Genomic DNA, 113,509 nt, shown 5'->3' on the forward strand with positions numbered 1-113,509 from the left:
CGTCGATGTCGGGGGTCGCGGCATCGAATTCCCGTGCCGCCTGGACGTGCGCCCGCAACGAAGGGAACTTCGCCGGCCGGGGTTCCGTGCCCGCGAGCCGGGCCGCGTACAGCGCCGCGACGCGGCGGGTGAGCAACGAATACCCGTAGGCATCGAGCAACGCGTGCGGGGCGCGGAGGTACCAGAGCACACCGGATTCGGTCGTGATCAGTGCCGTGCGCACGAGGGGAGCGGAGTCGAAGTCGAGCGGTCGGCGCACGTCCTCGCGCATCCACTCCAGGGCTGCGGCCCGGTCGCGTTGGAGACGTTCGAGTTCGGGGGCGTGGCGACGATCGTGCATCTGGACGACGTCAGCCGAATCGGCACCGGGTTCGGCCTCGAATCGGACCGAGAGCACCTCGGCCTCCTCGATCACCGTGCGTACCGCCGCGCCGAGAGCGTCGATGTCGACGGGGGCGGCGACCTCCACGTATTCGGCCGTGGTGAACGCCGATCGGGTCGGGTCGAGAAGGTGCCCGGCCCACAGCTCGCGCTGGGCGGCGGTCAAGCAGACGTCGGCCGTGTCCTCCCCGGTCTGCGGGGTGGACGGCGACGAGATCGAATGGGACATCGAACAGGCACTCCTGATGCTTTCGGCTTTCGGGCGTGGGGATTCCGGGCTTTCAGCTACTCAGCGTGTCAGGTTAGCCTAACCACATCGATTGTGGTGATCCGACTGCCGAGCACACCGGCGCAGGCTTCGGAACGAAGCGCTGCGCCGGAGTGTGGGCTTCGGGTCGACTCAGCCGACTTGTAGCGGGGAGAGCGCGGCGACCAGCGCATCCGTGGTGGTCACCGAACCGCAGCGCTTCGCCGCATAGGTGAGCGCCATGAGGTGCTCGGCACGGCTGAAATCCGCGGTCGCGTCGGAGACCAGGAACGGCTGCACGTCCGACATGAACGCCTCGGCGGCACTCAGCATGCAGCCCATGTGCGCGTAGACGCCCGTCACGATCAGCTGGTCGCGGCCGTGGTGGCCGAGCAGCTGCCGGAGGTCGGTGCGCTGGAACGCCGAATACCGCCATTTGGTCACCTGGATGTCACCCTCGCGGGGGGCGAGCGGCTCGACCACCTCGGTATCGCGACCCGACGTCAGTCCCGGGCCCCAGAAGTCGGCGAGGATGCCACGGCGCGACGGGTGCTGGTCGCCCGGCTGCATCGTGTAGATCACGGGAATACCGGCTTCCGAGCACAGTTCGCGGATCCGGACCATGTTCGCCAGCGCGGTCGACATCGGCTCCGCACGCACGTCGTACGCGTCGATGAAGTAGTTCTGCATGTCGTGGACCAGCAGTGCGGAACGCCGGGGGTCGAGGCGCCAGGACACCTTCGATTCGGGGACCTCGTGGATCTCCGGGATCGTGTAGGACGAGATGGGCGGGATGGCCATATGGTTCCTCACGGTCGGTCTTGTCGGCGTCTGGGCGTATGCCGCGCGAATCTCGGTGAACGACAGCGCTCCGCTCCACCGCTCGCGCGTTCGGTTAGGCTAGCCTTTGCTACCAGGCTCTGCAATCGCCAGGTGTGTGGGTGCGCGGCGCACAGTAGGGTGACTGAGCGGTGGGGGCCGGGCGCCGGTCTCCCATGCCGGAGCCGCTGACCAGGAGAGACTGTTGACCACGCTGCTGTTACTGCTGCTGATCGTCGTCGTGATCGTGGGCATCGTGCTGATCCTGCGGAATCGGGCCGGGAAGAAGTCCACTCCTGCTGCCAGGGTCGATCCGCTCGCCGACTACCCGGAGGTCTACGACCCGTACAAGATCGGAGTCGGCGACATCATCACGTACGCCGGAATCGATCACGTCGTGCGCGGCACCATCACCCTCGACGAAGAGGGATACATCTGGCACGAACACCTCCTCGACGGGTCGACCGGTCAGCGCTGGCTGACCGTCGAGAACGACGAGGGCAACCTCGACATGACGCTGTGGATGCGCCGCGAGGGCACGGGACTCGAACCGGACGGTGACGTGATCCTCGACGACAGGGTGCACCGGCAGATCGAGCGCGGCACCGCCTCGTTCACCGCGGAAGGCACCACCGGAACCGCACCCCAGGGCATCGTCGACTACGCCGACTACGAGACGGCCGACAAGACCGGCCTGCTGTCCTTCGAACGCTGGGCGCGGACGCAATCGTGGGAGGTCTCCACGGGCCGCGCCGTCACGCGGGGTGAACTCACCGTGATCCATTCCGGTCCGCCGCAGTGACACTGCACGTCCTCGACATCGAGTCGCGTGATGTGACGGCCGAGGCACTCGGTCTCGTCGTGAACGCCGAAACACCGCTTCCGTTGGCCGAACTCACCATCACGCACGGTGACGACCGAGTGACGCTCGCAGTTCTCGGGGCGTCGCACGCGGTGACCGCGTCCGCCGCGGGCAGGCAGCTCACCGAACAGGTGTCGTGCGACGCGATCCGGGCCGGCGGCAGGCCGCTGCCGGCATCCGACAGCGCGAGCGGGTACCGGTTCGACTCGACCACCGACACCGTCGACCGCACCCACCTCGAGCAGACCGCCGACTGGCTGCGGCGCCAGGCCACCGAGGTGGACGGGTGGATCTGCGGGGCGTTCCCCGGCGACCACACCGCACTGACGGCGCTCACGGCAGCGAAAGATTCGGACGGATGGGCCTGGCAGACCTGGCATCTGTACCCAGGAGACAAGGGTGGGGTGATCGTGAAAACTCGAAGCAGGTGGCAGCCGTGAGCCGGTTCGGTGTGCGCGTGCGACTCGCCCCGATGCTGCTCCTGGTATTGGCCGCGACCGCGTGCGGCGGCGGCGTCCGCGACTACATCGCCGACACCTACGCCCTGCAGAACACCGCGGGCGACGCCAAGACGTACACGTCGAACGACCCGGTGGGGACGACCGTGTCGAACATCGTCGCCGAAGAGGAACCGGCAGCGCGGAAGGCGGACGGCGGCAGCGAATACCTGCGCTACGACGACGACATCGTCACGGTCAGCGCCGGGCCGGGTGGCGGCAGCCTCGTCCGCGTCGAAGACATCGACGGACGGTACCGGAGTGGCGGGTTCGCCTATCTGGGGCCCGGTTTCAACCCCGGTTCACCGGCGGGCGGCGCCAGCGGCAGCGGCGGATCCGGAAGCGCGAAATGACAGAGAACACTCGACTGGGGAGAAGCGCGTGAACACCACCTACACGGCGGCAGCAACGGAAATCGGCAGCGTCGACGTCGGACTGCTCGCCGTCGGCATGCTCGGCACCCTGGCGTATTTCGTCATCGGCATCGCCGTCCTCGGAGTCGGCTTCGCGGTACTCGACCTCGCCACCCCCGGCAATCTCCGGCACCAGGTGTACGTCGACAAGAACCCCAACGCGGCAATCCTGCTCGCGTCGAACCATCTCGCCCTCGCCGTCGTCGTGGTGACGGCAATCCTCACCAGCTCCGACGGATTCGCGCAGGGTCTCGCCGACTCCGCGGTCTACGGCCTCTTCGGTGTGCTGCTGCAGGTCATCGCGCTGCGCCTGATGAATCTGCTGCTGCCGGGGCAACTCGTCGGTCTGGTCGGGAACCCGCAGATGTGCGGTGCCGCCTGGGCGGTCGGTGCGAGCCTCTTCGCCATCGGCCTCGTGAACGCCGCCGCACTCACCTGACCTCGTGACGACCACAGCGGCAGAGCCGAATTCCTCCACCACCCGCGCACTCGGCGGGCGAGCCAGGGCGTTCCTGCTCGCCGCGGTGGCAGCCTGTGCGGCGTGCGGGCTGATCTACGAACTGGCTCTGCTGACACTGTCGGTCAGTCTGACCGGCGGCGGGATCACCCAGACGTCGCTGATCGTCGCGGGTTTCGTGGCCGCACTCGGGGTGGGTGCCCTCGCCGCCAAGCCGCTGCTCTCCACCGCGGCCGCGTCGTTCGTGGTCGTCGAGATCGTCCTCGGCCTCGTCGGCGGGTTCAGTGCAGTGACGCTGTACGTCACCTTCACGTTCTTCGGTTCCAGCGCAATCGTTCTGGTGCTCGCCACCGCACTGATCGGTGTGCTGGTGGGCGCCGAGGTGCCGCTGCTGATGACGCTGCTGCAGTCCGGACGAAGCGACACCGACGCCGAGAGCACCGGAAAAGTGCTGGCAAACCTCAACGCCGCCGACTACGCAGGCGCCCTGGTCGGTGGCCTGCTCTGGCCGTTCGTCCTGCTGCCGGCAGCCGGGATGATCCGCGGCGCCGCCATCACCGGCATCATCAATCTCGTTGCCGCCGCGGTGGTGGCGCTGATCCTGCTGCGGTGGCAGCTGAGCCTGCGCACCCGGTTGCTCGCCGTCGTAGCGATGCTCGTCGCCGCCGCGTGCATCGCGGTGCTGCTGGTGCGCGCCGACGACATCGAGACCACGTCGCGGCAACGGCTCTACACCGATCCGGTGGTCGCCGCGGAAAGGTCGCAGTACCAGGAGATCGTCGTCACCGAGCGCGGGGGAGACGTGCGGCTCTTCCTCGACGGCGACCTCCAGTTCTCCAGCGTCGACGAACATCGCTACACCGAATCGCTGGTGTACCCCGCGATGGCGGACGACCCGAAGCGGGTACTGATCCTCGGCGGGGGCGACGGCCTCGCCGCCCGAGAGGTCCTGCGACTGCCCGGGGTCGAGGAGATCGTGCAGGTGGAACTCGACCCGGCGGTCATCGAACTCGCGAACACCCGGCTGTCCGGGCTGAATCAGGGAGCACTGCAGGACCCGCGGGTGCACGTCGTCCTCGACGACGCCTTCCGGTGGCTACGGGACGCACCCGATTCGGGTTTCGACGCCGTCATCGTGGACCTCCCCGATCCGGACACCCCGGCGCTCGGACGCCTGTACTCCACCGAGTTCTACGGTCTCGCCGCCGCCGCCCTGAACCCCGGCGGACTGATGGTGGTGCAGTCGGGAAGCCCCTATTCGACGCCGGACGCGTACTGGCGCACTACGTCGACGGTCGCGTCCGCGGGTCTGGCCGTCACGCCGTACCACGTGCTGGTGCCGAGTTTCGGGGACTGGGGTTACGTCCTCGCCCGGCGCGGACCCGAACCGCCGGCCCTGCGCCTGCCCCGCGACGTCCCCGAACTGCGCTTCCTCGACGAGCCGACCCTCGCCGCGTCCGCGATCTTCCCGCGCGACCGTCCCCGCCGCGAACTCGAGCCCTCCACCCTCGACCGCCCGCGGATCGTCGACGACATGCGGAAGGGCTACGAGCGCTGACGCGCCCGTGAGTACTTATTAACCGCCGGGCGTTAATAAGTACTCACAGGCCGAAGGCATATAGTTCATGGATATACTAAAAGCGGAGGTGGCGGGCACTGGGCCCGCCACCGGCTCGCGATAGGGTTCCCCCATGACCGATGACGCAGCGCCGGTGCCCGTCGAGGTGCCCGACGGCCTCGACTTCTGGTCGTTCATCGAACTGGCGAACAGGCGCCTGAGCACGGAATACGGCTCGACGCACGAACTCGCCACCCAGGTGCTTCTGACGTTGAACCGCGCGTCGAACGTGGTGACGTACGACCTGGAGTCGTCGATTCACCGTCCGCGCGGGCTGTCGTGGTCGGCGTTCCGGCTGATGTTCGTGACGTGGCTGGCCGGCCCCGTCGAGTCGAAGACGGCGGCCAAACTCACCGGCATGAGCAGGGCTGCGGTCTCGAATCTGACGAAGACGCTGGTCGGTGGCGGTCTGATGGAGCGGACTCCGGACGAGCGGGACGGCCGGTCCGTCCAGCTGTCGCTCACCGAGAAGGGCCGGAGCGAGATCGGTGAGATCTACCGTGAGCAGAACGAGCGGGAACATGCCTGGGCGAGTGTTCTCACCGAACCGGAGCAGCGCGTTCTCGTCATGCTGCTGGACAAGCTGATCACCAATCGCAGCCAGTTCGACGTCCGCGGTCGTAACTGAGCCTGCTGTGCCTCCCGGAAAATCTGTGCTTGCCATCACGCCCGCAATTTAGTTAATGTATTTACTAATACGGAACACGCACTTCTAGGGAGGCCGGTCATGGCGTTCTATCGGCACGTGGGCAACATCCCGCCCAAGCGGCACACCCAGCACCGTGACGACAGCGGTCAGCTCTACTTCGAGGAATTGATGGGAGAAGAGGGCTTCTCCTCGGATTCCTCACTGCTCTACCACCGCCACATCCCGTCGGCGATCGTCGATGCCACCGTGTGGGAGCTGCCCGACCAGAGCACGACTCCCAATCATCCGCTCAAGCCGCGTCACCTGAAGTTGCACGACCTGTTCCCGGAGACGGTCTGGGCCGACACCGATGTGGTCACCGGACGCCGGTTGATCCTCGGCAACGCGGACGTCCGCATCTCCTACGTGGTTGCCGGCAAGGAGTCGCCGCTGTACCGCAACGCGATCGGCGACGAGATGGTCTACGTCGAATCCGGCGCCGCCACCGTCGAAACCGTGTTCGGCGCGCTCGAGGCGAAGCAGGGCGATTACGTTCTCATTCCGATGTCGACCACCCACCGCTGGATCCCGCAGGGCCCGGAACCGTTGCGCGCCTACGCGATGGAGGCCAACAGTCACATCGTGCCGCCGAAGCGTTACCTGTCCCGGTTCGGCCAGTTGCTCGAGAACGCACCCTACTGCGAGCGCGACCTGCACGGGCCGTCCGACACGTTGCAGGTCGAGGGCGCCGACGTGGAGGTGCTCGTCAAGCACCGCACGTCGCACGGGATCGTCGGCACGCGAATGGTGTACCCGCAGCATCCCTTCGACGTCGTGGGCTGGGACGGGTGCCTCTACCCCTACACGTTCAACATCTCCGACTACGAGCCCATCACCGGTCGCGTGCACCAGCCGCCGCCGGCGCATCAGGCGTTCGAGGGCAACAACTTCGTCATCTGCAACTTCGTGCCCCGCAAGGTCGACTACCACCCGCTGTCGATTCCGGTGCCGTACTACCACTCGAACGTCGACTCCGACGAGATCATGTTCTACGTCGGCGGAGACTACGAGGCGCGCAAGGGTTCCGGCATCGGCCAGGGTTCGATCTCGATTCACCCCGGCGGGCATGCGCACGGTCCGCAGCCGGGCGCTTACGAACGCAGCATCGGGGCCGAGTTCTTCGACGAACTCGCCGTCATGGTCGACACGTTTCGCCCGCTCGAACTCGGCGAGGGTGCAGTGGCCTGCGAGGACTCGGGCTACGCGTGGACGTGGGCAGGACGGGGGCCCAAGCAGTGATCTCCGCCCTCTTCGCCGGCCTCTGCGACGACGCCGCCCTCTTCCCACCCGGTAACGCACCCCTGCCCGACGCCGTGCCCGCGCACGCCGGGCATTTGTCGGCGCCGTACGCGGATCTGGTCGGCCCCTTCGTCTTTCCGGTCGCCCGACTCGACGAACTGACACCCGGTCCGCTCGATCTGAGCCTGACACTGCCCGATGGCCCGGCCACGCTCGAATCCGCACTGGACCGCCTGTCGCAGATCGACGGCGCCACCGCGGTGGCACTCGAGATCGCGGTGCCGGCCGAGCAGGCGGCCGCGGAGTTCTTCGCCGCGATGGACGCCGTCGAGACGCTGACCGCCGGACTCGACGTGTTCGTGGAGGTTCCGCGCGGCGAGCGTCGCGCCGATTTCCTCGCCGCGCTGACCGGTAGCCCGTTCGCCGCCAAGTTCCGCACGGGAGGCGTGGTCGCCGAGGCCTACCCGGACGAGGACGAACTCGCATCCGCTCTCGCCACCGTCATCGCGTCGGGCGTTCCGTTCAAGGCCACGGCCGGGCTGCACCACGCCGTTCGCAACACCGATCCGCACACGGGATTCGAACAGCACGGTTTCCTCAACGTGCTGCTCGCCACCCGGCACGCACTCGGCGGCGCCGGTGTCGACGAGGTGGCCGCCACCCTCGCCGAACGCGACGGCGCACTGCTCGCCCGCGAACTGCGCGACCTCCCGGCCGACGTCGTCGGCGCCGTTCGCACCGCCTTCCGATCCTTCGGCACGTGCAGCATCCTCGAACCCCTCGAGGATCTCGTCGCACTGCACCTCGTGCCGTCTTCCGCCCTCGCCTCCGCAGATCAAGGAGCCCACGCATGACCGTCCTCGACATCCCCGCCGATTCCCTCTTCGGGATCGAGAACCTGCCGTACGGCGTGTTCTCGACCGCCGACTCGGCCCCACGGGTCGGAGTGCGGGTGGGAGATTCCGTCGTGGATCTCGCCTCCGCCCTGGGTGACGACGTCTTCGCGCAGCCCACCCTCAATGCCTTCATGGCGCAGGGCCGGGCCCGCTGGACCGAGGTCCGCAGGCAGATCACCGAACTCGTGCAGGGCGACGTCGCCGACACCGCGGTGTTCGCGGTTTCCGACGTGACCCTGCACCTGCCGGTGGCCGTCGCCGACTACGTCGACTTCTACGCCTCCGAGAATCACGCCACCAACCTCGGGCGACTGTTCCGCCCCGACTCCGAGCCGCTGATGCCCAACTGGAAGCACCTGCCGGTCGGGTACCACGGGCGGTCGAGCACCGTCATCGTGTCGGGCATCGACGTCATCCGGCCCTGCGGCCAGCGCAAGACCCCGGCTCAGGACGCCCCCGACTTCGGGCCGTCCCGCCGCCTCGACATCGAGGCCGAGATGGGATTCCTCGTCGGCGTCCCGACGAAGCTGGGGGAGACGATCACCCCGGATCAGTTCGCGGAGCACGTGTTCGGTGCGGTCGTCGTGAACGACTGGTCAGCCCGCGACATCCAGGCCTGGGAGTACGTGCCGCTCGGCCCGTTCCTCGGGAAGAGCTTCGCGACGTCCATCTCGCCGTGGGTGGTTCCCCTCGACGCGCTCGAGGCGGCCCGCATCGACACCCCGACACAGGATCCGCAGCCGCTGCCGTACCTGCGTGGCGAGGAGAAGTGGGGCCTGGACATCGACCTGGCCGTCGAATGGAACGGACACGTCGTGTCGCGTCCGCCGTACGCGCAGATGTACTGGTCGCCGGCGCAGATGCTCGCCCACACCACCGTCAACGGCGCCGCCGCCAGCACGGGCGACCTGTTCGCGTCGGGCACCATCTCCGGACCCGAGAAGGATCAGCGCGGTGCGTTCATCGAACTGACCTGGGGTGGACAGGAACCCGTCGTCGTGGGGGACGAGAAGCGCACGTTCCTCGAGGACGGCGACGAGATCGCCATCTCCGCCACCGCACCGGGCCCGAACGGCACCCGCATCGGCTTCGGCGAGGTGCGGGCCCGCATTGCTCCACCCGTGAGTACTTGTTAACCGCGGGCGGTTGACAAGTACTCACGGGTGGTAGGCAGTAGTCATGACCCAGAACTTCGTCGAGACCACTGCCGAGCCGGACACCGGCGTCGCGTTCCTCACCCTGAACCGCCCCGAGCAGCGCAATCCGCTGTCGTCCGAGGCCATGCGGGACGTCACCGCGGCGCTCCGGAAGCTGGGCGACGACGACACCACCCGCGTCGTCGTCATCAGGGCTGCAGGACCGGTGTTCTCCGCAGGCCACGACCTGAAGGAGATGATCGGCCGCACACTCGAGGACGAGCAGGCCATCTTCGACACCTGCGTCGAGATGATGCAGACCGTGCAGGACATTCCCCAACCGGTCATCGCGTCCGTCCAGGGCGCGGCCGTCGCGGCGGGCTGTCAGCTCGCGGCGTCGTGCGACCTGGTCGTCGCGTCGTCGAACGCCGTGTTCGGGACGCCGGGGGTGAAGATCGGTCTGTTCTGCTCCACCCCGATGGTGGCCCTCAGCCGCGCGATCGGACGTAAGCGCGCCCTGCAGATGCTGCTCACCGGTGAGACGATCGGGGCGGAGACCGCCGCCGACTGGGGGCTGGTGAACCTGGTCGTGGCACCCGAGGAACTCGACGCGCAGACCCGGGCTCTCGCCGCGAAGATCACGAAGGCCAGCCCGCTCACGGTGAAAATCGGCAAGCAGGCGTTCTACCGGCAGATCGAGCTCCCTCAAGGCGAGGCCTACGCGGCGATGGCGGAGACGATGGCCACCAACGCGATCACATGCGACGCCCAGGAGGGCATGCAGGCGTTCGTCGACAAGCGCACACCGCGGTGGCAGGGAAAATAGCGCGCACTGTCTGCATTGCGCGGTCCAGCGAACCGGCGAAGTATTGACCGTGCAGTGGCTGCGGCCGCGGGCCGTCGGTGCCCGCTGACGGTGGACCGCGACGGGTCGGTCACCGAGATCGTTCTCACTGCGGGGCGACCGTCCCGCGGGAGGTGACTATCGATGTTCATCCAGGTTATTCAAGGAAAGGTGTCCGACGAGGCCGGCCTGCGCCGGTGCATGGACCGCTGGACGGAGGACGTGCGACCGGGAGCGACGGGCTTCCTGGGCTGCACCCAGGGATTGTGCGACGACGGAACGTTCATCGCACTCGCGCGGTTCGAATCGGCCGAAGCCGCCCGGCGTAACAGCGAGCGTCCCGAGCAGGGCGCGTGGTGGGCAGAGACCGAGAGGTGCTTCGAGGGTGCCGTGTCGTTCATGGACTGCCCGGACGTGATGGAGTGGATGGGTGGTGGCTCGGACGACGCGACATTCGTTCAGGTCATGGAGGGGCACACCTCCGACGCGAGTCGGATGCGGGAGCTGCTGGAACAGGCCGAACCCCAGGTTCATCAGCTGCGCCCGGAGATCCTCGGCGGAACGTTGTGCACGTACGGCGACGGCGGGTATGTCGAGGCGGTGTACTTCACCTCGGAATCGGAAGCCCGCGAGCACGAGAAGGTCGAGATCCCGGACGACCTGCGGTCGTTGTTCGAGGAAGAGGGGCGGTTGATGGGCGACGTGTCGTACTACGACATGCACGAGCCGATGTTGGTGCCTGCAGGGCGGTAGCCGAAACCTCCGGCAAGGTACTTGGACGTCCTATAACCTTCGTGCATGAGTCTGGATGCGCGTACCGATACCGTCGACGGAGTGCTGCGGCGCTCGGCCGCCAAGTTCCCCGACCGCAGGGCACTGACGTTCGAGGACCGCACCTGGACGTACCGTGAACTCGACGACGCGGTCAGCCGAGCGGCCGCCTACCTGCAGTCGCTCGGACTGTCGGCCGGTGAGCGGGTGGCCGCGTACGGCACCAACTCGGACGCGTACACGATCGGGTTCCTGGCCTGCGCGCGTGCGGGTCTCGTGCACGTGCCCGTGAACTATGCGCTCGAGGGCGAGGAGCTGACCTATCTGGTGTCGCAGTCCGGGAGCGCCGCCGTGCTGGTCGATCCGGCGTTGAGGGGCACGCTCGACTCGGTCCGCGGCGCCCTCGAACTGCGACACGTGGTTCCCCTGCGCGACGCCGAGGATTCGCTGCTCGCCCACAGCGGCTCCGGCGGCGTCCCCGTGCTCGCGGTGCCGGTCGCGGCAACCGACCTGGCACAGTTGCTGTACACGTCCGGGACGACGTCGAAGCCGAAGGGCGCCATGATGACTCACGGCGGTCTCGTGCACGAGTACGTGTCCTCGGTGATCGCCCTCGCGCTGAGCGACGGCGACAATCCGCTGATCTGCATGCCCCTGTACCACTCGGCGGGCATGCACGTCTTCATGATGCCGTACCTGTCGGTGGGCGCCACCGTGAATCTGATGCAGACCCCGGACATCCCGGAGATCCTGCGCCGCATCGAGGCGGATCGCATCGGCTCGCTGTTCCTGGCGCCGACGGTGTGGGTGCCGCTCGCCGGACATCCGGATCTCGAGACCCGCGACCTGTCGTCGCTGAAGAAGGCGCAGTACGGCGCGTCGATCATGCCGGTGACGGTGCTGAACAGGCTGCGTGAACGCTACCCCGACCTCGGGTTCTACAACTGCTTCGGACAGTCCGAGATCGGTCCGCTCGCCACGGTGCTGCAGCCCGAGGAGCACGAGGAGCGGCCGTCGTCGTGCGGCAAGGCCGTGTTCTTCGTCGAAACGCGGGTGGTGGACCCGGACGGCAACGACGTTCCGGACGGCACGCCCGGTGAGGTGCTCTACCGTTCACCCCAGCTGTGCCTGGGGTACTGGGACAACCCCGATGCCACCGCGGAGGCGTTCCGCGACGGCTGGTTCCACTCGGGCGATCTGGTGACGCGGGACCCGGAGGGGTACATCACCGTCGTCGACCGCATCAAGGACGTCATCAACACCGGCGGCATCCTGGTGGCGTCGCGCGAGGTCGAGGACGCCGTCTACACGCATCCGGACGTGGCCGAGGTGGCCGTCATCGGGACGCCGGACGACAAGTGGATCGAGGCGATCACCGCGGTGGTGGTGCTGCGGGAGAACGCGGCCGGTGTGACGCCGGACGGGTTGATCGCCCACGTCAAGGAGCGCATCGCGCCGTTCAAGGTGCCCAAGCAGGTGGTGTTCGTGGACGAGCTGCCCCGCAACCAGAGCGGGAAGCTTCTCAAACGCGAACTGCGGGCGACGCTCTGACTACTTCCTGGTCGACGCCCGCTCGATCAGCTCGACCGGGAGTTTCACCGATTCCACGTCGTTGCCCGCGATGATCGACAGGAGATGACGCACACCCGTCGCGCCGATCAGGCGCGCGGGTGACCGGACGGTCGTCAGCGGCACCGGCAGCTGGGCGACCACCGGAATGTCGTTGTACCCGACGAGTGCGAGGTCGTCGGGGATCCGCAGTCCGAGGTCCCGGGCGACGCCGAGGACGCCGATCGCGATGGTGTCGCTGACGGTGAAGATCGCCTCGGGAGGCGAATCCGACTCGAGGAGAACGGTGGCCGCGGCGACACCGCCGGACACGTCGAAGTCGGAGCGGACGACGCGATCCGGGCGGAGTTCGATGCCGTTCTCGGCCAGTGCGGCGCGGAATCCGGTGAGGCGGTCGCGGGAGGTGCTCGCATGGTCGGGCCCTGTGATGACGGCGAGCTCGGTGAACCCGCGGTCGAGGAGATGGCGTCCGGCGAGGTAGCCGCCGCGGTGGTCGTCGCCGGACACGAACGGCAGACCGACGTCGGCGTGCCGGTTGAGCTGCAGCATCGGCAAAGCCCCCACCGACAGCGAGTCGACGAATTCGCGGCCGGGACTGTGCAGGCTGCTGAGCAGCAGACCGTCCACCTGCCTGCTGACGAGGAACTCGATGGCGCGGCGCTGGGCGTCGAGGTCATCGGGTGGGCTCGACAGCAGCACGGAGTAGCCGGCCTGCGTTGCCGTCTCCTCGATGCCCTGGAACATGGTCGCGACCACGCCGTCGGTGAGTCGCGGCATGACGACGCCGAGGGTGGTGGTCTTCCGGGTCCGCAGGCTCGCGGCCCACAGGTTGGGCTGGTAGCCGAGTTCCACCGCCACCTCGCGCACCCGCAGCGCGGCCTCGGACCAGCCGTCGGCGGGTTCGGGCTGCCGGAGCACCCGGGACGCCGTCGACACGTGGACGCCGGCGCGTTCGGCGATCTCGCGGAGGGTAGGCGGACGCCCGGAGGTGCGTGTCGGGCGGTCCGGCTGGTTCACGGGCAATCCTCGCGCTCGGGGACGGGGGCCGGTGGTGTCGTGGTTGACGGCCGCCGGAACGCGCCTTAGTCTACGTGACGAAATCGTTCGTGCAATCGTTCTCGCGAACGTTTGCACATCAGCCCCACCGGCCCCGTGGAGGAACAATGTCCGACCCGCAGTCCCTGTCCCAGCTGTTCGCCCTCGACTCGCTGCTCGACACCGAGGAGATCGCGATCCGCGACACCGTGCGCCGATTCGCGGACGAGAAGATCCGGCCGCACATCGGCGAATGGTTCGAAGCGGCGGCACTGCCCGTGCGTGAACTGGCGGAAGGGCTGGGCGAACTCGGCGTGCTCGGCATGCACCTCGAGGGATACGGCTGCGCCGGCATGAGCGCCACCGCCTACGGCCTGGCCTGCCTGGAACTCGAGGCCGTCGACTCGGGAATCCGCAGCCTCGTGTCCGTCCAGGGCTCGCTGGCCATGTACGCGATCCACCACTACGGCAGCGAAGACCAGAAGCAGGAATGGCTGCCCCGCATGGCCGCGGGCACGGCGATCGGCTGCTTCGGACTGACCGAGCCCGACTTCGGCTCCAACCCCGCCGGCATGCGCACGGGCGCCAAGCGGGACGGTGACGACTGGATCCTCAACGGCACCAAGATGTGGATCACCAACGGATCCGTCGCCGACGTCGCCGTCGTGTGGGCACGCACCGACGACGGCATCCGCGGATTCGTCGTGCCCACCGACACCCCCGGTTTCTCGGCGCCCGAGATCAAGCACAAGATGTCGCTGCGGGCGTCCGTCACCTCGGAACTCGTGCTCGAGGACGTCCGGCTGCCCGAATCCGCGATGCTGCCGGAGGCCAAGGGACTGTCCGGTCCGCTGGGCTGCCTCAACGAGGCACGGTTCGGCATCATCTTCGGTGCGATGGGCGCCGCCCGCGACTGCCTCGAATCGGCCATCTCCTACGCGCAGGACCGTCAGGTCTTCGACAAGTCGCTCGCCGCTTACCAGATCACGCAGGTCAAGATCGCCGACATGGCCCTCGAGGTCGGTAAGGGCCACCTGCTCGCGTACCACCTCGGACGTCTCAAGGATCGCGGCGTGGCGCGTCCCGAGCAGGTCAGCACGGGCAAGCTGAACAACGTCCGCGAGGCCATCGCCATCGCCCGCGAGTGCCGGACCATCCTCGGCGCCAACGGAATCACGCTGGAATACCCCGTGATCCGTCACGCCAACAACCTCGAGTCCGTGCTCACCTACGAGGGAACGTCCGAGGTGCACCAGCTCGTGATCGGCAAGGCGCTGACGGGCGAGGCAGCGTTCCGGTGAGCAGGTCGCTCGAGTCGGCTGGGAGCGCGTCCCTGGACGGCCTGCTGATCGCCGACTTCGGACGGGTGCTCGCCGGGCCGTACGCCACGATGCTGCTCGCCGATCTCGGCGCCGACGTCGTCAAGATCGAGCGCGCCGGCGTCGGGGACGACACCCGGCAGTGGGGGCCGCCGTGGGTGGGCGACGAATCCACCTACTTCCAGTCCGTCAACCGCAACAAGCGGTCCTTCGCCTGGGATCTGCGTGACCCCGCCGACCTGCAGCAGGCGCGGGAACTGACCGCCCGGGCCGACGTGGTGGTGGAGAACTTCCTTCCCGGCACGATGGACCGGCTCGGGCTCGGCTACGACGCCGTGCGGGAGATCAATCCCGACGTCGTCTACTGCTCGGTGACCGGGTTCGGCGGCCAGAACGACCTGCCCGGATACGACCTGCTCATCCAGGCCGTCGGCGGGTTGATGAGCATCACCGGTCCCGAACCCGGCGTTCCGACGAAGGTCGGGGTGGCCGTCGTCGACATCATCACCGGACTGCACGCCGCGGTCGGGATCCTGGCGGCGCTGCGTCACCGTGATCGCACCGGGGAGGGGCAGCGGGTCGAGGTGAATCTGCTGTCGTCGCTGCTGTCCGCCCTCGCGAACCAGACGTCGGGGTATGTGGGCGCCGGTGTCGTCCCGCAGGCGATGGGCAACCGGCACCCCAGCATCGCGCCGTACGAGGTCTTCCGGACCGGCGACCGTCCGCTGGTGCTGGCGGTGGGGAACAACCGTCAGTTCGCCTCTCTCGTCGAGGTTCTCGGTGTGCCCGAACTCGCCGACGACGAGCGGTACGCGACCAACACGCAACGGGTGGCGCACCGCGAGCAACTGGTCCGGGACATCACCGCGGCGCTGTCCGCGGGCTCGGCCGACGAGTGGTTCGAGAAGCTGACCGCGCAGGGTGTCCCGTGCGGTCCGCTCAATGACATCGCCGACGCGGTGGCGCTCGCCGAGCGGCTCGGGCTGAATCCGGTGGTCGAGATCGACGATCCCCGCAGGGACCGGCCCGTGCGGCAGGTGGCGAATCCGATCCGGCTCAGCGCCACCCCGGCGAGCTATCGCAGCGCGCCGCCGCTGCTCGGCGAGGACACCCCAGCCGTGAGTACTTGTTAACCGCCCGAGGTTGACAAGTACTCACGGGGGCTCTTCCCTAAGGGAGTGTTAGGAAGGCTCCGCGGCCCTTCCGTATCGATGTGACGTGACCCACTGTGGTGTGAACGCAGAGATCCAGGGCATCGAGAGGAGTCCCGCGTGAGCACCACATCGACGGGTGAGCGCCGAGTCATCGGCAATGTTTTGAAAGGTTCGGTCGGCAACCTGATCGAATGGTACGACTGGTACGTCTACGCGGCGTTCAGTGTGTACTTCGCGAAGGAGTTCTTCCCGGAGGGCGACACCACCGCGCAGCTGCTTTCCACGGCAGCCGTTTTCGCGGTCGGGTTCCTGATGCGGCCGATCGGCGGCTGGATCATGGGACGGTACGCCGACCGGCACGGACGCCGATCGGCGCTCACCCTGTCGGTGACCGTGATGGCGGCGGGTTCGCTCGTCATCGCCGTCACGCCGTCCTACGCGAGCATCGGGCTCGTGGCACCGGTGCTCCTGGTGATCGCCCGGATGCTGCAGGGACTGTCGGTCGGCGGCGAGTACGCCACCAGCGCCACGTACCTGGCCGAGGTCGCGTCGCCGGGTCGGCGCGGGTTCTACTCGAGCTTCCAGTACGTCACGCTCGTGGCCGGGCAGCTGATCGCACTGGGTGTGCAGATCATCCTGCAGCTGACGCTGCCTGCGGAGGCCATGCAGTCGTGGGGCTGGCGGATTCCGTTCCTGATCGGCGCCGCCGGTGCCGTCGCGGTGATGTGGCTCCGTCGCACGATGGACGAGTCGGAGGCGTTCACCGACGAGGTGGAGGCGAAGCGTGACGCAGACACCTCGGACGGTGGGCCGAAGGAAGGTTCGCTCCGGATGCTGCTGCAGTACCCCCGCGAGTGCCTGCTGGTGTGCGCACTGACGCTCGGTGGTTGCGTGGCGTTTTATACGTACACCACGTACATGCAGAAATACATGATCAACACGTCCGGCATCTCCAAGGACACGGTGGCGTGGATCAACTTCGCGGCCCTGCTGGTGTTCATCGTGTTGCAGCCGATCGGCGGCGCGTTGTCCGACCGCATCGGTCGCCGGAAGCTGCTCATCTTCTTCGGGATCGGCGGAACCATCCTGACCGTGCCGCTGATGACCGTGCTCGGGAAGACGACGAACCCCCTGGTCGCGTTCGGCCTGATGATGCTGGGACTGATCGTCGTCACCGGATACACGTCGGTGAACGCGATCGTGAAGACCGAGCTGTTCCCGACCAAGGTCCGCGCGCTCGGGGTCGGGCTGCCGTACGCCCTCACACTGGCGATCTTCGGCGGAACGGTCGAGACCGTCGCCCTCGCCCTGAAGCGGGCCGGCCACGAATCGCTATTCTTCTACTACGTGACCGGGTGTATCGCGATCTCGCTCGTCGTCTACTTCTTCATGCGTGAGACTTCGGACGGTTCGCCGCTCGACCGGGCGACCAGCCGGGAGGACACCCCGGACGACGACGTCGAGCTGGTCGACTCGCGGAGCTGATCGAAGGGAAGAGAAGTGCAGATCGCGGTGGTCGAGGACGACGACGGAGTCGGCGACGCACTCGTGGAAGCACTGGCCACCCACGGCCACGAGGCGGTGCGCATGCGACGCGGCTCCGATCTCCTTCTCGGCCATCGCGGTATGGACGCGGTGATCCTCGACCTCGGTCTCCCCGATGCGGACGGCCTGCAGGTGCTCCGGCAGCTGCGGGCCGTCAGCGACGTTCCGGTGGTGATCCTCACCGCCCGCGACGACGAACGGTCGGTGGTGCGGGGACTTCGGGGCGGTGCGGACGATTACCTCGTCAAGCCGGCGCGGCTCGCGGAATTGCTGGCCCGGCTCGACGTCGTGACCCAGCGTCGCCGCGCGACCGCGGCCTCGGCCGAGCAGACGGTCACCGAGGGTGACGTGGTGGTCGATCTGGCGGCACGTGAGGTGGAGGTCGGCGGCGCTCCGGTGGCGTTGACGGCCAAGGAGTTCGAGCTTCTCGAGGTGCTCGTCACTCGTCCCGGTGCGGCCGTGAGCCGCCAGCAACTGATGGATGCGGTGTGGGGCGACGCGTACGTGGCCATCTCACGCACTCTCGACGTGCACATGACCGGGCTGCGCGCGAAACTGGGCCGGCCCGGGCTCATCTCGACCATCCGCGGGTACGGCTACCGCTGGGGCACCTGACGTGCGCCGCCGTGTACTCGCCGTTCTGCTGGTGTTCGCGGCCGTCGCGGTGGTGGCCTTCGCCGTCCCGCTGGCGCTGGCCACCAGCGCCGGGAGAACCCAGGCTCTGCGGCTGAGCCGGGAGGCGGACGCGACGCATTTCGCCAGCCTCGCCGGACAGACCCAGGCGCCCGGGAGTACCACGCTGCTGCGGGAGGAGGTGGCCCGCTACCACGAGTTGTACGGCGAGGGCGTCCTCATCGTCGACGCGAGAGGCAACCTCCGCGCGGGAGCCGGACTGTCGCCGGACGACTCCGACGTCGCCGCGGCGGTCACGGCGGGACTGCGCAACCAGAAGCAGGGGATCAGCGGTTCGCTGACCCCGTGGTCGGCGGACCGTGTCCTGTCGGCCGTACCCGTCGGCACCGGAGCGCAGGTGGACGGTGCCGTGGTCCTGGACGTGTCCACCCGCGCCGCACGTGAATCCATCCGGACGTCGTGGCTGGTGATCGTCGCGGGGGCGCTCGTCGCGCTGGCGGCGGTCAGCGCGGTCGCGATCGCGCTGTCCCGGTGGACCGTTCGTCCGCTCGGGGCGCTCACCGCCAGGGTCGGGGCCCTCACCGACGCGGTCCCGTCGCCGCGTCCGCGGGTGCGCCGTAGCACCGGGCGGCCGACCGGCCGGTACAGCGGCCCGCCCGAGGTTCAGGAACTCGCGAAGGCGTTCGACACCATGTCGGGTGCCGTCCAGGCGTCCGGTCAGGCGCAGCGGCAGCTGATCGCCGACACCGCCCATCAGCTCCGAAACCCCCTCGCGGCCCTGCACATCCGGTTGGATTCCCTCGGCCCGCACGTCTCGGAGTCCGGGGCCGAGACCTACCGCCGGACCGGGATGGAGGTCGATCGGCTCGGCGGGATCCTCGACGGACTGCTGGCACTCGCCGTCGCCGAATCACCTGCGGAATCCGACGCCATCGAGGACGAGTCGGCGCACGGAGGGTGCGACGTCGGTGCCGTCCTCGCGGACCGTGCCGACGCCTGGACGGAGGCTCTCGGGGAATCGGCGATGGACCTCGTGCTCCGGGAACCGGCCGAACCGCTGGTCGCCGATTTCCGATCCAGTCACCTGGCGCAGGTCCTGGACGTCCTGCTCAGCAACGCACACGCGTACGCCGGTCGAGGTTCGACGGTCCGGATCGACACGGGACGGTCCGCCGCGGGAATCGAGATCCGGGTGAGCGACGACGGGGTCGGGGTCGGCGAGGACGAGATCGGCAAACTGTCGTCACGCTTCTTCCGCGGGTCCGGGGCGGCGCAGCAGGGCACCGGGCTCGGGCTGTCCATCGCGACCGCGCTCGTCGAAGGCGGCGGTGGGGCGCTGACGATCGCTGCGGAGCAGCCACACGGGCTCCGGGTGACGCTGACCCTTCCGGCGGTGGCGCCGTGATCACGCGACGCGCACTTCTGCGCGGCGTCGTCGCCGTGGGAGCCACCGCGGCCACGGGTTCGGTGCTCGCCGCGTGCTCGGACAGCGGCCGCGATCCGCTGCGACTCGCCGCCGGTGAGGAGGGCGGATTCTTCTGGGAGTTCGCCCAATTGACGGCCCAGGCCGCGGAGCGTGCCGCACTGCCGGTGACCATCGTCCCCGTCCGCACCGCGGGGTCGATGGACAATCTGGCGGCGCTGGCATCAGGAGACGCGGAACTGGCTCTGAGCCTCGCCGACGCCGCCGTATCGGCTCTTGAGGCCGGCGCCGGATTCACCGCCATCGGCAAGGTGTACGAGAACTACATGCAGCTCGCGGTGCGCGCCGATTCCGGGATCGCGGACACCTCGCAGCTGAGAGGAGCCCGAATCAGCTTGGGTGCCACAGGCTCCGGCGCGGAACTGACGGGCGAACGGATCCTCGAGGTGCTGGGTCTGGCGGGTCCGGGAGACGTGACGCGTCTGCACCTGTCGATGACCGACGCGGGGCAGGCGCTGCGTGACGGCACCGTCGACGCGGTTCTGTGGGCCGGTGGAGTGCCCACCCCGTCGTTCGCGAATCTCGGGATCCCGCTGCGCCTACTCGATCTGTCCGCCGAACTGGAGTTGCTGCGGGAGCGGTTCGGCCCGCGCTACGAGCCGGTGCTGATTCCGCCCGGCACGTACGGTCAGCAGACGTCGGTCGCGACGATCGGTCTCGCGAACCTGCTGCTCGCCGACCCGGCCGTGTCCGACAGTGCCGCCGGCGCCATCGTCGAGGTGCTCATCGACCACGCGGCGGAACTGGTGCCGGATCAGGCGACCGGCAGCCAGTTCCTGGACCGGCAGTCGCTGATCGTCACCGCGGGGGTTCCGCTGCATCCCGGCGCGGCCGCGGCGTACCGGAGACATCACGGCTGAGCCGGTCGACCACTGCACCTGGTCGATCACTGCACCTGGTCGATCACTGCACCTGGTCGATCACTGCACCTGGGCGACGACGAAGATGCGCCGGAACGGGAAGAACGTGCTGCCGTCCGGTCGCCGGGGGTACGCCTCGTCGAGGAGTGGGACGAGCTCTTCGCGGAAGCGGTCCCACTCCGGCGCCGCGAGGGCGTCCTTGACCGGGCGGAGCGCGGTGCCGGTGATCCACTCCAGAACCGGGTTTTCCCCGGTCAGCTGTTGCACGTACGTGGTCTCCCACGCGTCGAGGGCACACCCGGCGTCGGCGAGTAGACCGGCATAGTCGGTGGGATCGTCGACGACCTTGCTCTCGCGGAACGGCACGTCCGGCAGCAACCGGGACCACCGGTCGCTCGAGGCGAGGGCCCGGACGATCGTGTGCGACGGCGCGTCGAAGTTGCCGGGAACCTGCACCGCGATCCACGCCCCCGACGGCAGTTGGGTCGGCCAGCGACGCAACAGTTCCCGGTGTTCCGGCACCCACTGCAGGGCGGCGTTGGAGACGACGACGTCGGTGTCGGGCTCCGGCGTCCAGTCGCGCACGTCCTGCCTGCTGGCGTCGAGGCCGCGTTCACGCGCGGCCTCGACCATCTCGGGTGAGCTGTCGGAGGCCTCGAGGACGGCGTCCGGCCATCGTTCGGCGAGGCTGACGGTCAGGTTTCCCGGACCGCAGCCGAGGTCGACGACGCGGCGCGGGGACCGCGCGTCGACTCGCGACAGCAACTCGTAGAACGGGCGCCCGCGATGGTCCGCGAAGGCGAGGTACTTGTTCGGATCCCACATGTTGTCCTCCTCGCCCGAAACAGTACGCCCATACTGTTGGTGTGTGGGGTCAGAGGCCGAGATCCTTCGCGATGATCGTCTTCATGACCTCGCTCGTGCCGCCGTAGATGCGGGAGACGCGGGTGTCCGCGTACAGCCGCGCGATGGGGTACTCGAGGATGTACCCGTACCCGCCGTGCAGTTGCAGGCACTTGTCGATGACCCGGCCCGCGGCCTCGGTGCAGAACAGCTTCGCCTTCGCGGCATCCGCGACCGTAAGTTCGCCGGCATCGTGCAGTTCGAGCGCGCGGTCGGCCATCAGCTGGATCGCCTCGACCTCGGTGGCGCACTCGGCGAGCACGAACTTGGTGTTCTGGAACGCCGCGACGGGTTTGCCGAACACCTTGCGCTCCTTGACGTACGCGATCGCGTGCTGCAGCGCGGCGGCCGCGGTGGCCGACCCGCCGAGCGCGATGGAGAGGCGTTCCTGGGCGAGGTTGTGGGTGAGGTAGCTGAAACCGGCCCCCTCGTCGCCGAGGCGGTCCGCCACGGGCACCTTCACGTCGGTGAACGACAGTTCGGCGGTGTCCGAGGCCTTCAGCCCGATCTTCTCGATCTTGCGACCCACCGCGAAACCCTCGGAGGTGGTGTCGACGACGAGGATGGTCAGACCCGCCCGGCGGTCCTCGGGGGTGCTGGGCGCGGTGCGGCACACCACGAGGATCCGGTCGGCGAGCGCGCCACCGGTGATGAACGTCTTCGCGCCGTTCAGGACGTAGTGCGACCCGTCCTCGGACAGCTTGGCCGACGTCGCGATGTTCGCAAGGTCCGAACCGGTGCCCGGCTCGGTCATCGCGATGGCGAACATGATGTCGCCGGACGCGAATCCGGGGAGCCACCGCTGCTTCTGCTCCTCGTTCGCGTACTCGAGCAGGTACGGCAGGATCAGGTTGGTGTGGACGGAATAGCTGCCGAACGTGACCCCGGCGGCCGCCGTCTCCTCACCGACCACCGCGGCGAACTTGAAACTCTTCTCACCGCCGCCGCCGAACTCCTCCGGCACCTGGATGCCGAGCACCCCGAGCTCCCCGAGACGACGGTAGAAGTCGCGCGGGGGATGCCCTTCGCCCTCCCACTCGTGGTGGACGGGTGCGACTTCCTTGGCGATGAAGTCGCGGATCGTCTTCCGGAACGCGTCGTGATCTTCGTTGAACACCGTACGCTGCACGGGTTTTCTCCTTCGAATTACAGTGCGTAACTGCCTGGTACGCCCTTGCCGATGATCATCTTCCGAACCTCGGACTGTTCGTCGGATCGAACGTCCGGGCGAGGCGGCTCATGGGATGAGAATGCCCGATTCGCCGGGGCCCGGCTAGGGGCGTTCGGCTATCGGTCGGATAGCGCACTCCAATGCACACCAGGCTCCTCGAATCCGCCGACTCATAGGCAGACGTAGCCGGTGCCTTCGCCGAGTGCGTATTGATCGCGGGCACCCCGGTACGTTCAATGAACCGTGACACTGTGACCCACGCCACCACGCCTTCCGAAGGGATCACCACGTGACCCGCTCCACTGCCATCCTCGACCGGACCGTCGCCATCGGTTCCGAGTCCCGCAGCCGCGCTTGGGGCCTGACCGGGCTCCTCGTGCTGCTCTACGTCGTCAACTACGCAGACAAGGCCGTCCTCGGCATCATCGCCCAACCCCTCGCCCACGAGCTGGGACTGAGCGCCTCGCAGATCGGGCTGGTGGGAAGCCTCTTCTTCCTGACCTTCACCGTCGGCGGGTTCTTCGCCGGCGCGCTGAACCGCTGGATGTCGCTGCGGTGGGCGCTGCTGCTGCTCGCGATCGCCTGGTCCGTCGCGATACTCCCGCTCGTGGTCGTCGCGTCTTTCGCGGTGCTGCTGGTCAGCCGCCTGCTGCTCGGGCTCGCCGAAGGTCCGAGTTCGGCTCTACTCCACACGGCGGCGTACTCGTGGCACGCACCCGCCAAACGCGGACTGCCGAGCGCCCTGCTCGCCGGTGCCGCGTCCATCGCCAAGATCGCCGTCGCGCCTGCTCTCGCATTCGTGACCGTCACGTTCGGGTGGCGCTACGCGCTGGTCGCGCTGGCGGTCATCGGGGTCCTGTGGTGTGTCGTGTGGCTGACCGTCTGGAGCGAGGGCCCGTACATTCGCAGCGGCAAGGGCGCCGATTCCGCGGCCTCCGGTGACGCGGGCGAACCGGCGGTGCCGTGGGGTCGCATCTTCCGGACCCGGACGTTCATCAGCGGTGCGCTTCTCGTCATGAGCGTGTACGCGCTGGTCGCCGTGGTTCTGACGTGGCTGCCCTCGTACTTCGAGGTGGGCCTCGGATACAGCCGCCTCCAGGCCGGCTCCATGTTCGCGTTCCCGAGCATCGCCGGGCTGATCCTGATGCTGCTCTCGTCCGTGATCGGCGACCGTCTGCTCGCACGCGGCTCGACGTCCCGCGTCGTCCGCGTCATCGTCCCCGCAGTCGGGGTGCTGATCTGCGGAGCGATCCTGCTGGCACTCCCGTCCATCACCGCACCCGCTGTCGCCGTCCTCGTCGTCTCCGTCGGCTACGGCTTCGCCGCGTCGGTGTTCCCGCTGCTCAACGCGGCGATCTCGGAGATCTGCCCGCCCCGTCAGACCGCGGGCACCCTGGGCGTCTTCCTTGCCGTCATGGCGATCGGCGGCCTCGTCGCCCCCTACGCGACGGGTCTGATCGTCGACGCGGCTGCCTCGCCCGCAGAGGGTTACGCCACCGCGTTCCAGTCGCTCGGCCTCGTCGCCGCCGTCTGCGCCGTCGGCGCCCTGGTCTTCGCGAACCCCGAGCGCGACAAGAAACTCGTCCGGGGCGACGCTGCGGACATAGGCACGAGCTAACCCTCTGATCGGCCGAAAGTCGTTGTGGTGACGACATCGCCCGTGATTGATTCGAGTGACCCCCTCAGATCGAAGGAACACATCATGCGCGATGCAGTGATCGTCGACGCCGTCCGCACGCCCATCGGGCGGCGTGGCGGTTCCCTGTCCGGAATCCACCCCGCAAATCTGTCGGCGCACGTCCTCGAGGCCCTCGTGGCGCGCACCGGTCTCTCCCCGGAGGAGATCGGCGACGTCGTCTGGGGCTGTGTCAGCCAGGTGGGGGAGCAGGCAGGCAACGTCGCCCGCACCGCCGTCCTCGCCGCCGGCTGGCCGGAGACGGTGCCGGGCACCACTCTCACCCGGGCCTGCGGATCGAGCCAGCAGGCCGTGAGCTTCGCCGCCGCCGCCGTCATCGCCGGCCACGAGGATGTCGTCGTCGCCGGTGGTGTGGAGTCCATGAGCCGGGTTCCCATGGGCAGCGCGAGCAAGAACGGTGAACACTTCCCGACGGCCGTCCTCGACCGGTACGGCGTCGACGGGTTCAGCCAGGGCACCGGCGCCGAGATGATGGCCGCGAAGTGGGGGCTCTCCCGCCAGGTGCTGGACGAGTACTCGCTGCGATCCCACGAGCTCGCTGCGCACGCCGCGGACCGGGGCGCATTCGACGGGCAACTCGCACCGCTCTCCGACGTCCTCGCCGGGGACGAAGGGATCCGCCGCGGCGGCACGCTCGAATCTCTCGGCAAGCTGAAGACCGTGTTCAAGGAGGACGGCGTGATCCACGCCGGCAACTCCTCGCAGATCTCCGACGGCGCCGGTGCACTGCTCGTCACGACGAGCGAGAAGGCTGCGCAACTCGGTCTGACCCCGATGGCCCGCATCCACACCTGCGCCGTCGCCGGCGACGACCCGGTGATCATGCTGACCGGACCCATCGCCGCGACGGAGAAGGCACTGTCCCGGTCCGGACTGAAGATCGACGACATCGGTGCATTCGAGGTGAACGAGGCCTTCGCCCCCGTCCCGCTGGCGTGGCAGGCGGAGACCGGCGCCGCGACGGACCGGCTGAACCCGCTCGGCGGCGCCATCGCAGTCGGTCACCCGCTCGGCGGGTCCGGCGCGATCCTCATGACCCGACTCGTCCACCACATGCGGGACAACGGCATTCGGTACGGACTGCAGACCATGTGCGAGGCGGGCGGCCTCGCCAACGCCACCATTCTCGAACTTCTCTGATCCGACAATACTTTTCGAAGGGAACACCCGCACGATGGAACTCGAGGGAATCTCGACCGCGGTCACCGGAGGCGCATCCGGTCTCGGACTCGCGACGGCACGCCGCCTCGTCGACGCAGGCGCTCAGGTCACGCTCATCGACCTCCCGAACTCCGACGGTGAGGCGGCGGCGAAGGAATTGGGCAGCGCCGCCCAGTTCGCTCCCGCCGACGTCACCGATTCCGAGCAGTTCGCGGCCGCCCTCGACGTCGCCGACGACCGCGGTGGCCTGCGCGGCATCGTGCACTGCGCCGGGGCCGGACGCCGGATGCGCATCCTCGACTCTGACGGCAAGGCAGGTTCCGTCGAGGACTTCGAGTTCGTGATCCGGCTCAACCTCGTCGGCTCGTTCAATGCCCTGCGCCTCGGAGCGGAACGGATCGCGCGGCAGGAGGAGATCGACGGCGAGCGCGGCGCGGTCGTGCTGACGGCGTCCGTCGCCGCATTCGAAGGCCAGATCGGCCAGATCAACTACACCGCATCGAAGGCCGGCATCGTGGGCATGACGGTCACCGCGGCCCGCGACCTCGCCAGCCGCAACATCCGGGTGTGCACCATCGCCCCGGGAATCATGGACACCCCGCTCCTCGCCCGGCTGCGCGACGATGTGCGCGCGTCGCTGGAGAAGTCGGTGCCGGGCCCGTCGCGTCTGGGCAAGCCCAGTGAGTTCGGGCAGCTCGCCTGCCAGATCCTCGAGAACGGCTACCTCAACGGCGAGACCATCCGCCTGGACGGTGCCATCCGCATGGCACCTCGCTGACGAGTAAGGGACCGAACGTGAATTCTGCTGCACCGGTACTGCATTACCCCGACGTGACGTTGGCGGCGTTCCCGTCCGGCATGGCGGACCTGTACGGAGACAAGGCCGCGGTGGTCGACGGCGACACGGTGTGCACCTACCGCGAACTCGACCAGCGGTCGGGCGCGTTCGCCGCCGCCCTGCGGGACGCGGGGGTGACCGAGCGTGACGTGGTGCTCCTGCATCTCGGCAACTGCATCGAATTCGTCGTGGCCTATTACGGCGCACTGCGGGCCGGCGCGACCGTCACCCTGGTCAACCCGCTGCAGCCCGGCCCCGGCCTGCGCTCGCAGATCGTCGACACGGCGGCGGTCGCCGCCGTCACCCAGCCCGCACAACTGGACACCCTCACCGAGGCGGCGAGCGGCACCACCGTCCGCACCATCGTGGTGGCCGGACTCCCCGCGGGTGTCGGTCGCGGTCAGTTCGGGTTCGAGGAGTTCGTCCGCGGGTACGCCACCGCACCGTTCACCCCGAAGGTGTCCGGGGACGACGTCGCCCACCTCGCCTACACGGGCGGCACCACCGGGTTGTCCAAAGGTGTCCGGGTGCTGCACCGCAACGTCCTCGCCAACGTGACCCAGATGATCGCCTGGCGTGCGGGTCACGAGGTGCGCGCCACCGCCGACGGCGGGATCGAACTGCGACCCGTCGAGAGTCTCGGGGACCGCGGTGTGGTGCCCGGCGTCGGAGCGACCGTCGTCGTGTCGCCGCTGTTCCACGCGCACGCGCTGATCAACATGTCGTTCCTCCTGCTGTGCGGGGCGACCCAGGTGTTCGCCGGACGGTTCGAGCCGGGCCGCATGCTGGAGTTGATCGAGACGCACCGCGCCACGTACATCACCGGCAGTCCGGCGATGTGGCATGCCGTCGCCACCCACCCCGACGCCGCCGTTCGCGACACCGACTCGGTGCGGGTCGTGTCGTCGGGTGCGGCGCCGATCGATCATGTGACCCTCGAGGCGCTGGGTCGGGCGTTCCCGTCGGCGAGCGTGGTCGAGGGGTACGGGCTGACCGAGGGCACCTGCCTGGTCGCCTCCGCACCGTTGACCGGCTCCGTCGCGTACAAGCTCGGCAGCGTGGGGCTGCCGGTGTTCGACACGGAGGTGCAGATTCGTGCCCAGGACGACTCCGGTGCCCTACTGGAGGCCGGCACCCGCGGCAAGCTGTGGGTCCGCGGCCCGCAGGTCACGGACGGCTACCTGAACCATCCGGAGATCACGGCGCAGCAGTACGTCGACGGCTGGCTCGACACCGGCGACATCGCCTACCTGGACGAGGACGGGTACCTGTTATCCGCGTGAGCTCGAGGAGATTCTGGTCTCGCACCCGGACGTGTCCTCGGCTGCCGTCGTCGGCAGGGAGGCCGGCAGCGTCGGGCAGGAGCCGGTGGCGTTCGTGGTGCCGATGCCGGACGTGACGATCGATCCGGATGCGGTGTCCGCGTTCGTCGCCGAGCGGGTGCTGCCGTACAAGAAGGTACGCGACGTCGTGGTGGTCGAGCAGCTGCCGACGTCGGCGGCCGGGAAGATCCTCAAGACGAAGCTGCGCGAGCAACTCGCCGCCGCGACGACCTAGCGTTTTCCTCCCGCTGGGTGGAACCAACTCTGTGGGGTGCTCGCGCGTGGTGGCAGCAGAGTCTCCTCGCACGCCACGATGCGGAGGTGCTCAACTGGTGGGTCGACGCCGACGAGTTCCTCACCACCCGCCGTCGCATCGTCTCCTGCTCGCCCGCGGACGTGGCGGCGCTGACCGATGTTCAAGGTGACCAGGCTCGTTCACCTCGTCGCCGACGCGGATGTCACAGCCGGTGCGGCGTTGGCCGGCCGGCTGCACGAGGTCGCTGCCCCCAGCGCTCGGCGCGTTCTCGTGACACCGACCCTGCCCGGCGGAATCAACGGGGGAGACGTGATCGCGCACCTCCACTTCGACGACGAATCCCACTGGCGCGCTGTCGAACCAGACATCACGGCACCGCTGTGCGCGCCCGAGATCCGGCACATCGACAGCGTCGGCTACACGGGCGCGCCCACTCCCGGCCCAGGTCATTTCGAACCGACCGTCTACCGGACGCTGTTCATCTCAGTGGACGCACATAGATCGGTGGTTCGGTCCCGAACGCGGGCCGCGGATCGTCACTCGGCTGTGCCGCAGCTTCTGTGTGATCGACGGCCCGACCATCACGGTTGCAGCACCTGCCACTCCCCGCTGAACGCAGGGGGACGCTTCTCGATGAATGCGCGTAGTGCGGCCGGAGCGTCGGTCGCAAAGTTGACCGCTTGCGAACGCGCCTCGTTCTCGAGTGCGTCCCGCAGCGACGACGTCGTGCCGTCCTCGATCAGTCGCGTCGACTGCATGACGGCTACCGTCGGTGCCGCCGCGAGGCGGGTCGCGAACCGGGCGACCGTGGCGTCCAATTCGTTCGGCTCGACGAGCTCGCTGATCAGTCCCAGCGCATCCGCCTGCTCGGCGTCGATCATCTCGGCGAGCATGACCAGACGTTTCGCGCGGTGCAGTCCCACCATGCGCGGCAGGAGCCACGAGCCGCCGAAATCCACCGACAGGCCGCGCTTGGCGAAGATCTGGCTGAACTGCGCGTCGCGCGAGGCGATGAGCAGGTCGCACAGCAGCGCCAGGTTCCAGCCGGCTCCCACGGCGTAGCCGCGAACCTTCGCGATCAGTGGCTTGGGGAACTCGGCGACTGCCAGTGCCGTCGCATTGATCTGACGCATGCGGTTCAGCGGGTGCATGGGTGTGCGCTTGTCGAGGTCTGCGCCGGTGCAGAAGTCGCTGCCTGCGCCGGTGAGGACCACGACGCGGGTGGCGTCGTCGAGGGCGAGTTCGCCGAGCGCCTCGCGCAACGCGATCCACGAGTCGAGGGTCATGGCGTTGCGCCGTGCGGGCCGGTTCAGGGTGATCGTCGCGACCGCGCCGTCCCGGCTGATCAGAACGTCGCGTTCGGCGGATTCGGCGCCCGTGTTCGAGGTGACGGTTTCGATGCTCATACGCGGCTCCAGACGTCGGCGCGGTTCTCGGCGCACGCCGGAGTGGTCGACGCCGTGCCGCCCAGCCAGTCGATCACCGGGGACGTTCCGCCGCAATGTCGTTCTGGGATACACCGGATGAGGTCAAACCTATGGTTACCGCCGAGCGTCATAGGTTCCGATTAACCGGACCATCAGCGATGTGTCTTTGTCCACGCCCGGACTGCGTGCTGAACTGGTCGGTACCTGAAAGTGCTTGCATCAGAGGACTCCCCCTCATCAGGAGAACCGATGTCTCTGCCCTCCGTGCTGTCCGATCGCCTGCGCCTGCCGGCTGTGGCCTCCCCGATGTTCATCGTCTCGGGTCCCGACCTGGTGATCGCCCAGTGCGCGTCGGGCATCGTCGGATCGTTCCCCTCCCTGAACGCCCGCCCGCAGCCCGTGTTGCGTGAATGGCTCACCCGCATCACCGAAGCCCTCGCCAAACACGACGCCAACAACCCCGAGACACCGTCCGCGCCGTACGCGGTCAACCTGATCGTCCACCAGAGCAACGACCGTCTCGACGAGGACCTCGCCACCATCGTCGAGTTCCAGGTCCCGATCGTCATCACGTCCCTCGGCGCCCGCGCCGACGTCAACGAGGCCATCCACAGCTACGGCGGCATCGTCCTCCACGACGTCATCAACAACACGTTCGCGAGAAAGGCGGTGGAGAAGGGCGCCGACGGCCTCATCGCCGTCGCGGCCGGCGCCGGCGGACACGCGGGCACCCTGTCGCCGTTCGCGTTGATCCAGGAGATCCGCGAATGGTTCGACGGGCCGGTCCTGTTGTCGGGCTCGATCGCCCACGGCCGCTCGGTCCTCGCCGCGCAGGCCGCAGGCGCCGACCTCGCCTACATCGGCTCCGCGTTCATCGCCACCGAAGAGGCCAACGCAGACCAGGGCTACAAGCAGATGATCGTCGACTCCACCGCGTCCGACATCGTCTACTCCAACCTGTTCACCGGCGTGCACGGCAACTACCTGCGCGGCAGCATCGAGGCCGCCGGCCTCGACCCGAACGACCTCGCCCACTCCGACCCGTCCGCCATGAGCTTCCGCGGCGGAACCGCCAAAACGAAGGCATGGCGCGACATCTGGGGGTCCGGACAGGGGATCGGCACCGTGCGCTCCGTGCAACCGACGGCGGAACTCGTCGACCGGCTCGTCTCCGAGTACGCCGCGGCAAAAAGCTACCTGCTCGCGCTGTAACCTTCCGCCCGCACGAGTTCGACGAACGCGTGCCCGACCGGGGAGAGCATGTCGGGATCGAATGCGATCCCGAAGGTGCGGGCGATCGTCGGCTCCGCGCGGCGGACCACCGCGCGGTCCTGGGCCGCCTCCGCGATCGACCGTTCCAGCAGGGTTCCACCGATTCCCGCGAGCACCAGGGGAAGTCGCGCCTCGCGGTGATCGGACAGCGCCGCGAGGGTCGGGCGTGCCCCGGCGTGACGGATCGATTCCTCGATCTCGTTGGCGACGGAGTGGCCGCGGGGGACGAAGACCATCGGGATGTCGGGGAGTGCGGCGAGCGGAACGGGACCTTCCGGCACGTCGGTGCCCGGCGGGTACACGAGCCAGTACTCCTGTTCGCCGAGTTCGACGACGTCCAGGCGGGCGTCGTCGAGCGGGAGGTGCGCCACCACGAATTCGCAGTGGCCGTCCTCGATCAGCGACCCGGCCTGTGCCTCGTCTTTCAATTCACCCAACCGGACCATCACCTTCGGGTGGGTCCGCCGGAATTCGGTGACGAGGTCGACGAGGGGCCCGATCGCCAACGCCGGAAACGCCATGATGTCCAGTCGGCCGGCGAGTGCCCCGTCGGAGGTGGCGAGGAGGTCCTCGACGGCGGTGACGTCGCGCAGGATCTGCCTGCTCGGCCCGACCATGCTGCGCCCCGCGGCGCTGAGCACCATGCCCCGGCCGATGCGGTGGAACAGTTGCACACCCAGTTCCCGCTCGAGCCCGCGCAGCGCCTGCGAGATGGTGGGCTGTGCGACGCCGAGCGACGCGGCGGCCCCGTTGATGCCTTCGTGTTCCACGACGGCGAGAAAGTACTCGACCTGGCGCAACTCCATGTGCTCAGTTCCTCACTCGGGTGCCGGTGTTCGGGTGGACTGCGCGATCGCGACGAACGCCGAGGCCGCGGGTGATCCCGGCCCGGACCGCTGCACGAGGCCGACGGGGCGGGTCAGCTTCGGCGTCATCGACCGGATCGAGACCCCGCGCAACTGTTCCTCGGCGACGAGGCGGGGGAGGACGGTGGCCCCCGCGCCGCGCATCACCAGCTCCCACGTGGCGCCCGGATGCGTGCAGTCGATGACGATGTTCGCGGGCTCGCCGACGAGATCAGAGATCAGCGCGGCGTCGCTCTTGTCCCCGAGATCCTGAACGAGCGGAATGTCGCGGACGGCCGAGCGGGGCACCGGATCGGGAAGGGTCTCGGCGAGGGCGCCGGGCAGGGCGAGTACCAGCTCCTGGTCGCCGATGGGGACCGAGCGCAGCGCACTGTGGTCGACGGACAGGTCGATCACCCCGAGCTCGGCCTCGCCGCGGCGCAAGGCGCCGAGGACGCCGGTGGGGCCGTCGGCGTCGATGACGCGGACCGTCACTCGGGGATACTGCTCACGGAACCGGCGCACCAGGTCGACGATCGGATCGATCGAGAACGCCGCGTAGGTGACGACGTCGACGCGGCCGGACACGAGTTCGCGCACGGCGGCGACCTTGGCCTTGGCCCGCTCGACGTCGGCGAGGATGCGCCGGGCGGCGACGTCGAGGGTGCGGCCGTCCTCGGTCAGCTCGAGACGCCGCCCGGTGCGGTCGAACAGGGTGACACCGAGGCGGCGTTCGAGTGTGCGAATCGCCTGCGAAAGCGACGGTTGCGAGATGTAGAGGGACTGTGCGGCCCTGGTGATCCCGCCGTGATCGACTACCGCGACGAAGTAGGTGACGAGATGCAGGTCCACGCGGTCATCGTACGGAAGCCGTGATGCGGGCTGCGCCGATCATGCGGCTAGCGGCCACGCCACACCGGCGGGCGCTTCTCCGCGAAGGCGCGCGCACCCTCCTGGGCGTCCTCGGAAGCGAACACCGGATCGAGAAAGCGGCGTTGCCCTATGAACGAGTCGGGATCGGTGTAGTTGGCGGACATCGCGACGACCTGCTTGGTGGCGCGCACCGCGAGGGGACCGTTGGCGGCGACCCGTGACGCCAGTTCGCGGGCCGTGTCGAGGGCCTGCCCGGGCTCGGTGAGCCGGTTGACCAGTCCGTGCGCGTGCGCCACCTCGGCGGTGAGGGGATCGCCGGTGATCGCCATCTCCATCGCGATCGGGTACGGCAGCACCTTCGGCAGTCGCAGCAGACCGCCTGCGGCGGCGGCGAGCCCGCGCTTGACCTCGGGGATGCCGAACTTGGCGTCGCGGGCGGCCACGATCAGATCGGCCGACAGCGCCAATTCGCAGCCGCCGGCCAGCGCCCAGCCCTCCACCGCGGCGATCAGCGGCTTGGTCGGCGGGGCCTCCGTGATGCCGCCGAAGCCACGGCCGGGTAGCGACGGCCGCTCCCCGCGGGTGAACGCCTTCAGATCCATGCCCGCGCAGAACGTTCCCCCGGCACCGGTCAGGATCACGATCGTCAGGTCAGGCCGCGCCTCGAACTCGTCGATCGCGGCGGCAAGCGCCTCGGCGACCTCGAGGTCGACGGCGTTCTTCGCCTCCGGCCGGTTCAGGGTGATGACGGCGACGCCGTCGGAGAATTCGGTGAGAACCACGCTCATGGGGTGTGTTCCTTACGGTGTCGGGGTCCAGCGTTCGGGGTGCCCGCCGAGTGAGCGGATGCTCCCGCGCTCGGCCAGAACGAGCAGGTGGGCATGGGTTTCGCGGACCGCGAGGCGGAGCAGGCGGTCGGACATGGATTCGAACGGCCGCGACCACGAGATGTGGTGCGAGATCTCCCACGCCGTCGATTCGGGGTGTACGCCCAGAGTCTGGACGATCTCGGCGAAGCGTTCCTCGTGATGACCCATCAGTTGCCGGGCACGGTCGGCGATCCCCCGGAAGCGGTACTCGTGGGCCGGCAGCACCTCGCCGTCGGGCATGGAGGTGGTGGCGTGCAGCGATAGCAGGTAACGGTGCAGTGGGTTCTCCAGCTCGCCGGGGACCGTCGAGATGTTGGGACTGATGCGGGGCAACATGTGGTCGCCGCTGAACATCAGTCCATGGGTGTCGTCGACGAAGGTCAGATGACCGGGAGTGTGCCCCGGGGTCCAGACCGCCCGCAGATCCCAGCCGGGCAGGTCCAGGGGAGTCCCGTCACCGAGTACGACGTCCATGGATTCGCCTGCCCCCAGCCGAACGAGGTCGACGCGGGCGGCCGCGAGGATGTCGGTGGGCGCCCCGAGTTGGGCGAGCTGGGTGTTCCACAGTTGTTCGTCGGCGGTGGTGTCCTCCGGCGAATGGTGGCCGAGCAGTGCGGCATCCGCGCTGTGCATCGCGAGCGCGGCCCCGCTGACCTCCCGCAGCCGGGGCGCAAGACCGAAGTGGTCGGGATGCAGGTGGGTGACGGCGGCGTACCGGACGTCGGTGACGTGGTGCCCGGTCTCGGTGATGCCGTCGACGAGGGCTCGCCACGACTCCTCGGAATCCCAGCCCACATCGATCAGGGCGAGGCCGTCGGGCAGCGCGAGTGCGTAGATCAGGACGTAGCGCAACGGGTTTCGCGGCATCGGCACCGGGATCGACCACAATCCGGGGCGTACCTGCTCGACCGGCGGCAGGACGCCGAGGGCCCACGCCTCGCGCTGGACGGTACCGACGTCTTCGGTGACGATCACGACGGCACCTCCGTGGCGCGGAGCCCCTCGCGCAGGGTGCGTTTGAGGATCTTGCCGCTCGCTCCTCGCGGAAGTTCGGCGACGTAGACGATCTCCCGCGGCTTCTTGTACGACGCGAGCCGGGCGGCGGTGAACGCGATCAGGTCCTGCTCGTCCGGTTGGTTCGACGGATCGACGAGCCGGACGACCGCCGTCACGGACTCACCCCACGTCCGGTGCGGCACGCCGACCACCGCCACCTCGGCCACCGCCGGATGCTCGGCGAGCACCGATTCGACCTCGATCGGGTACACGTTCTCGCCTCCCGTGATGATCATGTCCTTCACCCGGTCGGTGACGAACAGGTAGCCCTCCCCGTCGATGTGCCCGGCGTCGCCGGTGCGCAGGAAACCGTCGGGGGTGAGCAGTTGCGCGGTCTCGTCCGGCCGCCGCCAGTAGCCCGCGACGTTGTTGCGTGAGCGGCACACGATCTCCCCGGACACGCCCACCGGAAGCCGGGCGCCGGTCACCACGTCCCGGATCTCGACCTCGACACCGGGCATGGGCTTGCCGGCGGAACGCAGCAGGTGCGCACGGAGTCCGGACGGGTCATGGTCCTCTACAGCGAGGGCGGTGACCGAGCCTGTCGTCTCGGTCATGCCGTAGCGCTGCACGAATCCACAGCCGAGGCGATCGACCGCCCGCCGGAGCAGAGTGGTGGTGATCGGCGCCGAACCGTAGGCGACCAGTTCGAGGCTCGACACGTCGTAGCGGTCGAGGTCGGGCACGTCGAGGAGCATCTGAATGGTCGACGGAACCAGGAAGGCGTGGGTGATCCGATGCCGTTCGACGAGTTCGGCGACCCGCCGGGCGTCGAACGCGCCGAGCAGCACCACGTGGACGCCCGCCGACAGACACGTGCTCAACCAGCCGGCACCCGCGATGTGGAACAGCGGCATGGCGTCGAGCGCCACCGAGCCGGGCTTCCAGCGGTAGATCAGCAGGCCCTCCGGCTCGTTGTGCAGGTTGCGATGCGTCGCCACCACGCCCTTCGGGAAACCCGTCGTGCCCGATGTGTAGAGCTGCAGCACCTCGGCGTCGGGGTCGTCCCCGAGACCCGGATCGGTGGCGGTGCCCGATGTGACCAGCCGGTCCCACGTCCAGGAGCCGCGCGGAAGAACGTCGCTGTCGGCCGCGTCGACGACCACCACGACCACACTCGGGAGCGCGCCGCGAACGGCGTCCGCGGCGGCAGCGAATTCGGATTCGACGATCAGCACCTGGAGTTCGGCATCGACCGCGATCGCGGCGGCCTCGGCCGCCGGGAGTCGCCAGTTGAGCGGGACGAACACCAGCCCCGACTTGGCGGCGGCCACGAACGCCTCGACACCCTCGGTGCGCATCCGGAGCAGTGCCCCGACCCGGCCGCCGTCGGAGGTCAACGCCGACAGCGCGGTTGCGATCCGATTGGTCCGCCAGTCGAGCTCCGCGTACGTCAGCGTGGTGTCACCACACGTCACTGCCGGTGCTCCGGGCCGCTCTGCGGCATGGTGCCGCACACGCTGGGGTAGATGCAGACCGCTCACATCACGCTCCTCGATGACTCGTCGACGCCGCCGGGAACCGGGTGACGCGTGCTGCCAGTCGACCACCCGCGTGAGTGCGGAGACAAAGTCACAGAGCCGAACGGACAGTGAGGAATCGCCTATGGATGCCCGGCCGAGCGGCCTCGCGGCGTTTGTAGACTGGCGTGATGGCCGCCACCCCCGCCCTGAACCCCGAGGATGTTCAGCGTGCTGCGGCGGCACTGCACACCCCCGACATCGACGGCTGGGCCAACCGGTTCGAACTGCTGTCGGACGGCAACCGCCTCCGACTGCTGCTGTGTCTGCACCACGCCCCCGACATCTGCGTCGGCGACCTGGCCGCGGCACTCGACATGACCGGCACCGCCGTTTCGCACGCTCTGCGACTGCTCCGCAACCAGGGGTGGGTGTCGGCGACGCGGGACGGTCGCTCGATGCGGTACCGGCTCACCGACGACACCGTACACGAACTGCTGCACACGATCGGGGCCACGCACTACCACAATCACACGGGGGCCGAAGAGAAAAGGTGAATCCCGACATGGAGAACGACCCCGGACTGCTGCCGCTCGACGGCATCACCGTCGTGGCACTCGAGCAGGCCGTGGCCGCTCCGCTCGCCACCCGCCATCTCGCGGACATGGGCGCGCGGGTTATCAAGATCGAGCGCGTCGGCGAGGGTGACTTCGCCCGCAACTACGACGACGCGGTGTTCGGGCAGGCGTCGCATTTCGTGTGGCTGAATCGGTCGAAGGAGTCGCTCGGCGTCGACCTGAAGTCCGAGGTGGGCCGGGACACCGTCGCGAAGCTGATCGCGAAGGCCGACGTCTTCATCCAGAATCTCGCCCCCGATGCCGCCGACCGGCTGGGATTCGGCGCCGACGAGTTGCGCGCCGAGCACGAGGAACTGATCGTCGTGAACATGTCCGGCTACGGGTCGGCGGGGCCGCGGCGCGAACGCAAGGCGTACGACATGCTGGTCCAGGCCGAAACGGGGATGATCTCGGTGACCGGCACCCCCGACACCGCGACCAAGACGGGTGTCCCGGTGTCCGACATCGCGGCGGGAATGTATGCGATGACGTCCGTCCTCGCCGCCCTGTTCCGGCGGTCACGCACCGGAGTGGGGGCGCGGATCGACGTGTCGATGTTCGACGCGACCGCGGAGTGGCTGGGCCACCCGATGTACATGAAGATGTACGCCGACAAGCAGATCCCGCGCGTCGGGCTCGGTCATGCGGCGATCGTCCCGTACGACTCGTACCCGACCCTCGACGGACAGATCCTCATCGGTGTCCAGAACGATCGCGGGTGGCGGCAACTGGTGACCGACGTGTTCAAGCGACCAGAACTCGCCGACCATCCCCGGTTCGCGACCAATATGCTGCGTGTGCAGCACCGCGCCGAGGTGGACGCCCTCGTCGCCGAGGAGACTCAACGGTTCACGAGCGCGGCTCTCGACCAGGTGCTCGCGGACTCCGGGATTCCGGCGGCAGAGCTCAACGACATGGGCGGGTTGATCGACCATCCGCAGCTGGATCAGCGCGACCGCTGGCGTGACATCGGAACCGAGGCCGGGCCGATCAGGGCGATGCTGCCCCCGATGACGTTTTCCGACGTGGAGATGCGGATGGGTGACGTGCCCGCGCTCGGCGCGCACACCGATCGGATCCTCGGTGAACTGGGCTGGTCGGCGGAAGATATCGCGACGATGCGCGACCAGGGCGTCGTCGGCTGACGACGCGCCGCAGCCCCGGCCCGAGTGAGGCCGGGGCTGCAGCTCGCTCTTCGCTCAGGGTGTGGCGAAGAACTGCTCTACGGCCGGCTGTGCGTTGGGATTACCCACACCGATGCCGATGACGGCGCCGGCGATGGTGCCGACCACTGCGCCGACGATGCAGCCGGCGATGAAGTTGGGGAAGATCGACACGCACCCGATGGCCATGCCCACGTTGGAACCGATCGCCATGCCCTGCAGGCCCGCGTTGTTCCAACCGGTATTGATCTCGTTGGTCATCTTGTCGAAGGCGTCCTGTTTCACTTCGTTCTCCGGGAAGAACTGTTCGGCCACCTGGCTGCTGCCGCCGTCGGCCGCCGGAGTCATCAGCGGCTGTGACCAGTCGATTCCCTGAGGTGCGGGATCGGCATACGCAGTGCCCGCCCCGACGGCCATCGCGGAGACGACGAATATGGACAATGCCAGAGTTTTCAAGAGTTTCATGGAAATTCCCACCGTGTCGTAGGACGAACACGGCCCCCACCTGAGTGCACCGAACATCGTTGTGCGTGGACCATATTCGCTGGAAAACCGGAACGGCTACATGCATATGTGGGTGCGCGGTGATGCTCCCCGTGTGCGAACTAACCCATAGCCCTCCCGAAATCGTCTTCGGAGTCGGACGGAAGCCCCGCTACGGGGTTCCGAGGAATTCGTAAACCGCTGGTGGCGCAGCGGGGTTCGCGTTGCTGATACCGGTGACGGCGCCGATCGCTGCGCCTACCGCGGCACCGGGGAGGCACCCGCCGAGGATGAGGAAGATGCACCCGACGACGAATCCGATGCCTGCGCCGATCGCGGTCGCGGTCCCGCCGCCGTTGTTCCAACCGATCTGCAGCTGCTCGACCATGTTGTTGTACGCCGAATCCCTGTCGACCGGGGTGAGGGCGAGGGTTCCCGCGACAGGGGTCGTCGTGGGTGTCAGGTTCAGGAACCGGCCGGCGTCGGTGATGAGCGGATCGATCGCGAACTGCACACCGGCGATCGAATAGCGCAGGGGGATCGTGCCCACCGGGGTGCCCGAATCGTTGACGATGTCGACGGCGGCGGCCGTCCGCGACAGGGTGAAGTGCCCGGCGTCGAGTGCCGTACCGACCGATCGGCCGTCGGCGCTCAGGCTGGTGTGCGAGATGACGGCCTGGTCGGCGGGAGTGGGGGCGGCATACGCGGTACCCATTCCGACACACAGGGTGGCGATCAGCAGCGCTGCCGGTGCTGTCACTCTATGCAGTTTCATGGTGTTTCCCATGCGTGGTAGCGGATGACAAACGACAAATCTGGTTCGACCTGGCGCTTCACTTGCCCCGACCGGCGAAAGCGTCCGTAACCTGCCTACTGCAGACATCTTCCCCCTTCGGATGCCTCAGTTTTCGGCCTTTCCGCAAAATACGTGCGTATCGGGGTGGCGGTGCAGGGATTACACCGTGAGCCGGTAGAACCGGAAGAACCCGAAATCCTCGATGGGAAGGATGTCCATGGTGCCGAAACCGGCCGCCTCGGCGTAGCTGCGCAATGTGCTCGGGCGCATGACCGTTCCGGTGCCCGCGCTGGGTGTGTGGTTCATGCCGTCGGGAAGACACACGGTGAGGCTGAATCCGTACATCAGCCGCTCGACGTCGCTTCCCGGCGCGGAGAACTCGTCGTCCACCGCCTCGTCCATCACGATCATCGCGCCACCGGGAACCAGGGCCTTCCGAACCGCGGACAGTACATCGACGGGCGCCGGCATGTCGTGGATGCATTCGAACGCGAACGCCGCGGTATAGGTGCTTTCGGGAATTCCCGCCGCATCCGATTCGGTGATCGTGATCCGATCGGCGACATCCGGCCGCTCGAGCACGTTGGACCTCGCGAGTTCGACGGTCGCGGTGTCGATGTCGTAGCCGTGGAGTCTGGCGTCCGGGTAGGCGCGCGCGAGTGCGATCGTGGACCACGCGCCGCCGCATCCGATGTCGGCGATGGCGGCGCCGGGCGTCCGCAGCAATGCGTCGACCTCGGGAACCGATGCCAGCGCACCGGGAAGAACCTGCTCGTACCACGGCCGATTCATGTCGGCCTGCGACTCACGGGCATCCGTGCCGTACTGCGCCCATCCCACACCGCCGCCCGTGCGGTACGCCTCCAGTAACGCGGGCATCTGCGTGGTCGCGGCGACGAAGATCCGCGCCAGCGGTGCAAGATAGTTGAGACTCTGCTCGTCGGTGAGCACTTCGGCGGCGCCGGCCGGAAGCGTGAACGTCCGCGGCTCCGAGTCGTCGACCGTGAGAAGTCCCGACACGGCCTGCTGTTCGAGCCACTCCCGCGCGTACCGCGGGTGGGTGGAGGTGCGTTCCGCCAGTTGGTCCGCGGTTGCCGGACCTTCCGACGCGAGACTGCGGTACCAGCCGAGCCGGTCACCCAGATGGACGGCGAGGAGGTCGATCGCCCCGAGCGATGCGTCGAAAATGCGCTGGGACACGGCCCCGGCGTCGGCTTCGGGTATGGACATCGCGGACCTCCGGTAGGAGTGCGGGGCGAAGCTTCGTCTCCCCATCGTGAGCTACCCGATCGGCGGTGTCACGGATCGTTCGCCGGGCGAATGAGGGTCGGTCGTAGGAAGCCGGAAGCCCCAGGGCAACTCGAGGCGATGCTCGGCGAGCAGCGCGGGGTCGCCGAGCAGTTCCAGGATCGGACCGTCGGCCACCAGGTGTCCCTCGTCGAGGATCACGGCGCGCGTGCACAACTGGGCGGCGTACGGCAGGTCGTGCGTGACGAGCAGGTGCGTGGTGTCGATATCCAGGAGGACGTCGGCCAGTTCGCGTCGGGCGACGGGGTCGAGATTGCTCGACGGCTCGTCCAGCACGAGGACGTCCGGGGCACACGCGAGGACCGTCGCCAGCGCGACGCGGCGGCGCTGCCCCACCGACAGGTGTGCGGGATTGCGATCGGAATGTGCCGTCATGTCCACGGCCGCCAGCGCGTCGTGCACCCGCTCGTCGAGCGCGGTCCCGGTGACCCCGAAATTGACCGGACCGAACGCGACGTCCTGTGCGACGGTGGGCATGAACAACTGGTCGTCGGGGTCCTGGAACACGATGCCGACGCGGCGCCGGACCTCCCGCACCGTGTCCCGGGACGCCCCCCGCGACAGCTCCAGCCCGCCCACGGTGACGCTGCCCTCGGTGGCCGTCAGAATGCCGTTGAGGTGCAACATCAGTGTGGTCTTCCCGGCCCCGTTCGGGCCGAGAACGGCCACCCTCTCACCGGGTTGCACCGTGAGATCGATCCGGTGCAGCGCGGCCCTGCCGTCCGGATACGCGAACGAGACGCCCTCGAGATGCACGGCCGCGGTCATCGGAGCACCCACGCCGTGACACAGATCCCCACCGCGCACACGGCGGGCACGAGCCCCGCCCGCCACAGTGCAGCGGTCGCAGGCGGCGCCCCGACAGTGGGAACCGAACCGGTGAATCCCCGCGACAGCATGGCCAGGTGGACGCGCTCGCCGCGCTCGTAGGAACGCACGAACAATCCGCCGACGCCACGGGCGGTGGCACCGATCTGCCGGAACGTCCGCGGGTCGTCGCCGCGGGAGAGCCGGGCGGTGCGCATCCGCTCGACCTCGGCGGTGAGCAGATCGAGGTAGCGCAGCATCAGCACGACGATCGTGGTGAGCATCGCGGGCACGCGCAGCCGCGCCAAACCCAACGGCAGGTCCCGGGCCGGCGTCGTCGCGGCGAGTGTCAGCGAGACCAGGACGCCGAGAGTGCCCTTCACGAGAATGCCCCAGGCCGCGTAGAGGCCCGCGACCGACAGCGACAGTCCGAGGACGGTGACGCGTGCGCCGCCCTCGGCGAACGGCAGGAGAAGTGCGAGCGTCACGAACGGCAATTCGATCAGCATCCGCGGTCCGATCCAGTTGAGCGGAATGCCGGCGATCCGCCAGATCACGAGCAGGATGGCCAGATACCCGGCGAACGCCCAGAACGCCTCGCGTGGTGTCGCGACCACCGCGAAGACGAAGACGACGGCGCAGACGATCTCGACCTCGGCCGGCAGCCGGTGCAAGGGTGACGTGCCGTCGAGGTAGAGCGGATGGGCGTGACCGGCTCCCACGGTCAGGGGCTCGTTCGGTTCCGCCGCGCGCGGGCGAGCAGCCAGAACAGGCCACCCGCGACGACGAACGTCGCGGTGGCGCCGATCACGCCCGCGACACCCGTGAGATGCGACCGGCCGCCCACCGTGTAGTCGGCGAGCGGCGAGTCCGACAACGGATGAGCGGACGCGTTCTGGGCGATGCAGTCACCCACGAGCGTCTCCCCGGCATCGGTTTCCACGGTTTCGCACCCGCGAGTGGTCGCGGCATCCAGACCGTCCGGACTCGAGCTGGCGAGATAGGAGACCGCGCCGGCGACGAGCAGCGCCACCAGCGCGAAACCGAGGAGGAATCGGCACAGCGAGACCGGCGACGACGTGCTCATGGCCGCACCTCGACTCGTCGGGGTGCCGTCCGCAGCAGGTACACGAGGTCGGGGCGCGCCTTCGCGACGGCCGTCACCGTGACGGCGGTGATGAGGCCTTCACCGATGCCGATCAGCACGTGCGCCCCGAGCATGTACGCCGCCACCGCGCCCGGTGAAGTCGAATCTCCGGACGTCGCATGACCGCCGATCGCGTACGCGAGGACGAAGCCCATCGACGCCGCCACCGTTCCGCACAGTGCCGCGGCGAACGCGAGCCCGCCGAGGACGCGGAGGCGCAGTCGCTGCTGTCGCACTACGAGCGGACGCAGGGCCACCGCGACGCCGTAGCCGACGACCACCCCGATGATCGCCATGTTGGTGATGTTCGCTCCCAGCGCTGTCAGCCCACCGTCGGCGAACAGCAGGGCCTGCACGATCAGCACGATCGAGACGCAGAGCATCCCGGTGTAGGGGCCGACGAGGATGGCGGCGAGCGCACCACCGAGGAGGTGTCCGCTCACGCCGGGAAGGATCGGGAAGTTGACCATCTGGACGGCGAAGATGAAGGCCGCCACGAGACCGGCCATCGGTGCGGTGCGTTCGTCGAGTTCCGAGCGCGCGCGCCACGCGGCGATCGACAGTCCCGCCACCGCGACGACGACGAACAGCAGTGAGGTCGGCGCATTGATCAGGCCGTCGCTCATGTGCATTGCCACAGGTTCCACGGCGTCTCCTCCGGCCGGCAGCTGATCCTTCGAAGTCTAGTTTCTCGTATGAACACTTGAACAGGTGTTCATGGGTACGGGAAACGCGTGTGGGGTCTCCGCGAATGCCGGGTCAGTGCCAGGTGTGGTCGACGAGCGCCGTGCGGGGCCCGAACTTGGGTTTGACGGCCTGTCCGCTCACCTCCAGCAGTCGCACGGCGCGATGGCGGTGCGGCTGAAGCGGGGCCAGGTACTCCACCATCTCGGCGTCGTCGAGGGGCTTGCCGAGCAGCGACCACCCCACCATCGCGGCCAGGTGATAATCGCCGACCGACAGGGCGTCGGGGTCGCCGAGCGCACGCTGCGACACCTCGGCCGCCGTCCAGATCCCGACGCCGGAAATGGACATCAGCCGGCGATTCGCTTCTTCGCGAGGGAGGTCGACGATCTTCTCGAGCCGGTCGGCGACCTGCGCGCAGCGGACGATCGTCCGGGACCGGCTGGGGTCGACGTTGGCCCGGTGGAATTCCCAGGACGGAACTCGCCGCCACACGTCCGCGGTCGGGGGCAGCCGCATCCCGTCCGGAGCGGGTCCGGGAGCGGGCCCACCGAACTTCCACACTAGGCGTCGCCACGACGCGAACGCGGCGATGCCGTGCACACGTTGCTCGAGGATCGCGGGGACGAGGGCCTCCATCACCCGGTCGGTGCGGCCGAGGCGCAGCTGCGGGAATCGGCGGTGGGCCTCGACGAGGATCGGATGGTCGGGGGCGAAGTCCGCGCAGTCGTCGTGGTCGCCGACGAGGCGGCCCAGTCCGGCGGACAACTCGTGGGCGCCCGCACCCCACGCCTGACAGCGCACCGAGTGGCGGTCGATCTGGGTGATGCGATAGGTGACCGGGCCCGACTTCTGCACCGACGTCCGCCAGATCGAGCCGTCGGCCGTCCGGCGGTGGCAGGGGTCGCCCTTGCCGCGTTGTAGAGGCTGCAACGACATGGCGACGTCCAGGGGGCGCCGCGCGGTCACGGTGGTCTCGACCACCTCCAGCGAAACCGTCATCGAATGCAGCGTATCCACTCCGAACGCGACCGCCACCGGCGGATGTCGGAGCGCGCACGTAAAGTCCCAGCCATGATCATCGTGAGTACCGACGGATCCTGCCTCCGCAACCCCGGTGGGGCGATCGGCTGGGCATGGGTCAATCACGAGGGTCCCAGCCAATCGGGTGGCGAACCCTCCGGGACAAATCAGATCGCCGAGCTGCGGGCTCTGCTCGAAGCGATCACCGCGCATCCCGGGGAAGATCCGCTGCTGATCGAGTCCGATTCCCAGTACGCCATCAAGTGCGCGTCGGAGTGGCTGCTCGGGTGGAAGCGCAAGGGCTGGAAGACGGCGGGTGGCGCTCCCGTCAAGAACCTCACGTTGGTGCAGTCCATCGACCGCGCCATCAGCGAACGCCCCGGGCCCGTGCGTTTCCGCTGGGTTCGTGGCCACGTCGGCAACCACTACAACGAGATGGCCGACGTCCTCGCCGGCGAGGCGGCTCGTGCCGTCGCCTCCGGTGCGCTCGCACCGGCGCCGGTCCCTGCCCCCGCGCCTGCACCGGCAGCAGTCGCGCAATCCACCCCCGAGGCGGAGGACGCGTTCACGCTGTTCTGAGGCGGCCCCCGTTCTGACCTGCCGGGGTTCTGAGTCCGGCACTGCGTCGAGGAGAAGACTGTTGTCCGAGGATCTGAGGGTGCAGGAGTTCTGGCGTGCGCTGGGGCTGCCCGGCATCATCGACGTCCACACCCACTTCATGCCCGCGAACGTGATGGAGAAGGTGTGGGGTTACTTCGACGCAGTCGGTCCCCTCACCGGACGTGAGTGGCCCATCCACTACCGGCACGAAGAGGATGTCCGCGTCGAACACCTCCGTGGGTTCGGTGTCAGGCGGTTCACGTCGATGATCTACCCGCACAAGCCGGAGATGGCCGCGTGGCTGAACCAGTGGTCGGTCGAATTCGCCGAACAGACCCCCGACTGTCTGCGGACGTCCACGTTCTTCCCGGAGGAGTCCGCGGCCACGTATGTCGCGGAGGCGGTCGAATCGGGCACGCGCGTCTTCAAGTCCCACATCCAGGTGGGCGACTATTCGCCGAACGATCCGCTCCTCGACGCCGTGTGGGGTGTGCTGCAGGAGTCGGGTGTCCCGGTGGTCATCCATTGCGGGTCGGGGCCGGCGCCCGGCACCTACACGGGCCCCGGCCCGATCGCCGAGTTGCTGTCGCGGTACCCGAGGCTGCACCTGATCATCGCCCACATGGGTCTGCCGGAGTACCGGGAATTCCTGGACCTGGCCGACCAGTACGGCAACGTGTATCTCGACACCACGATGACGTTCACGGACTACACCGAAGCGGCCTCACCGTTTCCACGCGACCAGGTGCACCGGCTGGCGGATCTGCAGGAACGCATCGTGTTCGGCAGCGACTTCCCCAACATCCCGTATCCCTACCTCGACGCACTCGAGGGACTCACCCGATTCGACCTCGGCGAGCCGTGGCTGCGAGCGGTGTGCCACGACAATGCGGCGCGGCTCTTCGCGATCGACTGACGACCCGGTGTGACGCCGCGTCGATCCGGTTCCGTGTCACCGTCATTCGCCGTCCGGCCAGTCACCGCTGCTCTCGCCCGGGCGTAGGGTGCCGAACGTCCACTCGAAGCCCTCGAGGTCGAGGACCCGGCAGCGATAGTTGCCCCATTGGGTGTTCGCGGGTTCCCAGACCGAGGTGGCACCGGCCTCGACGGCGGTGGCGTAGACCTCGTCGACTTCGCTGTCGGTGCCGACGCTGAGATACGTGCCGTGCCCGACGGTCTCGCCCCGGAGCGCCGGCCGGTCGTAGTTGCCGTCGTCGCTGAAGACCATGATGGCGGCGTCGCCTCGGCGCAATTCGGAATGCATGATCCCGCCGTTGTCGTCCGGGAACTCGAGGGTGGTCTCGAACCCGAACGCGCGCTCGAGCCAGCGCAGAGCGGCCGGGGCGTCACGGTAGGCGAAGTAGGAGTGCAGGGCTGCCGGGCGGTTCTCGGTAGTGGTCATGGGGCGACGATACGAACGATCGAGGTCAGCCACGGTCCGCAATATCCGTATCCCCGGAATGTCGGCGCGGGCGCGGACCCCGCTGACCGAGCTACCGTGCGCTAGAAAGGATTCCACCAGTTGATGAACGCGATATAGAGATTGGTCGGGAAGAAGAACTCCCAATCCAAACCCATGTACGGCAGGTCGGGCAGTATGCCGATCATGATCCCGTCCCGTTGTTCGTCAGGGCGGCCAACAGGTGCAGCAGGTTGGCAATCAGCGGCGGGAAGATATCGATGTCCACCCAGTTCATGAGACTCTCCTCGGGTCGTCCCGACCTGCCTGGCGTATCGCCTGCGGCGTGACCTGCGTTACCTCGTCCAAGATGCGGGAGCGGGCGCAGTGAGGACTACCGCGGTCAGAAAGTGCCCTCGGCAGGATTCGAACCTGCCCTACTGCCGATATGGATTTGTTCAGCTACCAGGAGAAACAGCCTTGATTGCCTGGTAGTTGGGGACTCTATCGGGTGTCACGTTAGGGCACAAGTGGACACGCCGGTACTCTTGTGGGGCACGCTAGGTGCACGCGAGAAGGGGCGGAATATGGCTGGTCGGCGCGGCTGGGGTAAGAACCGCAAGCTTCCCTCAGGGCGGTGGCAGGCTAGCTACGTCGCTCCTGACGGGGTCCGGTACACCGCACCTATGACGTTCGCCGCAAAGCTCGATGCCGAAGGATGGCTGGCCTCCGAGCGCAGGAAAGTAGACCTCGGAACCTGGACGCCACCCGGTGAGCGTGCCGATGAGGGTTTGACCCTCGCGCATTACGCTGAACGTTGGTTCGCGGAGACCAAGGGCAGGCATAAGCCGCGCACCCGCGACCTGAATCGTGGGTACCTCGATCGGGTGATCCTGCCTGAGCTGGGTCCGGTGCCGATCGACAAGCTGACAGTGCAGATGGTTCGCGCCTGGTTCGCTGGCCTCGACGCCTACCCGACGCGCAACGCCAACGCCTACTCGTTGTTGCGGACCATTCTCAATCAAGCCCTTGACGACGAACTGATTCCTGCGAACCCCTGCCGCGTGAAGCGCGCAGCCGTCAAGAACAGGGTCGTGGAGCCGATCGCGCTGACGGCATCGGAGATCAGGGCGTTTTCTGATGCAATGGGGATCGAACGGTGGAAGACGTTGATCCTGGTTGCCGGATTCTCGGGCCTGAGGTGGGGCGAACTGGCTGCGCTCAGGCGTTCCGATATCACCCTGACGGACGTGGAGTGTTCGGTGACCGTCTCCCGAGCCGCCGTGCGCCGGGCGGGGGAGTTCGTGATCGGAGCCCCGAAGTCAAAGGCTGCGTTGCGCACGGTTCCCCTGCCGACTGGGCTACGTCCGATCATTCGTGCCCACCTCGATACCTTCGCGCAAGCCGGGCGATCAGGTTTGGTGTTTCCGTCCGAGACCGGGAATGTGCCCCACGAGAACACGGTTAGGCCTCACTACAAACGAGCGGCTGCGAAGATCGGTCACCCGACTCTGCGCTTCCATGATCTACGGCACTCTGCGGCAACCCTGTTTGCGCAGGCTGGTGCGACGTTGGCGGATCACATGACTCTGATGGGGCACACGAGTTCTGCAATGAGTGCGCGCTATACGCACTCCACAGCAGCACGTAACAGGTCGCTAGTCGAAGCGCTGTGGGTAGACGACGAAAAGCCCCCGTCGTAATGACGAGGGCTTGGCCGTTGGCGGTCTAGCTGCGCCTGAGTGCCGCGTGCCAACTGTGCGAGGACGAGCCTCCGCCACCGTAGCGCGGTGCGCCCTGGCCGAAGTCGCGATATCGCGGGCCGCTGGGGATGCGAGCATTCGCGGAAAGCCCTGGACGGGATTCCAGCAGCTCCGCGATTTTCGTGGCGACAGCTTCGGTGTTCACCTCTCCGTTTTCGTCCAGGAGGTCGGCAAGCTCGACACCCCCAACGTCGAACAGGTCTCCGGCCTGGGCCAGCTCCCCAGCCAGCCGTTCCACCTCGGCGCGTTGGAAAGCCTCCACCTTGGCCGTGAGCGCATCCCGTTCCGCTTCGGTGTCTCGGAGCTGTCGACGGTAGCGGGCAGCTTCGGCGTTGCCGTTTTTGCCGGCCGATTCGTCGGCGTTCCCGGTGGCGGATTCTGAGCCGTTTTCCGTCGCGGGGGTAGTCAGGGTATCGGCGTTCAGCTCTGCGCCGTCCTGGAGTGCCTGACGGGGGTCGGAATCGGCGGTCGTGGTCTGAGTAGTCATGTCTGCTCGCGGTTTCTATGCTTTGGGATCGGTCGGGGTCTGTTCGGCCAGCGCGGGCCAGCTCAAGTTGCGAAGAGTCGCAGTGACGTAAGTGACTTTCGTCAACATCGTCGCACTGTGACGCGGATCGGATTCCGGATAGTCCATCGGGACAGTGACCCGGAGATGCCGCAGCAGGGCAATCTCTTCGGGTGTGGTCTCTCGCACCCTGTCACGCTGGCAAAAGTCATTGTATATCGTTGCATCCCACGCATTCTGCATCTCTTTGGGTAGCCGTTTGAAGGTGAGCCAGCCGCGTTGGTCGAGCGGTCCAGCCCATCCACTCACTCCGGGAATCGTTGTCGTGTCGGCCATGTCACGCGTTCCCAAGCTCGGTGAGCGTCTGCGAACGCGTGTGGTCGACAACAGCCTCGTAGGTTCCCGTATTGACGAGAACGGACGCCAGCAAAGCCAGCGCTTCACAGAACAGCTCGGCATCGGAGACGTTCGGCGTGAGGATGAGGGAGTCGAAGTCGCTGTTGCGGCCCTCGACGTGCGCCTCAAGCAACGCCAGCACTTCGAGCCGAGCAGTCAGAGTGGACTCGCGGGCTAGGGCTTCGGCGCGCGCCGCCAGGTCGGGATGAGGTTCGATGGGTTCGGTCATTTTGCAAACTCCTGTAACTAGATTTCTGAAGGCCTGAAACCCCGCGCTGGGGCGTCAGGCCAGGGATGGTGTGATCGGCTGGGCCAGCCCCCGTACGGGCCCCGCAATCGATGACGACGGGGAAGGGGTCACTCCGCAAACTGCAAGTAAGTCGCCGCGCAGAGCGAGTAACAGCGGGGGCAAGGACAGCCGCCACGGTGATAAGTCGGCAGGCCATCGGGGCCAACCGGCAACGGCTTGTTGACTTCCAACGCCGCTGCATCGCGAAGATGCTCAAGCCGACGACCGGGGCGAAGGTCGGCGATGTACATACATGCGCACGGAAACAGGCCGCACGCGTCGCACGCCTGGCTAGGCACTCTTCCCCCACTCCGTAAACACGGAGTCTGCTGATTCGTCATCACTCACAGCGAGTAGATCTTTTGCCTGTCCTGGCCTGTCCTGTCTCTGTCCTGTCCTATCCTGCAATGTCATGCGTGACATCCGCGTGACGTCACGCGTGCCATCCGGTTGGACGTCGGCGTCGAGGCGATCCGGTGGGGCATCGACGTTGGCGCGACACTTCTCCCGGACGCGCTGTTTCCGCTTACGTTCACGGTCGTTGAATCGCTTACGCTCGGCAGCTTCCAAGTCCGCGACCGTTGTCTGTTCTAACTCAAACTTGTCGATAGCCCAGCCCTCGCCCGACCGAATCCAAAGGCCAGACGTCTCGATGCCGACCTCGGCCCCGCGCGTGAAACAGGGAATTAGGGGAAGGTCATCAGGGAACAGATTCCCCTCGGTCCGGTTGGAAACGCTCCAGACCAGGGACATGATGTATGAGCGGAAATCACTGTCACTGAGCCGATTCAGTCGACGGTCCATGAGATACCGCTCTGGGATTCGTGCGTCAGTCACCGAACTGCACCAGCTCGGTAGATTCGTGTAATCTGTCCATGGCGAATTGCTTTCCGAACACCCTCGGGCCGTCACCCGGGGGTGTTCTTTGTTGTATTTGAGTACTGCTAGTGAGCCGAGTCGCGAGTCCACGCGACGTCCGGAAGTGGTGCCTAGGTGGCGATTTGTGGGATCGCACAACGGGTATTCCGAGTCATCTCGCGTTTCCGCAGGTCGTCCGTGCGCCGGCACCAACCGCGGTTTGTGCGACCTCACGGTTTCGGGCTGATCTGATACCCGTCCGAGCTTTCGCTGATCTGACCAGCATCGACCAGCGCGGCCAGGGCCGGGGCGATGCAGTGGGGGAGGATTCCGAAGTGCTCAGCCAGGTCACGCCCCGAGGCGGACCCGACCTGCTCGATTCGGTCGAGAATGGCGGATAAGTAGCCAAAGCTGTATCCGCGCCGCCGTGTCCCGATGAGGTGGCCCGTTTGCTCCAGCTCCCGAAGTGTGTGGCGCGCCACGTGGTGCCCCACTCCGAGCTGGGTCGCAACGTAGTTCTCGAGCACATACGGACGCCGCGTAGCAAGCTGGATGATCTGGTCGTGCAGGGTCACGCGGCAGTTCGCCCCATCGGCGTAGCGACCGAGTCGAACAGGGCATCCAGGTCGATCCGGATTACGCGTCCGCCGATTCTGTATGAAGAGATCTTCCCCTCCGCGATCATCCGTCGAATCGTTCGGGTCGAGACCTTGAGATACTCGGCTGCCTCTTCGATCGTTGACAGTTCCTCCGGGCGCTTCACGAGGCCGCCTCCCCCTGCGAGAGCTGGTATTCCCGCAGGCTGAGCAGGTCGAGCCAGTAGTCACAGCCGCCCTGGTAGCCCTTGATCTTCCCGGCAATGAAGAGGCGAATCAGCTCCGTGCGTCGGATTCCGGTGTGCTCAGCAATGACGCGTGCCGATCCATAATTGTCGGTCGGCCCATAGTGGTTGTCAGTCACGATTCCCGCCGATCAGCTTCGGCTCGAAAAATTCATCGACGGAATCGAGGTCGACGTAGATTCGACCGCCAATTGTGTAGGCCGTGACCTTATTCTTAGCTATCCAGTAGTAGCAGGTTCTCTTGGTAACTTGCTGCATCTCGGCCAGCTCTTGAACGGTGACCATGCGTGCGAGGTTCAATTTGCTTCTCCAGTGAGGTGTTGCGGTCTGTTGCTACAAGAATGCGCCCGCGTTCGCTGAATGCAAGCTGTTTCGCTGAGGGTTCGCCCGGGCCAGGGAACCGCCAGGTGAGCAGTATGTTTCAAGGTTCTCGACGCCAACCAGCGGAAACTCATCGCCTGTCAGTCGAATGTTTGTCGGGGGTGTGCTCGAGAATTACCACATTGAAGTGATCCAGAGCACTTGGGGCGCTGAGTATTTACCACAGCATTTTCGGGAGACAAGCCAGGAGAGTTAATCATCTGGAATTTTTCGCAGAGTCCGGGAGAATCTTCTTAGAAGGTATTGGACGGCCCAGGTTGGCCCCAACCTTCACCGACTCGCCCTTGTAGGGAAACGCAAGATAGCCAGGTTGCTTTTGCGTCGTCAATCACGCAAAAACAATTCTGGAGTTCCCCATGGCAATGAATACCGTCAACAGCAGTGCAATTCTCACGCAGGCTCAGGTAGACGAACTTCTCGTCCAGCCAGTCCTAGCCGAATCCGTCGCCGCACAAGTAGCAAAGGTCATCCAGACCAGCGCCTCCGCGCTCCGCCTTCCCGTCGTCACCGCCGATCCCACCGCCGCGTGGACTGCCGAAGGTGCCGAGATCGCTGTCACTGACGCAGACCTTGATGAGATCAACGTCGCATTCCATGCACTCAAGGGCCTCACCGTCGTCTCTAACGAACTGATCGCGGATTCCAGCCCGGAGGCTTCGCAGATCGTCGGAGAGGGCCTGGCACGCGACATCGCGAAGAAGCTCGACGCGGCGTTCTTCGGAACCACAGTCACCAACGGTCCGTCCGGACTCGGCTCGGTCTCCGGAGTGCAGTCGGTCGATGCTGGCGACACCTGGACGAACCTCGATGCTTTCCACGAAGCGATCAGCAAGGCCGAGACCGTGGGCGCTACCGTCTCCGCGTTCGTGACGACTCCCGCTGTCGCGCTGGCACTGGCGAAGATCAAGACGGGAACGGGTAGCAACGCGCCCCTGTTGGGCCAGGACCCCACCAGCCCGACCAAGCGGACCATTGCCGGTGTCCCGCTGTTCGTGTCGCCCGCCGTTGCCGCTGACACGGTGTGGAGCCTGCCGCTTCAGCGCACCGTTCTGGGACTCCGTAAGGACGTGGAAGTGGTGACCGATACCTCGGCGTTCTTCACCTCCGACCGCACCGCAGTGCGAGCCGTCATGCGCGCTGGCATCGGCTTCCCCCACGCCGCCGCAATCGTGAAGGTGGCGACCACCCCGTGATCAGTAGGGCACGAGCAGTACCCGCCGATGAGGCCGTAGCCGTCACCGTCAGCGCTGGATACCTGATCTACTCGCAGGAACTCGGCCGACAGGTCGGGGGCGGCGAGACCGTTCTCATCCACCCCGGCAATGTCGAGAGCTGGACGCGGAACGGGTGGGTGACGCACCCTGACGCGGTGACGCAGCCTGACGCGGTGACGCGGCCTGACGCGGTGACGCGGCCTGACGCGGTGACGCAGCCTGACGAGACCAGCGCGGCAACGTCCGCAACCACCGGGAAGCCCCGACGACGGACGCGCACGAAATAGAAACTTGGACCACTGCCCGATGCCAGGGCGGGATGTGTGAACAGCAGCCCTGGCAACTCGCACACCACATCGGGCAGTGGTCCTGTGTCAGTGGAAGTGATGGGCCACTACACGACGATGCCCGCCGGGTACTTACCTCTCCCCGGCGGGCATCGTCATCGGTACGGGGACTAGAACCGACCATCCAACTGCATGCACCAGATGTCGTCGGCCAAGTTCTGCGCGTCTTCCATCTCCTGTTTGAACTTCTCGTACAGCTCCTTTGCGCCGTTCCGCTCGGCGTCCTCCATCAGCTCCTTGTACTCGGCAGCTCTCGTCTCCGCCCGATCAATCGACGCATGGGCCGACTTCTCGCGGATCTTCCTGAACCGCTCGTCCTCGCGTTTGGCGTGGCTCCTTGCGGCGTTGCCCCAGATTCCCATGTCGTCTCCATGCCGTGAGTGCTGGATGTCGGTGCCCTCGACCGACAGCCACAACGTAGATCCGTGAACCACTGTGCCGCAACATATCTCGTAAGTTACCAGCGGGTAGCGGCAGGTCGGTGCCTATCCGCTGGTCGCGCATGGTGGTGGTCGCCACCGAACAGCGCCGGCCGCGACCACCACGGGCGTAACGCCGCAGGTCAGAGGGGGTGGGGGCCTACCTGCTCGCCCCAGTTATCTCCGTTGCGCAGCACTCACTGGATCGCGGTGCGTGACCCTGAATTTCCCCATAGAGCCAACCCGAAAGAAGGTCGATATGGCTTCTACCAGCAAGTATCCTGAACGGTTCGGCTCATCGGGGCGCGAGTTGTGGGGGGAAATCGACTCAAAATTCTCCCTGAATGTGCCCGAAAAGCTCGTTTTGAAGCAAGCTTGTCGAGCCGCTGATCGCTTGGACGAGATTCAGGCGGAGATGAACGGGCAGTCGCTCGTTGTCCAGGGCAAGGTGCAGCCGGTCGCGAATCCGCTGATGGTCGAGTTTCGTCTACAGGCGCAACTGCTCACCAAACTCATTGCTTCACTGCGCATTCCTGATGTAGCACCGGAACAGCCGGTGAGCCGCCCACAACGTCGGGGTGGTGCTCGCGGCACCTACGCTACGAATCCGGCCGCTCTCGCTGTGGTGCGTGACGCCCAGTGATCCCGAAAGCCCCCGAGCCAGCGACAGTGACCCCGACTGCCAGCGACGACGTGCCTGCTGAGCTGGCGGACGGGCCAAACATCCGGGTATGGGCGGACCCCGAGTTGCTGCGCCGCATCGACGCCATGGGCAGTACCCACCCCGACCGCGCGGAGCTGAAGGGGACAGTGATGATTTCGGCACGGCAGAACTGGGCGAGGGCAATCGTCTGCTGGGCGGATGACGTGGGATTGTCACCGTTCCAGGCCCGAAGGATGGTCCCTAGCCGAATGCCCTTCTGGCCGTGAGGGCAAGGGAATCTGGCATGTGAGACTATTCACGGACTTTTTTCTTGAGTGCAGCACCGCCACCGATAATTCCCATGAGGCCGAAGACGCTGCCGGGCGCTGCCAAGATCCAAAACCAGCCGCCGTATGAGAATGCCGGGGCAAACAGCGCCACGGCTACAGCTATGCAGAACACACCCGCACCAATGCCGCTCTGATCCCGTCGAGCCCCGGATTCGTACTCGCAAAGTGTCGTGATCCGCGTAGCGATATGGTCCTTCAGCGATCGAAACTCCCGACTGTCGGAGTCGAGCTTTTCGAGCAGCTCCTGGTCGGCTCGAATGTTAGTCCGCACGTCCCGACGTGCCTGCCGATGTGACAGGTAGTTGAGCAGTAGTCCGCTTATGGCGGCGATACCTGCAACCATTACGGGCACCCAGATAGACACATCCATGCTGTGCACTCTAGAGGGATGGACGGCCAACGAACCTAAGGTTCTTGTCTGTTCAGCCACTCCCTGGCATCCTCGAGTCGTAGCTGTCCCGTACGTTCCCGGAGCATCTCACGCACGAGCTTTCCTGAGACTGCTCCTGCCGCTACCGCGTCTTGCAAGACAAAGAGCGCCGCAGTGTCAAACGCGAGGCAGAGGCTCTCGCTCAGCGGGCCAAGCTCATCCGGCCGGAAGATGTCGCCCCGTGTGGCCGGGTCCCGCTCGATAAGGCGGTTGACGATAAGCCACTGGCGAGGAATAAAGTTTGGTTTTTCCTCGAACACGTACTTGGTGACGTTTCTACCAAGGATCTGAAACTTGGACGCCTTAGCGCCTTTGGAGACACCGGTCGCGTCCGCAAGTACGAGCCAGTCGTCATAGCCATCTTCGGTGATTCGGTAGTCTTCGCGTCGTTCCCGGTCCGGCCAGACCTCATCCATGTCTCGCACCGTGTAACCGAGCGCTAACAGAGCTTGGAGAACCGCGTTCTGTAGTTCGTCGTCCTGACCAGTTAGCAGTACGCGAGCGCCTTTAGATGCGTTGGTCTGTGCGATGTCGAAGTCGGTACGCAATCGGGCGAGCTCGGCGTCGTGTGCTTGTTGAAGCGGTGCAAACCGTGCTACCTCATCCTGGATTCGCGCCTGTATCGCCCGTTCAATGTGCGTCATCCAGTCAGGCGAATTCTGCCACTTGGGAACGCCCGGGAATCGTTCCGGGAATATCTCGTGCCAGTCGTGCAGTGCAAGTGTCCACCAAGGTTCGAGATCGTCCACGTCATGGGGAATGAACCAAACCGAGCCCTGGTTCGGCCTAACGTAGCTACCAGCGATGACCAGCTCGTTTGGTCCACGCAGGAAGGTGTTCACGCGAAATTCAGAATCACCTCGAACGTTGAATGGGTACACACCGAACTGAGCCGGGCGGTTTTCGACAGTGGGGACTAGTTGAGTCTTAACGAGAGATGTCAGAAGCTCGGACGATTGCGCGTCGCCGGGGTAGGCGTGATGTCCCGCAACTCTGTCCTTGAAATCTAGGCGCGTGATGTCGCTGGACCCGTCTTCGGCTTCAATGAAATCTGTGATGTCGGACCACCCCGAGAACTCCTCGGGCGTAACCACTAAGAGTACGCATAGATGCTCTGCAACAAGGCGGCGGAGATATTGTCAATACCTGTGGATGAGGGAGTTTCAGGCAACCTCCGCTCCGGTGCTTGCGGGCTCGACCGCCCCGGCGTTGGGGCTGATGGCGGTGGGTCGCTCAAGTAGCTTGCCCGTGTGGAACACCGCGCCGGCACGAACGAGCGCGACCAGATGTGGTGCGTTGACCGCCCGCCAGCGAGCCTGGGCGGCGTCGATCAGCTTGTAGGCCATGGCAAGTCCCGCCGCACGGGACCCGGGACCCTTGGTGACCTTGGTCCGGAGTCGCACTGTGGCGAAAGTGGATTCGATGGGATTTGTCGTGCGTAGATGCACCCAGTGCTCAGCCGGATACTTGTAGAACTCGAGCAGCACATCCATGTCGTCGGTGATCTTCTTCACCGCCTTCGGATACTTCGCGCCGTAGTCGAGTTCGAAGGCCTTGATCGCCACTTGCGCTTTGTCGATGTCCTCGGCGTTGTAAATTTCCTTCATCGCCGCGAGCGCACCCGGATGCGCCGACTTCGGCAGCGCAGCAAGAACGTTGGCCTGCTTATGGAACCAGCATCGCTGCTCCCGGGTTTCCGGGAACACCTCCCGCAACGCCCGCCAGAACCCCAGCGCGCCGTCACCGACCGCCAGAACTGGGGCGGTCATGCCGCGGCGTCGGCAGCTGCGCAACAGGTCAGCCCACGACTCGGTGGACTCGCGGTACCCGTCGGTGAGGGCGACGAGCTCCTTGCGTCCGTCCGCACGGACACCGATCATCACCAGCAGGCACAGTTTTTCCTGCTCAAGCCTCACCTTGAGGTGGATGCCGTCGACCCACAGATAGACGAAGTCGGTGCCCGAGAGGTCCCGATCCTGGAAGGCCTTGGCCTCGTCCTGCCACTGGGATGTCAACCGGGTGATCGAGGCCGCCGACAGTCCGGCACCGGATCCGAGGAACTGCTCGAGCGCCGGCCCGAAGTCGCTGGTGGAGAGCCCGTGCAGGTACAGCAGCGGCAGCACCTCGTTCATCTGCGGGGACTTACGTACCCAGGCCGGCAGGATCGCGGACGAAAACCGCTGTCGCTCGCCGGTGTCCGGGTCGACGCGCTTATCGTTCACTCTGGGAACCTTCACGGTGACCGCGCCCGCGGCGGTCAGCACATCGCGTTCGTGATGGTAGCCGTTGCGGACCACCAGGCGGCGACCGTTCTCGTCGACCTGATCAGCGAACTGCTCGATATAGGCGGCCACCTCCGCCTGCAGCGCGGCCGCCAGCATCTGCCGCGCACCATCGCGGACGATCTCGTCGAGCATCGACCGCCCGACGTCGTCGTTGGAGCGGTCGTCGTCGTGTACTACCGTGAGCACGGGCGTACCTTCCCGCCAGCGTTGGCGCGCTGGTCTTGATCAGATTCCTGTGAACTTCGTAGATCATCTTCCGGGAAGGTACGCCCTCCCGGGATCCACAGGTTCTGAGCATTCCTCAAGGCGGCGATATGGTTCCCCATAGGTGGCGGACGATGCAACTCGCCTACTGGCGATATGTTGGGTGGTAATAAGGGCATCCCACTCAGCGGGATCGACCTCAGACATGTCGTCAATTGATCGGTATGTCCCTGGCAGGCTTGATAGGAAGTCGAGCCGTTCAGATGTGGCATCATCGGTCCATACCAGGACACGGGGTGAGTCCCGCTGGTTCAGAGGGCGCGTCAGCGTCATGGGGTTAATGTACGGCCTATGTCCGGTGGGACTCTGGCATGTGTCCCGCGCGGTCGCGTTATGACCTAGCGGCCGCCATCAATGCGACCGCTAGCTCCTCCGCGGCTTCCGACGTAAGGTCGAACAGTTCATTGACACCTGCGCCATAGCTGACCGTCACGAGTGGTACGCCCTCGATAACGCTGGTGGAAACCTCGATCATGTCTCCGATGGCCGAACCTACGAACATTCCACTCTCCTGGTTGTGTGCTGTGTAGGTCTACAGATTTCCAAACGGACACCCAAGGGTGACGGGGTCTGATCCCCGTCCCCACAGCTGCCCGGTAGCCATGCCCCGATATACCGTCTCGGCCAACACCTCTAGCCGACCGCCCGTGGGGACGTGTCGGCTTGCTGGACCTGTTCGACGGCGTGCACTCCATTCGATCAGGTGCCCCGTGCCGTTCACGGGGACTAGGGATGGATAACGGATGCGGTCGGTTTACGTCGGACTCGCACAGATAGCGACGAGTGGGTGACGTGGTGGCCTGCGGTTACCGGATTGGCCCGAGTGCCGCCATCACCCCGAGGGGCTACTCGGTGGCGGCGTGAGCTGCCTCAACGACGGCTTCCGGGACGCACGCACAGAGATAGCCGGTGGCACGGGCTTGTTCGTCATCGGTGAGTCCTCGCCACGCATCAAGGGCGCGGTCGGCGGGGGATGCGTGATCGGGGCAGGCGAAGAGCTGCCCGCGCGGGCCGTATCCGATGAAGTACGACTTGGGAATCGTGCGGAGGTCGGTCCCGCACTTGACGCAAGCCCAGCCGTCGAGCTGAGCGTCAGTAAAGGTGCTCATGCGGCACCCCAGCCGAGGTCCACGGCCAGCTTCAGGAGGCCGAGAGTTCCGGCGTAGAAGCCAATGCAGATTGCGGATGCGGCGGCATAGTCACGCACGCTGGGCAATTTTTCGGCGCAAGTAGATACACTGCGAGTACGGTTCATGACGGGTCGATTCCGTTGTGTCCGAGGCCCTAGCGGAGTGTTGGAAGCACTCGCTGGGGCCGTTCTGTTTTCGGAGCAGGGAAGACAACGAAGGTGCACGGTTAGTGCACGCAGGGGGACAATCGAAAGAAACCCGCAGGTCAGAAAGTGCCCTCGGCAGGATTCGAACCTGCGACCTACCCTTTAGGAGAGGGTTGCTCTATCCCCTGAGCTACGAAGGCGCGGTGCACGCGCGGGGCGCACACCGAGGTGAGTGTAGCGGGAATGGTGGTGCGCTCGCGATGGGGAGGGCATGGTTGTCGCAGATGTTCTGGAAGTGACGACGGAACGGGAGACGCACATGTCCGAGATCGACTTGACCGACCTCGCTGCGCGGCACGACGGTTCGCTGAACCTGCACGGTTATCTGGCGCGGCCGTCCGGTGAGGGTCCGTGGCCGGGTGTGGTGATGGTGCACGAGGCGTTCGGCTTGGACGATGTGATGCGTCGGCAGGCGGACCGGCTGGCGTCGGCGGGGTTCCTGACTCTGGCGCCGGATTTGTTCAGTGCGGGCGGGGCGCGACGCTGCCTGGTGTCGACGATGCGGGCGATGCTGTCGGGGAAGGGCCGGGCGTACGGCGACATCGAGGCTGCCCGTCAGTGGTTGTCCGGCTCGTCGGACTGCACGGGGAAGATTGGGGTCATCGGGTTCTGCATGGGCGGCGGGTTCGCCCTGATGACCCTGCGCACGGGTTTCGATGCGGCGGCCCCGAACTACGGGGTCCTGCCGCGCGACCTCGAGGGGGCGGTGGCGGGTGCGTGCCCGGTGGTCGCCAGTTACGGCGGGAAGGACTTCGCGCTGCGGAACGCGGCGGCCAAGTTGGAGGCGGCGCTGACGAAGGCCGGCGTGGCTCACGATGTGAAGGAGTACCCCACTGCCGGTCATACGTTCTTGAACGACGAACTGGCCGGACCGAAGGTGCTGCGTCCCCTGGCGAAGGTCACGGGGATGGTGCCCGACCCGGAAGCCGCCGCCGACGCGTGGCGGAGGATCGACGGTTTCTTCGGGGAGCACCTGGGTTGATCAGTGGATGTATTGGCGGGCGCTCGAGGTGGCGTGCCGGTAGTCGAGTCCGCACGCCCGGACGACCTGCCCGAGACTGAGGTAGCCCTCGACGCTCGTGGCCTTCGCGAATTTGCCGTCGGCCCGCACCGTGACCGTGACGCTGGACGCGACCGAATCGACCCGGGCGAGTTCGTACTCGTCGACGCCGTCGGCGGCCTGAGCCACGCAGGTGATTGCGCCCTGGGCGTACGCGATCTCGATCAGGTCCTCGATCATGTGCAGGCTCCTCGCCTCGAAGTAACGAACTGAGGTTAGCCTTAGCTGCTCGGCTTCTGTCAAGTCCCTCGATGCGGAATGCCGTCCTCGGCCGTGGTCCGCAAGTGGTCCCGGCGTAACGTGACCCACGCTTTCGGACGGTGACAGCAAGGACTGAGAAGGGTTGCAGGTGTTCCATGGCTGACCGCACTTCCTCGACGGGCTCGATCGGATCGGAACCAGGTGATGGCTCAGGGACGGGGCCGGCCGGCGAGCCGCATCTCTCCAGGCAGCTCGCCAACCGGCACATCCAGCTGATCGCGATCGGCGGAGCAATCGGCACGGGCCTCTTCATGGGGTCCGGGAAGACGATCTCGCTGGCCGGACCGTCGGTGATCTTCGTCTACATGATCATCGGTTTCATGCTGTTCTTCGTGATGCGGGCGATGGGTGAGCTGCTTCTCTCCAACCTGCATTACAAGTCGTTCTCCGACTTCACCGCCGACCTGCTCGGCCCCTGGGCCGGGTTCTTCACGGGGTGGACGTACTGGTTCTGCTGGATCGTCACCGGCATCGCCGACATCGTCGCGATCTCCGGTTACGTGCAGTACTGGTGGCCCGACCTCCAGCTGTGGATCCCGGCACTGATCGCCATCGCGGCGCTGCTGCTGCTGAACCTGCCGACCGTGCGGGCGTTCGGTGAGACCGAGTTCTGGTTCGCGCTGATCAAGATCATCGCCATCGTCAGCCTCATCGTCGTCGGGCTCGTGATGGTGTTCACGCACTTCACGTCGCCCAACGGATCCGAGGCCGGCTTCGACAACCTGTGGAACGACGGCGGCATGTTCCCGACCGGGGCGATGGGCTTCGTGGCCGGATTCCAGATCGCGGTCTTCGCGTTCGTCGGTATCGAGCTCGTCGGCACCACGGCGGCCGAGGCGAAGGACCCGGAGAAGAACCTGCCGAAGGCCATCAACTCGATCCCGATCCGCATCCTGCTGTTCTATGTGGTCTCGCTGATCGTGATCATCTCGGTCACGCCGTGGCGTGAGGTCGTCCCCGGCGAGAGCCCGTTCACGGCGATGTTCACCCTCGCCGGTCTGGGAATCGCGGCCGGGGTCATCCAGTTCGTGGTGCTGACGTCCGCGGCGTCCTCGGCGAACTCGGGCATCTATTCGACCTCGCGGATGGTCTACGGCCTCGCGCAGGAGGGGGACGCGCCGGCCCGGCTCGGCCGGCTCTCCTCCCGCAAGGTCCCGGCCAATGCGCTGATGTTCTCGTGCGCCTTCCTGCTGTCGGCGATCGCACTGCTGTTCTCCGGCGACTCCGTCATCGAGGCGTTCACAACTGTGACGACAATCTCATCGGTGCTGTTCATGTTCGTGTGGACGATGATCCTGGCGAGCTACATCGTGTACCGGAAGCGTCGACCCGAACTGCACGAGGCCTCGAAGTTCAAGATGCCCGGCGGTGTGGTGATGTGCTGGGTCGTCCTGGCGTTCTTCGTGTTTCTCATCTGGGCGTTGACCCAGGAGGCGGACACCCTCGAGGCGCTCCTCGTCACCCCGGTATGGTTCGTCGTGCTCGGGATCGCGTGGGCGGTGATCCGCCGGCGTGGCCCGCACCGCGCCCGCTACGCCGCATTCAAGGCCGAGCTCGAGGAGCGCCGTACATAAACGTTCGGTAACGGTGGCGCGGACCTATACCGTTTTGTTACATTCGTCGCCAGACAGAGGAGCCCACCCCGGATGGGGAGAGCTGCAATCCGACGACTGACGAGGTATTTACTGTGGGTTCCCACCACCGGGCGAACGGGTCTTCCATTCGCTTCGAGATCGATCCGGACGCGGCGCGCGGACGCCATCGGAACCAGCAGACCGGAGCGGGTGTGGGCATCAAGGCCGCGACTGTTGCGGCCGCCACCGGAGCCATCGTGGTCGGTGCAGCCCAGTTGGGCGCCGGAAACGCCGCTGCCGCCCCCGTCGACTCCCACGAGACGAGCGGCGCGCAGACCCTGCCGGGGCTGCCGTTCGAGATCCCGGCCGGTGTCCTCCCCGCCGGCTTCGAACTGCCCGCAGACCTCGGTGCCGCCGCCCAGAACCTCGGCGGCCCGGACCTCGGCGCTCAGGCGCAGCAGTGGCTGTCCAACGTCAACCCGGTCAAGCCGCACGCGGTCCAGCCGGTGTCGGGCAAGCTGACCTCCAACTTCGGTTCCCGCTGGGGAGCGCACCACGGCGGGATCGACATCGCGGCGCCCATCGGCACCTCGGTGCTCGCGGCGGCCGACGGCCAGGTCATCGATGCCGGCGCGGCGTCCGGTTTCGGACTGTGGGTGCGTCTGCTGCACGACGACGGAACCGTCACCGTCTACGGACACGTCAACGACTACACCGTGAGCGTGGGGCAGCGCGTCACCGCCGGGCAGGAAATCGCCCACGTCGGCAACCGCGGCCAGTCCACCGGACCGCACCTGCACTTCGAGGTACACGACGCAAACGGAAACAAAATCGATCCGGGGCGCTGGCTGCAGGATCGCGGCGTGTCCGTCACCTGGGGCGACGCAGGCGCCAACGCGTAAGGGCCTATTCCGGCTCGAGGTCGTCGTCGTTGCGGAACACGAGTGGTCCGCTGTCGAGGGCGATCGCCCAGCGTCGTGAGACGGCCCAGTCCCGGCCGTACGAATCGTTGCTGATGTCCTGGACGCCGGCGAAATCGTCGACGATGACGCCGGCCTCCAGGGGCCACTTCTTCTCGGCCAGTTCGTGATCGGCCGAATGCCGCGTTTTCACGCGCGTGCCCACGGAGAACTCTGGTTTCTTCTTGGAGTCGGTATCAGGCGTCATCTCAAGTCCTTCCGCTCACCAGCGTCTGGTTCGAGGTTAGCCCGCCATCCCGCATTCGCGCGGGATGAACGGATATGCTCCCCCGTGAGCGCAGTTCGACGCGCAATTGGGGAGTGGTATGGGTCGCGAAGTGACGTCTCGGACATTCACCCGAGAAGACCGGCGCCTGTTCCGGCAGAAGGTGCTCATGTGCGTCGACGCGCTCGAGAGAATGCTGCGGGAGGGAGCGTTCGTCGACGAGGTCGATCCGCCCAGGCCCATGCTGGGCATGGAGATCGAGTTCAATCTCGTCCACGCCGACATGACGCCCGCGATGTCCAATCTCGCCGTCCTCGAGTCGATCGACGACGACGCCGTGTTCCAGACCGAACTCGGTCAGTTCAACGTCGAGATGAACGTCCGGCCGGGTCCCCTGATCGGTGAGGGGACGTTCGAGCTCGAACGCACCCTGCGCGCGTCGCTGCACGTCGCCGACGCGCGGATCCACGGGCACGACGCCCAGCTGGTGATGGTGGGCATGCTGCCGACGCTGCAGCTCGAGCACCTCGGCCGGGAGTGGATCACCGCGAATCCCCGCTACGAGCAGCTCAACGATCAGATCTTCGCCGCGCGGGGGGAGGACATCGAACTCGACCTCGAGGGTGTGCCGCTCGAGGGCCGGCTCGCCGAACAGCTGAAGGTGGACGCCAATTCGGTGCTCCCGGAAGCCGCATGCACGTCGCTGCAGCTGCACCTGCGCGTCGCGCCCGACGAATTCGCCGCACACTGGAACGCCGCGCAGTGCCTGGCCGGTGCCCAGGTGGCCCTCGCCGCGAACGCGCCGTTCATGGCGGGCAAGGCGCTGTGGCACGAATCCCGCATCCCGATCTTCGAGCAGGCCACCGACACGCGTCCACTGGAGCTCAAGAACCAGGGCGTGCGGCCCCGCGTGTGGTTCGGGGAGCGGTGGATCACGTCGGTCTTCGACCTGTTCGAGGAGAACTCCCGATACTTCCCGGCACTGCTGCCGGAGGTGTCCGACGTCGACCCGTCGGCCGAACTCGACGCGGGCCGGGTACCGGACCTGAGCGAACTGCAGATGCACAACGGCACCATCTACCGGTGGAACCGCCCGGTATACGACAGCGACGACGGCAAGCCGCACCTGCGGATCGAGAACCGGGTGCTGCCCGCGGGCCCGACTGTGCTCGACACGATGGCGAACGCCGCGTTCTACTACGGCGCGCTGCGCGGGCTCGTCGAATCGGATCGGCCCGTCTGGTCGCAAATGTCGTTCAATGCGGCCGAGGAGAACCTGCACGCCGGCGCGAAGTACGGCATGGACGCCGAGTTGTACTGGCCCGGTGTCGGGTTCGCGGGCGCCGACGAGCTCGTCCTGCGGCGGCTGCTGCCGATCGCCGACGAGGGGCTCGCCGCGTTCGGGCTGTCCGCGAAGGCCCGCGACCGCTACCTGAGCGTCATCGAGGGCCGGTGCGTCACCCGGCAGACGGGGGCGTCGTGGCAGCGTGCACAGGTGGTCCGGCACGAGAACGCCGGTCTGAGCCGGCCGGAAGCCCTGGCCGCCATGCTGCGTCAGTACGTGGAGAACATGCGTGAGGGCAGCCCCGTCCACACCTGGCCGGTGTGAACGGCGCCGCCGTGGCTCTCACACGGTGGCCGACCAGCTGTCCGGACCGAACACCTCGTAGTGGATGTTCTCGGCGGGCACGTCCTTCGCGAGGAGCGCCTCCCGCATTCCGAGCATGAACGGCAACGGACCGCACAGGTAGGCGCGAGTACCGGGCGCGATCGCGACCTCACCGAGGTCGGCCCGTCCCTCGCGCAGGCTGCCCTCGGGCCGGCGGGCGCCCAGGTCTTCGTACCAGCGGTGCATCACCGCGAACGGCAGGCGTTCCACCAGTTCGGTCAGCTCCGCGCGGTGCGCGTGACTGCTGGCGGACCGGTCGGCGTGGAGTACCGAGATCGGTCGGCTGTCCTCGGTGTCCGCGAGGTGGCTGAGCATCCCGATCATCGGCGTGCACCCGATGCCCGCGGACACGAGCAGCAGCGGAGCGTCGTCGTCCTGCAGGACGAGATCGCCGAACGGCGTCGACACCGCGAGGACGTCGTCTTCGAAGACGTTCTGGTAGAGGAAGTTCGACACCTCGCCCGCTCGTTTCACCGAGATCCTCCAGTCGCCGCGCGACGGGGCCGACGACAGGCTGTACTGGCGGATCTGGCGCGCACCGTCCGGCAGGTGAACCGCCACGGACAGGTACTGCCCTGGAGCGAACGACGGAAGCGGCGAGCCGTCGAGGGAAGTGAGCACGAACGAGACCGTGTCGGCGGACTCGTGGCGGCGCTCGCGGACCCGCACGTCCCGCCACACGTCGCCGGCCGTCACTCCCGCCGAGGCGTAGAGCCCGGCCTCCATTGCGATCAGGGTCTCCGCCATCAGCCAGTACACCTCGTCCCAGGCCGCAGCGACCTCGGGAGTGACGGCGTCGCCGAGGACCTCGACGATGGCCGCGAACAGGTGTGTGTGCACGATCGCGTACTGCGCGGGCTCGATCCCCAGTGAGGCGTGCTTGTTCGCGATCCTCGAGAGGATGAGGTCGACGCGCGCCTGATCGGGCTCGAGTTGGAGGGCCGCGAACGCGGCGATGGCTCCGGCCAGCGCTTTCTGCTGTTCGCCCTGCTTCTGATTTCCGCGGTTGAACAGGTCTCGTTCGAGTTCGGGGTGCGCGTCGAACAGCTTGCGGTAGAACAGCGTCGTGATGTCCGAGATCGCGGCGCCGACCACGGGCAGGGTGGCGCGGATGACGTCCGTCGAGGTGGGCGAGAGCATGTCATTCTCCGATCGTTCGAGAAATCTGGGAAGTTGTGGCGGCGGTTGCTCGCGGGAGGGCGAGCAGCACGGTTCCGGTGGGGGACCGGGTGAGGTCTTCGATCGTGAGGGCGTCCAGCGACTCGAAGAACGCATTCTGTGCGCGTCTCAGCGCCGACCGCAGCAGGCACCCCGATCGCAGAGGGCACGGTTGGGCGCCGTCGCAGTCGACGACCTCCGAATCGCCTTCGAGTCGGCGGGCGAGCCAGCCGACGGAGGCGGTGCGCCCGAGTTCGGTGATGGCCAGACCGCCCGCGCGTCCCCGGCGTGCGTCGACGATGCCGAGCTCACCCAGCCGGGTAATCACTTTGGCGGCGTGGGTGTACGAGACCGACAGTTCCTCGGCGATCGCCCGGCTCCCCGGTCGTTCGCCGTCCCCGGCGACGGCCAGTCGCATGACCACCCGCAGTCCGAGGTCGGTGAACTGTGTGAGTTGCATGACCCGAACGTACTTTAATTCTCATCTCGGATACCAAATTTGTGACCGACGTCGCTCCCGACGGAATCTGAGCGGAAAATGCAGTGGCCCAGTCATTTTCGCGCTGGAGAGACCACTCCATCTTTCATCATCGCCGAAGTCGGCCGTCACGGCTACGGGCGGAGAGCCCGAGATGGTGGGGACTTAAGTCCCTCGTCGAAAGGCGAAGGGCGGCAGACGCGAAGCGGAGGCCGGGGATAGTGTGAAGTCATGAGCACACGGGACCGCAACAGCGTCGTCGTCGGTGTCGACGGATCGGACACCTCGAAGTCCGCTGTTCGGGTGGCCGCCGAACTGGCCACCGAACGTGGACTGAACCTGAAGATCATCCACGCACTCGACTTCGCTCCGTACGGGTTCGGCGGTCCCTACATGGATTCGGGCGGCGTGTACGAGTGGGTCGAAGCGAGTGGCAAGGCGATTCTCGCCGAGGCGCAGGAGCAGGCGTTCGCGGTCAATCCCATCATCGACGTCCACACCGAACTGTCGATCGGCAGCAGTGCCCAGTGGCTCGTCGACCTGTCCGAGAACGCCCGGATCGTGGTGGTCGGCGCGTCCGGGTCCGGAGCGGCCGCCACCGCACTGCTCGGGAACACGGCGATCAACGTCACCAGTCACGCCCACTGCCCGGTCGTCGTGGTCCGCGGCGACGCCCACGCCGACGGACCCGTCGTGGTCGGCGTCGACGGCAGCCCCACCAGTGAGCGGGCGATCTCGGTGGCCTTCCAGGAGGCGTCGCTGCGGAACGCGCCGTTGGTGGCCGTCCACGTCTGGAGCGACCTCGGACCGGCAGCGTTCGAGGACCCGCGGGCCGCGGCGCTGGTGCCGCAGGGGCTCGAGGAGGACGAACACGCCGTTCTCGCCGAGAGCCTCGCCGGCTGGCAGGAGAAGTACCCCGATGTGCGGGTCACCCGGGAGGTGTACATCGACAATCCGCGGGCGCGATTGCTCGAGTGGTCGAAGAAGGCGCAACTGCTGGTGGTCGGCAGCCGGGGGCGCGGAGGTTTCAAGGGGATGCTGCTCGGATCGACCAGCAACAGCCTGGTCGGTGGGGCACATTGCCCGGTAGTCGTCGTGAGGCCTGCACGCCCCTGACGCCATTGCTCGCAGTAGTGTCTGGGTTGAAGCAGGAACAGGTTGCAGATAACGCCAGGATTGGGGAACGACGTGCGCATAGGTATGGGCTTGAACTACAGCGGCGGTTTCGCCGAGACGGTCGAGGAGGTCGCCGACCTGGAGAAAGCCGGACTCGACATCGCGTTCGTGCCCGAGGCCTACTCGTTCGACGCGGTGAGCCAGATCGGCTACCTCGCCGCCAAGACCACGACACTCGAACTCGCGTCCGGGATCTTCCAGATCTACACCCGTACGCCCAGCCTGACCGCCATGACGGCCGCCGGCCTCGACTTCGTGTCGGACGGACGCTTCGTGATGGGCCTCGGCGCCTCCGGACCGCAGGTGATCGAGGGCTTTCACGGCGTCAAGTACGACGCCCCGCTCGGGCGCACCCGCGAGGTCGTCGAGATCTGCCGCAAGGTGTGGCGCCGCGAGAAGGTCGAGTTCCAGGGCAAGTACTACCAGATTCCGCTGCCCGCCGAGAAGGGCACCGGGCTGGGCAAGCCGCTGAAGATCATCAACCACCCTGTGCGTGATCGCATCCCGATCGTCATCGCCTCACTCGGGCCGAAGAACGTGGAGCTGACCGCCGAGATCGCCGAAGGCTGGGAACCCATCTTCTACCACCCGGAGAAGGCGGCGAGCGTGTGGGGCGAGCCCCTGGCCAAGGGCAAGGCGAAGCGCGACCCCTCCCTCGGTGAGCTGCAGGTCTTCGCGTCGCCCGCCCTCGCCATCGGCGACGACGTCGAGCACATGCTCGACTGGGTCCGCCCTGGGCTCGCGCTGTACATCGGCGGCATGGGCGCGAAAGGCAAGAATTTCTACAACGACCTCGCGGTCCGGTACGGCTACGAGAAGGAAGCCGAGACCATCCAGGACCTCTACCTGTCGGGCAAGAAGGACGAGGCCGCCGCCGCGGTGCCGGACGATCTGGTGCGGGCCGTGTCGCTGATCGGTCCGGAGAGCTACGTCGCGGAGCGGGTGGCCGCCTTCGCCGAGTCCGGGGTCACCACGCTCACCGTCACCCCGCTCGCCGCGGATCGTGCGGGACGCGTCGCGTTGGTCGAGAAGCTCCGCAAGATCTGCGGGTAGCCCCGCGAACCCCAGCAGTGCCCAGCCGGAAGAATCAGGAAAGGTGACCATGACCGGAATCAAGCCGATCGTCGTGGGTGTGGACGGATCCGAGGCGGCCTCGGCCGCCGTGGCGTGGGCCGCTCGCGCCGCCGCCGCACTGTCGCTCCCGCTGCACATCGTGACAGTGGTGCACATTCCTGCCTTCTACTACACCGAGCCGTACCTGGCCGAGAGCTTCAAGGAAGAACTCGAGGACACGGCGAAGTCCCGGCTCGGCAGTGCGCGGGTGCACGCCAAGCAGACGGTGGACGAGCCGCTCGACATCACCACCGAACAGCACGAGGGCAAGGTGAGCCAGACACTCATCGAGCTCTCCGCGAACGCGCACATGATGGTGCTCGGTTCGCGCGGGCACGGTGAGTTCACCGGTCTGCTGGTCGGTTCCACCACCTCCGCGGTCGCGGCGCACGGTCATTGCCCGCTGGTGGTCGTGCGGGGGCGGACCATGGACGGGCAGCCACCGACCGAGGGGCCGATCGTGGTCGGCATCGACGGCTCGGAAAGCAGCAAGGCGGCGGTGGAAGTGGCATTCGAGCAGGCCGCCGCCCGCGGAGCGAGCCTGGTCGCGGTCAACGTGTGGAGCGATGTCAGTGTGCAGCCGTCACTCGGCGCCAGCCCGGAGGACCCGCTGTGGAGCAGCATCCAGACGGGCGAAGAAGTGGTGCTGTCGGAGCGCCTGGCCGGGTACCAGGAGCGGTACCCCGATGTGACGGTCGAACGCGTCGTCGCGCGGGACCGCCCGGTGCGGGTGCTCAGCGAGTTCGCCGAGAAGGCGCAGCTGATCGTCGTGGGCAGCCGCGGCCGGGGTGGCTTCACGGGAATGCTGCTGGGCTCCACCAGCAATGCGTTGCTCCACACCGCGGATTGCCCGGTGATGATCGTCAGGCCGGAAAGCTAGCACCCCCGATCGCGACGATGGTGCGGTAGCCTTCGCTCGACTTCGCAGAGGAGGCTCGAGTGAAGGCAACGTCTCCCAGGATCCCGGCACTCCACTGCTCAGCGTGCTCAACTCGCGTCACGCGGAGAGCCCCGAAGGCCGGGACAGGTTCTGGGGGCGACGACTACTAGAATCCGCCTGCCAGCCGGTTTCAGCCTCGGCACGGCTCCCCGCCAGGAGGTGGTCGACACGACCAACGACCTCGTGGCAGGGATGTTCGACCGCTTCCTGAAGGGGGCTCCGGCACCCGAACTCGACGACGCCGCGTCGCGGTTCCCGCTGGTCTTCGAGGTGCGTTAGCGGGCCGCGACGCGCCCGCCGCGCCGGGCTTCGCGGGCGAGCGCGCGATCCCGCGACTCCTCGAACCGGGCGGCCTTGCCTTCCAGGCTCTGCAGGAACACCGCCAGTTCCTCGCGGCAGCGTTCACCGTCCGGTCCGAAATCGTTACGCTCGAACATGTTCCACTTCCGGAGCACCGGTAGGACGACGTCGTCGAGATGCTGGCGCAGGTCGTAGATGCCGCCCTTCGCGATCAGGACCGCGTTGCGGCGGAAATTGTGCATGCCCGCACCGGGCATCTGGAAGTTGGTCACCACCCTGTGGATCGCGGCAATGGCCTGGTCGGGTGCGACGTCCAGGGCGGCACCGACGATGTTGCGGTAGAACATCATGTGCAGGTTCTCGTCGGCCGCCACCCGGGCGAGCATCCGGTCCGCGATCGGATCACCGCACGCCTTACCCGTGTTCCGGTGTGACACCCGGGTGGCCAGTTCCTGGAACGTCACGTACGACACCGAATCCAGCATGGACCCGCCACCGGGATCGAAGCCCTGTGTCATGTGGTCCATTCGAGCCTGCTCGAGCGCTACCGGGTCGACCCCTCGCGTCACGACCAGATAGTCCCGCATCACGATGGAGTGCTTGTTCTCCTCCGCGGTCCACCGGCCCACCCACGTGCCCCAGGCGCCGTCGAGTGAGAAGTGCTGGGCGATCTCGCGGTGGTAGGACGGCAGGTTGTCCTCGGTCAGCAGATTGGTGATCATCGCCGCCCGCGCGGTGTCGCTGAGCTGGGACTGCTCCGGATCCCAGTCCTCCCCGCCCAGCGCCGCGAAGTTGCGGCCGTCGTCCCACGGAACGTAGTCGTGGGGATGCCAGTCCTTCGCCATGGCCAGGTGGCGGTTGACGTTGTCCTCGGCGACGTCCTCGAGTTCGTGCAGCAGTTCGCGGTCCGTGAGTACGCGGCTCACAAGGGCACTCCGTTTCTGGTCTGTCAGTATCCGATTCGCAGGATCAGCTGTGGATGGCCCGGCACGTCGAGTCGATGTGCGAGGCGACGCGCCGAATCGTCGACGCGCAGCGGGTGGGAGAGGATGGAGGCGCCCAGCCGGGCGTCGACTGCGGTCAGCCACGCTCGTTCGACCGCGATTCCGGTGCGGACCAGGTCGATCGACTCCTGCGTGTCCGAGACGAACACGAGGACGGTCTCGCCCTCGATCGCCGCGGCGAGGCGTGCCGAATCGGGGACCCCGCGGGTGACGACGGTGCGGATCGTGTCGACCGACTCGTGACCGCCCTGCGGCAGCCAGTGCGACGTCCACGGGAAGAGGTCGCGCTGGTGACCGGGATCCTGCCGAACCCGGTCGGCGGAATAGAGGAGCACGTCGGCGAGCGCGGGCGCCTCGTCCGTGGCGAGCAGCCGGGCGCGGACGCCCTCCGTCGCCGCCGCGCGGATGATGTCGTCAATGGTTGCTGCGGGAACCGGTATGTCGACGAACGCTTCTCGATGACTCCGGCGGCGAGCCATGGCGGAGAACAGCCTCAGCTCGGTACTCGACGGCGAGGCCGTGCCCACGGCCCGAACGGACGCGACGAGGTCGGGCCTGCGCGGATCGGGCAGCAGGTCGGTCTCGATCTTCCAGCCGAGCGCCCGCAACGCGAGCTCCACGTTCGCGACGCCCGCGCCGCACGAGATCACGCGGTCGGCGCGCGGCGTGTCCGTGAAGCCGCGACGCTCGCTGATCTCCGCGCAGCTGCCGTCGAGCCGCAGATCCCACGGCTGGGTGTCGTGGATCGACGGGGCCGAGACGATGGCGCGGGAGACCACCTCGATGTCACTGAGCGACCAGCTGTTCATCGCGACCTCCACTTGTGGTGTCCGGGTATTCCCCCGCAACCTCAGCTTTCCGCGCACCACGGCGCCTGCGCTTGGGTCGAAGGTCCCCAATGCGTGGGGGAGAGGTCCCGGAGGGGTGGGCTCCGGTCGCCGGCGCGGTACGGTTCGAGGAGAAGACGGTGGAGGTGCAGACATGACCACGCGGGTGTTCCTGGTCGACGACCACGAGATCGTGCGACGAGGCCTGGTCGATCTACTCGGCAGCGTGCCCGACCTCGAGGTGGTCGGGGAGGCCGCGTCCGTCGGCGAGGCGATGGCGCGCATCCCGGGTTGCGGCGCCGACGTCGCCGTGCTCGACGTCCGGTTGCCCGACGGCAACGGTGTCGAACTGTGCCGGGACCTCCGCGCGGCCCTGCCCGAACTGCGGTGCCTGATGCTCACGTCGTACTCGGACGACGAGGCGCTGTTCGACGCCATCATGGCCGGAGCGTCCGGATTCGTCCTCAAACAGATCCTCGGCACCGACCTGGTCGCCGCCGTGCGAACGGTGGGGGAGGGCGGTTCGCTGCTCGACAGCAGGGCGACGTCGGCGCTGATGAACCGAATCAGGTCCGCGCGCCGGGAAGACCCCCTGGCGGAACTGTCCGAGCAGGAACGCGCCGTGTTCGAGTTGATCGGCGAGGGGCTCACCAACCGGGAGATCGCCGAGCGGCTCTTCCTCGCCGAGAAGACGATCAAGAACTACGTGTCGCGGCTGTTGTCCAAACTTGGGATGCAACGACGCACGCAGGCGGCCGTGCTGGCCACCGAACTACGCAACCAGCGCTGAATTCTTCATCACGTCAACGGAACACGCCAGGTGACGACGGTTCCGCCGCCCTCGGCGTCGACGGTGCAGGCGCCGCCGCAGTGCTCGGCGCGCCGATCGAGGTTGTCCAGTCCGCTGCGCCGGGCGCCGTCGGCGATCCCGATGCCGTCGTCCGCGACCGTAACGGTGAGGTCGTCCCCGGCGGCCACCGAGATGTCGATGGTGGTGGCCCGCGCGTGCCGCAGCGCATTACTCAGGGCTTCCCGCAGCACCGCCTCCGCGTGCTGGTGGATGCGGCTGGGCACGAGAGTGTCGATGGCGCCGGAGAACTGTACGTTCGGCGCGATCGGTGACTGGGAGGTGAGGTCGCCGATCACGTCGAGGAGGCGACGGCGCAGACTCGTCGCGGATGCGATGCCGGTGGCCTGCAGATCGAAGATGGTGGTGCGGATCTCGCGCACCGTGCGATCGAGTTGTTCGACCGCGGTGGCCACGATGGAGCGCACGCCGTCCGGGACGTCTCCGACCGCGTGCGTGCTCTGCAGGCTCATGCCGGTGGCGAACAATCGCTGAATGACGTTGTCGTGCAGGTCACGCGCGATCCGGTCACGGTCGGCGAGCACCGACAGCAGCCGTTGTTTGCTCTGCTGATCGGAGAATTCCACCGCGACGGCAGCCAGGTCGGCCACCGATTCGAGCCGGGCGACCTCGTCCGGATCCCACGCAGTGTTGCCGCGCGCCGTGACCACCAGGACCCCGCCGACCCCCGACGCCGTCGACAACGGCAGCACCGCGGCCCGGCCCGCCTCGGCGGAGAACGGTGCCAGACCGTCGAGCCCCGTCAGCAGTGCGGGAGTGCGGGAACGCAGCACTTCGGCGAACGGCTCGGCCTGGGTGGCGATGCGGAAGCTGTCGCGCAGCGGCCGCACCGTGCTGTCCGCCCCGACCACTGCACCCTCGCCGAGCGTGACGACGATGTAGACCTCGTCGCCGCTGGACAGTTCGCGTACCTCGGCGGCGAGTGTGTGGAGTGTTTCGTCGAGTGATCCGCCGACCATCAGCCGGGACGTGATCGCCGCGACGGCCGTCAACCACCGCTCCCGCGTCCGCGATTCCTCGAACAGCCGCGAATTCTCGACCGCCACTCCTGCCGAGGTCGCGAGCGCGCGCAGGATCACCTCGTCCTCGTCGGTGAACTCGGGACCGCTCAGTTTCTCGGTGAGATAGATGCTTCCGAAAACCTTGCCCCGCATCATGATCGGCATACCCAGAAAGCTCTTCATCGGTGGATGATTGGGCGGGAAGCCGATCGACCCCGGGTGATCGGCCAGGTTGGCGAGTCGCACCGGGCGGGGGTCGTGGATCAGCAGTCCCAGCAGCCCACGGCCTTCGGGCAGGTGACCCATGTGCGCACGCTCTTCCGGCGTGATGCCCTCGTAGACGAACTCCGACAGGCCCCCGTCGGGGGCGTGGACACCGAGCGCGCCGTACCGGGCGTCGAGCAGGGAGGTGGCCGACGTGACGATGCGCTGCAGGGTGGAATCCAGCTCGAGTCCCGAACCGACCACGAGGACCGCCTCGAACAGGCGCTGCAGACTTCGGCGGGTGGGGACCACGGCGGCGAGCCCCTCCCGGAACTCACTGATCCTCGCCTCGTGCCCACCGTCCGGTCCCATGTCTGCAGCATAGGTCCGGAGGCGGCGTAACGCCGCGAACCGCGGCGTCGATAAGGGCGCGAGTGTTTACTCATTCGAACTAATGCTTACCCATTGACGTGACGAGGGAGAAGAAGAATGAATCGACGGCACTTCGGACGACGGGTCGCGGCAGGTCTGACCGCTGCAGTGGCAGCGACGATGATGTTCACCGGCGTCGTGTCGGCGCAGCCCGCAGATTCCGCTCCCGTCGTCGACCCGGCCACCGCGATCGCGAAGCTGCGCACCGTCGCCGCCGGTAATCCCGAGGCCGAGGCCGCCATCGAGCGACTCGCCGCGTCGCCGACCGACACCGCGGCGACGAACATCGCCCTTCCGGGCCAGATCTTCCAGATCCCCGCGTACTCCGACACCGGGCAGGGCGGTCCGGTCCTCGGACAGCTGTACGGAGCGGGCGTGGCGACCAACATGAGCAACCAGTTCCGCTTCGGATTCTTCGGCGGACCGGGCGTCATCGCGAACGACCAGACCGGCGCCGAACTCGACGTCGTCTACTACAGCTTCGCCACCGGTGCCAGCGGCATCGTGAAGCTGGACCAGAACAACGTCGCGGTTCCCACGGTCGTCTCCTCGCCGCCGGTGGCCGGGCTCGGCAGCGGTCTGGTCGTGGCGGCCGTGTACGGCTCGCTGAACCACCAGGTGGGACCGAACGTCGTCAAGAGCACGATCTGGTGGCCCACGCTGGGCACCGTGCTCGCCTGACGGTTCGAGAACTCAGGTGGCAGGTTCGGCCCCCGGCCGGGCCTGCCACCACTCTCTCCAGCGCTCGTCGAGTTCGGCCCACTCCTCGTCGTCCAGGTCGTAGGCCGCCAGCAGGATCTGCGCACCGCCGTGGGGACGTGCCGCGTTGACGGGCTGCTCGCCGAACTGCAACAGTCCCGGGCCGAGGTCGTCGACACTCACCGCGGTCTGGTGTTCGCCCACGTAACACACCACCCCGTGCAGCAGATCGCCCGTCTCGGCGACCACGGTGAAATGATCGCCGACCGTCATGCCCTCGAGCTTGTCGAGGCCGAGCAGGTGCCGCGCCGAATCACCCTCCGCGACCGGGCCTTCGAGGAACAGCGTGCGACGCTCGTCGAGTCCGTGCCGCTCGATGCCGAATTTGAGGAACTGCAGGAACGTGGTCCAGCCCTCGGTGACGTCGTCGTACCAGTCGTCCGCGGCGGGGTCGCCGCTGCGGGGCGGGCGGGTGATCCGCACCAGTGTGGTGCCCTCGTGCTCGTGGAGGCTGAACTTGTCGGCGCCGTTCAGGGCGAGGGTGAAGGCGGCGGCGTCCTCGGTCACGTCGTCGAAATAGATTTCCCTGATCTCGTCGGCCAGGCCGGCGTAGTCCCAGCCGTGCCAGCGTCGGATCAACTCCGGGTCGCGCAGGGCCTGCCACACCACCGAGGGCGCCGCGGCGACGGCCACCTCGATCACCGGCTGGGATTCGGTCATGCGTTCTCCTGCGTCTCCACTGCTGTGCGTGCCGGTACCGACGATACCGGCGAGCGGTGGTGGCCCGCGGTGTCCGCGAACCGGCCGTCACATGGCGACGGTGAGCAGGAACGCGACGTCCTCGATCGCCTCGACGCTGTGCCGATCGGTCGGAAGGACCAGCAGATCGCCGGTGGAACCCTTCCACGAGTCCTCGCCGGACACGAGGTTCAGTTTGCCGCTGAGAATGAACAGGGTGGCCTCGCCCGGGCTCTCGTGCTCGGCCATCTTCTGACCCGCGGCCAAGGCGATGACGGTCTGTCGGAGGCTGCGCCGATGTCCGCCGTACACGGTCTGCGAACTGCGGCCGCTGGACGTCCCGCCTGCCAACTTCAGTTGCTGACGGGCAAGGGCGGTCAGTGACTTCTTGTCCATGAGGTGAGTATGAACCACTGCGCGCACCGTCACCCGTCGAATGGGGTAACGGTGCGGCGGCAAAGGGGGCGTCGGTCAGCGCCGGGTGAGGGCCCAGCCCTGGGCCGCGGCGAACGCGCCGACCACCACGGCCTGCAGCAGCACCCAGACGACGCCGACGGTGGTGAGGTGCTGCGACTGCGTGAGCACCAGGGCCACGCTCGCGCCCACCCAGACGACGTTCGCGAGGACGACGGCGTCCACCGCGGCCGGCGCGGGACGGTCCGGCACGCTCACCGCCCACACCCCGGCGGTGAAGACGAGCAGGAAGACGCCGATGGCACGCAGGAAGCCGGCTGTCGGGCCGAGGACGTCGTCGAGCACGGTGGCGGCGGCGAGATAGGCGACGCCGTTGGCGCCGGTGACGACGGCGTCGATGCGGAGGGCGAGGCGCAGTGGGGAGAGGGCGGTGCGGATTTCGAGTGCGGCGATCATGTCGGCGGTCCTCACATGAGACGAGTGAACAGGTACGTCACTCAGACTCGCGCCGAAGCCGAATGCTCTCAATTACCTCGCAGGTAATGCCCGGGTGTAGGTGATCCACCGGTACCGGGTGCCGTTCTTCGCCGACGTGAGCCACTCACCGGTGTCCTGCGCGTGCCAGGAGTTGTCGATCGGGGGTGCCCAGGCGTCGCCGCCGATCGTGACGTCGATCTCGGAGACCAGTAGCTGCGTGGCGAACGGCATTGCCGCCGTGTAGATCTGCGCGCCGCCGATGACGCAGACGTCCTCGTCGGTGAGCGCGAGTGCGGAGTCGAGCCCGTCGGCGGACTCGGCACCCTCCGCGGTCCAGTCGGACTGACGGCTGATCACGATGTTGCGCCGCCCGGGCAGGGGCCGGAACCTCGGGGGCAGCGAGTCCCACGTCTTGCGGCCCATGATCACCGGGTGCCCCTGCGTCACCTTCTTGAAGTACGCCATGTCCTCGGGGACGTGCCACGGGATCGTGTTGTCGCGACCGATGACGCCGCCGACGCCCTGTGCCCAGACCAGCTTGACCTGCCGCGCCGCCACTAGACGGCCACCGGCGCCTTGATGGCGGGGTGGTGCCGGTAGTCGACGATCTCCACGTCCTCGAATGTGTAGTCGAAGATCGAATCCCGCTTGTGCAGTTTCAGCGTGGGATACGGCAACGGCTCCCGGCTCAACTGCTCGGTGACCTGGTCTACGTGATTGTCGTAGATGTGGCAGTCGCCGCCCGTCCAGATGAAGTCGCCCGCTTCGAGCCCGGCCTGCTGCGCCACCATGTGGGTGAGGAGCGCGTAACTCGCGATGTTGAACGGCACGCCCAGGAACAGGTCGGCGCTGCGCTGGTACAGCTGGCACGACAGCTTGCCGTCCGCTACGTAGAACTGGAAGAACGCGTGGCACGGCGCCAGCGCCATCTGCGGGATGTCGCCGACGTTCCACGCCGACACGATGATGCGACGCGAGTCCGGGTTCGACTTCAGCGTCTCGATGGTCTGGGTGATCTGGTCGATGTGCTCGCCCAACGGGGTCGGCCAGCTGCGCCACTGCACGCCGTACACCGGGCCCAGTTCACCGTCGGCGTCCGCCCACTCGTCCCAAATCGTGACGCCGTTGTCCTGAAGCCACTTCACGTTGGAATCGCCGCGCAGGAACCACAACAGTTCGTACACGATCGACTTGAGGTGCACCTTCTTCGTGGTGATCAGCGGAAACCCGTCCGCGAGGTTCCAGCGCATCTGATGACCGAAGACGCTCTTCGTACCGGTCCCGGTGCGGTCTGCCTTCGGGGTGCCCGTGTCCATGACGAGTCGGAGCAGGTCTTCGTACGGAGTCGGCACAGTCACGGCGTCCAGTTTAGGCGCTTCGCGCCCGTGCGCCTTTTCGGTAGCTGGAACAACCGGAAAGGCGCACGAGCGATAGCCTGCGCCCATGCGTGAACTCTTCGTGATCGGCATCGGCGCCGGCGACCCCGACCAGGTGACGGTCCAGGCGATCAAGGCGATGAACAAGACCGATGTGTTCTTCGTCATCGGCAAGGGCGACGAGAAGCAGGACCTCGTCGATCTCCGAACCGCGATCCTCGAGGAGCACGTCACCGGCCCGTACCGTGTCGTGGACATCGTCGATCCGCCCCGCGATCGCACGCCGTCCGACTACGAGGGCGTGGTCGACGACTGGCACGAGCGCCGGGCGGCACTGTTCGAGGCCGAGTTCGCGTCCGAGCCGGGGGTCGGCGCGATCCTCGTGTGGGGTGACCCTTCTCTCTACGACAGCACGCTGCGGATCGTCGAGCGGGTGCTCGACCGCGGCAACGTGTCGTTCGACTACTCGGTGATCCCCGGCGTCACCAGTGTGCAGTCGCTGGCCGCGCAGCACCGGATCGTGCTCAACCGGATCGGCGAACCCGTGCACATCACGACCGGCAGGCGGCTGGCCAAGGGTCTGCCCGACGGTGTCGACAACGCCGTGGTCATGCTCGACGCCCACTGCACGTTCACCCAGGTCCCCGGCGACGACGTCCAGATCTGGTGGGGTGCCTACCTCGGCACACCCGACGAGGTGCTGATCTCCGGTCGCCTGCGCGACGTCGAGGACGAGATCCAGCGGGTGCGCGCCGAATTGCGCGCACGCAAGGGCTGGATCATGGACACCTATCTCCTCCGCAGGTGAGTGAGAAAGCGCGGAGGAGCACACTTCGGCGCTCACCTACCGTTAGCCTGGGACCATGCCCGAGCTGCCCGAGGTGGAGGCGTTAGCCGAGTTCCTGCGTGAACACGCCGTGGGAGCGGTCGTCGGCCGAGTGGACGTGGCGGCCCTGAGCGTGCTGAAGACGTTCGACCCCCCGATCACCGACCTGCAGGGCCGCGACGTGACGGGCGCGGCCCGGTTCGGCAAGCACCTCGCACTCGACTGCTCCGGGTTGTGGCTCGTCACCCACCTCTCGCGTGGGGGCTGGTTGCGCTGGACCGACAACCCGTCGGCGGCGCCGCCGAAACCGGGGAAGGGCCCGCTGGCGCTGCGGGTGCACTTCTTCACCCCGGAGGGCGCGACGCCGGCGTTCGACCTGACCGAGGCGGGCACCAAGAAGCGGCTCGCGGTGTGGGTGGTGCACGACCCTCAGGAGGTGGAGGGGATTGCCCGGCTCGGACCCGACGCCCTCGCCGTCACCGAACCGGAGTTCGCGGCGCTGCTGTCCACCACGTCGGCGCGCATCAAGAATGCGCTCGTCGACCAGTCGCTGCTCGCCGGGGTCGGCAACGCGTACTCCGACGAAATCCTGCACACCGCAAAAATTTCCCCGTTCGCCACGTCCCGCACCCTGCCGGAGGACCAGGTGCACGTGCTGTACGCCGCGATGCGGTCGGTGCTCAGCGACGCCGTCCAGAGGTCGCTCGGCCAGGACGCGGCGCGGCTGAAGGGGGAGAAGCGATCCGGGATGCGAGTGCACGCCCGGACCGGCCTCCCGTGTCCCGTCTGCGGCGACACCGTCCGGGAAGTGTCGTTCGCGGAGAAGTCTTTTCAGTACTGCGCGACGTGTCAGACCGGAGGCAAGGTGCTCGCCGACCGCCGGATGTCGCGGCTGCTGAAGTAGACATCGGCGCGAAACCATGCCCGCATATAGTTGTGACCATGCGTGAACAGGCACCCGTACGGTTCGGTACACCTCTGACGGCAGGCGCGACGCGCGTGATGCTGCTCGGGTCGGGTGAGCTGGGCAAGGAAGTGATCATCGCCCTGCAGCGGCTGGGGGTCGAGGTGATCGCCGTCGACCGCTACGACAACGCGCCGGGCCACCAGGTGGCGCACCGCGCGCACACGATCGACATGAGCGACCCGGAGGCGCTGTTGCGTCTCGTCGAGGAGGAACGACCCCACTTCGTGGTCCCCGAGATCGAGGCGATCGCCACCGACGCCCTGGCCACGGTCGAGGAGCGCGGCACCGCGGTGGTCATCCCCACCGCACGGGCGACGCAGCTGACCATGAACCGCGAGGGGATCCGGCGCCTCGCGGCGGAGGAGCTGGGGTTGCCGACGTCGCCCTACGAGTTCGCCGAATCGCTCGAGGAGGTCCGGGCGGCCACCGAACGCATCGGCTTTCCCTGCGTGATCAAGCCGGTGATGTCGTCGTCCGGCAAGGGGCAGTCCACGGTGCGCGACGCCGGCGACGTCGAGACGGCCTGGGAGTACGCGCTCGCGGGCGGCCGCATCAATCACGGCCGCGTCATCGTGGAAGGGTTCGTCGACTTCGACTACGAGATCACCCAGCTCACCGTCCGGGCGATCGATGCCGACGGCGAGGTGGGCACCTTCTTCTGCGAGCCCATCGGGCACCTGCAGGACTCGGGCGATTACGTGGAGTCGTGGCAGCCGCAACCGATGAGCGACGCGGCACTCGCCCGGTCGCGGGAGGTGGCCGAGAAGGTGACCACGGCGCTGGGCGGCCGCGGGATCTTCGGTGTGGAACTGTTCGTGAAGGGCGACGACGTCTACTTCTCGGAGGTCAGTCCGCGCCCGCACGACACGGGGTTGGTCACCCTTCGGACACAACGACTCTCGGAGTTCGAACTGCATGCCCGCGCCATCCTCGGCCTGCCCGTCGACACCACCCTGACGACACCCGGTGCGTCCGCGGTGATCTACGGCGGCGTCCACGCCGCCGGTATCGGCTTCGAGGGCGTCGCCGACGCGATGGCGGTCCCCGAGACGGACCTGCGGCTGTTCGGCAAGCCCGAGAGCTACGTGCGCAGGCGAATGGGCGTCGCCGTGTCCACGGGACCGGACGTCGAGACCGCGCGCAGCCGCGCGCGGGAGGCGGCGTCCCGCGTCGAGCCCGTCGCGTGAGTCCGGGCGCCGAACTCCTCGTCGGCCTGGCCATCGCCGTCGGGCTCGTCGGAATCGTCATCCCGATCCTGCCCGGCACGATCCTCATTTTCGCCGCAATCCTGGTGTGGGCCATCATGACCGGCGGCGCGACGGCGTGGACGGTGTTCGCGGTCGCAACGGTGTTCCTCGTGATCAGCGGCGTCGTCAAATACACCTGGCCCGGTAAACGGATGCGCACGGCCGGGGTGCCCAATATGTCGCTGATCGTCGGCGGACTGGCCGGGATCGTGGGGTTCTTCGTCGTTCCCGTAGTGGGATTGTTCCTCGGTTTCATCGCGGGAACGTATGTGGCCGAGCTCTACCGGTTGCGTGCGCACAACCGGGCATGGGCCTCGACGTGGCACGCCTGCAAGGCCGTCGGACTGTCGATGCTGATCGAACTGCTCGGCGCCCTGATCGCCTCGGGTGTGTGGCTGTCTGCGGTGGTCGCGACGTAGATCGGTCGAAATCGTCGCCGAGGGGTATCCAGAAGCGTCCTCCACCTGCGATGATGAAATGCGGATGTTGATCTTCCCGGCTAGCGGAGGAATACGCCGTGAACAAGAAGACGACCTGGATCCTGGCGCCCCTCGCTGCCGTGGCCCTCTCCCTGAGCGGCTGCGGCGACGACTCGTCCGACTCGGCGGCGCCGAGCACGACCAGCGCAGCCGCTTCGAGCAGCGGCGAAGCGGCGCCCGCGTCGAACATGATGGAGAAAGTTCCGTCACCGTTCGTGATGACCCCACAGATGGAGCCGACCTACGTCGGTTCGGTCGACGGATCCGACGCGTACGTCGCGCTGGCCAGGTCCGGCGACGAGATGATCGCCTTCCTGTGCGACGGAGACCAGATGTGGAAATGGATGACCGGCACCATGGACGGCGACAAGGCGTCGCTGTCTTCGCCGGACGGAGCGACACTCACCGCGTCGATGAGTGACGGCACCGTGACGGGGCAGGTCAGCGCGCCGGGTATGCCCGACAAGGCGTTCGTGGCGCACCCGGCCGCTGCCGACGAGGGCATGTTCCGCGCAACCACCAACCACGACGGCGCCGATTACACCCTCGGCTGGATCATGACCGCCGACGGCGTCCGGGGGCTCGAACGGCAGGCCAACGGATCGAGCACCGGTGCCATCGCCGTCGACCGGAACGACGACCAGATGGACGACCGGCAGCGTGAGCGGCGGCAGGAACGCCGGGAACAGCTGGACTGCGAGGAAATGAACAACTACAACATGTGGCTGGTGGCGCAGCCGCAGACGCCGCCGGTGGCCGAGATGGTGTCGATGAACAGCGCGCAGATGGAAGGCTGTTGACAAGGGTCCTGCGTGAAGGGTCCTGCGTGAAGGGTCCTGCGTGCTAGCAGGTTCCTCCGGGAGCGTCGCAGCGGTACCAGGCGCGTGCGTTGCCGCCCATGACGGCGTCGAAGTCGTCACCCACCGCGTCCGCGACGATGTCGATGTCGCTGTCCTGGAACACTCTTCGGGAACGGCTGCCCGGTAGGTCGGTGCCGAACATCAGTGCCTCGGGGTTGACGGCGTGGATCTTGCGCAGCACGTCGCCGACGTTCTCGATGGTGGTCCGCCCGAACCCGGTGGCCTTCACCCGGACTCCGCGGTCGACGAGATCGAGCAGGTACGGCAGGCCCCGTGTCGACATCCCCAGGTGGTCGATGCACACGGCGGGGAGCTTGGCGAACACCGGCTCGAGCGACAGCAGCAGCGTGGCGTCCACGTAGAACTCGGCGTGCCAGCCGGCCAGCTCGTACGCGCGGAGGGCCTGCTTGGTGAGGAGTTTCACGTCGGTCGCGCTGCGCCGGAGGTTGAATCGGACGGCCCGGACCCCGGCGCGGTCGAGTTCGAGGATGCTCTCGTCGGTGGCGTCGGGCTCCATCTGGGTGACGCCCACCCAGCTGGGGCCGAGCTCCTCGAGCGCCGCCTTCAGGTAGTTCTGATCGGTGCCCTGGTACGAGGCCGTGACGACGGCGCCGCCGTCCACACCGAAGCCTGCCGTGCGCGCCCGGTAGTCGGCGATGGTGAACGGCTCCGGGAGGTAGCCGTGGTTCTCGACCACCGGGAACCTGGGGTCGATGATGTGAACGTGGGCGTCAAACACGACTTATATCCTGCCTTGTGCGGGGACACGCTTCGTGGCGGAGCCGTCCGCGAGCGCTGGTACAAGTGTCCTACACATACGTCTCAGGCTCATTAGGGTGAGGTCATGGGAAATCGCGAAGACCTGATCGACGGCGCCACGCGCAGCCTGTACGAAAAGGGATACTCGCGGACGACGGCCCGGGACATCGCGTCGGCCTCCGGGGTGAGCCTCGCGGCGATCGGCTATCACTTCGGCACCAAGGAGGCGCTGCTCCACGCCGCACTGTACCGGGAGATGGAGCGCTGGGGGGACGACCTCGCGACGGCCGCCGGGAAGAAGATCGAACCCGGCATGAGTCCGACGGAACGGTTCGAAGCCATCTGGACCGGTGTCATCGAGTCGTTCACCGCCCATCGTCGGTTGTGGATGCTGCAGTTCGAACTGCTCGGGCACCTGGATTCCCTGCCGGAATTGAGAAAGAACCTGGTGGCGTCGACCGCCGATGCCCGCGAAGGGCTGGTCGAACTGTTCGGTGACGCGGGCATCGAGCCGGGCCGGGCACACACACTGGGCGCTCTCTACCAGGCGCTGCTGCTCGGCGTCGCGGAGCAGTGGCTGGTGGATCCCGACCACGCGATGTCCGCCGCGGAACTGCTCACGGCGTTGCGGGCGCTGTCGTCACACCTGGCCTGAGACGACGGAAGGGAACCTCCCGCAGGAGGTTCCCTTCACACTGGTTCGGAAGATCAGGCCTTGTCGGGCTCGCTTGCCTTGAGCATGTCCTCGCGCTCGACGACCTTGATCCGCTCACGGCCCTCGGGCTCGCCCAGGCTGCGCTCGTGCGCGTCGAGGCGGTACCAGCCCTGCCAGGTGGTGTACGGGACCTGCTTGCCCTCGAGGAAGTCGATGATCGCGTCCTCGCCCGGGTTGGCGGGCTCGGGGAAGCCGGCCCGGTCCTCGAGGAGGTTCGCGACGGTCTCGTTCGCGTCGCCCTTGGTGTGGCCGATCAGGCCGACCGGGCCGCGCTTGATCCAGCCGGTGACGTAGGTGGCGGGCATGAACCGGTCGTTGCCCTCGGCGGAGTCGTCGGCGATGACGCGTCCGGCCTCGTTCGGGACGGTGCCCGCCTGCTCGTCGAACGGAAGCTTCGCGATGTTCTGGGACAGGTAGCCCACCGCGCGGTACACGGCCTGCACGTCCCAATCGTTGAACTTGCCGGTGCCCTTGACGTTGCCGGTGCCGTCGAGCTGAGTGCGCTCGGTGCGCAGACCGACGACCTTGCCGTCCTCGCCGAGCACCTCGGTGGGCGATTCGAAGAAGTGCAGGAACAGCTTGTGCGGACGGTTGCCCACGTCGCGGATGGCCCAGTCCTGCAGGGTGTTGGCGACCATGTCGACCTGCTTGGAATTGCGGCGCGCCTGCTCGGAGCCCTCGTCGTAGTCGATGTCCTCGGGGTCGACGATGACCTCGATCGTCGGCGAGTGGTCGAGTTCACGCAGCTCGAGGGGGGTGAACTTGGCCTGCGCGGGCCCGCGGCGACCGAACACGTGGACCTCGACGGCCTTGTTGGCCTTGAGTCCCTCGTAGACGTTGGCGGGGATCTCCGTCGGCAGCAGTTCGTCGCCGGTCTTGGCGAGGACGCGGGCGATGTCGAGGGCGACGTTGCCGACACCGAGGACGGCGACCTTCTCGGCCTCGAGGGGCCAGGTGCGCGGGACGTCGGGGTGGCCGTCGTACCAGGAGACGAAGTCGGCGGCGCCGTAGCTGCCGTCGAGTTCGATGCCCGGGATGTTGAGGGCGCGGTCGGCGTTGGCGCCGGTGGAGAAGATCACCGCGTCGTAGAAGTTGTGCAGGTCTTCGAGGGTGATGTCGCTGCCGTAGTCGATGTTGCCCAGCAGGCGCACCGACGGCTTGTCGAGCACCTTGTGCAGGGCGGTGATGATGCCCTTGATGCGCGGGTGGTCGGGTGCGACGCCGTACCGGATCAGACCGAAGGGGGCAGGCATCCGCTCGAAGAGGTCGATGCTGATCCCGCCGTCAGACGCGGCATCGGATTTCATGAGAGCGTCGGCTGCGTAGATACCGGCGGGGCCGGCACCCACGATCGCAACGCGCAACGGACGTGTCTGATCAGTCATCTGGAGCGAACTACCTTCTGATGGGCGGACAACGAAACCTCAGCTTAAATTAAGCCCAGCCTAATCGGGTGGCCGAGGTGCGGCGACAGGGCAGAGCCCATTCTCGGCACGCACGCCTGTAGAGGGTAGTCGCCTTCGCGTTGGGGGGTCACAAACACGATTTGTAGGGGCTGCTCTATACACTCGTGGCCACGCCGAGATCGAAGGGAAGTCATGTCCGGTTCGAGCGAATCGCCCCAGCGCGACGCGGGAGGCACCGAAGATCCGGTGGATCCCCGGCGCACCACGGCGGTGCCGTTCATCGCCGCCGTCACCGTGATTGTCGTCATCCTCGTGGCCATCGTCGTGTCCAGCAGGCTCTCGCCCGCCGACGAGAACGTCACGGAAGCGGACCGCATCAACCGTTCGGTCGCCGACTTCATCCAGGCCCACAACCACGACGACGCCGATCTGCAGAAGACGCTGGTCTGCTCGTCGTGGTCCGACGACCGGTCGGTGCTCCGGGACCGGGAAGGCGAGGTCAGGCTGCAGGGCGTCGAGTCGTCCGAGGTCAACGGGGATCGTGCCCGGGCGGAGGTCCGGGTCAGCGCCGACGACGGCAAGGGCGAGACGACGGATACCTGGCAATTGACGCGGGACGGCGAGACATGGGTCGTCTGCAACTGACCGTTGCCCGGAAGGGCATACCGAACAGGGTTGTGAAAAGCTGACATGGTGAGTTACGCAGGCGACATAACGCCGGAGCATGCCTGGGAGCTGCTCCGCGAGAATCCCGACGCTGTGCTCGTGGATGTGCGGACGGACGCCGAGTGGAAGTACGTCGGAGTCCCCGACACCACCTCGCTCGGGCGGAAGACCGTGCTGATCGAATGGGTCAGCTACCCGACGGGCACTCGTAACGACAACTTCGTGGACCAGCTGAAGGAGGCCGGGATCGCGGGTGGCGAGAACGCCCCGGTGATCTTCCTGTGTCGCTCCGGCCAGCGGTCCATCGGTGCGGCGGAAGCCGCGACAGCGGCGGGCATCGGCCCGTCGTACAACGTGCTCGACGGTTTCGAAGGCGGCTTGGACGCCGAAGGTCACCGTGGGGCGGTCGGCTGGCGGGCTCTGGGCCTGCCGTGGAGGCAGTGGTGAGTGCAATTCCTCGAGGCGGCGCGTTTGACAAGGCGCTGCCGGACGACATCGGCCAGGGCACGATCAGCGTGCGCGGAGGAACACTCCGTTCCGGGTTCGAAGAGACGTCCGAAGCGATCTTCCTGAACTCCGGTTTCGTGTTCGAGAGCGCGGGAGCGGCCGAGGCGTCGTTCACCGGCGAGATCGACCACTTCGTCTACTCCCGGTACGGCAACCCGACCGTGAAGATGTTCGAGGAGCGGCTGCGCCTGATCGAGGGCGCAGAGGCGTGCTTCGGCACCGCCAGCGGCATGTCCGCGGTGTTCACCGCACTGGGCGCGCTGCTGAAGGCCGGCGACCGGCTGGTCGCGGCACGCAGCCTGTTCGGTTCCTGCTTCGTGGTGTGCAACGAGATCCTGCCCCGCTGGGGTGTGGAGACGGTGTTCGTCGACGGTGAAGACCTCGACCAGTGGGAGAAGGCTCTGTCCGAGCCGACCACCGCGGTGTTCTTCGAGACGCCGTCGAACCCGATGCAGACGCTCGTCGACGTGCCCCGGGTGGCGGAGCTCGCGCGTGCCGCCGGCGCAAAGGTCGTGCTGGACAACGTGTTCGCGACGCCGCTGCTGCAGCACAGCCTGGAGTTGGGTGCCGACATCGTCGTCTACTCCGGCACCAAGCACATCGACGGCCAGGGTCGCGTGCTCGGCGGGGCGATCCTCGGGCCGAAGGACTACATCGAGGGTCCCGTCCAGAACCTCATGCGCCACACCGGGCCGGCGCTCAGCCCGTTCAACGCGTGGACGCTCCTCAAGGGGCTCGAGACGATGCCGATCCGGGTGCGCCACTCCGTGGGCTCCGCACTGGAAATCGCACAGTTCCTCGAGGACCACTCCGCGGTCGACTGGGTCAAGTACCCGTTCCTCGAATCGCACCCCCAGCACGAACTCGCCAAGCGGCAGATGAGCGGCGGCGGCACCGTCGTCACCTTCGCGCTGAACGCATCCGAGGGCGAAGCGAAGAAGCGGGCATTCGAACTCCTCGACGCCCTGCGGCTGGTCAACATCTCCAACAACCTCGGCGACTCCAAGTCGCTCATCACCCACCCGGCCACCACCACCCACCGGGCGATGGGCCCGGAAGGTCGTGCAGCCGTGGGCATCACCGACGGCGTCGTCCGGCTGTCCGTGGGACTCGAAGACACCGCCGACCTGCTGACGGATCTGGAGCAGGCGCTGGCATAGGCGGCTCCGCCGCCCGTGCGCCTTTCTGGTTGTTCCGGCAACCACAAAGGCGCACGGGCGCGAAGCGCCTACAGGTTGAGGCTCGTGACCGGCGGGACCGCGTCGAGGTGCCCGGCGATGGCCCCGTCCTGCGTGTCGTACCGGCGCGCGCACTCGTCGAGACTCGTCGACATCTCGGCCACAGACTGCTGCAACAACTCCCGCCGATCGTCCAGGTAGGACGTGAACCGACCGAACGCGGCCCCGGCCGCCTCCGGCCACGCCGCACCCGAGTCGGCGAGGGCCGCGTCGGTGGTGTTCAGCTGAGAGGACGCATCATCGAACAGGACGTCGAGCTTACCGGCCGCCGCGCGTAGGGCCGCCGTGTCGACGTGGATGGAACCGCTCATTTTCGATCCTTCGTGTCGGTCGAGACGAGATCGGACTCCCGCGGACGCGATCGATCCGTTAGGGTACGGGCATTATGCATCCTGGGGGGGATCGTGAATCTGAGGGACATAGTCCAGTGGGACACCCGCGCGCTGCAGGCCGTGCAACGGTCGCTGTCGGTGCGGGCGGCGACGATCCGTTTCGTGCAGGACGGTCTCGCGGACATCGGCCGGTTGCCGGCGTGGCAGGACGACGCCGCGGACGCCGCACGTCGGCGGTTCCGGATCGTCGCGGATGATCTGAGCGGTGAGGCGACGGCGATCGCCGTCGTCGAGAGGCTGGCCCGCGACCTGGTCGACGCGGTCACGCACCTGAAAGCCGAGGTCGGCGGCCTCCGGGAAGCGGCTGCCGCCCACGGGATGGTCCTGTCGGACAACGGGGACATCATCGATGCGCCTGGACCACCGGTCGACGCTGCGGCAACACGGCGGGACGAACTTCGTGCCGCCGCCCGGGCGTTGATCCTGCAGGCGGAGGACCTCGTCGCCGACGCGGCCGCTGTCCTGGCGCGGGCCGCGGACGGCGCGGCCGAACCCGGTGAGACGGATCGCGCGGGCACCGGACTGCCCGCCCCTGCGCCGCCGCCGGACGGCTCCCCGCTCGACAACCGCGAGTACTGGGAGGCGCTGCCGGCAGCCCAGCGCCGCGAGGTGATCGAGCAGCATCCCGAGTGGGTGGGCAGTCGCGACGGCATCCCGTCCGCGGTGCGGCACGAGGCGAACGTGAGCCGGTTCGACGACGAGCGGTCGCGATGGGAGGCGGAACGGGTCCGGCTCCGGGACAGGCTGGACCGCAACAAGTTCGGTGGAGCCTTCACCGAAGACGACGCCCGGCTGTGGTACGCCGAGCAGAAGTTGCGGGACCTCGACGACCTCGAGAAGCTCGTGCGCGATCGTCCGGACGGCAGACTGATGCTGCTCGACCTGCAGTCGGGGGAACGGACGATGGCCGCGTTCGCACTCGGCGACCCGGACACCGCCGACCACATCTCCGTCACCACACCGGGCATCGACACGACGGTCGCCTCGCTGCGCGGGATGACCGAGGAGGCGGCGGCGCTGAAGGCCGAGACCGAACGGCAATTGGACCTGGCCGGCCGCACCGGCGACACGGTGTCGACGATCGCGTGGCTGGGGTATCAGCCGCCGACCACCACCGGTCCGGGCAATTACGACGTGCCGTTCATCGACCAGAATCTCGGTCGCGGATGGCTCGTCGATTCCTGGCAGTCCGACCGCGCGACCGCGGGTGCCCCGAAGCTCGCCTCGTTCTACGAGGGTCTTGACATTGCTTCCCGGACGCCCGATCCGCATATCACCGCGCTCGGCCATTCGTATGGTTCGTACACCCAGGGACTGGCCCTGCAGGACGCGGGACCGCGTCAACCGGTCGACGACGCCGTGTTCTACGGGTCGCCCGGGTTCGACGCGAACGACGAATCGGATCTCGGTTTGGCACCCCGGCACGGGTTCGTGATGCGCGCACACGACGACCCCATCACCGTGGCAGACGGGTTCGGCAGGCTCGGCCCCGATCCGGTGCAGACGCACCTCGAGCAACTGTCGGTGCGCGAGGCGGCGACCCCGGACGGTGTACAGCGCGAAGATGCCAACGGGCACAGCGAGTATCCACGGCCGAGTGGCAACGGAGAGCTGCGGACGTCCGGCTACAACATGGCGGTGATCGTCGCGGGCATGCCGGAACTGGCGATCAGGTGACGGATGGCGGGTGGGCAGTGAAGGCGGTCGCCGCGATCGGTGCGGCGATCCTGACGAGCGGATGTGGTGGCGTGACGGACAACCCGTACAACTTCAGCGACGAGGAGATCGCGGCGGCGGCAGCGAGCCTGAGCGACCGGCCGACACTCGCGGTCACCGAGCGGCAGGTCACCGATGCGCTGGTGCGGATCAGCGAGGCCGTCGCTGCGATTGCACCGGATGTCCGGTGGCAGTGGCATCGCGAACGCAGCCAGGGCGGCGGATGCCCGGGACCGTATGCGTACGCGGAGGGGCTTTCCGTCACCACGCAGGTATTGCTGTCCGACACTCCGATCGGCGACGCGGACTGGCCCGCCGTGCTGGCCGCGGCCCGTGCGATCGCCACCGACGCCGGAATGGATCGGCTCGACGTGCACGCCGACCGACCCGGACGCCACGACGTGACGTTCGCCGGTGGAGACGGGAACCGGATCACGTTCGGGACGTACAGGGCAGCGACCATCAGGGGCGTCACCGGCTGCCGCCACCCGTGAGTACTTGTCAACGTCCCGCGGTTAAGAAGTACTCACGGGTGGCGGAGCCGCATCGCCGAACGGATCCGACGTGCGGCCGACCAGATCGGCGACCGATTTGAGCACCGCGGTGGGGCGGTAGGGGAACAGTTCCACCGAATCCCGCGTCGAAATTCCGGTGAGGACGAGGATGGTCTGCAGCCCGGCCTCGAGCCCGCAGACGATGTCGGTGTCCATGCGATCGCCGATCATCAGCGTGTTCGCGGAGTGCGCGCCGATGGCCCGCAGCGCCGAGCGCATCATCAGCGCATTCGGCTTGCCCACGTAATACGGGTCGCGGCCGGTGGCCCTGCTGATCAGTGCCGCAACGGATCCCGTGGCCGGAAGGGAACCCTCCCGGGACGGGCCGGTGGGGTCGGGGTTGGTGGCGATGAAGCGAGCGCCCCTCTCCACCAGACGAATTGCGGTGGTGATCGCTTCGAAGGAGTAGGTGCGGGTCTCGCCGAGGACCACGTAGTCGGGATCGTTGTCGGTGAGAACGTACCCGATGTCGTGCAGTGCGGTGGTGAGCCCGGATTCCCCGACGACGTACGCGCTGCCGCCGGGGCGCTGGTTCGCCAGGAACGTCGCGGTGGCCAGGGCGGACGTCCAGATCGATTCCTCGGGAATGTCCAGGCCGGTGCGGAGCAGACGGGCGCGGAGGTCACGCGGAGTCCTGATCGAATTGTTGGTCAGAACGATGAACGGGGTACCGGATTCCCGGAGTTCGGCCAGGAACAGGTCGGCCCCGGGGACCAGGTGCTCTTCGTGGACGAGAACGCCGTCCATGTCCATCAGATAGGTCCAGCCCGGGTGCTCTACGTCTTTGCTCACCGACTCAGTATGAGGGACCGGGAGGGTGCATGCGCGACTATGCGAGCAGCCGGAACAGACCGACGAGGCCGACGACGACGATGGTTCCCCGCAATGCGGTCGGCGACAGCCTGCGGCCGTAGCGGGCGCCGAGGACACCTCCGAGCAGCGAGCCCACCGCGATCAGGCCGGCGGCCGCCCAGCTGATCCGGTCGAAGGCCACGAGCGTGTACGCGGTCGCGGCGACGACGTTGACGATGAGCGAGAGCAGGTTCTTCGCGCCGTTCATCCGTTGCAGGCTCTCCGGCAGGATCGCGCCCATCACACCCATCAGCAGGATGCCCTGCGCGGCGGTGAAGTATCCGCCGTACACGCCCACGGCGAACGTCCCGACGGTCAGCGAGGTGAGGCGCGCCGGGCTCAGGCCCGCCTCGTGGCTGCCGCGCTGCTTCGCCCAGGCCTGGATCTTCGGCTGCAGCACCACCAGGATCAGGGCGAGGATGAGCAGCACCGGGACGACGAGTTCGAACACGGTTTCGGGTAGGTGCAGCAGTAGCCACGAGCCGAGAACCGCACCGCACAGTGACGCCGGGATCTGCCACCGCAGCCGCCGTCCCTGCCCGGCCAGTTCCCGCCGGTACCCCCACGTGCCGGATACGCCACCGGCGACCAGGCCGATCGCGTTCGACATCGTGGCGGTCACCGGAGGGAACCCGAACGCCACCAGGGTGGGGAAGGTGATGAGCGTGCCGCTGCCGACGATGGCGTTGATCGCGCCCGCGCCTACACCGGCTACCAGGATCGCGATGACTTCGAGTGGTGTCACCGAGGCGACGTTACAAGGGCCTCGGAAGGCTCGGCAGCCGGGTTGCACGACCGCAGAGATACAGGGCTGCACGCACAATCGAACCGCATGGACCTTCGTCTGTCAGTACTTCTGCGCACGGTGATTCTTGCGGCCGATCGGCACCATTTCCCCTGTGTTGCAGGGAAATACCCCGTGTTGACGAGGTTCGGGAATGCGGCTAGTGTTCGCTTCAACCATCCAGAGCGACCGAGAGACCTGGCTCGTTGACGTCGCAGCAACCCTTCCGAATTCTTCGGGTGCGGGTGCTACCGCCGGGATCGATGGAAGGCAGCACATGAACTACCTCGCGCGCCCTGCGTGGCGCAGACGGCACATCGACCTGTGCCGGACCACCTCCTGCCACTGTTGACGAGGTCTCACAGCACGCTCACCGGGCATTTCGCCCGGTGAGCGCCTGACGCGCGCCCGCATCCCGCGGAAGACGCGCCCTCCTCCAGTCCCGTTTCCAGGTGAAAGGCCGCCTCAGTGATGTCTGTCGTAAGTGGTGAGGGAGCGTGAGCGCCCCCGTTCGGGCGCGTTCGGCCGCGCCCCTCGATTCAGTGCCCTCCGGCGACGGGGACGCCGCGCTGGAAGTGGCGCGGAGGTGGCATCCGTGGCGGTGGGTCGTCAGCGCCGCCGTGCTGGTACTGCTCGCCCAGTTCGTCCACGGCCTCGCGACCAACCCGGGATGGGACTGGGCGACGTTCGCCAAGTACTTCACCGCCGGCTCCGTGCCGCAGGCCCTGTGGATGACGGTGAAGCTGACATTGTGGGGGACGATCCTCGGATTCGCACTCGGTGTGGTGCTGGCGGTCAGCCGCTTGTCGCACAACCCGGTGCTGCAGGTGATCGCCTGGGTGTACATCTGGGCGTTCCGGTCGATTCCGCTGATCGTGCAGCTTCTGTTCTGGTTCAACATCACGTACCTGTATCAGACTCTGTCGCTGGGCATTCCGTTCGGACCGGGGTTCTTCACATTCGAGGTCAACGGCGTCATCAGCGGCTTCACCGCCGCCGTCATCGGTCTGGCCCTGCACCAGGCCGCGTACTCCGCCGAGATCATCCGCTCCGGCATCATCTCGGTGGACCACGGGCAGGTCGAGGCGGCGCAGTCGCTGGGCATTCCGCGCCGACGCCAGTTCTTCAAGATCGTTCTGCCCCAGGCTATGCGCGGCATCCTGCCGAACGCAGCGAACGAGGTGATCAGCCTGTTCAAGGGCACCTCGATCGTGTCGACGATGGCGATCGCCGAACTGTTCTACCAGGTTCAGGTGATCTTCGGCCGCAACGGCCGCGTCGTACCGCTGCTGATGGTCGCGACGATCTGGTACATCATCCTGACCACGCTGTTGTCGATCGGCCAGTACTACGTCGAGCGGCACTACGCGCGCGGATCGGCTCGGGCACTGCCGCCGACTCCGTGGCAGAAGCTCACCCGGAAGTTCGCCGAGATCCGTGACGCCGGTGTCTCCGTACCGAGAGGTGCCACGAAATGACGGTCGAAGCCAATCCGGCGGAGTTCGCGGTGGAAGTCCGCGGAGTCCACAAGTCGTTCGGCGCACTCGAAGTCCTGCAGGGGGTGGACCTGCTGGTCCGCAAGGGTGAGGTGACGGTGATCCTGGGGCCTTCGGGTTCCGGCAAGTCCACGCTGCTGCGCACGCTCAACCACCTGGAGAAGGTCGACCGGGGCACCATCCGCATCGACGGCGACCTCATCGGCTATCGGCGCAAGGGCAACAAACTGCACGAACTGCGTGAACGCGAGATCCTGAAGCAGCGTTCCCGGATCGGATTCGTGTTCCAGAACTTCACTCTGTTCCCCCACCTCACGGTGCTGGAGAACGTGATCGAGGCGCCGGTGTCAGCGCAGGGCCGCGACCGCGCCGAGGTCGAGGCCGAGGCGATCGCGCTGCTGGAACGGGTCGGCGTGCGCGACAAGGCCCACGAGTACCCGCGACAACTGTCCGGCGGCCAGCAGCAGCGGGTCGCGATCGCGCGGGCCCTCGCACTGCGCCCGGCGGTGATCCTGTTCGACGAGCCCACGTCGGCCCTCGACCCCGAACTGGTCGGTGAGGTCCTCGCCGTGATCAAACAACTGGCACGGGACGGCGCGACCCTCGTGATCGTCACCCACGAGGTGGGCTTCGCGCGGGAGGTCGCCGACACGGCGGTCTTCATGGACGCCGGCGTCGTCGTGGAACAGGGCCCGCCCTCGCAGGTCATCGACAACCCGCAGCACGCCCGCACCACAGCATTCCTCTCCCGAGTTCTCTGATTCTCCACACCTCGGTGTGGATCCCCGAAAGGCACACATGTCCACCGCACGGTTCCGTACGAAGATTCTGGCCTCGGCCCTCACCACCGTCGCGCTGCTCGCCGCCGCGTGCGGGGGCGGCGACATCGAGGACGAGGGATCGGGGCCGACCTCGGCCGCCGGATACAACCTCACCGCAGACCAGAATCGCATCACCACCGACGAGGTCGAGTCGATCGCCGCGAAGGTTCCCCAGCAGATCCGCGACCGCGGCACGCTCATCGTGACTGGCAGCGCCGGTTCCGCCCCGCCCCTGCGTTTCTACGCCGACGACGACAAGACGCTCATCGGCTCGGAGACCGACTTCGCGTACCTGATCGGCGACGTTCTCGGGTTGAAGGTCGATCTCCAGGCCGCCGACTGGGCGCAGAACTTCGTCCGGATCGACTCGGGGGAGGCCGACGCGCTCATCTCGAACGTCACCGTCACCGAGGAGCGGAAGGAGAAGTACGACTTCTCGACGTACCGCCTCGACACGGTCGCGTTCGAGACGAAAAAGGACAGCGGAATTCAGATAAAGGAGCCCAAGGACGTCGCGGGCCTGAAGATCGCGGTCTCCTCCGGCACCAATCAGGAAGCGCTGCTGGTGAAGTGGAGCGAGCAGAACGTCGCTGCGGGGCTCGAACCCACCGACATCACCTATTACCAGAACGTCACCGACTACTACCTTCCCCTCGCGTCGGGCCGGATCGACGCCTACTTCGGGCCCAACCCGTCCTCGTCGTTCCACGTGGCGCAGGCAGGGGAGAGCGAGATCGCCGGAACGTTCTCGGGAGCCGGCGACGCCCTCCAGGGTGAGATCGCCGTGCTCACCAAGAAGGACAACGGACTGGTTACCGCCGTCAACGAGGCCATCAATCACATCATCGAGAACGGCACGTATGCACAGGTTCTCGACCGCTGGAACATCGCGAGCGAGGCCGTCGGCACGTCGGTCGTCAACCCGCCCGGACTCCCGAAGACCAGCTGACAGGAGGACCAGTGACCGAGAGGACCGAATCCGTGCAGACCGTGTTCGTCGATCAGACGGATCCACTGGCCGCACCGCTGCTCGAAGAACTGGCGATCGAGTACAGCACTCGGTACGAGCGCACCCGCGACGAGATCTACGAAAATCTCAGCACGTATCCGGCGGAGGAGTTCGCCGCACCGGGTGGCGCGTTGCTCGTCGTGGTCGAGGACGGGACGTCCGTGGCGGGCGGGGCCTTCCGCCGCTACGACGACACAACTGCCGAACTCAAACGGATCTGGACCTCGTCGGCACACCGCCGCCGCGGCCTCGGACGAATCGTGCTGCGGGAGCTCGAGGCCGAGATCGTCCGGGCCGGCTATTCCCGCATCTTCCTCACCACGGGGCCGCGGCAGCCCGAGGCGGTGGCCCTGTATCTGGCGGCGGGGTACACGGCACTGTTCGACCGCTCCCTCCCACCGCAGGACGTCGGAATCCACGGTTTCGAGAAGATCCTGCACACCGCTATCGCTCTGCCTTCCGCCTGTGCCGCAAAGGAGTACGAGTCCGTATGAAATTTCTGCTGATGAGCCTGATCACTCACCAACCGGATCCGGTGACAGGGGAGAAGATCGGCACCGCAGCCAGGCTGCAGGAGGTCGTGGAGTCCGCCGTCCTCGCCGAGCAACTCGGGTACGACGGGTTCGCGGTGGGCGAGCGCCACGAACATCCCTTCCTGTCCTCGTCCCCACCCGTGGTGCTCAGCGCCATCGCGGCGCGCACCAGCACGCTGCAGTTGTGGACGGCGGTGACCACGCTGAGCCTGCTCGACCCCGTCCGTGCGTTCGAGGACTACTCGACGCTGGACAACCTGTCGGGCGGCCGGCTGCAGCTCATCATCGGCAAGGGCAACGGCACCGCGCAGGCGGAGCTGTTCCAGGTCACCCCGGACGATCAGTGGGACCGCAACCGCGAGGGCTACGAACTGTTCCGGCAGTTGTGGGAGAGCGAGGACGTCACCTGGGAAGGCACGTTCCGGCCGTCTCTCGAGCACGCCGTCGCACTGCCGCGCCCGCTGCAGCGGCGGATCCGGATCTGGCACGGCAGCGCGACGAGCAAGGAATCAGTGGATCTCGCTGCCCGCTACGGTGATCCGATCTTCTCCGCGAACGTCACGTACCCCATCGACTCGTACGCCGAACTCGTCCGGCACTACCGCGAACGGTGGGCCCACTACGGTCACGATCCCGCCGACGCCCTCGTCGGCGCCGGAACTGCCGGGTTCTACGTGACGCCGAACTCACAGGATACGCTCGACGTGTGGCGGCCGATTCACGCCGCTCGCCTCGACTTCGCCCGCAGGGCAGGACTTCCGGTGGTGTTCGAGACCGTCGAGGACTTCGTCGAACGCAGCTCCGCACTGATCGGCAGCCCGCAGCAGGTGATCGACAAGGTGCAGCGCTACCACGAGCAGTTCGGCCACGAGGTGATCCACCTGAGCGCTGACCGCGTCGGCAGCGACAAGCAGCACCGCGAAAGCCTGGAGCTGTTCCAGGCCGAGGTGGCACCCGCGCTGCGCGAGACCATTCCGAGCCGACCCCTCACGGCCGGCACCGAGGAGGAAACCGCATGAGCCTGGTTCTGGGCATCGAACTCGACGGCGAGGGTGCGCATCCCGAAGCCTGGCGGCGAGCCGCGCACACACCGGACCGGTTGCTGACCGGGCGAACGGTGGCGGACCGGGTCGCGGCAGCGGAGAACGCCGGGTTCACGTTCGCCTCCTTCGGCGATTCGCTCCTGCCCCCCCGGCGCCGACGGGGGACCCGTGGGCCGGATCGACGCGGTGAACCGCGCAGCGTTCGTCGCCGCGGCCACCAGCACGATCGGTCTCGTACCGGTCGTCGGCACCACATACGCCGAGCCGTTCCACACGTCCTCCCAGCTCGCGACGCTCGACTACGCGTCGCGCGGTCGTGGCGGCTGGATCGCAGCCCGCGACACCGACCCGCGGGTCGCGAGCGCACTGGGCCGACCCGAGGTCACCGCACCCGCCGACCTCGCGCGGGAGGAACGGGACGCGATCACCGTGGTCCGGGACCTGTGGGATTCGTGGGAGGACGACGCGGTGATCCGCGACCACGCTACCGGGCGTTTCGTCGACCGCGACCGATTGCACTACATCGACTTCCAGTGTGAGACCTACTCGGTGAAGGGTCCGGCCATCGTGCCACGACCGCCGCAGGGGCAACTGGTGGTGTTCGGCTCCGAGGGGAACACGGATCCGTCGCTGGTCGACGTGGTGCTGGTGTCCGGACCGACACTCGAGGACACCAGCGCGGCCGCCGGGCGCGCGAAGGCAGGCGGCGCACCGCTGGTGTTCGCCGAACTGGATGTGGCACTCGGCTCGTCCCCCCCTGCCCCGCCGAGCGGACGGCTGTCGTTCGCCGGCGATGCCACCGGGCTGCTGGAACTGCTGCGCGCCCTGGATGCGCACGTCGACGGTGTGCGCCTGCATCCCGCCGTCGTCGACGAGGATCTTCCGGTGCTCGCGCGGTCCGTGGTCCCGGCACTCCTGCGCGCCGGCATCGCCCACCGCCCCGTCCCCGGTTCGACCCTGCGCAGCACGCTCGGCCTCGACCGTCCCGTCACCCGATTCCAGGCCGAGCGCCTCGAAGACTCCTCTCGCTGAAAGGTTGTGGAGAACATGACCGACAACTCGTACGCCAGACCCGGCGCCCAGGTGCACTTCGGTGTCTTCTTCCAGGGCGTCAACCACACGACGATCTGGTCCGATCCGTCGAGCGGATCGCAGATCGACTTCGAAACGTTCCGTCGGGTGGCACTGACCGCCGAGAGGGGCCTGTTCGACGCCTTCTTCCTCGGTGAGGGCCTGCGCCTGCGGGAACAGGAAGGCAAGATCCTCGATCTCGACATCGTGGGCAGGCCGGACGCGATCACCCAGCTCGCGGCGCTGGCCGGCATCACCCGGCACATCGGGTTGGTGGCCACCCAGAACACCACCTACAACGAGCCGGCCGACCTCGCCCGGCGGCTGTCCGGGCTGGACCTGCTGTCCGGTGGCCGTGCCGGCTGGAACGCCGTCACCACGGACAACGCGTGGACCGGTGAGAACTTCCGGCGCGGCGGCTTCCTCGATCACGCGGACAGGTACGAGCGGGCCGGGCAGTTCCTCGACACCGCCCGGGCGATCTGGGATGCGTGGGCCGACGGCGCGGTCGCGACGAGCACCGACGCGCCGTCGTGGTCGACCCCGGACGGGGTGCGGGAGGTGTCCCGGCGCACGCCGCAGTTCGACGTCACGATCACTCCCACGCTGCCGCGCAGCGCCCAGGGGCATCCCGTCATCTTCCAGGCCGGCGACTCACCGGCGGGCAGGGACTTCGCGGCCGCGCACACCGACGTGATCTTCTCCCGGCACGGAACGCATTTCGGCGAGGCGCTCGCCTTCGCCGAGGACATCAGGGCGAGACTGCGTCGTGCCGGGCGCCCCGAGGACGACGTCAAGATTCTGCCGGGCACGCAGATCGTGCTCGCGGAGAACGCGTCCGAGGTGGAGGAGAAGGTGCGCTGGGTTCTCGAGGGCCAGTACACCGGGCAGACGGCGTTGTCTCTGGTCGGGCAGGTGTGGGGCCGCGATCTGTCCGATCGCGACCCGGACGGTCCACTGCCCGAATTCGATCCGGTGCCCGCGCCGATCTCCGTCACCCGCGGCGCGGCGCGTGACGGAAAGGATCCGCTCGCCATCGCCCGGGAATGGCGGGCCCTGGCAGAGGCACAGAACCTGTCGCTGCGTCAGGTCGCGATCGCGACCACCCAGCGGTCCGGTTTCGCGGGCACCCCCGGGCAGGTCGCCGACGAACTCACCCGGTGGGTTCGCAGTGGGGCCACGGACGGGTTCAACATCTCGCCGTATCTGGTGCCCACCGGACTCGACGAGATCGTCGACCTGCTGGTGCCCAAATTGCAGGAGCGAGGCTCGTACCGAACGGAATACGAAGGCTCCACCCTGCGCGAACATCTCGGTCTCCGCCCCGCTCTGTCGCGGCGGGAACTCCCGCCCCGGCAGGCAGTGGGGTAACGGGGGTCCGTGTGGCGCGGCGACCGGCGATCTCTTACACTCGGTAACGACCATCCAGAGCGACCGAGAGACCTGGCTCGTTGACGTCGCAGCAACCCCCCGCCCTGCGGGTGCGGGTGCTACCGCCGGGATCGATGGAGGAACGATGTTGACCGAAGGTTTCGTGAGCGCCTGGGGGCGTCTCCACGTCGATCTCTGCCGGCTGTCCACCTCGATCTGTCACAGCTGACCTGACACCCCGATCCGTCGGGGTTCCGGCTCTTCACACCGCATCCGCGTCGGATCCGGTGTCCCTCACCTTCCTGTGCGCGTGAGCGCTGCCGAATAGTCTCGGCAGCGCGCACGGCACTTCTTCGAGATCACGGAGTTCTCGGTGCCATCAGTGCTTTTGTCCTCGCCCTACCGCATCGCAGCAGGTATCGGTGCCGCTGCCGTGCTGGCCACGGCACTCACCGCCTGCGGTGGCGGTTCCAGCAGTCCCTCCGCGGATGCGGGCCCCGCACAGCCGGGCGGCACACTCCGCTACGGCCTGTCCCAGGCACCCACGTGCGCCGACCCGGCGCAGTCAGGCACGAACCAGACGATCTACGTGGCCCGTCAGGTGGTGGACTCGCTCACCGACCAGGACCCGGCAACGGGTGAACTGAAGCCGTGGCTCGCCGAGAGCTGGGAAACCGACGCCGACGCGTCCTCCTTCACGTTCCACCTGAAGGAGGGGGTGACGTTCAGTGACGGAACACCTTTCACCGCGGAGTCGGTGAAGAAGAATCTCGACGCCATCGTGAACGCCCTCTCCGGCGCCAAGGCCCCGCTCGGTGCCAGCTACCTCGCCGGTTACACCGGTACCACCGTGATCGACCCGCTGACCGCGCAGGTCGACTTCGCCGCACCCAACGCGCAGTTCCTTCAGGCGTCGTCCACCCCGCAGCTGGGCATCCTGTCCGATGCGTCCGTCGTGAGGTCCGCCGAAGAGCGGTGCACCGGCAACATCTCGGGCACCGGGCCGTTCACGTACGCCGACTACCAGCAGGACAAGTCGGTCACCCTCGCCAAGCGTGCCGGATACAACTGGGGTTCGGACGTGTTCGGCCACGACGGCGAGGCCTACCTCGACACCATCGAGTTCAGTGTCGTGCCCGAATCCGGCGTCCGCACGGGCAGCCTGTCCTCGGGACAGCTGGACGCGATCAGCGACGCGTTGCCGCAGGACGCCCCGCAGATCGAAGGCGCGGGCGGGCAGGTGCTCACCACGTCGAACCCCGGGACCCCGTTCGGCTTCCAGCCCAACGTGACTCGCGGACCGCTCGTCGACCCCGTCGTGCGCAGCGCGCTGGTCCCGGCGATCAACCGGCAGGAACTGGTCGACACCGTGCTCGGGCCCAACTTCACGCCCGCCACCAGCACGCTGGCCAGCCGCACCCCCGGCTACGTGTCGCTGCCGGACGTGACGTACGACCCGGAGAAGGCGAAGTCGATTCTGGATCAGGCGGGCTGGGTTCCCGGTGCCGACGGCATCCGGGAGAAGGGCGGTCAGAAGCTGAGCTTCCCCGTTCTGTTCAGCTCGGTGTTCGCCGGCAACCAGGCCATTCTCGAACTGGTGCAGCAGCAGCTCAAAGAGGTGGGAGTGGATCTGCAGCTGAATCTCGTGTCCACTCCTGAGGCCACCGCCCGCCAGAATGCCAAGGACTTCGACGCCACCTACTACAACAGCACCCGCGCCGACGGTGACATCCTCCGCACCCAGTTCGGCCTCGAGGGCCGCAACCTGAACAACCGCGGACCGATTCCCGCGCTCGACGACGTGCTCGCGAAGCAGCTCGCCACCACCGACACCACCGAGCGGAGCGCGCTCGTCGCCGACGCCCAGCAGCAGGTGCTCGACAACGGCCTGTGGATCCCCACGGTGGAGTTGTCGCAGGCGATCGGCGCCGGCCCGAACGTGCAGGACCTGAAGTTCGAGGCCTCGGCCCGGCTCCAGTTCTTCGACACCTGGATCAGCGGACGCTGAGCCATGATTCGCTACCTCGGACTACGTGTGCTGCAGGCGATCGCCGTCCTGTGGGCGACGTTCACCGTGTCGTTCGCCGTGCTGTTCCTGCTGCCGTCCGACCCGGTGAGCATCGCCGTCGACTCGGCGACCACCGGAACGACGGTCGACGCGGCCGCCGTCGCGGAGTTGCAGGCCCGGTACGGCCTCGACCAGCCGGTGTGGGTGCAGTACTGGAACTCCCTGAGCCACGCCGTCCGCGGTGACTTCGGGTACTCAATCGCCACCGGGCAATCGGTGACCGAGGCCATCGGGAACGCGGTGCCCAGCACGCTCGCGCTGGCATCCGCGGCGCTGGTTCTCGCGGTCGTGTTCGGGGCAGCGGTCGCGTTCCTCGCCACCTACACGAGGGTCCATTGGGTGCGGAATCTGCTGTTCTCACTTCCTCCGCTCGGTGTCGCGGTGCCGCCGTTCTGGGTGGGACTGATTCTGCTGCAGCTGTTCTCGTTCCGATTGAAGGCCTTCCCGGCGTTCGGTGACCAGGGGATCGCGACGCTGGTGCTCCCCGCGGTGACGCTCGCGCTGCCGACCGGCGCCGTGATCGCGCAGGTGCTCGCGGCGAGTCTGCAGACCACGTGGCGGCAGCCGTTCATCGAAGCCGCGCGGGCGAAGGGTGCGTCTCGCTGGCAGATCCAGACCCGGCACGCGCTGCGCCTGTCGAGCATTCCCGCGTTCACCATCGCCGGTGTGCTCGTGGGTAATCTGCTGGCCGGATCGGTCGTCGTCGAGACGGTGTTCTCGCGCGCCGGAGTGGGGCGGCTCACCCAGACTTCCGTGATGGCGCAAGACATTCCGGTGGTCCAGGGAATCGTGGTGCTGAGCTCCGTCGTCTATGTACTCGTCAATCTCGCCGTCGATCTGCTCTACCCGCTGATCGATCCGAGGATCGTCGAGGGCAGACGCAGTTCCGACACCAGCGCCACCGCGGATGTGGAGGAGAAGGTTCATGTCTGACATCCTCACCAGGGAACTGATCGACGAGGCCGAGGGTTTCGGAACTCCGCCGATCGACCCGCCTCCCGCGATCGTGTCCGAGTCGGACAGCCGCGGACGCCGCGTGGTGACGTGGTTGCGTCGCAATCTCGCGCTCGTGGCCTCGGCCGCCGTGCTCCTTGTCGCGGTCGGATTCGCGGTGGCGCCGTCGGTGTTCGCGAGCGGTGACCCGCTGGTCGGGGTGCCCGCCCAGAAACTGCAGGCGCCGAGTGCCGCACATTGGTTCGGCACCGACAACATCGGCCGCGACGTGTATACCCGCGTGGTGCACGGGGCCGGATTGTCGCTGACCGCAACGCTGTTGGCCGTGGGGATCGCGCTGGTGGCCGGTTCGCTGATCGGCCTGCTGTCCGGTGCCGTCGGAGGGGCGCTGGACGCCGTCCTGATGCGGGTCGTCGACGTCCTCCTGTCGATCCCCGCGCTGCTGCTCTCGCTCGCACTGGTGACCGCGCTGGGGTTCGGCACCGTCAACGTGGCCATCGCGGTGGGAGTGTCACTGATCGCGAACTTCGCCCGCGTGATGCGTTCGGAGGTGCTGCGCGTACGCCGGTCTCTGTACGTCGAGGCGGCATTCGCGTCGGGTGTCCGCTGGCACACGGTGTTGCGCCGGCACGTGCTGCGGAACTCGTACCCGCCCGTCGTGGCACTCGCCGCCGTCGAGTTCGGGATGGCGGTCCTCGCGGTGTCGTCGCTGAGCTTCCTCGGGTTCGGTGCGGTGCCGCCCACCCCGGAATGGGGCTCGCTGATCTCCGAGGGCCGGAACTACCTCGCCACCGCGTGGTGGATGACCACCCTGCCCGGACTGGTGATCGTGGCCGTCGTGCTGTCGGCGCACCGACTCGGGCATGCACTCGAACAGAGGGAAGTGCGATGAGTTCGACTACTGCTGCGGCAGGTACCACGGCGCCGCTCCTGCAGGTTTCCGGACTGCGGGTGGCATACGGGAGCGTGAGCGATCCGGTCGTGGCCGTGAAGGGCGTCGACCTCACGGTCTCGCGCGGGGAGGTGGTGGCCGTGGTCGGCGAGTCCGGCTCCGGAAAATCCACCACCGCGCATGCCATCCTCGGACTGCTCAGCGGATCCGGGCGGGCGGTCGCCGGCACCGTCACGTTCGACGGTGAGCGTCTCGACACCAAGTCGGAGCGCGCACTCGGCCGGGTTCGCGGCGCCCGGATCGGCCTGGTTCCCCAGGATCCGACGACGTCGCTCAACCCCGTCCTGCGGGTCGGCGCCCAGGTGGCGGAGGTGCTCCGGATCCACGGTCTCGCCGACCGGCGGACGGCAGGCATCGAGGCGGTGCGCATTCTCGCCGAGGCCGGGATCGACAAGCCCGAGGTGCGGGCGAGACAGTACCCGCAGGACCTGTCGGGCGGGCAACGGCAGCGCGTCCTGATCGGGATCGCCCTGGCGTGCAGCCCCGAACTCGTGATCGCGGACGAACCGACCAGCGCGCTCGACGTCACGGTGCAGCGCCGGATTCTCGATCACCTCGACGCGCGGATCGCCGAATCCGGCACCGCGGTCCTGCTGATCACCCACGATCTGGGTGTCGCCGCCGACCGTGCCGACCGGATCGTGGTGATGAGCCAGGGTGAGGTGGTGGAAACGGGCCCCACCCGCGAGATCCTGGAGAACCCACGGCACGAGTACACCCGCACCCTACTGGCCGCGGCGCCGAGTCTCTCGGTGGTGCGGGGGCCCAGCCGCGCCGCGGAGGCGGGCGGAGCCGAACCCGATGTCCTGCTGCGCGTGTCCGGGGTGTCCAAGACGTTCCCGATCGATCGGCGCACGGCCATCGACGCCGTCCAGGACGTGTCGTTCGAGGTCCCGCGCGGCCGCACGCTGTCGCTGGTGGGGGAGTCCGGGTCCGGCAAGTCCACGGTGGCCCGGATCGCGATCCGGTTGGAATCTCCCTCCGCGGGCCGCGTCGAGTTCGACTGCCGGGACATCACCACCCTGCGCGGCGGTGCGCTGCGAGCACTGCGCCGCCGAGTGCAGATCGTGTACCAGAACCCGTATGCGTCCCTCGATCCGAAGCTGGCGATCGCGGACATCGTGGCGGAACCACTCGGTGCGTTCGGTGTCGGCACCAGGGCGGAACGGACGGCACGAGTCGCCGAACTGCTCGAACAGGTCGCGTTGCCGCGCACCTACCTCGAACGCAGACCGGCAGAGCTGTCCGGTGGGCAACGGCAGCGGGTCGCCATCGCCCGCGCGCTCGCCCTGCACCCCGAACTCGTCGTGCTCGACGAACCGGTGTCGGCGCTGGACGTCTCGGTGCAGTCACAGATCCTCGGGCTGCTCGAGAGCCTGCAGCGGGAACTCGGGCTGAGCTACCTCTTCATCTCACACGACCTCGCCGTGGTCCGGCAGATCAGCGACACGGTCGCGGTGATGCGGTCCGGACGCATCGTCGAATCGGGCGCCGCGGCAGAAATATTCGACAATCCCCGCCACGACTACACCCGGCAGCTGCTCGACGCCATCCCGGGACGATCCGTCGTGCGCCCACGTTCTGCACAGCTGGAGGAATCGATTCATGCCTGAGTCACACGACCCGCTCGTCGCCGTCGATCTGTACGGCACGGGGATCCATCCGCAGTCCTGGCGTCGTCCGGACTCGCGCGCCGAGGACCTCTTCACCCCCGGCTACTGGACCGGCCTGCTCGGGCAGGCCGACTCGGCCGGAGTGGACCTCGCCTTCGTCGGCGATACCTTCGCGATCGCCACCACGGGACATGCCGATCAGCGTGGGCACCTGGACGCGGTGGCGATCGCGGCACGGGCCGTCGCGTCCACCGAGCGCATCGGCCTGGTTCCGACGGTGACCGTCACCCACACCGAACCGTTCCACGTGTCCAAGGCCATCGCGAGCCTCGACCACGCGTCGCTCGGCCGCGCCGGGTGGCAGGTGGACGTGTCGGCCGGCCAGGCGCAGGCGAATCTGTTCGGGCGCAAGGACGCACAGGATGCCGAGAGTCTGTGGGCGGAGGCGGCCGACGCGATCGAGGTCGTCAGTCTGCTGTGGGACAGCTGGGAGGACGATGCCGAGATCCGCGACGTGCCCACCGGCCGCTTCATCGACCGGGACAAGCTGCACTACATCGATTTCGAGGGCACGCAATTCTCCGTGAAGGGTCCCTCGATCACGCCGCGGTCGCCGCAGGGACAGTCGCTGATCGTGATCGGTGCGCGGGACGAGCACTCCACCCGGGTCGCCGCCGCGCGCGCCGACGTGATCCGCATCGGCGCACCCACCGTGGACACCGCGCGTGACGTCGCGGACCGGGTGCGACGTGCTGCGGTCGAGGCCGGCCGGGCCCCCGCTTCGCTCCGGATCCTGCTGGACGTCGAGGTGGTGATCGCCGAGACCGCCGACACGGCGGAACGCGACCTCGCCCAGCTCGAGAACTGGTCCGGCGGCCGCTACGAGCCGGCGTCGATTCTCCACCGCGGAGACGCGAGGGGACTGTCCCGGCTGATCACCGACGTGGTGGACACCGGGGGCGTCGACGGGGTCACCCTCCGGCCGCTGGCGCTGACGTCCGGCCTGAACGAGATCACCGAACGCGTCCTGCCGCTGCTGCGGCCGGGCGGCCGGGCGTCCGACAGCGGAGTGCTCCGGGAGCGGCTCGGCTTCACCCGTCCCGACAATCACTTCGCCGGACAGGACTGACATCATGAGCAACCAGCGCAAGCAGATTCATCTCGCGGCCCACTTCCCCGGCGTCAACAACACCACCGTGTGGAGCGACCCCGAATCGAAGAGCCAGATCGACTTCGACTCGTTCGTGCACCTCGCGGAGACCGCCGAACGCGGATTGTTCGACTTCTTCTTCCTCGCCGAGGGCCTGCGCCTACGTGAGCACCGGGGCCTGATCCACGACCTCGACGTGGTGGGCCGCCCCGACACGTTGACGGTGCTCGGCGCACTCGCCGGAGTCACCACGCATCTGGGCCTGGCGGGAACGATCAACACCACGTTCAACGAACCGTACGAGCTGGCACGCCAATTCGCCTCGCTCGACCACCTGTCCGACGGCCGGGCCGCGTGGAACATGGTGACGTCCTCGGACGCGTTCACGGGGGAGAACTTCCGGCGCGGGGGATACCTCGACAAGGCCGACCGGTACGTCCGCGCAGGCGAACTGATCGAGGGCGCCCGCAAGTTCTGGGACAGCTGGGATCAGGATGCGCTGCAGATCGACCGCGCCCGGGGAGTGTTCGCCGCGGACCACTCGATCCGCGACGTCACCCACTCCGGCTCCCAGTTCGACATCCGGGGACGATTCACGATTCCCCGGAGCCCGCAGGGGCACCCGGTGCTGCTGCAGGCCGGCGACTCCGATCAGGGCCGCGAATTCGGGGCCTCGCAGGCGGACGCGATCTTCACCATCCACGGGTCGCTCGAGGACGGCCAGAAGTTCTACACGGACGTCAAGGGCAGGCTGGCGAAGTACGGGCGCAGCCACGACGATCTCAAGGTACTGCCCGCGGCGACCTTCGTGCTGGGCGACTCCGCGGCGGACGCGGCCGAGCGCGCCGATCACATCCGGCACCAGCAGGTGGGCCCGCAGACGGCGATCGCGTTTCTCGAACAGGTCTGGGGTCGTGACCTTTCCGCATACGACCCGGACGGTCCGCTGCCGGACGTCGAACCGGCCGACGACACGAACATCACCCGCGGCCGGGTGCGGCACGCGAAGGACCCCAACGAGATCGCTGCCGCGTGGCGGGCGAAGGCCGAAGCCGAGAAGCTCAGCATCCGTGAACTGATCATCGTGGTCACCACCCGCCAGCAGTTCGTCGGCACCGCCGCCCAGGTGGCCGAGGAGATCGACCGCTACGTGCAGGCGGACGCGTGCGACGGCTTCATCCTGGTACCGCACCTCACTCCGGCCGGGCTCGACGAGTTCGTCGAGAAGGTGGTCCCGGAATTGCAGAACCGCGGCAGCTTCCGCTCCGAGTACTCGGGGACGACCCTGCGCAGTCATCTCGGACTGCGCCATCCACATCACCAGACAGAAGGAGTTCGGGCATCATGACCGCAGTCACGGCAGGCGCGACATTCGAGCAGGACTGGCAGGACTGGCATTCGGCGCGGGAGGAGTCTTTCCGCGACCCGCTGGGATGGCTGAGTCTCACGGCGTTGCACTGGCTCGTCGAGACCGACACCACGTTCCCCGACCTGCCCGGGAAGTGGCGGGCCGACGCGGACGGGGTGGTGATCACGGCCACCGCCGACGCCGGTCTCGAGATCGACGGCGACGCGATCGACGGCACGGCGACCCTCGCACCTCTGGCGGGTGCACCGGGTCTGCTCGTGCGGCACGGGAGCCGCGACATCGAGGTGATCCGGAGGACCGGTGACGTCGCCCTGCGGATCCACGATCCCGAGGCGGGCACCCTCGCCGCGTTCACCGGCATCCCGACGTTCCTGCCCGCGCGGCAGTGGGCCGTGCCGGCAACGTTCACCCCGTTCCCGCAGTCCCGGGTCGTGACGACGGGTGCGGTCGTCGAGGGACTCGAGCACCACCACACAGCGCTGGGCTCACTCGCATTCGAGTACGACGGCGCCGCACACGAACTCGTCGCGTTCGCAGGCAAGAACGGTGGCCTGCACGTCCTGTTCACCGACGCCACCAGCGGGGTCAGCACGTACCCCGCGGCGCGGTCCCTGGCCGTGGACGCCCCCGCCGCCGACGGTCGGGTGATCCTCGATTTCAACCGGGCGGCCAACCTGCCGTGCGCGTTCACCGATTACGCCACCTGCCCGGTCGCGCCCGCCGAGAACCGGTTGACGCTCGCGGTCGAAGCCGGCGAGAAGAACCCGCGGTAGGCATGGCCGAGAAGCAGGTCGTGCTCGGGGCGGCGGCGCCCGCGGGCCGCGGAGTTCGTCGACACCGCCCGCACGCTGTGGGATTCCTGGGCCCAGGGGGTCGTCACCGTCGACCGGGATGCGGGTCGATTCGTCTCGGACCCCACCGCAGGCGCGTTCTATCACCGGGGCAGGCACTTCGACATCGGTGGACGCTTCACCGTCCCGCGGAGCCCGCAAGCGCAACCGGTGGTGATCGTGTCGGGTGACGGCCCGGAGGCCCGGGATCTCGCCGCCCGGCACGGCGACGTGATCATCGCCCCGCTCGGCACGTTCGAGGCCGGTCGCGCGTTCTACGACGACCTCGCGCGCCGCACGGTCGAGGCAGGCAGACCCGCCGGTGCGGTGAAGGTTCTGTCGGCCGCGACGTTCGTGGGTACCGCCGCGTCCGTCGTGGACCGGATCGTCCGGTGGGTCCGCGAGGACGCAGCGGACGGGTTCGTCCTGCCGTCCCACCTCACCCCGGACGAACTCGCCCTGTTCGCCGACACGGTGGTGCCGTTGCTGCAGGACCGCGGTGTTCTGCGCACCGAATACATCACCGCCACGCTGCGGCAGCACCTCGGACTCGGTGCCCCGCGCAGCCATCGCGCTGTCAATCCCCGCTCTCTCCAGAAGGTGCCCTCATGACCACTCCGTTGTCCGTCCTCGATCTGTCGCCCGTCAGCGAGGGCACCACCGCCCGCACCGCGCTGCGGAACACCGTCGACCTCGCCCGGCACGCCGAGGAGTGGGGATACAAGCGGTACTGGGTTGCCGAACACCACTTCGTGGGCGTCGCCAGTTCCTCACCTGCCGTGCTCGTCGGGATCCTGGCCGCGGCGACCAGCACGCTCCGGGTCGGCGCCGCCGCGGTGCAGTTGGGCCACACCACCGCAGCGGCCGTCGTCGAGGCGTTCGGCACCGTCGACGCGCTGTACCCGGGTCGCCTGGACCTCGGGCTCGGGCGGTCGGGCCAGCGGCGGGCCGAGGCGCTGAAAGCCGTTGCGGAACGCAACAACCAGCCGGCCCCGCCCCGCCGGGAGACGGAGATCCGCGACGGCGTCGTGATCCCGGCACCGTTCGACCCGTCCGGGCTCCTGCTGTCTCCGCGGCTCACAGCGGCGCAGTCGGTACTGCAGCAGCCGGGCGCGCTGTCGCCCGCATTCGACCAGCAGGTCGACGACATCCTGGCACTGCTCGACGGCACGTACCGCACCCCGGACGGGATCGAGCTCCACGCCAGCCCCGGCGAGGGCGCCGACGTCGAGGTGTGGGTGTTCGGCATCAGCGCGGGACCGAGCGCCGAACTGGCCGGGGGCCTGGGGTTGCCTTTCGGAGCGAACTACCACGTGAGCCCGTCGACGACGCTCGAGGCGGTCGAGGCCTACCGCACCGCGTTCCGCCCGTCGTCGCAGCTGCAGAAGCCGTACGTCGTCGTCTCCGCCGACGCGGTCGTGGCGGAGGACGACGCGACCGCGAAGGAACTGGCGTCGACGTTCGCGCACTGGACGCACAGCATCCGCAGTGGACACGGTGCAATCCCGTATCCGGACCCTGCGCACACGGCACCGCTCGGCGAGACGGAACGCGCGGCGGTCGAGGACCGGCTGATCACCCAGTTCGTGGGCGCACCGGCCACCGTCGCGGACCGACTCGACAGTCTGCGAAGGCTCACCGACGCCGACGAACTGGTGATCACCAGCGTCACCCACGATCACGGCGACCGGCTGCGCTCCTACGAGCTGCTCGCAGCGGAGTGGGGACTGCCGGGCCTGCTGGCCGCCTGAGAGCACGATGATTGAACGCTGGTCCAAATGGGAATCCCACGCCCATGGACACAGCACATGCCCCTGTGCCCGAGTCCCGTGACGAGCTGGTCGAGCAGCTACGAAAGTACCTGAGCTCGATCACGTCGACGGAACTCGGACCCGACGACGACTACTTCACCCTGGGATTGGTGAGTTCGTTGCGGGCCCTGGAGATCGTCACGTACATCGAAGGCTCCCACGACGTCGTGGTCGAGGTGGAGGATCTCGATCTCGACAACTTCCGTACCGCAGCGCGGGTAGCGGGCTTCATTCGGAGAAAGCGGGGCGAGCAGCTTCGTGCGACGGACGGGGCGGCGCCGTGATCGGTATCGATACACTCGTCGCCTCCGCCGAGACGGACGCCGCCACCTGGGACGAGACCGGACTGCCGGTCGACGTCATCGAGGCCGCCGCACGGGCGGGAGTCCTCGGGCTGGACCGGACGACGGACTGCCGGGGACTCGGCCTGACCGCGGCCGAACTCGGCTCCGTCGCAGAAAGACTCGGAGCGGTCTGCACGTCGTTGCGCTCGCTGCTGACCGTGCAGGGGATGGTGAACGCCGCCCTCGATCGGTGGGGCACCGCCGAACAGCGGGCGCAGTGGGTGCCGGCCCTGGCGACCGGTGAACTCCTCGCCGGATTCGCCGCCACCGAATCCGGAGCAGGCAGCGACCTCTCCTCTGTGACTACCAGTTTCGAGGCGCACGGCTCCGATCACCGGATCTCCGGACGGAAACTGTGGGTCACGTTCGGCGAGGTCGCGGACGTACTGCTCGTCCTCGGCCGGTCGCCGGCCGGGCTGACGACCGCGCTGGTCGAAACGGACGCACCCGGAGTGTCCGTCGAACCGATCCACGGGCAGCTGGGCATGCGCGGCGCCCGGATCGCGCACATCGCGTTGGACGGCGTCGTCGTCCCCGCCGACCACCTGATCGCACCGCCGGGATTCGGGCTGTCCCACGTCGTCGGCACCGCCCTGGACCACGGCCGGTACACCATCGCCTGGGGGTGCGCCGGGATGGCGCGCGGGTGTCTCGCCGACGCCGCCGCGCACGCGTCCACCCGCGTGCAGGGCAGCGCCGTGCTGTCCGAGCACGACTCGGTCCGCGCGATCGTCGGTCGTAGCTGGGTCGATGCCGCCGGGGCTCGCGCGCTGTGCGAACGGGCCGCCGAACAACGCGATGCCCACGAGCCCAGCGCGCTCTTCACGACGATCGCCGCGAAATACGCCGCTGCCCGGGTCGCCGCGTCGGTGAGCCAGCAGGCGGTCCAGGTGCTCGGGGCCGTCGGGTGCGCCCCCGGCAGCAGGGTGGGGCGCTTCTTCCGCGACGCCAAGGTCATGCAGATCATCGAGGGCGCGACGGAGGTCGCCGAACTCCAGATCGGTGACTACGTGCTCGGGGGAGGTGCGCCATGACGGCCGACCGACCGGTCACGATCGACTCGGTCGCGCTCTGGTTCCCGGACGACGAGGTGACCGTGGCCGGCCTGCCCGAGCTCGACGAACTGCCGATCGCTCAGCGCGAGCACGCATTGTCACTGGGCATCGACACGGTGCGGATCGGAATCGGGCTCTCCGAGGTGGATCTGGCGCAGGCGGCAGCGGACGAGGCGCTCCGGAAGGCGGGCCTCGACGCCACCGAACTCGACGCGCTGCTGCTCGTCCAGGGCCGGGTTCCGCAGTACCTGCTCGCGTCCGAGGCGACCAGGCTGCAGCACCTGCTCGGTGCGACCCAGGCGTTCACCACCGGTGTGGGTGACCTCGGGTGCGTGTCCGTCTCGGCGGCGTTCGCGCTCGCGTCGGCATTGCTCCGCGGCGACCCCCGTTGCCAGAACGTCCTCGTCGTCGCGGCGGCGAAGACACCTACCCGGTTGCGGTACCGGTCGCCGATGACGCTCCTGGGTGACGGCGCCGCCGCGGTCCTGCTGACGACGTCGGGGACCGGCCGGTACGAACTCGTCGACCAGATGATCCGCAGCGACGGAAAATACGCCGACCTGTTCCACATCGACTACCGCGACGTCCGCGAAGCCGACTGGGTCGAGGAATGCGCCGACGAACCCACATACTCGTTCCGTCTCGCGGTCGAGAGCCGGAAGCGGTTCACGGAGATCAACGCGGACCTGCTGGCCCGGAACGGGCTGCAGCAGGACGCGATCGGCGTGTTCCTCATGCAGAACCTGTCGCTCGGTGCGTTCACGTTCTGGCAGGAGGCACTCGATGTCACCATCGATCCCGTCTGCCGCGACAACCTGGCCCGCTTCGGCCACCTCGGATCCGTCGACGTCGCGGCGAACCTCGAGCACGCTGCGTCCGTACAGGCGCCCGGCGACTACTGCGTGATCATGAACAGCAGCCCGGTCGCGGCGTGGAGCAGCGCGCTGCTCCGACGCCTGCCGGATCGACCCGGGCACGGGAAGTGATCGCGATGGAGCAGACGGTGAAGTGCGTGGTCTGGGATCTCGACGACACCATCTGGGACGGCGTCGTCCTCGAACAGGACGCCCCCGTGCCGAAAGCCGACGCCCTCCGTGCCCTGGACGTGCTCGACCGTCGCGGCATCCTGCACGCCGTGGCGAGCCGCGGCGAATACGAACCCGCCGCCGCGCACCTGCGCATGCACGGGATCGAGGAACTGTTCTGCGCCGTCGACGTCGGCTGGGGCCCGAAGTCGGAGGCCGTGCGCCGCATCGCGGAGACACTGAATCTGGGTCTCGACACCATCGCCTTCGTCGACAACGATCCCGTCGAGCGGGCCGAGGTGTCCGAGGCGCTTCCCCCGGTGCGCTGTTATCCCGCCGAGCAGATCGCGTCGTTCCCCGACCTTCCCGAGCTGACTCCGCCCGCCGTCACCGAGGAGGCGAGGCAGCGGAGGTCGCTGTACCGCGCCGAACGGATCCGTCAGGTGAGCGAACAGGAGTTCCACGGGTCCAACTCCGAGTTCCTGGCCTCGCTCGAACTGGTCATGACGGTCCGCCGCGCGGCCGAGGACGACCTCGAACGCGCCCACGAACTGACCGTCCGGTCTCATCAACTCAACACGACGGGCCGGACTTTCGGCATCGACGAACTGCGCCGGCTGTGCGCCTCGGACGACCACGAGGTGCTCGTGGCGTCGCTCGGCGACCGATTCGGCGGGTACGGCACGATCGGTCTCGCGGTGTCGGAGATCCGCGGCGACGATTCCGTTCTGCAACTGCTGCTGATGTCGTGCCGGGTGATGTCCCGTGGGGTCGGGACGGCGCTGATCCGGCACGTCGTCGAGCGGGCCCGCGCCCACGGCAGGCGGGCGCTCGCCGAGTTCGTGCCGACGGACGTCAACCGGGTCATGCTGGTGACCCTGCGATTCGCGGGATTCGACGTCGTCGACCCGAACCCCGATCGGATACTGCTGCTGTGCAATGACTTTCGTAGTGCGGTGGCGCCGAACGCCGACCACGTCGCGGTCCTCTCGGGAGACGTGGCGCCATGACGGACGTGGTCGCGAACGGTGGGGTGATGTCCGGGATTCTCCGCCAGTGCGCGCGGGTTCCCGGCCGGATCGCGATCGTCGTGGGCGACCGGTCGCTGACGTATCGCGAACTCGATTCGGCGAGTGAGGCACTGGCGCGACAACTCGCTGCCCGGGGCGTGCGGCCGGGCCAGGTTGTGCTGATCCACCAGCGGCAGAGCGTCGAGACGGTGGTCGGGATGATCGCCGCGCTGCGACTGGGTGCAGCGTGGTGCGTGATCGAACCCGGACATCCGGTGGTTCAACTCCGCGCACTCCTCGGCGACATCGACTGCGGCGCCATCGTCTTCGGGTCCACCGATCCGAAGACGTCGCCGGAGTCGGTCCGGGATCTGGCCCGGAGGGCGGGCGGACGCGTGCCCGCGCTGCACGACCTGGACGCCGACCACCCGCCCGTCGCCGAACCGGCCGACCTTCCCGAGGACGTGCCCGCGGGCATCGCCGCCTACGTGATCACCACGTCCGGGTCGACCGGCGTCCCCAAGGCCGTCGTCGCGAGCCGCGCCAACCTTGCGAACATGGTCGACGGCCGCGACTACGACTACGACGACGGCGACCTCGTCACGTTCTCCGCCTTTCGCCTCACCTGGGACGGTTCCCTGCTGAAAACCCTGTGGGCGTTGTGCACCGGCGGCACCAGCGTGCTCCCGGACGCTCGCGAACTGATGGACGCCGAGGCCGTCGCCGCGCTCGCCCGCACGTGGCAGAGCACCCATCTGGTCGCGACCCCGTCCTTCTACCGGCTGCTGCTGCCGCATCTCACCCCGCTGCGCGAACGTCTGCGGTTGGTGACGCTTGCGGGAGAGGCGCTTCCGGGCACGCTCGTCGAACAGCATCGGGCGACGCTGCCCGGGATCCCGCTGAGCAACGAGTACGGTCCGACCGAGACGACCGTCAGCTGCCTGGCTCATCCGGTGCGCGACGTGCCCGCCTCGATCGCGCCGATCGGCAGACCGCTAGGGGCGAGCACGGCCCACGTCCTCGACGCGAAACTGGTCGAGGTGCCGTACGGAACGGTCGGGGACCTGTATGTCGGCGGTCCGCAGATCTCCGAGGGCTA

120 protein-coding genes, 1 tRNA gene, 3 pseudogenes and 2 riboswitches (2 of these 126 running past the window's edge) are annotated in these 113,509 nt (G+C 67.5%); of the genes and pseudogenes, 74 read left to right on the forward strand and 50 right to left on the reverse strand.

All coding sequences use genetic code 11. The features are described from left to right. On the reverse strand, positions 1-610 hold the 5' portion of the coding sequence (locus GO592_RS02920) for an amino acid adenylation domain-containing protein (protein WP_007296532.1). It extends 6,473 nt beyond the left edge of the window; only the first 610 of its 7,083 coding nucleotides appear in the window; its start codon is at positions 608-610; the stop codon falls past the left edge of the window. Between the two features lie 171 nt (positions 611-781). Further along, entirely contained in the window at positions 782-1,429 is a 648-nt protein-coding gene (locus tag GO592_RS02925; RefSeq protein ID WP_007296531.1) for an isochorismatase family protein, read from the reverse strand. A 223-nt stretch (positions 1,430-1,652) separates the two neighbouring features. On the opposite strand from GO592_RS02925, the gene GO592_RS02930 reads away from it, so the two are divergent. The 12 genes from GO592_RS02930 (at position 1,653) to GO592_RS02985 (ending at position 12,419) form a co-directional block, all read left to right on the forward strand. Next, a complete protein-coding gene (locus GO592_RS02930; RefSeq protein ID WP_007296530.1) occupies positions 1,653-2,249 on the forward strand; it encodes a DUF4178 domain-containing protein in 597 nt (198 codons plus the stop codon). Next, the gene (locus GO592_RS02935; RefSeq protein WP_007296529.1) at positions 2,246-2,749 is read left to right on the forward strand and encodes a DUF2617 family protein; all 504 of its coding nucleotides are present in this window, start codon (positions 2,246-2,248) and stop codon (positions 2,747-2,749) included. Before GO592_RS02930 ends, GO592_RS02935 begins: the two co-directional genes overlap by 4 nt. After that, positions 2,737-3,159: a DUF4247 domain-containing protein gene (locus GO592_RS02940; protein ID WP_007296528.1), complete on the forward strand. Its 423-nt coding sequence runs from the start codon at positions 2,737-2,739 to the stop codon at positions 3,157-3,159. Before GO592_RS02935 ends, GO592_RS02940 begins: the two co-directional genes overlap by 13 nt. 28 nt (positions 3,160-3,187) lie before the next feature. Then, positions 3,188-3,658, forward strand: coding sequence for a DUF350 domain-containing protein (locus GO592_RS02945; RefSeq protein ID WP_005251488.1), 471 nt, complete (start codon positions 3,188-3,190; stop codon positions 3,656-3,658). Positions 3,659-3,662: 4 nt separating this feature from the next. After that, entirely contained in the window at positions 3,663-5,234 is a 1,572-nt protein-coding gene (locus tag GO592_RS02950) for a polyamine aminopropyltransferase (protein WP_007296527.1), read from the forward strand. A gap of 133 nt (positions 5,235-5,367) precedes the next feature. Then, complete coding sequence (locus GO592_RS02955) at positions 5,368-5,922, forward strand: MarR family winged helix-turn-helix transcriptional regulator (RefSeq protein ID WP_007296526.1); 555 nt, start codon at positions 5,368-5,370, stop codon at positions 5,920-5,922. Positions 5,923-6,021: 99 nt separating this feature from the next. Further along, positions 6,022-7,221 carry a homogentisate 1,2-dioxygenase gene (locus tag GO592_RS02960; RefSeq protein ID WP_007296525.1) on the forward strand — a complete coding sequence of 400 codons (1,200 nt, stop codon included), beginning with the start codon at positions 6,022-6,024 and terminating at the stop codon, positions 7,219-7,221. Continuing rightward, complete coding sequence (locus GO592_RS02965) at positions 7,218-8,075, forward strand: hypothetical protein (RefSeq protein WP_007296524.1); 858 nt, start codon at positions 7,218-7,220, stop codon at positions 8,073-8,075. Before GO592_RS02960 ends, GO592_RS02965 begins: the two co-directional genes overlap by 4 nt. Further along, on the forward strand, positions 8,072-9,253 hold the full coding sequence (fahA, locus tag GO592_RS02970; protein WP_007296523.1) for a fumarylacetoacetase: 1,182 nt from the start codon (positions 8,072-8,074) through the stop codon (positions 9,251-9,253). Before GO592_RS02965 ends, fahA begins: the two co-directional genes overlap by 4 nt. Positions 9,254-9,296: 43 nt before the next feature. Further along, positions 9,297-10,079 (forward strand): enoyl-CoA hydratase, encoded by a 783-nt coding sequence (locus tag GO592_RS02975; RefSeq protein WP_007296522.1) that lies wholly within the window; start codon positions 9,297-9,299, stop codon positions 10,077-10,079. 162 nt (positions 10,080-10,241) lie between these two features. Next, positions 10,242-10,850, forward strand: a complete 609-nt coding sequence (locus GO592_RS02980) for a hypothetical protein (RefSeq protein ID WP_007296521.1) — start codon at positions 10,242-10,244, stop codon at positions 10,848-10,850. Positions 10,851-10,895: 45 nt separating this feature from the next. Beyond that, positions 10,896-12,419, forward strand: coding sequence for an acyl-CoA synthetase (locus GO592_RS02985; protein ID WP_007296520.1), 1,524 nt, complete (start codon positions 10,896-10,898; stop codon positions 12,417-12,419). Here GO592_RS02985 and GO592_RS02990 read toward each other — a convergent pair whose 3' ends face one another. Continuing rightward, entirely contained in the window at positions 12,420-13,454 is a 1,035-nt protein-coding gene (locus tag GO592_RS02990; RefSeq protein WP_007296519.1) for a LacI family DNA-binding transcriptional regulator, read from the reverse strand. A gap of 146 nt (positions 13,455-13,600) precedes the next feature. On the opposite strand from GO592_RS02990, the gene GO592_RS02995 reads away from it, so the two are divergent. From GO592_RS02995 to GO592_RS03020, 6 genes are all read left to right on the forward strand, one after another. Next, positions 13,601-14,773: an acyl-CoA dehydrogenase family protein gene (locus GO592_RS02995; RefSeq protein ID WP_005261379.1), complete on the forward strand. Its 1,173-nt coding sequence runs from the start codon at positions 13,601-13,603 to the stop codon at positions 14,771-14,773. Then, complete coding sequence (locus tag GO592_RS03000; RefSeq protein ID WP_007296518.1) at positions 14,770-15,924, forward strand: CaiB/BaiF CoA transferase family protein; 1,155 nt, start codon at positions 14,770-14,772, stop codon at positions 15,922-15,924. Before GO592_RS02995 ends, GO592_RS03000 begins: the two co-directional genes overlap by 4 nt. Before the next feature lie 138 nt (positions 15,925-16,062). After that, the gene (locus GO592_RS03005) at positions 16,063-17,430 is read left to right on the forward strand and encodes an MFS transporter (protein WP_007296517.1); all 1,368 of its coding nucleotides are present in this window, start codon (positions 16,063-16,065) and stop codon (positions 17,428-17,430) included. A gap of 15 nt (positions 17,431-17,445) precedes the next feature. Further along, the gene (locus GO592_RS03010) at positions 17,446-18,105 is read left to right on the forward strand and encodes a response regulator transcription factor (protein ID WP_005261382.1); all 660 of its coding nucleotides are present in this window, start codon (positions 17,446-17,448) and stop codon (positions 18,103-18,105) included. A gap of 1 nt (position 18,106) precedes the next feature. Beyond that, positions 18,107-19,528 carry a sensor histidine kinase gene (locus GO592_RS03015; protein ID WP_007296516.1) on the forward strand — a complete coding sequence of 474 codons (1,422 nt, stop codon included), beginning with the start codon at positions 18,107-18,109 and terminating at the stop codon, positions 19,526-19,528. Next, the gene (locus tag GO592_RS03020) at positions 19,525-20,466 is read left to right on the forward strand and encodes a TAXI family TRAP transporter solute-binding subunit (RefSeq protein ID WP_007296515.1); all 942 of its coding nucleotides are present in this window, start codon (positions 19,525-19,527) and stop codon (positions 20,464-20,466) included. The genes GO592_RS03015 and GO592_RS03020 overlap by 4 nt, the downstream gene beginning before the upstream one ends. Before the next feature lie 60 nt (positions 20,467-20,526). Here the strand turns inward: GO592_RS03020 and GO592_RS03025 are convergent, their stop codons facing one another. Then, positions 20,527-21,291, reverse strand: coding sequence for a trans-aconitate 2-methyltransferase (locus GO592_RS03025; protein WP_007296514.1), 765 nt, complete (start codon positions 21,289-21,291; stop codon positions 20,527-20,529). Between the two features lie 49 nt (positions 21,292-21,340). Next, positions 21,341-22,498 carry an acyl-CoA dehydrogenase family protein gene (locus GO592_RS03030; protein ID WP_007296513.1) on the reverse strand — a complete coding sequence of 386 codons (1,158 nt, stop codon included), beginning with the start codon at positions 22,496-22,498 and terminating at the stop codon, positions 21,341-21,343. A 331-nt stretch (positions 22,499-22,829) separates the two neighbouring features. Between GO592_RS03030 and GO592_RS03035 the strand changes: the two genes are divergently transcribed. The 4 genes and pseudogenes from GO592_RS03035 to GO592_RS03050 all read left to right on the forward strand — a co-directional run bounded on the left by GO592_RS03035 (position 22,830) and on the right by GO592_RS03050 (position 27,792). Further along, positions 22,830-24,158, forward strand: a complete 1,329-nt coding sequence (locus tag GO592_RS03035) for an MFS transporter (protein WP_007296512.1) — start codon at positions 22,830-22,832, stop codon at positions 24,156-24,158. A gap of 84 nt (positions 24,159-24,242) precedes the next feature. Further along, positions 24,243-25,376 carry a thiolase family protein gene (locus tag GO592_RS03040; RefSeq protein WP_007296511.1) on the forward strand — a complete coding sequence of 378 codons (1,134 nt, stop codon included), beginning with the start codon at positions 24,243-24,245 and terminating at the stop codon, positions 25,374-25,376. A 34-nt stretch (positions 25,377-25,410) separates the two neighbouring features. After that, complete coding sequence (locus GO592_RS03045) at positions 25,411-26,175, forward strand: SDR family NAD(P)-dependent oxidoreductase (protein ID WP_007296510.1); 765 nt, start codon at positions 25,411-25,413, stop codon at positions 26,173-26,175. A 17-nt stretch (positions 26,176-26,192) separates the two neighbouring features. Further along, positions 26,193-27,792, forward strand: a pseudogene (locus tag GO592_RS03050) (class I adenylate-forming enzyme family protein). Between the two features lie 602 nt (positions 27,793-28,394). Here GO592_RS03050 and GO592_RS03055 read toward each other — a convergent pair. Further along, positions 28,395-29,219, reverse strand: coding sequence for an enoyl-CoA hydratase/isomerase family protein (locus tag GO592_RS03055; RefSeq protein WP_007296509.1), 825 nt, complete (start codon positions 29,217-29,219; stop codon positions 28,395-28,397). Between the two features lie 270 nt (positions 29,220-29,489). Between GO592_RS03055 and GO592_RS03060 the strand changes: the two genes are divergently transcribed. Next, the gene (locus tag GO592_RS03060) at positions 29,490-30,452 is read left to right on the forward strand and encodes an NAD(P)H-dependent flavin oxidoreductase (RefSeq protein WP_007296508.1); all 963 of its coding nucleotides are present in this window, start codon (positions 29,490-29,492) and stop codon (positions 30,450-30,452) included. On the opposite strand, the gene GO592_RS03065 is transcribed toward GO592_RS03060, so the two are convergent. Genes GO592_RS03065 through GO592_RS03085 form a run of 5 tightly spaced genes read right to left on the reverse strand, consistent with a single transcriptional unit; the run spans position 30,434 to position 35,639 of the window. Continuing rightward, positions 30,434-31,318, reverse strand: a complete 885-nt coding sequence (locus GO592_RS03065) for a LysR family transcriptional regulator (protein ID WP_007296507.1) — start codon at positions 31,316-31,318, stop codon at positions 30,434-30,436. The two genes, GO592_RS03060 and GO592_RS03065, sit on opposite strands and share 19 nt — an antisense overlap. Positions 31,319-31,330: 12 nt before the next feature. Beyond that, on the reverse strand, positions 31,331-32,209 hold the full coding sequence (locus GO592_RS03070; protein WP_007296506.1) for a LysR family transcriptional regulator: 879 nt from the start codon (positions 32,207-32,209) through the stop codon (positions 31,331-31,333). A 47-nt stretch (positions 32,210-32,256) separates the two neighbouring features. Then, positions 32,257-33,018 (reverse strand): crotonase/enoyl-CoA hydratase family protein, encoded by a 762-nt coding sequence (locus tag GO592_RS03075; protein WP_007296505.1) that lies wholly within the window; start codon positions 33,016-33,018, stop codon positions 32,257-32,259. A gap of 12 nt (positions 33,019-33,030) precedes the next feature. Beyond that, positions 33,031-34,074, reverse strand: coding sequence for an MBL fold metallo-hydrolase (locus GO592_RS03080; RefSeq protein ID WP_007296504.1), 1,044 nt, complete (start codon positions 34,072-34,074; stop codon positions 33,031-33,033). Then, the gene (locus tag GO592_RS03085) at positions 34,071-35,639 is read right to left on the reverse strand and encodes a long-chain-fatty-acid--CoA ligase (RefSeq protein WP_039950794.1); all 1,569 of its coding nucleotides are present in this window, start codon (positions 35,637-35,639) and stop codon (positions 34,071-34,073) included. The genes GO592_RS03080 and GO592_RS03085 overlap by 4 nt, the downstream gene beginning before the upstream one ends. A 167-nt stretch (positions 35,640-35,806) precedes the next feature. Here GO592_RS03085 and GO592_RS03090 point away from each other — a divergent pair, with 167 nt between their 5' ends. Next, a complete protein-coding gene (locus tag GO592_RS03090) occupies positions 35,807-36,172 on the forward strand; it encodes an ArsR/SmtB family transcription factor (RefSeq protein WP_005254240.1) in 366 nt (121 codons plus the stop codon). Then, positions 36,169-37,377 (forward strand): CaiB/BaiF CoA transferase family protein, encoded by a 1,209-nt coding sequence (locus GO592_RS03095; RefSeq protein ID WP_007296502.1) that lies wholly within the window; start codon positions 36,169-36,171, stop codon positions 37,375-37,377. Before GO592_RS03090 ends, GO592_RS03095 begins: the two co-directional genes overlap by 4 nt. A 54-nt stretch (positions 37,378-37,431) precedes the next feature. Here GO592_RS03095 and GO592_RS03100 read toward each other — a convergent pair whose 3' ends face one another. The 8 genes from GO592_RS03100 to GO592_RS03135 form a co-directional block, all read right to left on the reverse strand. Further along, positions 37,432-37,860 (reverse strand): hypothetical protein, encoded by a 429-nt coding sequence (locus tag GO592_RS03100; protein ID WP_005251571.1) that lies wholly within the window; start codon positions 37,858-37,860, stop codon positions 37,432-37,434. A gap of 190 nt (positions 37,861-38,050) precedes the next feature. Then, complete coding sequence (locus tag GO592_RS03105; protein WP_037203198.1) at positions 38,051-38,653, reverse strand: hypothetical protein; 603 nt, start codon at positions 38,651-38,653, stop codon at positions 38,051-38,053. 180 nt (positions 38,654-38,833) lie between these two features. After that, a complete protein-coding gene (locus GO592_RS03110) occupies positions 38,834-39,904 on the reverse strand; it encodes a class I SAM-dependent methyltransferase (RefSeq protein WP_005254236.1) in 1,071 nt (356 codons plus the stop codon). A 51-nt stretch (positions 39,905-39,955) separates the two neighbouring features. Next, positions 39,956-40,750 carry an energy-coupling factor ABC transporter ATP-binding protein gene (locus tag GO592_RS03115; protein WP_039950819.1) on the reverse strand — a complete coding sequence of 265 codons (795 nt, stop codon included), beginning with the start codon at positions 40,748-40,750 and terminating at the stop codon, positions 39,956-39,958. Continuing rightward, complete coding sequence (gene cbiQ / locus GO592_RS03120; RefSeq protein ID WP_005254234.1) at positions 40,747-41,511, reverse strand: cobalt ECF transporter T component CbiQ; 765 nt, start codon at positions 41,509-41,511, stop codon at positions 40,747-40,749. Before cbiQ ends, GO592_RS03115 begins: the two co-directional genes overlap by 4 nt. 2 nt (positions 41,512-41,513) lie before the next feature. Continuing rightward, positions 41,514-41,876: a PDGLE domain-containing protein gene (locus GO592_RS03125; protein ID WP_007296499.1), complete on the reverse strand. Its 363-nt coding sequence runs from the start codon at positions 41,874-41,876 to the stop codon at positions 41,514-41,516. Then, complete coding sequence (locus tag GO592_RS03130; protein WP_007296498.1) at positions 41,873-42,568, reverse strand: energy-coupling factor ABC transporter permease; 696 nt, start codon at positions 42,566-42,568, stop codon at positions 41,873-41,875. Before GO592_RS03130 ends, GO592_RS03125 begins: the two co-directional genes overlap by 4 nt. 127 nt (positions 42,569-42,695) lie before the next feature. Next, positions 42,696-43,622: a DNA-3-methyladenine glycosylase family protein gene (locus GO592_RS03135; protein ID WP_039950816.1), complete on the reverse strand. Its 927-nt coding sequence runs from the start codon at positions 43,620-43,622 to the stop codon at positions 42,696-42,698. 72 nt (positions 43,623-43,694) lie between these two features. Between GO592_RS03135 and GO592_RS03140 the strand changes: the two genes are divergently transcribed. Both GO592_RS03140 and GO592_RS03145 read left to right on the forward strand, forming a co-directional pair. Continuing rightward, positions 43,695-44,222, forward strand: coding sequence for a ribonuclease H family protein (locus GO592_RS03140; RefSeq protein ID WP_007296496.1), 528 nt, complete (start codon positions 43,695-43,697; stop codon positions 44,220-44,222). A gap of 61 nt (positions 44,223-44,283) precedes the next feature. Next, complete coding sequence (locus GO592_RS03145; RefSeq protein WP_007296495.1) at positions 44,284-45,159, forward strand: amidohydrolase family protein; 876 nt, start codon at positions 44,284-44,286, stop codon at positions 45,157-45,159. 42 nt (positions 45,160-45,201) lie between these two features. On the opposite strand, the gene GO592_RS03150 is transcribed toward GO592_RS03145, so the two are convergent. Beyond that, complete coding sequence (locus GO592_RS03150) at positions 45,202-45,645, reverse strand: VOC family protein (RefSeq protein WP_005573590.1); 444 nt, start codon at positions 45,643-45,645, stop codon at positions 45,202-45,204. A 683-nt stretch (positions 45,646-46,328) separates the two neighbouring features. Here GO592_RS03150 and GO592_RS03155 point away from each other — a divergent pair. Next, on the forward strand, positions 46,329-47,345 hold the full coding sequence (locus GO592_RS03155) for a tyrosine-type recombinase/integrase (protein ID WP_237720373.1): 1,017 nt from the start codon (positions 46,329-46,331) through the stop codon (positions 47,343-47,345). Positions 47,346-47,370: 25 nt separating this feature from the next. On the opposite strand, the gene GO592_RS03160 is transcribed toward GO592_RS03155, so the two are convergent. The 7 genes from GO592_RS03160 to GO592_RS03190 all read right to left on the reverse strand — a co-directional run bounded on the left by GO592_RS03160 (position 47,371) and on the right by GO592_RS03190 (position 50,579). After that, positions 47,371-47,892, reverse strand: coding sequence for a hypothetical protein (locus tag GO592_RS03160; RefSeq protein ID WP_007296493.1), 522 nt, complete (start codon positions 47,890-47,892; stop codon positions 47,371-47,373). A 15-nt stretch (positions 47,893-47,907) separates the two neighbouring features. Further along, positions 47,908-48,246, reverse strand: coding sequence for a hypothetical protein (locus tag GO592_RS03165; protein ID WP_157234203.1), 339 nt, complete (start codon positions 48,244-48,246; stop codon positions 47,908-47,910). Position 48,247: 1 nt separating this feature from the next. Continuing rightward, complete coding sequence (locus GO592_RS03170) at positions 48,248-48,535, reverse strand: hypothetical protein (protein WP_007296491.1); 288 nt, start codon at positions 48,533-48,535, stop codon at positions 48,248-48,250. A gap of 1,148 nt (positions 48,536-49,683) precedes the next feature. Further along, complete coding sequence (locus tag GO592_RS03175; RefSeq protein WP_007296489.1) at positions 49,684-50,028, reverse strand: hypothetical protein; 345 nt, start codon at positions 50,026-50,028, stop codon at positions 49,684-49,686. After that, a complete protein-coding gene (locus GO592_RS03180) occupies positions 50,025-50,216 on the reverse strand; it encodes a helix-turn-helix domain-containing protein (RefSeq protein WP_007296488.1) in 192 nt (63 codons plus the stop codon). The genes GO592_RS03175 and GO592_RS03180 overlap by 4 nt, the downstream gene beginning before the upstream one ends. Next, positions 50,213-50,413, reverse strand: coding sequence for a hypothetical protein (locus GO592_RS03185; RefSeq protein ID WP_007296487.1), 201 nt, complete (start codon positions 50,411-50,413; stop codon positions 50,213-50,215). Before GO592_RS03185 ends, GO592_RS03180 begins: the two co-directional genes overlap by 4 nt. Continuing rightward, the gene (locus tag GO592_RS03190) at positions 50,406-50,579 is read right to left on the reverse strand and encodes a helix-turn-helix domain-containing protein (RefSeq protein WP_007296486.1); all 174 of its coding nucleotides are present in this window, start codon (positions 50,577-50,579) and stop codon (positions 50,406-50,408) included. Before GO592_RS03190 ends, GO592_RS03185 begins: the two co-directional genes overlap by 8 nt. Before the next feature lie 452 nt (positions 50,580-51,031). Here GO592_RS03190 and GO592_RS03195 point away from each other — a divergent pair, with 452 nt between their 5' ends. Then, positions 51,032-51,868 carry a phage major capsid protein gene (locus tag GO592_RS03195; protein WP_039950791.1) on the forward strand — a complete coding sequence of 279 codons (837 nt, stop codon included), beginning with the start codon at positions 51,032-51,034 and terminating at the stop codon, positions 51,866-51,868. Next, positions 51,865-52,176: a hypothetical protein gene (locus tag GO592_RS03200; protein ID WP_007296484.1), complete on the forward strand. Its 312-nt coding sequence runs from the start codon at positions 51,865-51,867 to the stop codon at positions 52,174-52,176. Before GO592_RS03195 ends, GO592_RS03200 begins: the two co-directional genes overlap by 4 nt. A gap of 170 nt (positions 52,177-52,346) precedes the next feature. Here the strand turns inward: GO592_RS03200 and GO592_RS03205 are convergent, their stop codons facing one another. Further along, positions 52,347-52,598, reverse strand: coding sequence for a hypothetical protein (locus GO592_RS03205; RefSeq protein ID WP_157234202.1), 252 nt, complete (start codon positions 52,596-52,598; stop codon positions 52,347-52,349). A gap of 271 nt (positions 52,599-52,869) precedes the next feature. On the opposite strand from GO592_RS03205, the gene GO592_RS03210 reads away from it, so the two are divergent. Next, complete coding sequence (locus GO592_RS03210) at positions 52,870-53,298, forward strand: hypothetical protein (RefSeq protein ID WP_050998585.1); 429 nt, start codon at positions 52,870-52,872, stop codon at positions 53,296-53,298. Between the two features lie 312 nt (positions 53,299-53,610). On the opposite strand, the gene GO592_RS03215 is transcribed toward GO592_RS03210, so the two are convergent. From GO592_RS03215 to GO592_RS03235, 5 genes are all read right to left on the reverse strand, one after another. Then, a complete protein-coding gene (locus tag GO592_RS03215) occupies positions 53,611-54,018 on the reverse strand; it encodes a hypothetical protein (protein WP_157234201.1) in 408 nt (135 codons plus the stop codon). Between the two features lie 35 nt (positions 54,019-54,053). Continuing rightward, positions 54,054-55,172 (reverse strand): hypothetical protein, encoded by a 1,119-nt coding sequence (locus tag GO592_RS03220; RefSeq protein WP_007296479.1) that lies wholly within the window; start codon positions 55,170-55,172, stop codon positions 54,054-54,056. A 69-nt stretch (positions 55,173-55,241) separates the two neighbouring features. Continuing rightward, on the reverse strand, positions 55,242-56,549 hold the full coding sequence (locus tag GO592_RS03225; protein WP_011599256.1) for an IS256-like element ISRjo4 family transposase: 1,308 nt from the start codon (positions 56,547-56,549) through the stop codon (positions 55,242-55,244). 923 nt (positions 56,550-57,472) lie between these two features. Beyond that, entirely contained in the window at positions 57,473-57,736 is a 264-nt protein-coding gene (locus GO592_RS03230; RefSeq protein WP_007296478.1) for a hypothetical protein, read from the reverse strand. 294 nt (positions 57,737-58,030) lie between these two features. Beyond that, a tRNA-Arg gene (locus GO592_RS03235) sits at positions 58,031-58,103 on the reverse strand. Between the two features lie 71 nt (positions 58,104-58,174). On the opposite strand from GO592_RS03235, the gene GO592_RS03240 reads away from it, so the two are divergent. Further along, the gene (locus GO592_RS03240; RefSeq protein WP_007296477.1) at positions 58,175-58,945 is read left to right on the forward strand and encodes a dienelactone hydrolase family protein; all 771 of its coding nucleotides are present in this window, start codon (positions 58,175-58,177) and stop codon (positions 58,943-58,945) included. Here the strand turns inward: GO592_RS03240 and GO592_RS03245 are convergent, their stop codons facing one another. Further along, positions 58,946-59,203 (reverse strand): hypothetical protein, encoded by a 258-nt coding sequence (locus GO592_RS03245; RefSeq protein WP_005254226.1) that lies wholly within the window; start codon positions 59,201-59,203, stop codon positions 58,946-58,948. 176 nt (positions 59,204-59,379) lie between these two features. Here GO592_RS03245 and cycA point away from each other — a divergent pair, with 176 nt between their 5' ends. Further along, positions 59,380-60,858 (forward strand): D-serine/D-alanine/glycine transporter, encoded by a 1,479-nt coding sequence (gene cycA, locus GO592_RS03250; RefSeq protein WP_007296476.1) that lies wholly within the window; start codon positions 59,380-59,382, stop codon positions 60,856-60,858. Between the two features lie 113 nt (positions 60,859-60,971). Then, positions 60,972-61,760: a M23 family metallopeptidase gene (locus GO592_RS03255; protein ID WP_007296475.1), complete on the forward strand. Its 789-nt coding sequence runs from the start codon at positions 60,972-60,974 to the stop codon at positions 61,758-61,760. A gap of 4 nt (positions 61,761-61,764) precedes the next feature. Here GO592_RS03255 and GO592_RS03260 read toward each other — a convergent pair whose 3' ends face one another. Beyond that, a complete protein-coding gene (locus GO592_RS03260; protein WP_005251602.1) occupies positions 61,765-62,025 on the reverse strand; it encodes a hypothetical protein in 261 nt (86 codons plus the stop codon). A 118-nt stretch (positions 62,026-62,143) separates the two neighbouring features. On the opposite strand from GO592_RS03260, the gene GO592_RS03265 reads away from it, so the two are divergent. Further along, on the forward strand, positions 62,144-63,652 hold the full coding sequence (locus tag GO592_RS03265) for a glutamate-cysteine ligase family protein (protein WP_005254223.1): 1,509 nt from the start codon (positions 62,144-62,146) through the stop codon (positions 63,650-63,652). Positions 63,653-63,670: 18 nt separating this feature from the next. Here GO592_RS03265 and GO592_RS03270 read toward each other — a convergent pair whose 3' ends face one another. Together GO592_RS03270 and GO592_RS03275 are read right to left on the reverse strand one after the other, a co-directional pair. Next, complete coding sequence (locus tag GO592_RS03270; protein WP_007296474.1) at positions 63,671-64,852, reverse strand: globin domain-containing protein; 1,182 nt, start codon at positions 64,850-64,852, stop codon at positions 63,671-63,673. 1 nt (position 64,853) lies between these two features. Next, positions 64,854-65,330, reverse strand: a complete 477-nt coding sequence (locus tag GO592_RS03275; RefSeq protein ID WP_007296473.1) for an RrF2 family transcriptional regulator — start codon at positions 65,328-65,330, stop codon at positions 64,854-64,856. A gap of 249 nt (positions 65,331-65,579) precedes the next feature. On the opposite strand from GO592_RS03275, the gene GO592_RS03280 reads away from it, so the two are divergent. The 3 genes from GO592_RS03280 (at position 65,580) to GO592_RS03290 (ending at position 68,517) form a co-directional block, all read left to right on the forward strand. Continuing rightward, on the forward strand, positions 65,580-66,464 hold the full coding sequence (locus GO592_RS03280; protein ID WP_005254220.1) for a universal stress protein: 885 nt from the start codon (positions 65,580-65,582) through the stop codon (positions 66,462-66,464). Positions 66,465-66,536: 72 nt separating this feature from the next. Next, the gene (locus tag GO592_RS03285) at positions 66,537-67,577 is read left to right on the forward strand and encodes an LLM class F420-dependent oxidoreductase (protein WP_005573597.1); all 1,041 of its coding nucleotides are present in this window, start codon (positions 66,537-66,539) and stop codon (positions 67,575-67,577) included. 49 nt (positions 67,578-67,626) lie between these two features. Continuing rightward, positions 67,627-68,517, forward strand: coding sequence for a universal stress protein (locus tag GO592_RS03290; protein ID WP_007296472.1), 891 nt, complete (start codon positions 67,627-67,629; stop codon positions 68,515-68,517). 335 nt (positions 68,518-68,852) lie between these two features. On the opposite strand, the gene GO592_RS03295 is transcribed toward GO592_RS03290, so the two are convergent. Beyond that, positions 68,853-69,803, reverse strand: a complete 951-nt coding sequence (locus tag GO592_RS03295; RefSeq protein WP_007296471.1) for an acyl-ACP desaturase — start codon at positions 69,801-69,803, stop codon at positions 68,853-68,855. A 23-nt stretch (positions 69,804-69,826) separates the two neighbouring features. Further along, positions 69,827-70,690, reverse strand: coding sequence for a nitroreductase family protein (locus GO592_RS03300; protein ID WP_039950812.1), 864 nt, complete (start codon positions 70,688-70,690; stop codon positions 69,827-69,829). Positions 70,691-70,862: 172 nt separating this feature from the next. Between GO592_RS03300 and GO592_RS03305 the strand changes: the two genes are divergently transcribed. Continuing rightward, on the forward strand, positions 70,863-71,498 hold the full coding sequence (locus GO592_RS03305; protein WP_005254213.1) for a response regulator transcription factor: 636 nt from the start codon (positions 70,863-70,865) through the stop codon (positions 71,496-71,498). An 8-nt stretch (positions 71,499-71,506) separates the two neighbouring features. Here GO592_RS03305 and GO592_RS03310 read toward each other — a convergent pair whose 3' ends face one another. Next, positions 71,507-73,153 (reverse strand): sensor histidine kinase, encoded by a 1,647-nt coding sequence (locus tag GO592_RS03310; RefSeq protein ID WP_007296469.1) that lies wholly within the window; start codon positions 73,151-73,153, stop codon positions 71,507-71,509. Between the two features lie 117 nt (positions 73,154-73,270). Between GO592_RS03310 and GO592_RS03315 the strand changes: the two genes are divergently transcribed. Next, positions 73,271-73,894 (forward strand): hypothetical protein, encoded by a 624-nt coding sequence (locus GO592_RS03315; protein ID WP_005254211.1) that lies wholly within the window; start codon positions 73,271-73,273, stop codon positions 73,892-73,894. Between the two features lie 12 nt (positions 73,895-73,906). Here GO592_RS03315 and GO592_RS03320 read toward each other — a convergent pair whose 3' ends face one another. The 5 genes from GO592_RS03320 to GO592_RS03340 form a co-directional block, all read right to left on the reverse strand. Continuing rightward, on the reverse strand, positions 73,907-74,632 hold the full coding sequence (locus GO592_RS03320) for a hypothetical protein (protein WP_007296468.1): 726 nt from the start codon (positions 74,630-74,632) through the stop codon (positions 73,907-73,909). Positions 74,633-74,719: 87 nt separating this feature from the next. Beyond that, positions 74,720-75,046, reverse strand: coding sequence for a cupin domain-containing protein (locus GO592_RS03325; protein ID WP_005254209.1), 327 nt, complete (start codon positions 75,044-75,046; stop codon positions 74,720-74,722). Between the two features lie 75 nt (positions 75,047-75,121). Then, positions 75,122-75,520 carry a hypothetical protein gene (locus GO592_RS03330; protein WP_007296467.1) on the reverse strand — a complete coding sequence of 133 codons (399 nt, stop codon included), beginning with the start codon at positions 75,518-75,520 and terminating at the stop codon, positions 75,122-75,124. Between the two features lie 72 nt (positions 75,521-75,592). Next, positions 75,593-76,099, reverse strand: coding sequence for a dihydrofolate reductase (locus GO592_RS03335; RefSeq protein ID WP_007296466.1), 507 nt, complete (start codon positions 76,097-76,099; stop codon positions 75,593-75,595). After that, positions 76,099-76,899: a thymidylate synthase gene (locus tag GO592_RS03340; protein ID WP_007296465.1), complete on the reverse strand. Its 801-nt coding sequence runs from the start codon at positions 76,897-76,899 to the stop codon at positions 76,099-76,101. The genes GO592_RS03335 and GO592_RS03340 overlap by 1 nt, the downstream gene beginning before the upstream one ends. An 85-nt stretch (positions 76,900-76,984) precedes the next feature. Between GO592_RS03340 and cobF the strand changes: the two genes are divergently transcribed. From cobF to GO592_RS03365, 5 genes are all read left to right on the forward strand, one after another. After that, positions 76,985-77,725: a precorrin-6A synthase (deacetylating) gene (gene cobF, locus GO592_RS03345; protein ID WP_007296464.1), complete on the forward strand. Its 741-nt coding sequence runs from the start codon at positions 76,985-76,987 to the stop codon at positions 77,723-77,725. 55 nt (positions 77,726-77,780) lie between these two features. Next, entirely contained in the window at positions 77,781-78,647 is an 867-nt protein-coding gene (locus GO592_RS03350) for an Fpg/Nei family DNA glycosylase (RefSeq protein ID WP_007296463.1), read from the forward strand. Between the two features lie 38 nt (positions 78,648-78,685). Continuing rightward, entirely contained in the window at positions 78,686-79,897 is a 1,212-nt protein-coding gene (purT, locus tag GO592_RS03355) for a formate-dependent phosphoribosylglycinamide formyltransferase (RefSeq protein ID WP_039950776.1), read from the forward strand. Beyond that, entirely contained in the window at positions 79,894-80,376 is a 483-nt protein-coding gene (locus GO592_RS03360; protein ID WP_007296461.1) for a DUF456 domain-containing protein, read from the forward strand. The genes purT and GO592_RS03360 overlap by 4 nt, the downstream gene beginning before the upstream one ends. Positions 80,377-80,474: 98 nt before the next feature. Next, positions 80,475-81,236, forward strand: a complete 762-nt coding sequence (locus GO592_RS03365) for a hypothetical protein (protein WP_007296460.1) — start codon at positions 80,475-80,477, stop codon at positions 81,234-81,236. Between the two features lie 43 nt (positions 81,237-81,279). Here the strand turns inward: GO592_RS03365 and GO592_RS03370 are convergent, their stop codons facing one another. Then, a complete protein-coding gene (locus tag GO592_RS03370; protein WP_007296459.1) occupies positions 81,280-82,035 on the reverse strand; it encodes an amidohydrolase family protein in 756 nt (251 codons plus the stop codon). Between the two features lie 105 nt (positions 82,036-82,140). Between GO592_RS03370 and GO592_RS03375 the strand changes: the two genes are divergently transcribed. After that, complete coding sequence (locus GO592_RS03375) at positions 82,141-82,710, forward strand: TetR/AcrR family transcriptional regulator (RefSeq protein WP_007296458.1); 570 nt, start codon at positions 82,141-82,143, stop codon at positions 82,708-82,710. Positions 82,711-82,763: 53 nt separating this feature from the next. On the opposite strand, the gene GO592_RS03380 is transcribed toward GO592_RS03375, so the two are convergent. Then, positions 82,764-84,155, reverse strand: a complete 1,392-nt coding sequence (locus tag GO592_RS03380) for an FAD-dependent oxidoreductase (protein WP_007296457.1) — start codon at positions 84,153-84,155, stop codon at positions 82,764-82,766. Between the two features lie 213 nt (positions 84,156-84,368). On the opposite strand from GO592_RS03380, the gene GO592_RS03385 reads away from it, so the two are divergent. Genes GO592_RS03385 through GO592_RS03395 form a run of 3 tightly spaced genes read left to right on the forward strand, consistent with a single transcriptional unit; the run spans position 84,369 to position 86,509 of the window. Further along, the gene (locus GO592_RS03385; RefSeq protein WP_007296456.1) at positions 84,369-84,821 is read left to right on the forward strand and encodes an Rv0361 family membrane protein; all 453 of its coding nucleotides are present in this window, start codon (positions 84,369-84,371) and stop codon (positions 84,819-84,821) included. A 48-nt stretch (positions 84,822-84,869) separates the two neighbouring features. Next, complete coding sequence (locus tag GO592_RS03390) at positions 84,870-85,289, forward strand: rhodanese-like domain-containing protein (RefSeq protein ID WP_005562410.1); 420 nt, start codon at positions 84,870-84,872, stop codon at positions 85,287-85,289. Next, positions 85,286-86,509: an O-succinylhomoserine sulfhydrylase gene (locus GO592_RS03395; RefSeq protein ID WP_007296455.1), complete on the forward strand. Its 1,224-nt coding sequence runs from the start codon at positions 85,286-85,288 to the stop codon at positions 86,507-86,509. The genes GO592_RS03390 and GO592_RS03395 overlap by 4 nt, the downstream gene beginning before the upstream one ends. Before the next feature lie 68 nt (positions 86,510-86,577). Here GO592_RS03395 and GO592_RS03400 read toward each other — a convergent pair whose 3' ends face one another. Continuing rightward, on the reverse strand, positions 86,578-86,898 hold the full coding sequence (locus tag GO592_RS03400) for a type VII secretion target (protein WP_007296454.1): 321 nt from the start codon (positions 86,896-86,898) through the stop codon (positions 86,578-86,580). 93 nt (positions 86,899-86,991) lie between these two features. On the opposite strand from GO592_RS03400, the gene GO592_RS03405 reads away from it, so the two are divergent. After that, the gene (locus tag GO592_RS03405; RefSeq protein WP_007296453.1) at positions 86,992-88,656 is read left to right on the forward strand and encodes an alpha/beta hydrolase; all 1,665 of its coding nucleotides are present in this window, start codon (positions 86,992-86,994) and stop codon (positions 88,654-88,656) included. A 17-nt stretch (positions 88,657-88,673) separates the two neighbouring features. Continuing rightward, complete coding sequence (locus tag GO592_RS03410; RefSeq protein WP_007296452.1) at positions 88,674-89,189, forward strand: LppA family lipoprotein; 516 nt, start codon at positions 88,674-88,676, stop codon at positions 89,187-89,189. A 21-nt stretch (positions 89,190-89,210) separates the two neighbouring features. Here the strand turns inward: GO592_RS03410 and GO592_RS03415 are convergent, their stop codons facing one another. Together GO592_RS03415 and GO592_RS03420 are read right to left on the reverse strand one after the other, a co-directional pair. Next, positions 89,211-90,002 (reverse strand): HAD-IIA family hydrolase, encoded by a 792-nt coding sequence (locus GO592_RS03415; protein ID WP_007296451.1) that lies wholly within the window; start codon positions 90,000-90,002, stop codon positions 89,211-89,213. A 76-nt stretch (positions 90,003-90,078) separates the two neighbouring features. Next, positions 90,079-90,846, reverse strand: coding sequence for a sulfite exporter TauE/SafE family protein (locus GO592_RS03420; protein ID WP_007296450.1), 768 nt, complete (start codon positions 90,844-90,846; stop codon positions 90,079-90,081). Positions 90,847-91,058: 212 nt separating this feature from the next. Further along, a riboswitch (SAM riboswitch) is annotated at positions 91,059-91,155 on the forward strand. A gap of 7 nt (positions 91,156-91,162) precedes the next feature. Here GO592_RS03420 and GO592_RS46465 point away from each other — a divergent pair. The 23 genes and pseudogenes from GO592_RS46465 to GO592_RS03525 all read left to right on the forward strand — a co-directional run. Beyond that, positions 91,163-91,237 carry a putative leader peptide gene (locus GO592_RS46465; protein ID WP_368681154.1) on the forward strand — a complete coding sequence of 25 codons (75 nt, stop codon included), beginning with the start codon at positions 91,163-91,165 and terminating at the stop codon, positions 91,235-91,237. A gap of 145 nt (positions 91,238-91,382) precedes the next feature. After that, positions 91,383-92,363: an amino acid ABC transporter permease gene (locus GO592_RS03425; RefSeq protein WP_007296449.1), complete on the forward strand. Its 981-nt coding sequence runs from the start codon at positions 91,383-91,385 to the stop codon at positions 92,361-92,363. Then, positions 92,360-93,142: an amino acid ABC transporter ATP-binding protein gene (locus GO592_RS03430; RefSeq protein WP_007296448.1), complete on the forward strand. Its 783-nt coding sequence runs from the start codon at positions 92,360-92,362 to the stop codon at positions 93,140-93,142. The genes GO592_RS03425 and GO592_RS03430 overlap by 4 nt, the downstream gene beginning before the upstream one ends. Before the next feature lie 37 nt (positions 93,143-93,179). Then, complete coding sequence (locus GO592_RS03435) at positions 93,180-94,151, forward strand: ABC transporter substrate-binding protein (protein WP_007296447.1); 972 nt, start codon at positions 93,180-93,182, stop codon at positions 94,149-94,151. A gap of 11 nt (positions 94,152-94,162) precedes the next feature. Next, entirely contained in the window at positions 94,163-94,705 is a 543-nt protein-coding gene (locus tag GO592_RS03440; RefSeq protein ID WP_007296446.1) for a GNAT family N-acetyltransferase, read from the forward strand. Next, positions 94,702-95,763, forward strand: a complete 1,062-nt coding sequence (locus tag GO592_RS03445; protein ID WP_007296445.1) for an LLM class flavin-dependent oxidoreductase — start codon at positions 94,702-94,704, stop codon at positions 95,761-95,763. The genes GO592_RS03440 and GO592_RS03445 overlap by 4 nt, the downstream gene beginning before the upstream one ends. Then, positions 95,760-96,819: pseudogene (locus tag GO592_RS03450) on the forward strand (LLM class flavin-dependent oxidoreductase). The gene GO592_RS03445 and the pseudogene GO592_RS03450 overlap by 4 nt, the downstream one beginning before the upstream one ends. A 15-nt stretch (positions 96,820-96,834) precedes the next feature. After that, complete coding sequence (locus tag GO592_RS03455) at positions 96,835-98,229, forward strand: NtaA/DmoA family FMN-dependent monooxygenase (RefSeq protein ID WP_007296443.1); 1,395 nt, start codon at positions 96,835-96,837, stop codon at positions 98,227-98,229. A 47-nt stretch (positions 98,230-98,276) separates the two neighbouring features. Then, positions 98,277-98,370, forward strand: a riboswitch (SAM riboswitch). 4 nt (positions 98,371-98,374) lie between these two features. Further along, positions 98,375-98,458, forward strand: a complete 84-nt coding sequence (locus GO592_RS46235; protein WP_310794466.1) for a putative leader peptide — start codon at positions 98,375-98,377, stop codon at positions 98,456-98,458. Between the two features lie 153 nt (positions 98,459-98,611). Beyond that, the gene (locus GO592_RS03460) at positions 98,612-100,237 is read left to right on the forward strand and encodes an ABC transporter substrate-binding protein (protein ID WP_007296442.1); all 1,626 of its coding nucleotides are present in this window, start codon (positions 98,612-98,614) and stop codon (positions 100,235-100,237) included. Positions 100,238-100,240: 3 nt separating this feature from the next. Beyond that, entirely contained in the window at positions 100,241-101,230 is a 990-nt protein-coding gene (locus GO592_RS03465) for an ABC transporter permease (RefSeq protein WP_007296441.1), read from the forward strand. Continuing rightward, positions 101,223-102,143 carry an ABC transporter permease gene (locus GO592_RS03470; protein ID WP_007296440.1) on the forward strand — a complete coding sequence of 307 codons (921 nt, stop codon included), beginning with the start codon at positions 101,223-101,225 and terminating at the stop codon, positions 102,141-102,143. The genes GO592_RS03465 and GO592_RS03470 overlap by 8 nt, the downstream gene beginning before the upstream one ends. Continuing rightward, the gene (locus GO592_RS03475) at positions 102,140-103,816 is read left to right on the forward strand and encodes a dipeptide ABC transporter ATP-binding protein (RefSeq protein ID WP_007296439.1); all 1,677 of its coding nucleotides are present in this window, start codon (positions 102,140-102,142) and stop codon (positions 103,814-103,816) included. Before GO592_RS03470 ends, GO592_RS03475 begins: the two co-directional genes overlap by 4 nt. Beyond that, the gene (locus tag GO592_RS03480; RefSeq protein ID WP_007296438.1) at positions 103,809-104,945 is read left to right on the forward strand and encodes an LLM class flavin-dependent oxidoreductase; all 1,137 of its coding nucleotides are present in this window, start codon (positions 103,809-103,811) and stop codon (positions 104,943-104,945) included. The genes GO592_RS03475 and GO592_RS03480 overlap by 8 nt, the downstream gene beginning before the upstream one ends. Positions 104,946-104,949: 4 nt before the next feature. Next, positions 104,950-106,314: an NtaA/DmoA family FMN-dependent monooxygenase gene (locus GO592_RS03485; RefSeq protein ID WP_007296437.1), complete on the forward strand. Its 1,365-nt coding sequence runs from the start codon at positions 104,950-104,952 to the stop codon at positions 106,312-106,314. Then, complete coding sequence (locus GO592_RS03490) at positions 106,311-107,108, forward strand: DUF1684 domain-containing protein (RefSeq protein WP_007296436.1); 798 nt, start codon at positions 106,311-106,313, stop codon at positions 107,106-107,108. The genes GO592_RS03485 and GO592_RS03490 overlap by 4 nt, the downstream gene beginning before the upstream one ends. A 42-nt stretch (positions 107,109-107,150) precedes the next feature. Further along, positions 107,151-107,777, forward strand: a pseudogene (locus tag GO592_RS03495) (LLM class flavin-dependent oxidoreductase); the annotation flags it as partial. Then, positions 107,774-108,916: an LLM class flavin-dependent oxidoreductase gene (locus tag GO592_RS03500; protein ID WP_007296434.1), complete on the forward strand. Its 1,143-nt coding sequence runs from the start codon at positions 107,774-107,776 to the stop codon at positions 108,914-108,916. The pseudogene GO592_RS03495 and the gene GO592_RS03500, both read left to right, overlap by 4 nt. A 44-nt stretch (positions 108,917-108,960) precedes the next feature. Continuing rightward, a complete protein-coding gene (locus GO592_RS03505) occupies positions 108,961-109,260 on the forward strand; it encodes an acyl carrier protein (RefSeq protein WP_039950770.1) in 300 nt (99 codons plus the stop codon). Continuing rightward, positions 109,257-110,354 carry an acyl-CoA dehydrogenase family protein gene (locus tag GO592_RS03510; RefSeq protein WP_007296433.1) on the forward strand — a complete coding sequence of 366 codons (1,098 nt, stop codon included), beginning with the start codon at positions 109,257-109,259 and terminating at the stop codon, positions 110,352-110,354. The genes GO592_RS03505 and GO592_RS03510 overlap by 4 nt, the downstream gene beginning before the upstream one ends. After that, positions 110,351-111,361 carry a 3-oxoacyl-ACP synthase gene (locus tag GO592_RS03515; protein WP_007296432.1) on the forward strand — a complete coding sequence of 337 codons (1,011 nt, stop codon included), beginning with the start codon at positions 110,351-110,353 and terminating at the stop codon, positions 111,359-111,361. Before GO592_RS03510 ends, GO592_RS03515 begins: the two co-directional genes overlap by 4 nt. Further along, complete coding sequence (locus tag GO592_RS03520; protein WP_007296431.1) at positions 111,358-112,410, forward strand: HAD-IIIC family phosphatase; 1,053 nt, start codon at positions 111,358-111,360, stop codon at positions 112,408-112,410. Before GO592_RS03515 ends, GO592_RS03520 begins: the two co-directional genes overlap by 4 nt. Beyond that, positions 112,407-113,509: the 5' portion of an amino acid adenylation domain-containing protein gene (locus GO592_RS03525; protein WP_007296430.1), read on the forward strand. The gene runs 469 nt beyond the window's last position; 1,103 of the gene's 1,572 nt are visible here — the first part of the coding sequence; it begins with the start codon at positions 112,407-112,409; its stop codon lies off the right edge, out of view. The genes GO592_RS03520 and GO592_RS03525 overlap by 4 nt, the downstream gene beginning before the upstream one ends.

This window comes from Rhodococcus sp. 21391, from assembly GCF_016772255.1.
Lineage (GTDB): Bacteria > Actinomycetota > Actinomycetes > Mycobacteriales > Mycobacteriaceae > Rhodococcus_F > Rhodococcus_F opacus.

Bases quoted from the DNA above. Each gene is read 5' to 3' on its own strand.
- GO592_RS02925 (WP_007296531.1), bottom strand. From the start codon at position 1,429: ATGGCCATCCCGCCCATCTCGTCCTACACGATCCCGGAGATCCACGAG.
- GO592_RS02955 (WP_007296526.1), top strand. From the start codon at position 5,368: ATGACCGATGACGCAGCGCCGGTGCCCGTCGAGGTGCCCGACGGCCTC.
- GO592_RS02960 (WP_007296525.1), top strand. From the start codon at position 6,022: ATGGCGTTCTATCGGCACGTGGGCAACATCCCGCCCAAGCGGCACACC.
- fahA (WP_007296523.1), top strand. From the start codon at position 8,072: ATGACCGTCCTCGACATCCCCGCCGATTCCCTCTTCGGGATCGAGAAC.
- GO592_RS02975 (WP_007296522.1), top strand. From the start codon at position 9,297: ATGACCCAGAACTTCGTCGAGACCACTGCCGAGCCGGACACCGGCGTC.
- GO592_RS02980 (WP_007296521.1), top strand. From the start codon at position 10,242: ATGTTCATCCAGGTTATTCAAGGAAAGGTGTCCGACGAGGCCGGCCTG.
- GO592_RS02985 (WP_007296520.1), top strand. From the start codon at position 10,896: ATGAGTCTGGATGCGCGTACCGATACCGTCGACGGAGTGCTGCGGCGC.
- GO592_RS02995 (WP_005261379.1), top strand. From the start codon at position 13,601: ATGTCCGACCCGCAGTCCCTGTCCCAGCTGTTCGCCCTCGACTCGCTG.
- GO592_RS03025 (WP_007296514.1), bottom strand. From the start codon at position 21,291: ATGTGGGATCCGAACAAGTACCTCGCCTTCGCGGACCATCGCGGGCGC.
- GO592_RS03040 (WP_007296511.1), top strand. From the start codon at position 24,243: ATGCGCGATGCAGTGATCGTCGACGCCGTCCGCACGCCCATCGGGCGG.
- GO592_RS03045 (WP_007296510.1), top strand. From the start codon at position 25,411: ATGGAACTCGAGGGAATCTCGACCGCGGTCACCGGAGGCGCATCCGGT.
- GO592_RS03055 (WP_007296509.1), bottom strand. From the start codon at position 29,219: ATGAGCATCGAAACCGTCACCTCGAACACGGGCGCCGAATCCGCCGAA.
- GO592_RS03060 (WP_007296508.1), top strand. From the start codon at position 29,490: ATGTCTCTGCCCTCCGTGCTGTCCGATCGCCTGCGCCTGCCGGCTGTG.
- GO592_RS03065 (WP_007296507.1), bottom strand. From the start codon at position 31,318: ATGGAGTTGCGCCAGGTCGAGTACTTTCTCGCCGTCGTGGAACACGAA.
- GO592_RS03075 (WP_007296505.1), bottom strand. From the start codon at position 33,018: ATGAGCGTGGTTCTCACCGAATTCTCCGACGGCGTCGCCGTCATCACC.
- GO592_RS03090 (WP_005254240.1), top strand. From the start codon at position 35,807: ATGGCCGCCACCCCCGCCCTGAACCCCGAGGATGTTCAGCGTGCTGCG.
- GO592_RS03100 (WP_005251571.1), bottom strand. From the start codon at position 37,860: ATGAAACTCTTGAAAACTCTGGCATTGTCCATATTCGTCGTCTCCGCG.
- GO592_RS03105 (WP_037203198.1), bottom strand. From the start codon at position 38,653: ATGAAACTGCATAGAGTGACAGCACCGGCAGCGCTGCTGATCGCCACC.
- GO592_RS03110 (WP_005254236.1), bottom strand. From the start codon at position 39,904: ATGTCCATACCCGAAGCCGACGCCGGGGCCGTGTCCCAGCGCATTTTC.
- GO592_RS03115 (WP_039950819.1), bottom strand. From the start codon at position 40,750: ATGACCGCGGCCGTGCATCTCGAGGGCGTCTCGTTCGCGTATCCGGAC.
- GO592_RS03125 (WP_007296499.1), bottom strand. From the start codon at position 41,876: ATGAGCACGTCGTCGCCGGTCTCGCTGTGCCGATTCCTCCTCGGTTTC.
- GO592_RS03130 (WP_007296498.1), bottom strand. From the start codon at position 42,568: ATGCACATGAGCGACGGCCTGATCAATGCGCCGACCTCACTGCTGTTC.
- GO592_RS03135 (WP_039950816.1), bottom strand. From the start codon at position 43,622: ATGACGGTTTCGCTGGAGGTGGTCGAGACCACCGTGACCGCGCGGCGC.
- GO592_RS03140 (WP_007296496.1), top strand. From the start codon at position 43,695: ATGATCATCGTGAGTACCGACGGATCCTGCCTCCGCAACCCCGGTGGG.
- GO592_RS03150 (WP_005573590.1), bottom strand. From the start codon at position 45,645: ATGACCACTACCGAGAACCGCCCGGCAGCCCTGCACTCCTACTTCGCC.
- GO592_RS03155 (WP_237720373.1), top strand. From the start codon at position 46,329: ATGACGTTCGCCGCAAAGCTCGATGCCGAAGGATGGCTGGCCTCCGAG.
- GO592_RS03160 (WP_007296493.1), bottom strand. From the start codon at position 47,892: ATGACTACTCAGACCACGACCGCCGATTCCGACCCCCGTCAGGCACTC.
- GO592_RS03165 (WP_157234203.1), bottom strand. From the start codon at position 48,246: ATGGCCGACACGACAACGATTCCCGGAGTGAGTGGATGGGCTGGACCG.
- GO592_RS03170 (WP_007296491.1), bottom strand. From the start codon at position 48,535: ATGACCGAACCCATCGAACCTCATCCCGACCTGGCGGCGCGCGCCGAA.
- GO592_RS03190 (WP_007296486.1), bottom strand. From the start codon at position 50,579: ATGGTCACCGTTCAAGAGCTGGCCGAGATGCAGCAAGTTACCAAGAGA.
- GO592_RS03195 (WP_039950791.1), top strand. From the start codon at position 51,032: ATGGCAATGAATACCGTCAACAGCAGTGCAATTCTCACGCAGGCTCAG.
- GO592_RS03205 (WP_157234202.1), bottom strand. From the start codon at position 52,598: ATGGGAATCTGGGGCAACGCCGCAAGGAGCCACGCCAAACGCGAGGAC.
- GO592_RS03215 (WP_157234201.1), bottom strand. From the start codon at position 54,018: ATGGATGTGTCTATCTGGGTGCCCGTAATGGTTGCAGGTATCGCCGCC.
- GO592_RS03230 (WP_007296478.1), bottom strand. From the start codon at position 57,736: ATGAGCACCTTTACTGACGCTCAGCTCGACGGCTGGGCTTGCGTCAAG.
- GO592_RS03240 (WP_007296477.1), top strand. From the start codon at position 58,175: ATGGTTGTCGCAGATGTTCTGGAAGTGACGACGGAACGGGAGACGCAC.
- GO592_RS03245 (WP_005254226.1), bottom strand. From the start codon at position 59,203: ATGATCGAGGACCTGATCGAGATCGCGTACGCCCAGGGCGCAATCACC.
- cycA (WP_007296476.1), top strand. From the start codon at position 59,380: ATGGCTGACCGCACTTCCTCGACGGGCTCGATCGGATCGGAACCAGGT.
- GO592_RS03260 (WP_005251602.1), bottom strand. From the start codon at position 62,025: ATGACGCCTGATACCGACTCCAAGAAGAAACCAGAGTTCTCCGTGGGC.
- GO592_RS03265 (WP_005254223.1), top strand. From the start codon at position 62,144: ATGGGTCGCGAAGTGACGTCTCGGACATTCACCCGAGAAGACCGGCGC.
- GO592_RS03270 (WP_007296474.1), bottom strand. From the start codon at position 64,852: ATGCTCTCGCCCACCTCGACGGACGTCATCCGCGCCACCCTGCCCGTG.
- GO592_RS03275 (WP_007296473.1), bottom strand. From the start codon at position 65,330: ATGCAACTCACACAGTTCACCGACCTCGGACTGCGGGTGGTCATGCGA.
- GO592_RS03280 (WP_005254220.1), top strand. From the start codon at position 65,580: ATGAGCACACGGGACCGCAACAGCGTCGTCGTCGGTGTCGACGGATCG.
- GO592_RS03290 (WP_007296472.1), top strand. From the start codon at position 67,627: ATGACCGGAATCAAGCCGATCGTCGTGGGTGTGGACGGATCCGAGGCG.
- GO592_RS03300 (WP_039950812.1), bottom strand. From the start codon at position 70,690: ATGAACAGCTGGTCGCTCAGTGACATCGAGGTGGTCTCCCGCGCCATC.
- GO592_RS03305 (WP_005254213.1), top strand. From the start codon at position 70,863: ATGACCACGCGGGTGTTCCTGGTCGACGACCACGAGATCGTGCGACGA.
- GO592_RS03310 (WP_007296469.1), bottom strand. From the start codon at position 73,153: ATGGGACCGGACGGTGGGCACGAGGCGAGGATCAGTGAGTTCCGGGAG.
- GO592_RS03315 (WP_005254211.1), top strand. From the start codon at position 73,271: ATGAATCGACGGCACTTCGGACGACGGGTCGCGGCAGGTCTGACCGCT.
- GO592_RS03320 (WP_007296468.1), bottom strand. From the start codon at position 74,632: ATGACCGAATCCCAGCCGGTGATCGAGGTGGCCGTCGCCGCGGCGCCC.
- GO592_RS03325 (WP_005254209.1), bottom strand. From the start codon at position 75,046: ATGGACAAGAAGTCACTGACCGCCCTTGCCCGTCAGCAACTGAAGTTG.
- GO592_RS03330 (WP_007296467.1), bottom strand. From the start codon at position 75,520: ATGATCGCCGCACTCGAAATCCGCACCGCCCTCTCCCCACTGCGCCTC.
- cobF (WP_007296464.1), top strand. From the start codon at position 76,985: ATGCGTGAACTCTTCGTGATCGGCATCGGCGCCGGCGACCCCGACCAG.
- GO592_RS03350 (WP_007296463.1), top strand. From the start codon at position 77,781: ATGCCCGAGCTGCCCGAGGTGGAGGCGTTAGCCGAGTTCCTGCGTGAA.
- purT (WP_039950776.1), top strand. From the start codon at position 78,686: ATGCGTGAACAGGCACCCGTACGGTTCGGTACACCTCTGACGGCAGGC.
- GO592_RS03375 (WP_007296458.1), top strand. From the start codon at position 82,141: ATGGGAAATCGCGAAGACCTGATCGACGGCGCCACGCGCAGCCTGTAC.
- GO592_RS03380 (WP_007296457.1), bottom strand. From the start codon at position 84,155: ATGACTGATCAGACACGTCCGTTGCGCGTTGCGATCGTGGGTGCCGGC.
- GO592_RS03385 (WP_007296456.1), top strand. From the start codon at position 84,369: ATGTCCGGTTCGAGCGAATCGCCCCAGCGCGACGCGGGAGGCACCGAA.
- GO592_RS03400 (WP_007296454.1), bottom strand. From the start codon at position 86,898: ATGAGCGGTTCCATCCACGTCGACACGGCGGCCCTACGCGCGGCGGCC.
- GO592_RS03415 (WP_007296451.1), bottom strand. From the start codon at position 90,002: ATGGACATGGACGGCGTTCTCGTCCACGAAGAGCACCTGGTCCCCGGG.
- GO592_RS03430 (WP_007296448.1), top strand. From the start codon at position 92,360: ATGACGGTCGAAGCCAATCCGGCGGAGTTCGCGGTGGAAGTCCGCGGA.
- GO592_RS03435 (WP_007296447.1), top strand. From the start codon at position 93,180: ATGTCCACCGCACGGTTCCGTACGAAGATTCTGGCCTCGGCCCTCACC.
- GO592_RS03445 (WP_007296445.1), top strand. From the start codon at position 94,702: ATGAAATTTCTGCTGATGAGCCTGATCACTCACCAACCGGATCCGGTG.
- GO592_RS03455 (WP_007296443.1), top strand. From the start codon at position 96,835: ATGACCGACAACTCGTACGCCAGACCCGGCGCCCAGGTGCACTTCGGT.
- GO592_RS46235 (WP_310794466.1), top strand. From the start codon at position 98,375: ATGTTGACCGAAGGTTTCGTGAGCGCCTGGGGGCGTCTCCACGTCGAT.
- GO592_RS03465 (WP_007296441.1), top strand. From the start codon at position 100,241: ATGATTCGCTACCTCGGACTACGTGTGCTGCAGGCGATCGCCGTCCTG.
- GO592_RS03470 (WP_007296440.1), top strand. From the start codon at position 101,223: ATGTCTGACATCCTCACCAGGGAACTGATCGACGAGGCCGAGGGTTTC.
- GO592_RS03475 (WP_007296439.1), top strand. From the start codon at position 102,140: ATGAGTTCGACTACTGCTGCGGCAGGTACCACGGCGCCGCTCCTGCAG.
- GO592_RS03480 (WP_007296438.1), top strand. From the start codon at position 103,809: ATGCCTGAGTCACACGACCCGCTCGTCGCCGTCGATCTGTACGGCACG.
- GO592_RS03485 (WP_007296437.1), top strand. From the start codon at position 104,950: ATGAGCAACCAGCGCAAGCAGATTCATCTCGCGGCCCACTTCCCCGGC.
- GO592_RS03490 (WP_007296436.1), top strand. From the start codon at position 106,311: ATGACCGCAGTCACGGCAGGCGCGACATTCGAGCAGGACTGGCAGGAC.
- GO592_RS03500 (WP_007296434.1), top strand. From the start codon at position 107,774: ATGACCACTCCGTTGTCCGTCCTCGATCTGTCGCCCGTCAGCGAGGGC.
- GO592_RS03505 (WP_039950770.1), top strand. From the start codon at position 108,961: ATGGACACAGCACATGCCCCTGTGCCCGAGTCCCGTGACGAGCTGGTC.
- GO592_RS03515 (WP_007296432.1), top strand. From the start codon at position 110,351: ATGACGGCCGACCGACCGGTCACGATCGACTCGGTCGCGCTCTGGTTC.